Annotated in this window: 99 protein-coding genes and 6 pseudogenes (1 of these 105 running past the window's edge); 43 read left to right on the top strand and 62 right to left on the bottom strand. The window is 71.0% G+C overall.

Annotated features, from left to right (window positions below):
- Together hemE and ACX28W_RS19005 are read left to right on the top strand one after the other, a co-directional pair.
- Positions 1 to 161, top strand: the end of a protein-coding gene (gene hemE / locus ACX28W_RS19010) for a uroporphyrinogen decarboxylase (protein WP_459000170.1). It extends 907 nt beyond the left edge of the window; the window shows 161 of its 1,068 coding nt (coding positions 908-1,068); its start codon lies beyond the left edge, outside the window; it ends in the stop codon at positions 159 to 161.
- A gap of 51 nt (positions 162 to 212) precedes the next feature.
- Positions 213 to 347, top strand: a complete 135-nt coding sequence (locus tag ACX28W_RS19005) for a hypothetical protein (RefSeq protein ID WP_459000169.1) — start codon at positions 213 to 215, stop codon at positions 345 to 347.
- Positions 348 to 402: 55 nt separating this feature from the next.
- Here the strand turns inward: ACX28W_RS19005 and ACX28W_RS19000 are convergent, their stop codons facing one another.
- The 5 genes and pseudogenes from ACX28W_RS19000 to ACX28W_RS18980 form a co-directional block, all read right to left on the bottom strand.
- Entirely contained in the window at positions 403 to 1,272 is an 870-nt protein-coding gene (locus ACX28W_RS19000; protein WP_459000219.1) for a LysR family transcriptional regulator, read from the bottom strand.
- 158 nt (positions 1,273 to 1,430) lie between these two features.
- Positions 1,431 to 1,547, bottom strand: a pseudogene (locus ACX28W_RS18995) (DNA starvation/stationary phase protection protein); the annotation flags it as partial.
- A gap of 229 nt (positions 1,548 to 1,776) precedes the next feature.
- Complete coding sequence (locus ACX28W_RS18990) at positions 1,777 to 2,958, bottom strand: MFS transporter (RefSeq protein ID WP_459000218.1); 1,182 nt, start codon at positions 2,956 to 2,958, stop codon at positions 1,777 to 1,779.
- 621 nt (positions 2,959 to 3,579) lie between these two features.
- Complete coding sequence (locus ACX28W_RS18985) at positions 3,580 to 3,921, bottom strand: GNAT family N-acetyltransferase (RefSeq protein ID WP_459000168.1); 342 nt, start codon at positions 3,919 to 3,921, stop codon at positions 3,580 to 3,582.
- Between the two features lie 10 nt (positions 3,922 to 3,931).
- Positions 3,932 to 4,912: a pirin family protein gene (locus ACX28W_RS18980; protein ID WP_459000167.1), complete on the bottom strand. Its 981-nt coding sequence runs from the start codon at positions 4,910 to 4,912 to the stop codon at positions 3,932 to 3,934.
- A gap of 127 nt (positions 4,913 to 5,039) precedes the next feature.
- On the opposite strand from ACX28W_RS18980, the gene ACX28W_RS18975 reads away from it, so the two are divergent.
- The gene (locus ACX28W_RS18975; RefSeq protein WP_459000166.1) at positions 5,040 to 5,546 is read left to right on the top strand and encodes a carboxymuconolactone decarboxylase family protein; all 507 of its coding nucleotides are present in this window, start codon (positions 5,040 to 5,042) and stop codon (positions 5,544 to 5,546) included.
- 64 nt (positions 5,547 to 5,610) lie between these two features.
- Here ACX28W_RS18975 and ACX28W_RS18970 read toward each other — a convergent pair whose 3' ends face one another.
- On the bottom strand, positions 5,611 to 6,009 hold the full coding sequence (locus ACX28W_RS18970; protein ID WP_459000165.1) for a hypothetical protein: 399 nt from the start codon (positions 6,007 to 6,009) through the stop codon (positions 5,611 to 5,613).
- A 437-nt stretch (positions 6,010 to 6,446) separates the two neighbouring features.
- Between ACX28W_RS18970 and ACX28W_RS18965 the strand changes: the two are divergent.
- Positions 6,447 to 6,902 (top strand): annotated as a pseudogene (locus tag ACX28W_RS18965) (uracil-DNA glycosylase); the annotation flags it as partial.
- A gap of 251 nt (positions 6,903 to 7,153) precedes the next feature.
- Here ACX28W_RS18965 and ACX28W_RS18960 read toward each other — a convergent pair.
- Positions 7,154 to 7,903, bottom strand: coding sequence for an IclR family transcriptional regulator (locus ACX28W_RS18960; protein ID WP_459000164.1), 750 nt, complete (start codon positions 7,901 to 7,903; stop codon positions 7,154 to 7,156).
- A 139-nt stretch (positions 7,904 to 8,042) separates the two neighbouring features.
- Between ACX28W_RS18960 and ACX28W_RS18955 the strand changes: the two genes are divergently transcribed.
- The 4 genes from ACX28W_RS18955 to dmpG all read left to right on the top strand — a co-directional run bounded on the left by ACX28W_RS18955 (position 8,043) and on the right by dmpG (position 11,701).
- Complete coding sequence (locus ACX28W_RS18955; protein WP_351146351.1) at positions 8,043 to 8,807, top strand: IclR family transcriptional regulator; 765 nt, start codon at positions 8,043 to 8,045, stop codon at positions 8,805 to 8,807.
- A gap of 91 nt (positions 8,808 to 8,898) precedes the next feature.
- The gene (locus ACX28W_RS18950) at positions 8,899 to 9,747 is read left to right on the top strand and encodes a 2-keto-4-pentenoate hydratase (RefSeq protein WP_459000163.1); all 849 of its coding nucleotides are present in this window, start codon (positions 8,899 to 8,901) and stop codon (positions 9,745 to 9,747) included.
- Positions 9,744 to 10,691, top strand: a complete 948-nt coding sequence (locus ACX28W_RS18945) for an acetaldehyde dehydrogenase (acetylating) (RefSeq protein WP_459000162.1) — start codon at positions 9,744 to 9,746, stop codon at positions 10,689 to 10,691. Before ACX28W_RS18950 ends, ACX28W_RS18945 begins: the two co-directional genes overlap by 4 nt.
- Complete coding sequence (gene dmpG / locus ACX28W_RS18940; protein WP_459000161.1) at positions 10,688 to 11,701, top strand: 4-hydroxy-2-oxovalerate aldolase; 1,014 nt, start codon at positions 10,688 to 10,690, stop codon at positions 11,699 to 11,701. Before ACX28W_RS18945 ends, dmpG begins: the two co-directional genes overlap by 4 nt.
- A gap of 259 nt (positions 11,702 to 11,960) precedes the next feature.
- Here dmpG and ACX28W_RS18935 read toward each other — a convergent pair whose 3' ends face one another.
- The 4 genes from ACX28W_RS18935 to ACX28W_RS18920 all read right to left on the bottom strand — a co-directional run bounded on the left by ACX28W_RS18935 (position 11,961) and on the right by ACX28W_RS18920 (position 16,024).
- Entirely contained in the window at positions 11,961 to 12,095 is a 135-nt protein-coding gene (locus ACX28W_RS18935; protein ID WP_459000159.1) for a hypothetical protein, read from the bottom strand.
- 346 nt (positions 12,096 to 12,441) lie between these two features.
- Positions 12,442 to 13,386 carry a 3-carboxyethylcatechol 2,3-dioxygenase gene (locus tag ACX28W_RS18930; protein ID WP_459000157.1) on the bottom strand — a complete coding sequence of 315 codons (945 nt, stop codon included), beginning with the start codon at positions 13,384 to 13,386 and terminating at the stop codon, positions 12,442 to 12,444.
- On the bottom strand, positions 13,383 to 15,137 hold the full coding sequence (gene mhpA, locus ACX28W_RS18925) for a bifunctional 3-(3-hydroxy-phenyl)propionate/3-hydroxycinnamic acid hydroxylase MhpA (protein ID WP_459000156.1): 1,755 nt from the start codon (positions 15,135 to 15,137) through the stop codon (positions 13,383 to 13,385). The genes ACX28W_RS18930 and mhpA overlap by 4 nt, the downstream gene beginning before the upstream one ends.
- Before the next feature lie 26 nt (positions 15,138 to 15,163).
- A complete protein-coding gene (locus tag ACX28W_RS18920; protein WP_459000155.1) occupies positions 15,164 to 16,024 on the bottom strand; it encodes an alpha/beta fold hydrolase in 861 nt (286 codons plus the stop codon).
- 118 nt (positions 16,025 to 16,142) lie between these two features.
- On the opposite strand from ACX28W_RS18920, the gene ACX28W_RS18915 reads away from it, so the two are divergent.
- Positions 16,143 to 16,289 carry a hypothetical protein gene (locus tag ACX28W_RS18915; protein ID WP_459000154.1) on the top strand — a complete coding sequence of 49 codons (147 nt, stop codon included), beginning with the start codon at positions 16,143 to 16,145 and terminating at the stop codon, positions 16,287 to 16,289.
- A 252-nt stretch (positions 16,290 to 16,541) separates the two neighbouring features.
- Here the strand turns inward: ACX28W_RS18915 and ACX28W_RS18910 are convergent, their stop codons facing one another.
- Positions 16,542 to 17,177, bottom strand: coding sequence for a TetR/AcrR family transcriptional regulator (locus ACX28W_RS18910; RefSeq protein ID WP_459000153.1), 636 nt, complete (start codon positions 17,175 to 17,177; stop codon positions 16,542 to 16,544).
- Positions 17,178 to 17,291: 114 nt separating this feature from the next.
- Here ACX28W_RS18910 and ACX28W_RS18905 point away from each other — a divergent pair, with 114 nt between their 5' ends.
- The 4 genes from ACX28W_RS18905 (at position 17,292) to ACX28W_RS18890 (ending at position 21,319) form a co-directional block, all read left to right on the top strand.
- Positions 17,292 to 18,860 carry an FAD-dependent monooxygenase gene (locus ACX28W_RS18905; RefSeq protein ID WP_459000151.1) on the top strand — a complete coding sequence of 523 codons (1,569 nt, stop codon included), beginning with the start codon at positions 17,292 to 17,294 and terminating at the stop codon, positions 18,858 to 18,860.
- 37 nt (positions 18,861 to 18,897) lie between these two features.
- Positions 18,898 to 19,875, top strand: a complete 978-nt coding sequence (locus tag ACX28W_RS18900; protein WP_459000150.1) for a VOC family protein — start codon at positions 18,898 to 18,900, stop codon at positions 19,873 to 19,875.
- Complete coding sequence (locus ACX28W_RS18895) at positions 19,872 to 20,744, top strand: alpha/beta fold hydrolase (RefSeq protein WP_459000149.1); 873 nt, start codon at positions 19,872 to 19,874, stop codon at positions 20,742 to 20,744. The genes ACX28W_RS18900 and ACX28W_RS18895 overlap by 4 nt, the downstream gene beginning before the upstream one ends.
- Positions 20,745 to 20,983: 239 nt before the next feature.
- Positions 20,984 to 21,319, top strand: coding sequence for a hypothetical protein (locus ACX28W_RS18890; RefSeq protein WP_459000148.1), 336 nt, complete (start codon positions 20,984 to 20,986; stop codon positions 21,317 to 21,319).
- A gap of 114 nt (positions 21,320 to 21,433) precedes the next feature.
- Here ACX28W_RS18890 and ACX28W_RS18885 read toward each other — a convergent pair whose 3' ends face one another.
- Together ACX28W_RS18885 and ACX28W_RS18880 are read right to left on the bottom strand one after the other, a co-directional pair.
- The gene (locus tag ACX28W_RS18885; protein ID WP_459000217.1) at positions 21,434 to 22,873 is read right to left on the bottom strand and encodes an FAD-dependent oxidoreductase; all 1,440 of its coding nucleotides are present in this window, start codon (positions 22,871 to 22,873) and stop codon (positions 21,434 to 21,436) included.
- A gap of 33 nt (positions 22,874 to 22,906) precedes the next feature.
- Entirely contained in the window at positions 22,907 to 23,875 is a 969-nt protein-coding gene (locus tag ACX28W_RS18880; protein ID WP_459000147.1) for a DUF4349 domain-containing protein, read from the bottom strand.
- Positions 23,876 to 24,119: 244 nt separating this feature from the next.
- On the opposite strand from ACX28W_RS18880, the gene hemG reads away from it, so the two are divergent.
- On the top strand, positions 24,120 to 25,592 hold the full coding sequence (gene hemG / locus ACX28W_RS18875; RefSeq protein WP_459000146.1) for a protoporphyrinogen oxidase: 1,473 nt from the start codon (positions 24,120 to 24,122) through the stop codon (positions 25,590 to 25,592).
- A gap of 4 nt (positions 25,593 to 25,596) precedes the next feature.
- Positions 25,597 to 26,328 carry a hydrogen peroxide-dependent heme synthase gene (hemQ, locus tag ACX28W_RS18870; RefSeq protein ID WP_459000145.1) on the top strand — a complete coding sequence of 244 codons (732 nt, stop codon included), beginning with the start codon at positions 25,597 to 25,599 and terminating at the stop codon, positions 26,326 to 26,328.
- 27 nt (positions 26,329 to 26,355) lie between these two features.
- Here hemQ and ACX28W_RS18865 read toward each other — a convergent pair whose 3' ends face one another.
- The 6 genes from ACX28W_RS18865 to ACX28W_RS18840 form a co-directional block, all read right to left on the bottom strand.
- A complete protein-coding gene (locus tag ACX28W_RS18865; RefSeq protein ID WP_459000144.1) occupies positions 26,356 to 28,011 on the bottom strand; it encodes an alpha/beta hydrolase in 1,656 nt (551 codons plus the stop codon).
- Between the two features lie 121 nt (positions 28,012 to 28,132).
- Positions 28,133 to 28,915, bottom strand: coding sequence for a TIGR04222 domain-containing membrane protein (locus tag ACX28W_RS18860; protein ID WP_459000143.1), 783 nt, complete (start codon positions 28,913 to 28,915; stop codon positions 28,133 to 28,135).
- Positions 28,916 to 29,049: 134 nt separating this feature from the next.
- Positions 29,050 to 29,814, bottom strand: a complete 765-nt coding sequence (locus tag ACX28W_RS18855; protein WP_459000142.1) for a DUF4142 domain-containing protein — start codon at positions 29,812 to 29,814, stop codon at positions 29,050 to 29,052.
- 299 nt (positions 29,815 to 30,113) lie between these two features.
- The gene (locus ACX28W_RS18850) at positions 30,114 to 31,508 is read right to left on the bottom strand and encodes an MbnB/TglH/ChrH family RiPP precursor modification enzyme (RefSeq protein ID WP_459000141.1); all 1,395 of its coding nucleotides are present in this window, start codon (positions 31,506 to 31,508) and stop codon (positions 30,114 to 30,116) included.
- Between the two features lie 182 nt (positions 31,509 to 31,690).
- Positions 31,691 to 32,479 carry a DUF4142 domain-containing protein gene (locus ACX28W_RS18845; protein ID WP_459000140.1) on the bottom strand — a complete coding sequence of 263 codons (789 nt, stop codon included), beginning with the start codon at positions 32,477 to 32,479 and terminating at the stop codon, positions 31,691 to 31,693.
- Positions 32,480 to 32,637: 158 nt separating this feature from the next.
- The gene (locus ACX28W_RS18840) at positions 32,638 to 32,766 is read right to left on the bottom strand and encodes a hypothetical protein (RefSeq protein WP_459000139.1); all 129 of its coding nucleotides are present in this window, start codon (positions 32,764 to 32,766) and stop codon (positions 32,638 to 32,640) included.
- A 142-nt stretch (positions 32,767 to 32,908) separates the two neighbouring features.
- Here ACX28W_RS18840 and ACX28W_RS18835 point away from each other — a divergent pair, with 142 nt between their 5' ends.
- Together ACX28W_RS18835 and ACX28W_RS18830 are read left to right on the top strand one after the other, a co-directional pair.
- A complete protein-coding gene (locus ACX28W_RS18835) occupies positions 32,909 to 33,442 on the top strand; it encodes a GNAT family N-acetyltransferase (RefSeq protein WP_459000138.1) in 534 nt (177 codons plus the stop codon).
- 63 nt (positions 33,443 to 33,505) lie between these two features.
- Positions 33,506 to 34,033, top strand: a complete 528-nt coding sequence (locus tag ACX28W_RS18830; RefSeq protein ID WP_459000136.1) for a DinB family protein — start codon at positions 33,506 to 33,508, stop codon at positions 34,031 to 34,033.
- A 38-nt stretch (positions 34,034 to 34,071) separates the two neighbouring features.
- Here ACX28W_RS18830 and ACX28W_RS18825 read toward each other — a convergent pair whose 3' ends face one another.
- Positions 34,072 to 34,788: an aminoacyl-tRNA hydrolase gene (locus tag ACX28W_RS18825; protein ID WP_459000135.1), complete on the bottom strand. Its 717-nt coding sequence runs from the start codon at positions 34,786 to 34,788 to the stop codon at positions 34,072 to 34,074.
- A gap of 116 nt (positions 34,789 to 34,904) precedes the next feature.
- Here ACX28W_RS18825 and ACX28W_RS18820 point away from each other — a divergent pair.
- Positions 34,905 to 35,033: pseudogene (locus ACX28W_RS18820) on the top strand (ABC transporter ATP-binding protein); the annotation flags it as partial.
- Between the two features lie 20 nt (positions 35,034 to 35,053).
- Here the strand turns inward: ACX28W_RS18820 and ACX28W_RS18815 are convergent.
- The 9 genes from ACX28W_RS18815 to zapE form a co-directional block, all read right to left on the bottom strand.
- Positions 35,054 to 35,269, bottom strand: a complete 216-nt coding sequence (locus ACX28W_RS18815; protein ID WP_459000134.1) for a hypothetical protein — start codon at positions 35,267 to 35,269, stop codon at positions 35,054 to 35,056.
- Between the two features lie 31 nt (positions 35,270 to 35,300).
- Positions 35,301 to 36,167, bottom strand: coding sequence for a polysaccharide deacetylase family protein (locus tag ACX28W_RS18810; RefSeq protein WP_459000132.1), 867 nt, complete (start codon positions 36,165 to 36,167; stop codon positions 35,301 to 35,303).
- A gap of 74 nt (positions 36,168 to 36,241) precedes the next feature.
- Positions 36,242 to 37,156 carry a PPK2 family polyphosphate kinase gene (locus tag ACX28W_RS18805; protein ID WP_459000131.1) on the bottom strand — a complete coding sequence of 305 codons (915 nt, stop codon included), beginning with the start codon at positions 37,154 to 37,156 and terminating at the stop codon, positions 36,242 to 36,244.
- 64 nt (positions 37,157 to 37,220) lie between these two features.
- Positions 37,221 to 37,457, bottom strand: coding sequence for a hypothetical protein (locus tag ACX28W_RS18800; protein ID WP_459000130.1), 237 nt, complete (start codon positions 37,455 to 37,457; stop codon positions 37,221 to 37,223).
- Between the two features lie 70 nt (positions 37,458 to 37,527).
- Complete coding sequence (locus ACX28W_RS18795; RefSeq protein ID WP_459000128.1) at positions 37,528 to 38,415, bottom strand: slipin family protein; 888 nt, start codon at positions 38,413 to 38,415, stop codon at positions 37,528 to 37,530.
- 105 nt (positions 38,416 to 38,520) lie between these two features.
- Positions 38,521 to 39,975, bottom strand: coding sequence for a SulP family inorganic anion transporter (locus ACX28W_RS18790; protein WP_459000127.1), 1,455 nt, complete (start codon positions 39,973 to 39,975; stop codon positions 38,521 to 38,523).
- Positions 39,976 to 39,992: 17 nt separating this feature from the next.
- The gene (locus tag ACX28W_RS18785) at positions 39,993 to 40,571 is read right to left on the bottom strand and encodes a carbonic anhydrase (protein ID WP_459000126.1); all 579 of its coding nucleotides are present in this window, start codon (positions 40,569 to 40,571) and stop codon (positions 39,993 to 39,995) included.
- A 71-nt stretch (positions 40,572 to 40,642) separates the two neighbouring features.
- Positions 40,643 to 40,993: a hypothetical protein gene (locus tag ACX28W_RS18780; protein ID WP_459000124.1), complete on the bottom strand. Its 351-nt coding sequence runs from the start codon at positions 40,991 to 40,993 to the stop codon at positions 40,643 to 40,645.
- Positions 40,994 to 41,136: 143 nt separating this feature from the next.
- Entirely contained in the window at positions 41,137 to 42,237 is a 1,101-nt protein-coding gene (zapE, locus tag ACX28W_RS18775; protein ID WP_459000123.1) for a cell division protein ZapE, read from the bottom strand.
- Positions 42,238 to 42,274: 37 nt separating this feature from the next.
- On the opposite strand from zapE, the gene ACX28W_RS18770 reads away from it, so the two are divergent.
- The 4 genes from ACX28W_RS18770 to msrB all read left to right on the top strand — a co-directional run bounded on the left by ACX28W_RS18770 (position 42,275) and on the right by msrB (position 45,763).
- On the top strand, positions 42,275 to 43,078 hold the full coding sequence (locus ACX28W_RS18770) for a pyrimidine reductase family protein (RefSeq protein WP_459000121.1): 804 nt from the start codon (positions 42,275 to 42,277) through the stop codon (positions 43,076 to 43,078).
- A gap of 166 nt (positions 43,079 to 43,244) precedes the next feature.
- On the top strand, positions 43,245 to 43,718 hold the full coding sequence (locus ACX28W_RS18765; protein WP_459000120.1) for an indole-3-glycerol phosphate synthase: 474 nt from the start codon (positions 43,245 to 43,247) through the stop codon (positions 43,716 to 43,718).
- A gap of 223 nt (positions 43,719 to 43,941) precedes the next feature.
- The gene (gene murC / locus ACX28W_RS18760; protein ID WP_459000119.1) at positions 43,942 to 45,327 is read left to right on the top strand and encodes a UDP-N-acetylmuramate--L-alanine ligase; all 1,386 of its coding nucleotides are present in this window, start codon (positions 43,942 to 43,944) and stop codon (positions 45,325 to 45,327) included.
- Positions 45,328 to 45,355: 28 nt separating this feature from the next.
- Positions 45,356 to 45,763, top strand: coding sequence for a peptide-methionine (R)-S-oxide reductase MsrB (msrB, locus tag ACX28W_RS18755; protein ID WP_362086425.1), 408 nt, complete (start codon positions 45,356 to 45,358; stop codon positions 45,761 to 45,763).
- Between the two features lie 93 nt (positions 45,764 to 45,856).
- Here the strand turns inward: msrB and ACX28W_RS18750 are convergent, their stop codons facing one another.
- The 17 genes from ACX28W_RS18750 to ACX28W_RS18670 form a co-directional block, all read right to left on the bottom strand.
- Positions 45,857 to 46,879: a lysylphosphatidylglycerol synthase transmembrane domain-containing protein gene (locus ACX28W_RS18750; RefSeq protein WP_459000118.1), complete on the bottom strand. Its 1,023-nt coding sequence runs from the start codon at positions 46,877 to 46,879 to the stop codon at positions 45,857 to 45,859.
- 372 nt (positions 46,880 to 47,251) lie between these two features.
- On the bottom strand, positions 47,252 to 47,626 hold the full coding sequence (locus ACX28W_RS18745; RefSeq protein ID WP_459000117.1) for a CU044_2847 family protein: 375 nt from the start codon (positions 47,624 to 47,626) through the stop codon (positions 47,252 to 47,254).
- Between the two features lie 52 nt (positions 47,627 to 47,678).
- Positions 47,679 to 49,334 (bottom strand): vWA domain-containing protein, encoded by a 1,656-nt coding sequence (locus ACX28W_RS18740; protein ID WP_459000116.1) that lies wholly within the window; start codon positions 49,332 to 49,334, stop codon positions 47,679 to 47,681.
- Positions 49,331 to 50,572 carry a hypothetical protein gene (locus ACX28W_RS18735; protein ID WP_459000115.1) on the bottom strand — a complete coding sequence of 414 codons (1,242 nt, stop codon included), beginning with the start codon at positions 50,570 to 50,572 and terminating at the stop codon, positions 49,331 to 49,333. Before ACX28W_RS18735 ends, ACX28W_RS18740 begins: the two co-directional genes overlap by 4 nt.
- Positions 50,569 to 52,059: a hypothetical protein gene (locus ACX28W_RS18730; protein WP_459000114.1), complete on the bottom strand. Its 1,491-nt coding sequence runs from the start codon at positions 52,057 to 52,059 to the stop codon at positions 50,569 to 50,571. The genes ACX28W_RS18735 and ACX28W_RS18730 overlap by 4 nt, the downstream gene beginning before the upstream one ends.
- Complete coding sequence (locus ACX28W_RS18725) at positions 52,056 to 53,423, bottom strand: hypothetical protein (RefSeq protein WP_459000113.1); 1,368 nt, start codon at positions 53,421 to 53,423, stop codon at positions 52,056 to 52,058. Before ACX28W_RS18725 ends, ACX28W_RS18730 begins: the two co-directional genes overlap by 4 nt.
- Positions 53,413 to 55,566 (bottom strand): hypothetical protein, encoded by a 2,154-nt coding sequence (locus tag ACX28W_RS18720; protein WP_459000112.1) that lies wholly within the window; start codon positions 55,564 to 55,566, stop codon positions 53,413 to 53,415. Before ACX28W_RS18720 ends, ACX28W_RS18725 begins: the two co-directional genes overlap by 11 nt.
- Positions 55,563 to 56,681 (bottom strand): hypothetical protein, encoded by a 1,119-nt coding sequence (locus ACX28W_RS18715; protein ID WP_459000111.1) that lies wholly within the window; start codon positions 56,679 to 56,681, stop codon positions 55,563 to 55,565. The genes ACX28W_RS18720 and ACX28W_RS18715 overlap by 4 nt, the downstream gene beginning before the upstream one ends.
- Positions 56,682 to 56,709: 28 nt before the next feature.
- Positions 56,710 to 58,632, bottom strand: coding sequence for a hypothetical protein (locus ACX28W_RS18710; RefSeq protein ID WP_459000110.1), 1,923 nt, complete (start codon positions 58,630 to 58,632; stop codon positions 56,710 to 56,712).
- Positions 58,629 to 60,476, bottom strand: coding sequence for an AAA family ATPase (locus ACX28W_RS18705; RefSeq protein ID WP_459000109.1), 1,848 nt, complete (start codon positions 60,474 to 60,476; stop codon positions 58,629 to 58,631). The genes ACX28W_RS18710 and ACX28W_RS18705 overlap by 4 nt, the downstream gene beginning before the upstream one ends.
- Complete coding sequence (locus tag ACX28W_RS18700) at positions 60,473 to 61,882, bottom strand: hypothetical protein (protein WP_459000108.1); 1,410 nt, start codon at positions 61,880 to 61,882, stop codon at positions 60,473 to 60,475. Before ACX28W_RS18700 ends, ACX28W_RS18705 begins: the two co-directional genes overlap by 4 nt.
- Positions 61,879 to 62,544: a 4Fe-4S single cluster domain-containing protein gene (locus tag ACX28W_RS18695; protein ID WP_459000106.1), complete on the bottom strand. Its 666-nt coding sequence runs from the start codon at positions 62,542 to 62,544 to the stop codon at positions 61,879 to 61,881. Before ACX28W_RS18695 ends, ACX28W_RS18700 begins: the two co-directional genes overlap by 4 nt.
- A gap of 336 nt (positions 62,545 to 62,880) precedes the next feature.
- A complete protein-coding gene (locus tag ACX28W_RS18690; protein WP_459000105.1) occupies positions 62,881 to 67,530 on the bottom strand; it encodes a trypsin-like peptidase domain-containing protein in 4,650 nt (1,549 codons plus the stop codon).
- Positions 67,531 to 67,672: 142 nt separating this feature from the next.
- The gene (locus tag ACX28W_RS18685) at positions 67,673 to 68,038 is read right to left on the bottom strand and encodes a hypothetical protein (RefSeq protein WP_459000104.1); all 366 of its coding nucleotides are present in this window, start codon (positions 68,036 to 68,038) and stop codon (positions 67,673 to 67,675) included.
- Between the two features lie 273 nt (positions 68,039 to 68,311).
- Complete coding sequence (locus ACX28W_RS18680; protein ID WP_459000103.1) at positions 68,312 to 68,914, bottom strand: TetR/AcrR family transcriptional regulator; 603 nt, start codon at positions 68,912 to 68,914, stop codon at positions 68,312 to 68,314.
- Between the two features lie 355 nt (positions 68,915 to 69,269).
- Positions 69,270 to 69,683 (bottom strand): DUF6114 domain-containing protein, encoded by a 414-nt coding sequence (locus ACX28W_RS18675; protein WP_459000102.1) that lies wholly within the window; start codon positions 69,681 to 69,683, stop codon positions 69,270 to 69,272.
- The gene (locus ACX28W_RS18670; RefSeq protein WP_459000101.1) at positions 69,683 to 70,348 is read right to left on the bottom strand and encodes a DUF6230 family protein; all 666 of its coding nucleotides are present in this window, start codon (positions 70,346 to 70,348) and stop codon (positions 69,683 to 69,685) included. Before ACX28W_RS18670 ends, ACX28W_RS18675 begins: the two co-directional genes overlap by 1 nt.
- Before the next feature lie 671 nt (positions 70,349 to 71,019).
- On the opposite strand from ACX28W_RS18670, the gene ACX28W_RS18665 reads away from it, so the two are divergent.
- Positions 71,020 to 71,667 (top strand): Tat pathway signal sequence domain protein, encoded by a 648-nt coding sequence (locus ACX28W_RS18665; protein WP_459000100.1) that lies wholly within the window; start codon positions 71,020 to 71,022, stop codon positions 71,665 to 71,667.
- A 3-nt stretch (positions 71,668 to 71,670) separates the two neighbouring features.
- On the opposite strand, the gene ACX28W_RS18660 is transcribed toward ACX28W_RS18665, so the two are convergent.
- Complete coding sequence (locus ACX28W_RS18660; RefSeq protein WP_459000099.1) at positions 71,671 to 72,642, bottom strand: lytic polysaccharide monooxygenase auxiliary activity family 9 protein; 972 nt, start codon at positions 72,640 to 72,642, stop codon at positions 71,671 to 71,673.
- A gap of 549 nt (positions 72,643 to 73,191) precedes the next feature.
- On the opposite strand from ACX28W_RS18660, the gene ACX28W_RS18655 reads away from it, so the two are divergent.
- The 4 genes from ACX28W_RS18655 to ACX28W_RS18640 all read left to right on the top strand — a co-directional run bounded on the left by ACX28W_RS18655 (position 73,192) and on the right by ACX28W_RS18640 (position 79,816).
- Positions 73,192 to 74,928 carry a S8 family peptidase gene (locus ACX28W_RS18655; RefSeq protein WP_459000216.1) on the top strand — a complete coding sequence of 579 codons (1,737 nt, stop codon included), beginning with the start codon at positions 73,192 to 73,194 and terminating at the stop codon, positions 74,926 to 74,928.
- A gap of 101 nt (positions 74,929 to 75,029) precedes the next feature.
- Complete coding sequence (locus ACX28W_RS18650) at positions 75,030 to 76,196, top strand: damage-control phosphatase ARMT1 family protein (protein ID WP_459000098.1); 1,167 nt, start codon at positions 75,030 to 75,032, stop codon at positions 76,194 to 76,196.
- Positions 76,197 to 76,456: 260 nt separating this feature from the next.
- Positions 76,457 to 78,871, top strand: coding sequence for a terpene synthase family protein (locus ACX28W_RS18645; protein ID WP_459000097.1), 2,415 nt, complete (start codon positions 76,457 to 76,459; stop codon positions 78,869 to 78,871).
- A gap of 306 nt (positions 78,872 to 79,177) precedes the next feature.
- Positions 79,178 to 79,816 (top strand): PDZ domain-containing protein, encoded by a 639-nt coding sequence (locus ACX28W_RS18640; protein ID WP_459000096.1) that lies wholly within the window; start codon positions 79,178 to 79,180, stop codon positions 79,814 to 79,816.
- A gap of 2 nt (positions 79,817 to 79,818) precedes the next feature.
- Here the strand turns inward: ACX28W_RS18640 and ACX28W_RS18635 are convergent, their stop codons facing one another.
- On the bottom strand, positions 79,819 to 80,571 hold the full coding sequence (locus tag ACX28W_RS18635; RefSeq protein ID WP_459000095.1) for a phosphodiesterase: 753 nt from the start codon (positions 80,569 to 80,571) through the stop codon (positions 79,819 to 79,821).
- 230 nt (positions 80,572 to 80,801) lie between these two features.
- Between ACX28W_RS18635 and ACX28W_RS18630 the strand changes: the two genes are divergently transcribed.
- Together ACX28W_RS18630 and ACX28W_RS18625 are read left to right on the top strand one after the other, a co-directional pair.
- Positions 80,802 to 81,917 (top strand): M24 family metallopeptidase, encoded by a 1,116-nt coding sequence (locus tag ACX28W_RS18630; RefSeq protein ID WP_459000094.1) that lies wholly within the window; start codon positions 80,802 to 80,804, stop codon positions 81,915 to 81,917.
- A 70-nt stretch (positions 81,918 to 81,987) separates the two neighbouring features.
- Entirely contained in the window at positions 81,988 to 82,917 is a 930-nt protein-coding gene (locus ACX28W_RS18625) for an aminoglycoside phosphotransferase family protein (RefSeq protein ID WP_459000215.1), read from the top strand.
- Positions 82,918 to 82,969: 52 nt separating this feature from the next.
- Here ACX28W_RS18625 and treZ read toward each other — a convergent pair whose 3' ends face one another.
- Positions 82,970 to 84,715 carry a malto-oligosyltrehalose trehalohydrolase gene (gene treZ, locus ACX28W_RS18620; protein WP_459000093.1) on the bottom strand — a complete coding sequence of 582 codons (1,746 nt, stop codon included), beginning with the start codon at positions 84,713 to 84,715 and terminating at the stop codon, positions 82,970 to 82,972.
- Between the two features lie 246 nt (positions 84,716 to 84,961).
- Here treZ and ACX28W_RS18615 point away from each other — a divergent pair, with 246 nt between their 5' ends.
- From ACX28W_RS18615 to ACX28W_RS18605, 3 genes are all read left to right on the top strand, one after another.
- Positions 84,962 to 85,516 (top strand): FHA domain-containing protein, encoded by a 555-nt coding sequence (locus ACX28W_RS18615; RefSeq protein WP_459000092.1) that lies wholly within the window; start codon positions 84,962 to 84,964, stop codon positions 85,514 to 85,516.
- Between the two features lie 169 nt (positions 85,517 to 85,685).
- Positions 85,686 to 87,017, top strand: a complete 1,332-nt coding sequence (locus ACX28W_RS18610) for a M14 family zinc carboxypeptidase (RefSeq protein ID WP_459000091.1) — start codon at positions 85,686 to 85,688, stop codon at positions 87,015 to 87,017.
- A gap of 8 nt (positions 87,018 to 87,025) precedes the next feature.
- Positions 87,026 to 87,439 (top strand): SSI family serine proteinase inhibitor, encoded by a 414-nt coding sequence (locus ACX28W_RS18605; RefSeq protein ID WP_459000090.1) that lies wholly within the window; start codon positions 87,026 to 87,028, stop codon positions 87,437 to 87,439.
- Positions 87,440 to 87,503: 64 nt separating this feature from the next.
- On the opposite strand, the gene ACX28W_RS18600 is transcribed toward ACX28W_RS18605, so the two are convergent.
- Positions 87,504 to 88,754, bottom strand: a complete 1,251-nt coding sequence (locus tag ACX28W_RS18600) for a M14 family zinc carboxypeptidase (RefSeq protein ID WP_459000089.1) — start codon at positions 88,752 to 88,754, stop codon at positions 87,504 to 87,506.
- Between the two features lie 269 nt (positions 88,755 to 89,023).
- Positions 89,024 to 89,185 (bottom strand): annotated as a pseudogene (locus ACX28W_RS18595) (dihydrolipoyl dehydrogenase); the annotation flags it as partial.
- 328 nt (positions 89,186 to 89,513) lie between these two features.
- On the opposite strand from ACX28W_RS18595, the gene ACX28W_RS18590 reads away from it, so the two are divergent.
- Entirely contained in the window at positions 89,514 to 90,773 is a 1,260-nt protein-coding gene (locus ACX28W_RS18590; RefSeq protein WP_459000088.1) for a cytochrome P450, read from the top strand.
- Here the strand turns inward: ACX28W_RS18590 and treY are convergent.
- Entirely contained in the window at positions 90,733 to 93,192 is a 2,460-nt protein-coding gene (gene treY / locus ACX28W_RS18585; RefSeq protein WP_459000087.1) for a malto-oligosyltrehalose synthase, read from the bottom strand. The genes ACX28W_RS18590 and treY overlap by 41 nt on opposite strands.
- 114 nt (positions 93,193 to 93,306) lie before the next feature.
- Positions 93,307 to 95,415 (bottom strand): glycogen debranching protein GlgX, encoded by a 2,109-nt coding sequence (glgX, locus tag ACX28W_RS18580; RefSeq protein ID WP_459000086.1) that lies wholly within the window; start codon positions 95,413 to 95,415, stop codon positions 93,307 to 93,309.
- 181 nt (positions 95,416 to 95,596) lie between these two features.
- Here glgX and ACX28W_RS18575 point away from each other — a divergent pair, with 181 nt between their 5' ends.
- The 4 genes from ACX28W_RS18575 to ACX28W_RS18560 all read left to right on the top strand — a co-directional run bounded on the left by ACX28W_RS18575 (position 95,597) and on the right by ACX28W_RS18560 (position 100,043).
- Entirely contained in the window at positions 95,597 to 96,430 is an 834-nt protein-coding gene (locus ACX28W_RS18575) for a Tat pathway signal sequence domain protein (RefSeq protein WP_459000085.1), read from the top strand.
- Between the two features lie 125 nt (positions 96,431 to 96,555).
- Positions 96,556 to 97,875: a copper amine oxidase gene (locus ACX28W_RS18570; RefSeq protein ID WP_459000084.1), complete on the top strand. Its 1,320-nt coding sequence runs from the start codon at positions 96,556 to 96,558 to the stop codon at positions 97,873 to 97,875.
- Positions 97,876 to 97,977: 102 nt separating this feature from the next.
- Entirely contained in the window at positions 97,978 to 99,216 is a 1,239-nt protein-coding gene (locus ACX28W_RS18565; protein WP_459000214.1) for an SAV2148 family HEPN domain-containing protein, read from the top strand.
- 104 nt (positions 99,217 to 99,320) lie between these two features.
- Entirely contained in the window at positions 99,321 to 100,043 is a 723-nt protein-coding gene (locus tag ACX28W_RS18560) for an exonuclease domain-containing protein (RefSeq protein ID WP_459000083.1), read from the top strand.
- 84 nt (positions 100,044 to 100,127) lie between these two features.
- On the opposite strand, the gene ACX28W_RS18555 is transcribed toward ACX28W_RS18560, so the two are convergent.
- Positions 100,128 to 100,991, bottom strand: coding sequence for a phosphotransferase enzyme family protein (locus ACX28W_RS18555; protein ID WP_459000082.1), 864 nt, complete (start codon positions 100,989 to 100,991; stop codon positions 100,128 to 100,130).
- Between the two features lie 372 nt (positions 100,992 to 101,363).
- On the opposite strand from ACX28W_RS18555, the pseudogene ACX28W_RS18550 reads away from it, so the two are divergent.
- Positions 101,364 to 101,795: pseudogene (locus ACX28W_RS18550) on the top strand (extracellular solute-binding protein); the annotation flags it as partial.
- Positions 101,796 to 102,024: 229 nt separating this feature from the next.
- Complete coding sequence (mgt, locus tag ACX28W_RS18545) at positions 102,025 to 103,236, top strand: macrolide-inactivating glycosyltransferase (RefSeq protein WP_459000081.1); 1,212 nt, start codon at positions 102,025 to 102,027, stop codon at positions 103,234 to 103,236.
- Positions 103,237 to 103,355: 119 nt separating this feature from the next.
- Here mgt and ACX28W_RS18540 read toward each other — a convergent pair whose 3' ends face one another.
- Positions 103,356 to 105,644, bottom strand: a complete 2,289-nt coding sequence (locus ACX28W_RS18540) for an MMPL family transporter (RefSeq protein WP_459000080.1) — start codon at positions 105,642 to 105,644, stop codon at positions 103,356 to 103,358.
- A 251-nt stretch (positions 105,645 to 105,895) separates the two neighbouring features.
- Here ACX28W_RS18540 and ACX28W_RS18535 point away from each other — a divergent pair, with 251 nt between their 5' ends.
- Positions 105,896 to 106,444 carry a DUF1697 domain-containing protein gene (locus ACX28W_RS18535; protein WP_459000079.1) on the top strand — a complete coding sequence of 183 codons (549 nt, stop codon included), beginning with the start codon at positions 105,896 to 105,898 and terminating at the stop codon, positions 106,442 to 106,444.
- Positions 106,437 to 106,811 (top strand): nuclear transport factor 2 family protein, encoded by a 375-nt coding sequence (locus tag ACX28W_RS18530; protein ID WP_459000078.1) that lies wholly within the window; start codon positions 106,437 to 106,439, stop codon positions 106,809 to 106,811. The genes ACX28W_RS18535 and ACX28W_RS18530 overlap by 8 nt, the downstream gene beginning before the upstream one ends.
- A gap of 104 nt (positions 106,812 to 106,915) precedes the next feature.
- Here ACX28W_RS18530 and ACX28W_RS18525 read toward each other — a convergent pair whose 3' ends face one another.
- The gene (locus ACX28W_RS18525) at positions 106,916 to 107,098 is read right to left on the bottom strand and encodes an aldo/keto reductase (RefSeq protein WP_459000077.1); all 183 of its coding nucleotides are present in this window, start codon (positions 107,096 to 107,098) and stop codon (positions 106,916 to 106,918) included.
- On the opposite strand from ACX28W_RS18525, the pseudogene ACX28W_RS18520 reads away from it, so the two are divergent.
- Both ACX28W_RS18520 and ACX28W_RS18515 read left to right on the top strand, forming a co-directional pair.
- Positions 107,046 to 107,434: pseudogene (locus ACX28W_RS18520) on the top strand (ketopantoate reductase C-terminal domain-containing protein); the annotation flags it as partial. The gene ACX28W_RS18525 and the pseudogene ACX28W_RS18520 overlap by 53 nt on opposite strands.
- A 24-nt stretch (positions 107,435 to 107,458) precedes the next feature.
- A complete protein-coding gene (locus ACX28W_RS18515; protein WP_459000076.1) occupies positions 107,459 to 108,076 on the top strand; it encodes a TIGR03086 family metal-binding protein in 618 nt (205 codons plus the stop codon).
- Here ACX28W_RS18515 and ACX28W_RS18510 read toward each other — a convergent pair.
- From ACX28W_RS18510 to ACX28W_RS18490, 5 genes are all read right to left on the bottom strand, one after another.
- Entirely contained in the window at positions 108,062 to 108,808 is a 747-nt protein-coding gene (locus tag ACX28W_RS18510) for a sirohydrochlorin chelatase (RefSeq protein ID WP_459000075.1), read from the bottom strand. The two genes, ACX28W_RS18515 and ACX28W_RS18510, sit on opposite strands and share 15 nt — an antisense overlap.
- A 7-nt stretch (positions 108,809 to 108,815) precedes the next feature.
- Positions 108,816 to 109,718, bottom strand: a complete 903-nt coding sequence (locus ACX28W_RS18505; RefSeq protein ID WP_459000074.1) for an ABC transporter permease — start codon at positions 109,716 to 109,718, stop codon at positions 108,816 to 108,818.
- The gene (locus tag ACX28W_RS18500; protein ID WP_459000073.1) at positions 109,705 to 110,493 is read right to left on the bottom strand and encodes an ABC transporter ATP-binding protein; all 789 of its coding nucleotides are present in this window, start codon (positions 110,491 to 110,493) and stop codon (positions 109,705 to 109,707) included. The genes ACX28W_RS18505 and ACX28W_RS18500 overlap by 14 nt, the downstream gene beginning before the upstream one ends.
- 36 nt (positions 110,494 to 110,529) lie before the next feature.
- Positions 110,530 to 111,648 (bottom strand): aliphatic sulfonate ABC transporter substrate-binding protein, encoded by a 1,119-nt coding sequence (locus ACX28W_RS18495; RefSeq protein ID WP_459000072.1) that lies wholly within the window; start codon positions 111,646 to 111,648, stop codon positions 110,530 to 110,532.
- Between the two features lie 224 nt (positions 111,649 to 111,872).
- The coding region (locus tag ACX28W_RS18490; RefSeq protein WP_459000071.1) for a sulfate adenylyltransferase subunit 1 at positions 111,873 to 113,006 on the bottom strand (1,134 nt) is incomplete at its 5' end.

Here is a 113,006-nt window from a genome sequence, read left to right as displayed (position 1 = left end):
CCTCGACCGAGGCCGTCGAGACCAAGACCCGCGAGGTCCTGGACGCCGCCGCCGGGCTGGAAGGCCACATCTTCAACCTCGGCCACGGCGTCCTGCCGTCCACGAACCCGGAGGCGCTGACCCGCCTCGTGGAGTACGTGCACACGCAGACCGCGCGCTGACGCCTTGACGCCTCATCGGCTGCACCGCGTCTTCAGGGCGCGTGCCTGGTAGTGACGGCCACCGCGTTCGCCCTGGCGCCGAGCGACGGCCGAGTGCCCGACGACGCCCTGACCGACCACGGCGGAGGCTTCGCCCTGCTCGCGCGGAACTCCGCCGGCTCAAAGAAGGCACACAGCCCGGCCTGACGCAGCCGTTCGACGCCATGAAGGCCGGCATGTCCGACGGGTGCGTCGGACGCCGTCAGGTGATGTGGCGCAGCAGCGCGGCGACCGCCGGGGGTGCCTCGCCGGGAGGTCGTACCACCATGATCTTCCAGTTCGGTGCGTGCCGGTCGAACCGGTACTGGGGCAGATCGGGGAAGCGGGCGGCGATCGACTTGGGCATGATGCAGACGCCCAAGTCGTTGCGGACCAGCTCGGCTGCCGCGACGATGTCGTTCACCTCGAAGGTCGTGCTGCGGTCGACGCCTGCGGCGCGGAAGGCACGATCGACCGCGTAGCGGATGGCCCAGCCGGGGCTGAAGTCCACCAGGGGCAACTGGGCGACGTCGGCGAGTCGGACCTCGCCGTTCGGTGTCGTCCCGGCGATGACCTGCCGGGACGACGCAACCAGCACCATCTCCTCGCGGGACAGCAGCCGGGTCGCCAGTCCTCGCTGCTGCTGGCGGTCGAGCGCCACGACGGCCAGGTCCACCGTGCCTTCGCGCAGTGCCTGCCGGATGTCTGCCACCGCCGCCTGCCGCAGTTGGACCACCACGCCCGGGTGCTCCGCCCGCAGCGCGGCCAGGGCGTGGTGGAGGCCCGCCCAGACTCCCTGCATCGTGCCGACCGTCACCCGGCCGCGCAGCTGCCCCTGTACGGCGTCGACCGCCTCCCGAGCCAGTTCGGCGGCGCGGAGCGCCGCGCGTGCGGCGGGGACGAACGCCTCACCGGCCGGCGTCAGGGTGACGCGGTGCGTGGTGCGGTCGAACAAGGGCGTGCCCAGTTCGCGTTCGAGGGCCCGGACCGTGCTGGACACGGCGGACTGGACCACGTGTAGCCGCCTTGCTGCCGCCGTGAAGCCGCCGGCGTCCGCCACCGCGACGACGACCTCCATCTGCCGCAGGTCCATCATCTGCTCCCGGTCAAGCAGCGCTCCGTCCGGTACGGAGACAACGTCCTCGATCTTCGCTGCATCGTATGCGGACGGAGGGGGCGTTGTACGGGTGCCGACTCATGCTCCTTCAGGCGCGCGCTCACCCACCTTCAGACGCGGACCGACGGGATCCCTCAGGCGCGGAGCAGCGGGGTGTCGACCAGATGCTCGGCCAGGAACCATGCCTGTAGTTCCCCGGCCCTGATCACCGACGTGATCTCCGCGACATGCCTGGGGTCTCCCACCGCGACCAGCGCACTGTGCCCTTGCCCTGCTCGGTGCTCCCTCCAGGGCCAGGCTCCGTGCGCCGGCGGACTGCGGCTGTCGCCCGGCCGCTCCAGCCTCGGCGGGACAGTTCACCCTCATGGTCCTCGGCGAGTCCGTCGCGGCCGTCACCGTCGCCGTCCGGGGCGCCTTCGACGGGCACCCCGGCACGGGTTCGCTGGATGTGACTTCAGGTGACTCTCTTGGTGTCCAGTGTTACAGGATTGCCGTGCTCGGCTTCGCTGCCGCTCGCTGCCGGCGTTCGGTGGTCCAGTAGAGGAGGGAGATGAGGGGGAGGGCGGCGCCGAGGGCGGTGAGGGCGGTCCAGCCGCCGGCGTGGTACACAGCGGAGCCGAGCTGGGAGCCGATCGCTCCGCCGACGAAGAAGGTGGCGATGAAGGCGCTGTTGAGGCGGGCGCGGGCGGCGGGGTCGAGCTGGTAGACCGTGTGCTGGCCGAGGATGAGGGTGGTCTGTACGGCCATGTCGATGAGGATCGCGGCCAGGGCGATCAGGACGACACTGTGTCCGCCGAACCCGGCGAGCGCGAAGGCCAGGGCGGCGACCACGAAGGCGATGCCGGTCATGGGGTGTACGAGCCCCCGGTCGGCCCAGTGGCCTGCGAACGGGGCGATGGCCGCTCCGGCCGCGCCGACGAGGGCGAACACGCCGACTCCGACCGGTGAGTAGTGGAAGTGGGGACCGGTCAGGACGAATGAGACCGTGGTCCAAAAGGCGCTGAAGGCGCCGAACATCGCCGCCTGGTAGAGGCCACGGCGCAGCAGCGCCGGGTGCGTGCGCACCAGCCGGACGGTGGAGCGCAGCATGTGGTGGTACGGGATGGTCGTGGTCGGCGCGTGCTGCGGCAGGGCCGCGCGCAGGGCCACGGCGAGCACGGCCATCAGGGCGGCGGAGCCGAGGAAGACGGCGCGCCAGCCGGCGAGGTCCGAGACCAGACTGCTCAGCGTGCGGGAGAGCAGGATGCCGGTGAGCAGGCCACTCATCACCCGGCCGACGATGCGGCCGCGGGCGTGGTCGGGAGCGAGGCTGGCGGCGAAAGGCACCAGGATCTGGGCGACGACCGAGGTGGCGCCACTGATCAGGGAGGCGATCAGCAGCATGGGGAAGCTGGTGGCGAGCCCGGCCGCCACGAGGGCGACGGTGGTGACCGTCAGCAGGGCGGTGATCAGGTTGCGCTTTTCCAGCCGGTCGCCGAGCGGGACCAGGAAGAGCATGCCGATCACGTAGCCGACCTGGGTGAGGGTGATCAGTGCGCCGACGGTGGCCGTGCTGGTGTGGAAGACGCCGCTCAGCAAGGACAGCAGGGGCTGGGCGTAGTACAGGTTGGCGACCGTCATGCCGGAGGCGACGGCCAGGAGCGCGACCAGCCAACCGGACACGCCATGAGGGGCCTTTGCGGTCGCCGGCCCGCGCGAGGTCCGGAGTTCGGATGATGCGGACATGTGCACCTTCTTGACGGGATGAGCCGGGAAACCGGCTCGGACGGAAGCGCTGTGCGGTGGCCGGCAGCTTCGTCGATGCCGTCACGCAGGCATAAGCGCCGGCACGCCCCTCGGTGCTTCCTCTCCTGTCGCGATGGTTTGGAATGTCAGTCATCTCGATCGGAGATGAGCCTGCCCAGCCCGTACTACCGGTACCTCGGCGCCAGCCCGCGGCGACCGAAGCGCAGGGGCCGACGGTGATCGCGCCGCGCTCGGCGTGGCCGGTCGAGTCGTCCTCGCCGGGCACGCCGAAGCCGAGGGGCACAGTCCGTCGGCGTCGGCGTCGGCGTCGGCGTCGAGGTCGCCCGTCGCGGTGGCGGCGCCGAAGCCGTCACCTGATTCCGAAACTCCGGGCACCTCAGCCGCCCGCCTCGAGCGAGCCGGCGACAGAGGCCGGTCGTGCTGTCCTGCTCGAAGTCGCCGCGGGCGCCACGAGCACAGAAGCCGTGCCCTGCCGGGATATGCCGGTGCAGCAGCCCGGACGTTCTGACGGCGTCGGAGCAGGTGGGCGGCGCGCGGTCACCTCGCCAGCACGGTCTCCAGCCACTGCAGGACTTCGGGGGTCACGGGGTCGGCTATGTCGGCGAACTCGTCGTGCTTCGTGAGGAACTTCGCCACGTAGGGGCAGACCGGCACGATGCGCTTCCCGGAGGCGCGTACGTCGCTCAGGGCCTGCTGAACGAGGAGCGAGGCCAGGCCCTGCCCGGCGAAGGCGTCGTCGATTTTGGTGTGGAAAAAGACGCGCTGGTCGTCGCGGTCGCGGTAGGCGGTGAGGCCGGCGGTTTTGCCGTCGACCCGGATTTCGTAACGGTGCTTGGCGTCCACTCTCTGGACGGTCGGAGCGGCTGCGGGCTGTGTCATCGTGTGCCTTTCAGCGGCGCGTCGGGTTCTTGCGCGGTGTGATGGTGGCGTTCGGCAGTGCGGGCGCGGGAAGGCGGTCACCGTCGTAACCCTCGACCGTGCCGAAGCGGTCGGATGCGTTCTGCCACGCATCCCTGGCTTCGACGATGTCTTCGTGGCTGCGGCCGATGAAGTTCCACCACATGACGATCTGTTCCTCGAACGGCGTCCCGCCGAGCAGCACCGCCCGAGCGGGGGTGTCCGTCTCGTTCGTCAGCGTCAGTGTGTCGTTTCCCGTGGGGAGGTACCCAAGTTCCGCCGGGCGCAGGACTGTTCCGGCCATGCGGACATCCCCCTGGTCGACGAGCAGGCCGTACTCGAAGGCGGCGTCCACCGGGAGTGTGGTCGTCGAGCGCGGCTCGAGGACGAGTTCGGCGCCGAGCAAGGGCGTGAACGTCCGCACCGGAGAGGTGTCACCGGCGAGGGATCCCAGGAACACTCTGATGTCTGCCCCGCCCACCCGGACCGGGCTCGGGACGTAGTGCCGGAAGTCACGGCCGGTGTGCCGGTGTTCTTCGGGCAGAGCCACCCACAACTGGACGCCGTGCAGGATCGTGGTGCGGGTGGTGGAGACTTCCGAATGGCTGATGCCGTACCCGCCGGTCATGAGGTTCAGCTCACCGGGTCGTACGAGCGCGTGGCTGCCCATGCTGTCGCGGTGCTCGATCTCTCCGCTGAACAGCCAGCTCACGGTCTGCAGGCCGGTGTGCGGATGGGGAGCGACGTCCATGCCGTCCGTGTCGGCGACGTTGTCGGGGCCGTAGTGGTCGACGAAACACCAGGCCCCGATCAGCGTGCGCGCACGCTGCGGCAGCGTGCGCCGTACCGTCATGGCTCTCGGCCCGCCCAACGGGACGTCGCGCGCGGTCAGCACGTCTACCTGCGGCGCGGCCTCACCGTGATCCGCGGTACCGCAGCGCAGTTCGGCGGGATCCACTTCGACGTTGCTCATCGCACGCCCCTCTCACACCCGAAGATGATTTCATGTTCAACAGTCATGCCTGATAGTAAGTCCATGCCCCATCACCAGCACTGCAGAGAGCGAGCGAGGGCCAGGAGCGGCCCTCAAGGAGTCCACGTTGAGTGACACCACAGCAGACCCCGCAACCCGGCGGGTCTTCATCGACAAGCAGAGCCCCAAGGCCTACCACGCACTGGTCGAGACGGCCGACGCGGTCCGGGTGGTCGCTGCCGAGGCGGGGCTGGACCGCAGCTTGGTAGAGCTGATCAACCTCCGCGTGTCACAGATCAACGGCTGCGCCTACTGCCTCAACGTGCACACCAAGGCCGCGCTGCGCGCCGGCGAGACCACCCAGCGTCTGGGCGTGCTGGCCGCCTGGCGCGACACCGAACTGTTCACGGAACGGGAACGCGCGGCACTCGCCCTGGCGGAGGCAACCACCGAACCCGCGAACGCCGTCGCGCAGGAGAGCGCCTACGAAACAGCTCGCCAGGTCCTCGACGACGGCGAGATCTCCGCGGTGATCTGGGTGGCGATCACCATCAACGCGTTCAATCGGGTCTCCATCCTGAGCAAGCACCCCGTCCGCGGGATCCCCCTGATACCCGGTTCCGCACGTGGGTGATCGCCCTCTCGGTCCGCTCGGCAGGCAGCGCTCAAGATCAGGTCGGTAACGGGGCCGGGGTCACTCACGGCGACCGGAACGGCTCGGTGCCGCCGCTCGCCGTGACGGGTTCGAAGACGCCGAGTACTCGGCGCGAGACCTCCACCTCGGAGGCGAAGGTGGTGGTGAACTCGCTTACATCCTGGGGTAGTTGCACCACGGCGAAGGTGGCGCGGGAGCATGGGACAAGTTCGGCGTTCTGCTGAGCCGTAAAGGTCCAGGAAAATGCGTGCCTGCCGCCGCCGAAAGAGGTGATGACCGTGTGCAGCTGTGTGAAACGAAAACGCCGTCCGAAAGACGCCTCGCTCAGGGAGAATTCCCCCAGGCTCGCGAAGGCGAGGGTGGGGCTGAGGGTGAACGACCGCGACCTCTCCACATCGACGGCTGTCGTGACCAGCTCCGGATGCAGAGCGAGGGCAAGCATTCCCTGCGCAAGGTCCAGACCAGGACATTCCCGTGAGCGATGAAGAGCGTCCCTGGACTGTGCACGGTGTCTGAAACCGTGGTGGTGGATCACTTCAATGCCGGGTCACGGAGGGGCACCGCCACCGCAATCACGAACGGCCTTACGCCGCGAGGAGGACTTGCGGGACGAGGGGCGCCCTCCGTGCGGGGGCTCGACTCGTATCCGACATCTGATGCCCGCGATCTGAGTAATCGGGACGAGAGGCTGACCAGACATGACGACCAGTGAACACTGGACGCAACAAGCTCCCCTCCTTTCCGGTGACGGGCTGCGCGATCTGCTCGACCGGCTCGAAGACCTCGACGAGGAGGAAGAGTAGTGCCGAAAGTGGTCTCCATGCGTGAGGGCTTCTCTGCTGTGCAGGGGCCCGTCGCGTACCAGTAGAGTGACGCGCCGTGGCACCAGGCCCCTTGCGTGAACTCGTTGAAGCAGGCTGGGCGAAGGCTCTTGAGCCTGCGAGCGAACGCATTGCCGCCATGGGTGACTTCCGTCGGGACGAGATTGCGGCCGGCCGGACCTACCTTCCGGCGGGGGCGAATTTCCTGCGCGCCTTCCAGCAGCCCTTCAATAACGTCCGCGTCTTGATTGTCGGCCAGGATCCCTACCCCACGCCGGGGACGGTGATCGGGTTGAGTTTCGGGGTGGCGCCCGAGGTGTGTTCCTTGCCGGGCAGTCTGGAGAACGTCTTCCGGGAGATGCACTCCGACTTGGGGCTGCCCAGGCCGTCGAACGGTGATCTGACACCGTGGACGCAGCAGGGTGTGCTGTTGCTCAACAGAGCGTTGGCGACGGCCCCGCGCAAGCCCGCGGCGCACCGGGGCAAGGGGTGGGAGGAGGTCATGGAGCAGGCCAGATCTGGGGGCTCTGCTCGACCTGTTTCCGGATCACCATCAGGTCAAGGTCGTCAGCGCCCGCGCCTTCGTTGGCCGTGACCTCTGGTCAGGTTGTGAGTTGTTCCCGCTTTGGGCGGACTGGAGATGCAGGTTGCTCTCCGCCTGAGGGACACCCGCCCACCAAGTCGTGGAGAGCGTACGGAAGCCCGAGGGCGTGGACTTCCGAGCAGCGGTGGCCGTCCCGTCCAGGCCCGCCTGTGGCCGGGATGTCAGCCGAGCGCCGCGATCTCCTCGGCCACCGCGCGCATCACCGGCACGGCCGCGTCAACCACGTCCTCTCGGGCGGTGATCAGGTTCACGCACAGGTGCAGCGCAGGGTCGGCGGTGTGCAGCGGCACGGCAACGCCGAAAGCCCCGGGTTCGATCTGCCCGAACGTACGGGCGTACCCCCGCTCCCTGACCTCCGCCACGGCGGCCGGCTCCCCCGGGGAGGGCAGACGCAGCGCGGCGAGGGCGAGCCCAGCGGCGCCGACACCGATCGGGTGGCGGCTGCCCACGCGATAGGCGATGTGGTAGTCGACGGTCTGTGGCTCGACCACCGCGACGGCGACGGCCTCGTCGCCTTCTTCGGAGATCAGCGCGACAGTGGCGCCCAGCTCGTCGGCGGTGCGCCGCAGAACGGGCAGCGCTGCCTCCCGGATGCCCGCCGCGTACCCGCGCGCCAGCGTGACCGTGCCCGAGCCGGCGCGATAGCGGCCGTCGGAGCTGCGAACGACCAGCCGGAACTCAGCGAGCGTGACCAGGATGCGGTACGCGATGGTGCGATGGACGTCGAGCCGCTGTGCCACCTCGTTCACGGTCAGGCCCTGAGGCTGACCCGCGATCGCCTCCAGCGCCAGCAGGCCGCGGGCGAGTGTCTGGGAGCCGGCGGCCTTTCCCTGCGCGCCGCCGCCCTGCGCCGTCAAGCCCCGGGCGGTCTCGCTACCCCGCGTGCTCGAGGCCACCTGATCGTCACTCATTCCGGCAGTCTACGGCCGCGCGATGACAGCCTGTGACCTCCGCCCACGCCCTGCGTGATCCGATCGCCGTAGAATCGGATCACGCCGGCAGGCCATGACCTGGAGGGGACACGCGCGGCGGCGAGAAGTGGAGGCAGGCGTGGGCGAGGCCGCACCGAGCGGTGTGCTGAGCAAGGCACTCGCCGTGCTGCAGGCGTTCAGCGTCGAGGACACCACCCTCGGCTTCGCCGAGTTGCAGCGTCGCACCGGCCTGCCCAAGGGCACCTTGCATCGCACGCTCGGCGATCTGGTGGCCGCGCGCCTGCTCGACCGGGTACAGGGCCGCTACCGTCTGTCCAGCCTGGTCTTCGAACTGGGGATGCGCGCCTCGGTCGAGCGCGGCCTGCTGGAGGTGGCGACCCCGTTCCTGGAGGACCTGTACGTGCGCACGCACGAACTGGTCCACCTAGGCATCCGCGAGGGCACCGAGGTGGTCTACGTGGCGAAGATGGGCGGGCACCAGCAGGCCGACTCCCCCTCCCGGCTCGGCGGGCGCATGCCGCTGCACTCCACTGCCCTCGGCAAGGTTCTCCTCGCCCACGCGCCCGCCGATGTCCGTGAGTCGGTGCTGCGCGGACCGCTGGAACGCCGGGCCCCCCGGACCATCACCAACGTCGACGTCCTCACGCGCCAGCTCTCCGACATCGCCGCGAAGGGCGTCGCGTTCGAGTACGAGGAGTCGGCGGTCGGCATCGTCTGCGTCGCGTCCGGGATCTTCGGCCCGTCGGACGAGATCCTGGGCGCGGTCAGTGTGACAGGCCCCGTGCACCGCTTCCAGCCCGCCCGGCACGCCAACAGCATCCGGGCGGCGGCGGGCGGCATCACCGCCACCCTCGGCCGACGCGAGGAACTCCTGCGGCACTGACCCCCCGGGGTTGCCCGGCGGACAGGCCCGTGTTCCGTCGCGCGGAACTTTTTCCTGGGCGCCGCGCGCCTTGAGTCTCCAAGCTGAGGGCATGAACGAGACCCCCCGTGGCAGCGACGCCGTAGCAAAGGCAGCTCAGCGTCTGTTGGCAGCCGCCGCCGACCGCGTGCCCTGCTCCCCGGTCCGCGACCTGATCGGCAGCGACGACGTGAAGGCGGCGTACGCCGTCCAGGAGCTGCTCACCGCACGCCATTTGGAGACCGGCGCGCGCGTCACTGGACGCAAGATCGGCCTCACCTCGCCCGCCGTCCAGGCCCAACTCGGCGTGGACCAGCCTGACTTCGGTGTCCTCTTCGACGACATGCAGGTCACCGACGGCACCCTGGTGCCGGCCGGGCGGCTGCTCCAGCCGAAGGTCGAGGCCGAGATCGCGTTCGTGCTCGGCGCGGACCTCGCCGAGGGCCCCCTGGATGCGGAGCAGATCCGGGACGCCGTGGCGTACGCCGTCCCGGCCCTGGAGATCGTCGACAGCCGAATCGCCGGCTGGGACATCACCTTCGGCGACACCGTCGCCGACAACGGCTCCAGCGCCCTGTACGTGCTCGGGTCGGCGACGAAGACGATGGCCGAGTTCGAGCCGGTGACCGCCGCCATGACGCTCACCCGGGGCTGCGAGACCGTCTCCAGCGGTGACGGCGCGGCCTGCCTCGGCGACCCGCTGACCGCGCTCGCCTGGCTGGCGCGGACCGCACGCCAGCTCGGCGACCCGCTGCGCGCGGGCCAGGTCGTGCTCTCCGGTGCCCTCGGCCCGATGGCCGTCGCCGAGCCCGGTGACGCTTTCACCGCCGAGATCAGCGGCCTCGGGTCCGTCTCCGTCCGCTTCCCCGCGTCCCCCGAGGGCGACGCGCTCTCCGACTCCGACGAAGGAACCTCCGTATGAAGACCAAGGTGGCCATCATCGGCTCGGGCAACATCGGCACCGACCTGATGATCAAGGTGCTGCGCCTGTCCGACACCCTGGAGGTGGGCGCGATGGTCGGCATCGACCCCGCCTCCGACGGGCTCGCCCGCGCCCAGCGGCTCGGCGTCCCGGTCACGGCCGAGGGCGTCGAGGGCCTGGTCCGCATGGACGGCTTCGAGGACATCAAGATCGTCTTCGATGCCACGTCCGCCAAGGCCCATGTGGCCAACGCCGCCGTCCTCGCCCCGCACGGCAAGCAGCTCATCGACCTGACACCAGCCGCGATCGGTCCGATGGTGATCCCCGCGGTCAACCTCACCGAGCACGTCGCCGCGGACAACGTCAACATGGTCACCTGCGGCGGTCAGGCCACGATCCCGGTCGTCGCCGCGATCTCCCAGGTGGCTCCGGTGCCGTACGCGGAGATCGTCGCGTCCATCGCGTCGAAGAGCGCAGGCCCCGGTACCCGCGCCAACATCGACGAATTCACCGAGACCACGAGCCACGCCATCGAGAGCGTCGGCGGCGCGGGGCGCGGCAAGGCCGTCATCATCCTCAACCCGGCCGAGCCCCCGCTGATCATGCGGGACACCGTGCTCGCCCTGGTGAACGCACCGGAAACGGACACACACGAGGCGATCCGCGCCTCCATCGCCGCGATGGTCGAGCAGGTGTCGGCGTACGTGCCCGGCTACCGGCTCAAGCGACAGGTGCAGATCACTCCGGTCCCCGCCGACCAGCCGGTGCACACCCTCACCTCGGACCCGGTCACCCACCAGGTGTCGGTCTTTCTCGAGGTCGAGGGCGCCGCCCACTACCTGCCGGCCTACGCCGGCAACCTCGACATCATGACCAGCGCGGCCGTCCGCATGGCCGAGGCCATGGCCGCCCACAGCAACGAACTTCAGGGAGCGGGCGCATGACCGTCGACAGGCTCTTCATCCAGGACGTCACCCTGCGGGACGGAATGCACGCCATCCGCCACCGCATCGAGCCGGAGCAGCTCGGCCGGATCGTGGCCGCGCTCGACGCCGCAGGCGTCGACGGCATCGAGGTCTCCCACGGCGACGGCCTCGCCGGCGGCTCCCTCAACTACGGTCCAGGCAGCCACACCGACTGGGAGTGGATCGAGACCGCCGCCGCCCACATCAAGAACGCCCGCCTCACCACGCTGCTGCTGCCCGGCATCGGCACCATCGAGGAGCTCAAGCAGGCGTACGCGCTCGGCGTCCGCTCGGTGCGTGTGGCCACCCACTGCACCGAGGCCGACGTCTCCGCGCAGCACATCGCTACCGCCCGCGAGCTGGGCATGGACGTGTCCGGCTTCCTGATGATGAGCCACATGGCCGACGCCAAGACGCTCGCCGGGCAAGCCAAGCTCATGGAGTCGTACGGCGCGCACTGCGTGTACGTCACCGACTCCGGCGGCCGTCTGATGATGGACGGCATCCGCGACCGCATCCGCGCCTACCGGGACGTCCTCGACCCGGCGACCGAGATCGGCGTCCATGCCCACGAGAACCTCTCCCTCTCGGTCGCCAACTCGATGATCGCGGTGGAGGAGGGCGCCACCCGGGTCGACGCCTCGCTGGCGGGCCAGGGTGCGGGCGCGGGCAACACCCCGCTGGAGGCGTTCATCGCCGTGGCCGACCTCAACGGCTGGGCCCACGGCTGCGACCTGTTCGGGCTCCAGGACGCCGCCGACGACCTGGTGCGTCCGCTGCAGGACCGCCCGGTGCGCGTCGACCGCGAGTCCCTCACCCTCGGCTACGCCGGCGTCTACGGCTCCTTCCTGCGCCATGCCGAGACCGCGGCCGAGCGCTACGGCGTCGACGTGCGCACCATCCTCGTGGAGGTCGGTAAGCGCGGCCTCGTCGGCGGCCAGGAAGACATGATCGTCGATGTGGCGCTGGGGCTGGCCGAGTCCCACTGACCCACGGGGGACGGCACGGCAATCCCCGGACAGCGGCCGGGCCGTCGCCCGTGTCCGCAGACCCGACCCGGTCCTGGCGCTGCGGCTGGGCCGCCCCACCCGGGCGGCCCAGCCGCAGCAGGACCCCCCGCCCTGACGGGCGGTGGCGTGGCCAAAGACTCCATCGGGGACACCAACGTGACGGTGAGCGGAGGCGTGCTCTCCACGCCGGCCGGCTCGACGAGGGCGGCCACGCCGGAAGCAACACCTATGCCGGCGGCTACGGGTTGTCCGAGGTGAACAGCACCGCGACGGTCAGACCGACCGGCATCGACGCCGACGACTCATTCATCACCGACTTCACCGGGTCCGTGATGCGCGGCGGCACCGGCACGGGCAGCGCGACCGCAGGCAAGGCCAGGACCGCGCGGGCCGAGGTGCGGCTGCTGAGTCGGGTGCCTTCGTCATGGACCCCATCAAGGTCGACAACGACGAACAGATCGCCCCCGCGGCCCAGACGGCTCCAACAGCTCGGACTGGGCGCGCGCCCAGTTGGCCCGGGCGAGTGTGGCTTGGCGGCACGGCGCCCGCCAGCCTGTCGTCCACGACCACGGGCCGGGAGTGGTACGTACTCAGGCCCGTTGCCGCCGGGTGGATCGGGACCCCCAGGCGTCAGTGGGCCGCCGAAGGACTGGCTCGCTCGGCGCTGACCAGTGCGGATGTGACACACCGGCAGCCGCAATGACAGGTCGGCCAATCGGTCACGGTGCGGTGTGCGCCGTCATCACGCCGAAGCCTGCTATGTACTCGCGGATCGGCCGGTAGAACGAGTACGCCACGTCGTACGGGCCCGCCGCGCCGAGGGCCGCGAAGGCGGCGACCCAGGTGCGGACCTCGTGGGCGGAGTTTCCGGCATCCTTCGCCATCTGCTCGGGCGTCATCGCGTCGACCGCGGAGAGATCGCCAGAGGCGAGGGTCGCCATCAGGGCCTGGTCCCACTCGGGGTTGAGTTCCTGGATGGTGGCCGTGCCCGCCGTGAAAGCCTTAGCCGTGTCGATGACCCGTTGCTGCCGGGCGTCACGGGCCGCGGCCGTGGGGTGCCTGCCGTTGAGCAGCAGGGCGCGGGCGGTGTCGTCGGCGGTGGCCCACTGCGGTACCGGCGGGTCGTGGGAGAGGCCGCCGGAGCCGATGACGAGAACGCGCTCGTCCTTGAGCGTCGAGAGGAAGCCGCCGATCGCCTCGCCGAGCCTGCGGACCCGGCGCATGGTCACGAACGGCTTGGCGACACCGTTGACGAAGACCGGGATGGTCGGCACTGTGTCGATGCCGCCGAAGAGGAGCTCCAGCGGCTGGATGGCGCCGTGGTCGACCTCCATCCGACGGGAGATGGCCACGTCGATGTCGCGTTCGGCCACCCACTGGGCCAGATCCTCGGCGCGCTCGGTCGGCACGCTCAGCGGGCCTTCGGCAGTGCCGTAGTCACCGACGCCCAACGCCTCGTAGCCGATACAGAACGGCGGCATCAGGTCGTAGAAGAACCCGTTGTAGTGATCGGGTGCGAAGGAGACGACCAGCGTGGGGTCGTACTCCTTGACGAAGGCCCGCGCGGCGGCGAAGGCGCTGTGGACGGCGTCGACCACCTCGGCGGGCGGGTCGGCGTACTCGAGGAGCGGGCTGTGCGACATCGTGACGACGGCGAGGCTCATGCCTGCACTCCTTCCGTGGTACGTGCCGTGGTCTGCGCAGGGGTGTCTGCAGCGGTTCCCGCTGTGAAGAGCGAACCGGCCTTCCTGACGGAGGCGAGGGCCTGCGTCGCCTGCCGGGTCAGGGAGGCCGCGGCGACGAAGCGGTCGGGGCGCAGCACGACCAGGCCGCAGGAGCGGACGTCGAACCAGTCCTTGAGGGCCCCAGTGGTGTCACCGACCACGGTGACCGGCGCCGAGGAGCCCGCGTACTGCTTCTCGGCCCAGGTGCGCTGGGTCTCCGGCATGAAGGAGACCAGTTTGATCCGGTGGCGGCGGACGAACTCGAGGTCGGTGGGAGAGAGGAACGCCGTCGGGTCGGTGCCCCAGGTGGCCAGCGTCCACCAGTCGCCGGTGACGTCGTCGAGCAGGACGTTCGTGGCGTCCGCGGTGTTCACCCGGGGCTGGATGAACTGCAGACCGACCGGCGAGAGTTCACCCGCCGAGTCGATGAACGGTGCCAGCTTGCTGCGCTTGAAGCCGGCCTGCGCCTGGCCCGGGGTGAGCGTGGCCTGGTCGACGACGACACCGGCGGCGTAGCGCGGCATCGGCTTGAACCGCAGCTCGGTGAAGTACGACTTCCACTTCGGCACGAGGTTGAGCGCGGAGGCGGACAGGTCGCGCACCTTGCCGCCGAAGCGGCCCATCTTCATGACCGTACCGGCCGCCATGTTCACGTCGATCATGTCGGCGGCGTGCTTGCGGCGCTCCTCGGTGTAGGTGTCGAGGAGGGCGTCGTCGGCGTCGCCGGACAGGACGGCGGTGAACTTCCACGCCAGGTTGGTCGCGTCACGTATCCCGGAGTTCCAGCCCTGGCCGAGCCAGACCGGCATCAGGTGCGCGGCGTCACCGGCGATGAAGACCCGGCCCTTGCGGAAGTCCGAGGCGACCCGGCCGTGGTGGGTGAAGGTGCGCTGGTTGATGACCTTCAGCGCCGACGGGTCGGGGACGTGGCGGCGGAGCAGGGAGTGCAGGAACGTGGGGTCGTCGAACAGCTCGGTGGGCTCGTCGTCGTGGAGCATGAACTCCCAGCGGCGGATGCCCTGGGGAAGACCGATGGACACGTACGGTCGGCGCGGGTCGGCGCCGAGGTACACCGACGGGGTGCCGATCGGGTCGTTCTCGACGTCGACGACCACCCATCGGGTCGACGGCGACTTGCCTTCGAACCGGACGCCCATCCACTTGCGGGTGAAGGAGCTGCCGCCCTCGCAGCCGACGGCGTACCGAGCGGTGAGAGTCACCGTCCCGGTGGCGTTGTCGTCGGCGTCGAGCCGCTCGGCGGTGACCGCGACGTGGTCCCCGCGGTCCTCGATCCCTACGACACGGTGACTGAAGCGCAGCTCGGTGCCCTCGAAGCGGTCGAGCCCGGCGGCCAGCTCCTTGTCGACCAGCGGCTGGATGAAGCCGTGCTTGCGCGGGTAGCCGAACTCCTGCGTCTTGGGAGCGTTGGTGGCGAGCACCTGGCCCGTGCCGTTGACCAGCCGGACCACGTGGTGCGGGACCGTGTAGGGCTGGATCTGCTGCCACAGGCCCGCCGTGTGCAGGGTGCGGATCGACTCGTCGTCGAGGCCGACACCGCGGGGGTAGCCGATCAGCTCGTGGCGGGCTTCGAGCACGGTGGCCCGGTGGCCGCGTACACCGATCAGGTTGGCGAGGGTGAGGCCCACCGGCCCGGCTCCGATGACGACGACGTCAGTGTCGAAGGTGGTCATGGGGGTGTGTCCGATCGGGTCAGCTGTCAGTTGTGGGAGAGGAAGTCGATGACGAGGCGGTTGAACTCTGCGGCGTGCTCGACCATGGCCCAGTGGCCGCAGCGGTTGAGCAGTACGAGCCGCGAGTTGGGGATGTTGGCCAGGAGCCACAGGCTGGTCTCGTAGTGCAGGACCCGATCGTCCTTGCCGTGGATCAGCAGGGTCGGCGTCCGGATGCCGGAGATCTTGTCGCGGTCCACCTTGATCGGGATCGGGGCGCCGTGCGCGAGGCCCTCGACATAGTTCTTGAGGTGGTCGGGACGGGCGAGCGCCGCTTCCGAGCGGGCCCGGGTCAGCTCCGGGGTCGCGAAGCGCGCCTTGTCGTAGGTCATGATCTCGACGAGCGCCTTCATGTTCTCCGGGCTCGCGTCCTTGTACGCCTTGACCAGGACCTTCAGGCCCTCGCTCGGGCCGTCACCAGCGCCGAAGAGGGAGGCCGGGCCGCGGCCGAGTGAGGCCCCCATCGTCACCAGGTGGGTGATGCGCTCGGGGTGCAGCGTGGCGAAGCGGACCGCGGTGTGGGCGCCCATCGAGTTGCCGACCAGGGCCGCCTTGGGCAGGCCGAGCGCGTCCAGGAACTCCACGAGCGTCTTGTCGTGGTCCATGTCCGTGGTCGCCTGCGCGTCGGAATCGCCCCAGCCCGGCATGTCAGGGGCGATGACATGGAAGCCGGCGTCGGCGATGGCGTCGATGTTGCCGGAGAAGTTCGACCAGCCGGTCGCGCCGGGGCCGGAGCCGTGCAGCAGGACGACGGGCCTGGCACCGGCCTCGCCGGCCTCGTAGTACCGCATGTGCAGCCCCGACGGAAGGGCGATGTCGCGCGACGCGGTCTCTTTTGTGACGGCCATGATCCGGATTCCCTTGTACGGCGCTCGTGCGTTATATGAACACTATCGAGCGATAGTTGCTCAGTTACCTGCATGTAACGCTCGCGATCGAGGAATGTCAAGGGATGGCTGTACCGGAATGAGGCGCAGCCAATCAGGCGCCACGAGCACCAACGGCGGCATGATCGGCGCTCTCGGCGCGGCAGGTGACGCCGGGCTCGGCGGTGCGGATCGCGGCACCGAAGCCACGCCCGCACGCCTGGGCGGCGCCCGCGATCCCACCTGACCCAGGGAAGACGACCGCGCCCAGAGGATTCCGGTTGCCCGTCCTCAAGCCGAGCGCGCAGGGCGTGAAGCTGGACAGGTGCGCCGTGAATCCGAGCACGCACGACACCTCGGGCGACTCGATCACCAGGTGACTTCTGAATACTTTTAGCCCCCGGTGGGATGGATCGCCGCACGGAGGCCGGCGGGGCTCCCCAAGAGGGGCCCGCCACGCGGCGCAGCCGGGACCGCCGACCGTCCCGGCCGATCCCGATTACGCGCGGAGCGCTTCCCTGCCCAGGCTCGACAGCGCGACGGCGAGCTGCTCCATCAGGCGCTCGTGCGCCACGGCCGGGTTCGCCTGGAGTGCGAGGAAGGCGCCGTCGAAGCCCGCGAGCGCGAAGTCGACGGTGTCGTCGGCGACCTGCCCTGCCCGGTCAGGGGCAAGGGTGGTGAAGGCGTGAGTGATCACAGCATGGAGGTTGGAGCGCGCGTGGGCCCGCACCCGCTCGACGATCTCGGCCGTCTCAGGGGTGTTGCCGCTCAGCAAGAGCAGCACGAACAGCCGCAGGAAATCCGGGTGTTCGACGAAGGCGGCGCCGGAGGCGCGGAGGGTGCGGCGCAGGTACACCTCGGGGGTGTCTCCGGGGCCCGGTTCGGGCGTGGTGACGCTCGCGAAGAAGAGGCCGGCCCCGCGCTCCATGACCGCGGCGAGGATGCCCAGCTTGGAGTTGAAGTGCCAGTAGATCGAGCTGTTGGGCAGTCCTGACTCCCGGGCGATGTCGGCGATGCTCGTCCCGTCGTATCCGCGAAGCGACATCATCCGCGAGGCGGCGTCGAGAATCTCGTCCCGCGATCGCTCGCCCTGGAGCTGGCGCTTGGTGCGGCGGCCTGCAGCTGTGGTCGGCATCCCCACATTCTATCTGGAGTGTTCATTCCAGACCCTTGACAGCCCCCTTCTGGCCACTTCTAATGAGGCCCACGTCAATCTGTCTGGAATATTCATTACAGAACTGAGGCATGTATGCGTCCCCACGATTTCGACGCCGATGTCGCGATCATCGGTTACGGCCCCTCGGGTGTCGCCGCGGCCAACGCACTCGGCACGCTCGGCGTCAGCGCGATCGCGTTCGAGCGCGCGAGCGACATCTACCACCGGGCCCGAGCCGTCACGGTCAATGACTGGACGATGCGCCTCTTCCAGCAGATAGGTCTCGACAAGCGGGTCAAGGCCGACATGGACCCCACGCTCGCCCTGCGCTGGGTCACCTACGACGGCACCGAGCTGATGCGCGTGCCGTTCCCACCGGGGCAGCTCGGCCATGCGACGTCGTACGCGATCTACCAGCCGGCCATGGAGCAGACTCTGCGCGACGGGGCCAAGCGGTTCGGTGACAAGGTCCGGGTCGAGTACGGCGTCGAGGTGACCGATGTGGAGCAGGACGCCGACGGCGTCACGGTCACCACGCGCAACGTGGCCACCGGCGAGTCCGCCACGAAGCGCGCCCGGTACGCCCTGGCCTGCTACGGCGGCGAGACCGCGACCCGCGAGCGCCTGGGTGTCAATCTCATCGGCGACACCCTGGACGTGCGCTGGGTCGTCATCGACGGCAAGGTGAAGCGCTGGTGGCCCGACCGCCACATCCTCACCTTCTGGTCCGACAAGGACCGCCCGGTCGTCGACATCGCGCTCGGCGGCGACAACCACCGCTGGGAGATACCGCTCAAGCCCGGCGAGACCGACGCGGACTTCGCCACCCACGCCGACCTCTGGCCGCTGCTCGAGTCGCTCGGGGTCTCGCACGACGACATCGACATCCACGGCCATGCCTTCTACAGCCACCACGTCCGCTCCGCGGAGTCATGGCGCGTCGGCGAACGTGTTTTCCTGCTCGGTGACGCCGCTCACCTGATGCCGCCGTGGGCGGGCTCCGGCATGCAGTCGGGCATCCGGGACGCGTTCAACCTCGCGTGGAAGCTCGCCGGCGTGCTCGGTGGCTCGCTCCCGGTCGCGATCCTCGATTCCTACGAAGCCGAGCGCCGCCCCAACGTCGACTTCTACACCGAGGTCTCCATCCAGCTGGGCCGCATCATCAAACAGGAGCTCTCCGAGGAGGAGCAGGCCGCACTGGCCGCGCAGACGGACCAGCTGCCGCCGCTGCTGTGGCCGCCGTTCTACGTCGCCGGCTGGTTCACAGGCGCCGCGACACCCGACAGCGCGGTCGGCAAAATGATCCCGCAGCCGCGGGCCGCGACCGTCAACGGCCTCATCCGCCCCCTCGACGACCTGCTCGGCGACGGCTTCGTCATCCTCGGCGACAACGTCCACCCGGCCACCGTGCTGTCGGCCCAGGAGAAGACCGGTTGGGACGCCGTCGGCGCGCGCTACCTCGCCGTCCGCGCCGCCGACCAAGGCACCGAGGGGCCCGAAGAGATCGTCGACATCGACGGCACCCTCATCAGCTGGCTGCGCGAGCGAGGCGCCCGCGTGGTCGCCGTACGCCCCGACCGCTTCGTGGCCGCGGCCGACCCCACCGGCCTCGCCGTCCCCACTGGCCTCGCCGTCCCCACCGGCCTTGCCGTCTCAGCCTGACCGCCACCCTCCTCTGAACAGATCTGAAGGAATCGACATGGCCGCAACGATCAAAGAACTCTCCTACGTCGGCATCGAGGCCGACGACCTGGACGCCTGGAGCGGATTCGCGGGGCAGTTGCTCGGACTGATGCCGGCCCGCCACGAGGACGACATCCGCTCCTTCCGCCTCGACGACCACATCCACCGCACGATCATCGTGCGGGGCCCGCGCAACGACCTGGCCTTCGCCGGGTTCGACTGCGGCTCCGACGACGACCTCGACGAGGTCGTCGCGCTGCTGCGCGGTGCCGGACACGAGGTCACCGAGGGCGACGCCACGCTCGCGGCCGAGCGCGGGGTGGCCCGCATCTACGTCACCGCCGACCCCGAGGACAACCGCGTCGAGCTGATCAACGGCCTGAAGAAGGCCGACACGCCGTACGCCGGCCAGGTCAACAAGTACGGCTTCCAGACCCGCCAGGGCGGCGCCGGACACATGTTCCTGCTCTGTACGCCCGGCGGTGGCCGCGAGCGGATGCTCGAGTTCTACGGCCACCTCGGCTTCAAGCTGTCGGACTACATCAAGGACGAGGTCGCACCCGGCCTTTTCGTCGACGCCGCCTTCACCCACTGCAACGGCCGTCACCACACGCTGGCCTTCGCGGAGATACCGGCACCGGTCAAGCTGCACCACTTCCTCATCGAGAACAACAACATGTCGGACGTGGGCTGGGCCTACGACCGCGTCGTCGAAGCACGCGTGCCGCTGCTGCACACCATGGGCATGCACCCCAACGACAAGATGTTCTCCTTCTACGCCCACTCTCCGTCGGGCATCGCGGTCGAGTACGGCTGGGGCGGCCTGATCATCGAGGACGACGACGCCTGGGAGGTCGGCGAGTACGACTCCATCAGCGCGTGGGGCCACAAGAACCCCATGGAGCTCGGCACGTCCCTCGTCGAGCTGGCCAAGCGCGGCCAGGAACTCCAGGAAGCCGCTGTGAAGGCCAAGACCGGGGAGGCCGCCCAGTGACCGGGACAGTTGCACAGACCCCCGCCGTCGACCGCGAGGTCTGCAGCCAGGACATCCAGGCAGGCGCGCACCGGCTGCGCGTCTACACCTGCGGTGACCCGGCCAAGCCTGCGGTCCTGTTCATCCACGGCTCGGGGCCGGGCGTCAGCGCACCCTCCAACTGGGCTCATCTGATGCCGTCGTTCGCCGAGTCCTATTACTGCATCGCCCCCGACGTGCTGGGGTTCGGTGACTCCGAGCACCCGGACCCGGCCCCCACCGGCGGCATGCCCGAGTACACCGACCTGCGCGCCCGCTCGCTCCTCGCCCTGCTCGATGCCCTGGGTGTCGCGAAGGCGCACTTCATCGGCAATTCGATGGGCGGCATGATCACGCTTCGGGCCGCCCAGATAGAGCCCGACCGTATCGACAAGATGATCCTCATGGGCAGCGGCGGGGCGCCGATCCCGCCGAGCGCGGACCTGATGAAGCTGATCACCTTCTACCAGGACCCGTCGCCCGAGGCGATGGCCGACCTCCTCGTACGGTTCGTCGACGACACGGCCCTCTTCGCCGGCAACCTGGAGGAGATCGCACGGACCCGGGTCGGGCTGGCCACCCGCGACGACGTGCGCCGCTCGCACCTGGCGACCTTCAACCCCGAGCACGGTCCGGTCAAGTACACCGAGGGCGAGCTGGCGGCCATCGGACACCAGGCACTCGTGCTGCACGGCCGCGAGGACCGGATGCTGCCGGTGACGGCCGGCTACTACCTGGCCGAGAACCTGCCCAACGCACGGCTCCACGTGCTCCCGCACGCCGGTCACTGGATCCAGATCGAGCAGGCGGCCGAGTTCACCGCACAGGCCAAGCTCTTCCTCGCCGATTGACTTGCTCCGCGGGGCACGCCTTCAGCGAGAGCCTGCCGCGACGACCACGCAGGACCGGAGGGCCCTTCCCCTGGCGGTCCGCTGCGTCCCGCGTTCTTCGGGAAGAGCATGTTGCCGAGCAGGTGCAGCCAGCTGCTCGGCGGGCCCGGTGAATCCGTGCTCGCCTGAACGCCCTCGCACTCCCGTCCGTATGTCTCCTCAACCGCCCGCGACGCGACGAAGACGTGAGGACACAGGCGATGAACGACCGAGTTACTCCTCCGATGCATGCCCTGCCCGACGGTGAGGCGGAAATCGCCCTGGTGCTGCGCCTCCCCTGGGAGGACGTCGCCGCGCTCGGCCAGGAGGCCGGACGGCTCGCGGCGCGGATGCAGCGGCCGGTGACCCTCGACGAGGCCGTCAGCCACCGGCTGCGGGCTGCGCGGCCGGCGGCTCATGCGAAACCGCCGACCGCGCAGCCGGCGGCGGTCACCTCGGCGGCCTCGGTGTCCTCGTTGCCGGCGCGGCCGCCTGCGGAGCAGGCGCGGCAGGCCATAGACCGCATCAATGGGAACGCCGGTCACGAGTCCGCGTAGGGGCGCCGTGGGTGATGCGGCCGCCAGTTGACTGCGGGTTGTTCTCGGCTGCTCGCGCCCATGCGGCGAAGCCGCACACGTCACAGCCCCGCGCTCTCTTACGGGGCGCTCCACCTACCCGGCGTTTTTGCGTACCGCTGCTACCGCCTTGCGTGCCGCCACCAGCACCGGGTCCCACACGGGTGAGAACGGTGGTGCGTAGCCCAGGTCCAGGGCTGTCATCTGTTCCACGGTCATGCCCGCGGTGAGCGCCACCGCGGCGATGTCGACCCGCTTCGCGGCACCCTCGCGGCCGACGATCTGCACGCCGAGCAGCCGTCCGGTGCGGCACTCGGCGAGCATCTTCACCGTCATGAATTCGGCGCCGGGGTAGTAGCCCGCGCGGCTGGTCGACTCGATGGTGACGGTCTCGAACCGCAGGCCCGCCCGGTGCGCGTCCTTCTCGCGCAGCCCGGTACGGGCGATCTCCAGGTCGCAGACCTTGCTCACCGCCGTGCCGACGACGCCCGGGAAGGTGGCGTAACCGCCGCCCACGTTGGCGCCGATGACCTGCCCGTGCTTGTTGGCGTGCGTGCCCAGCGCGATGTGCCGTTCGCGCCCCGAGACCAGGTCGAGCACCTCGACGCAGTCGCCGCCGGCCCAGATGTTCTCGTGACCGCGCACCCGCATCGCCAGGTCGGTGAGCAGCCCGCCGTGGTCGCCGAGGGGCAGTCCGGCCGCCTTGGCGAGTGCGGTCTCGGGGCGTACGCCGATGCCGAGCACGACCACGTCCGCCGGGTACTCGGCGTCCTGCGTGGCGACCGCCCGCACCCGTCCGTCCTCTCCGGTGAGGACCTTGGTGACCTCGGCGTCGTCGACCATGGTGATGCCCAGAGCCTCCATGGCCGTGTGCACCAGCCGGCCCATGTCCGGGTCGAGCGTGGACATCGGCTCCTTGCCGCGGTTGACGACCGTCACCTCGTAACCGCGGTTGATCAGGGCCTCGGCCATCTCCACGCCGATGTAGCCCGCCCCGACGACCACCGCACGGCGGCCCTCCGTCGCGGTCAGCGTGTCCAGGAGGGCCTGGCCGTCGTCCAGGGTCTGCACCCCGTGCACGCCGGGAGCGTCGACGCCGGGCAGGTCCGGGCGGATCGGGCGGGCACCGGTCGCGATCACGAGTTTGTCGTACGACGTCCACTCCTCGGCGCCGGATTCGAGGTCCCGGGAGCGGACCCGGCCGCCCGCGACGTCGACCTCCGTGACCTCCGTGCGCATCCGCAGCTCGATGTGGCGCTCCCGGTGCTCCTGCGGGGTCCGCGCGATCAGCCGGTCCCGCTCGGAGACGTCGCCGCCCACCCAGTACGGGATGCCGCACGCCGAGTAGGAGGTGAAGTGGCCGCGCTCGAACGCCACGATCTCCAGCTCCTCAGGACCTCGCATCCGGCGCGCCTGCGACGCGGCGGACATGCCCGCCGCGTCACCGCCGATCACGACCAGGCGCTCCGTCGCCCTGCCCGTACTGCCCGTACTGCCCGTACTGCCCGCACTGCCCGTACCGCTCGTACGACTCATGCTCATGCGAACACGCTACGGGGACCTGCCCTTTCAGTCCTGCTCGCCCTCTTCCCGCTGGACGGGCGGGGCAGTGGGCGGACCGGTGGTCGGTGCCGGGCCCGCGACGGCCGGGACCCGGTGCAGCTCCCGCCGGGCACGGACGACGCGCCACCACACGAACACGAGCAGCGCCGCGAGCGCGGCGAACGGCAGCACCGCGCCGAGCGCCACCACGATCCAGCGCAGCATCGTGACGAACGCGTCCCAGCCGCCGGCCAGCGCGTCCAGGAACCCCGGGTCGTCGTCCTGGTCGGACTTCTTCACCGGCGACTCGGACAGCGACAGGGTGATCGTGGCCAGGCTCGTCCGGTCCTTCAAGGACGCCTGCCGGGCGAGCAGCGATTCCAGGTCGGCCTGGCGGCGGCTCAACTCGCCCTCCAGGGTGACCACGTCCGTGAGCTTGGTCGCCTGGTCCATCAGCTCGCGGATGCGGTTCACACTGGCGCGCTGCGTCGCGATGCGGCTGTCCACGTCGACGACCTGGTCCGTGACGTCCTGCGCCTTGGCCTCCCGGTCGATGAGCTTGCCCGCCCCCTCCAGGTCGGCGAGGACGTCGCCGTACTCCTCGGCGGGCACCCGCAACACGACCGTGGTGCTCTCACTGCCCTCCTCGTCCAGAGTGGTGGTCTCGTTGCCGACGTAGCCGCCCGCGTTCTCGATGGTGGTGCGGGCCTGGTCCAGCGCCTTGGGCACGTCCTTGACCTGCACGGTCAGTGAGGCGGTGCGGATGATGTGGGACGCGGTCAGCTTGGGCGCCGTGGTGGCCTTGGCCGCGCTGCCCTTGCCACCGTCCCCGGCGCCCTCCTGCAGGTCGGCCTTGCCGTCGACGGCGGCCTCCGCGCCGGCGTCGCTGCTGCTGGCGGTGTCGTCCGCGCCGCTGCAGCCGGTGAGTACGAGGGCCGAGGCGAGGAAGATCCCCGCCAGGAGCTGAACGGGTCGTACGGAGCGTCGTATGCGCATGGTGCGGTTCCCCCCAGGGGTGGTGACCTCTGACGTTCCTTCGACGCCGGACGGGGGTGGGTCGTTGGCCGGTTACGGTCCCGATGCGGTCACGGTCGGGACTCGCGCAGGACACCGGGGGCCGGTGCGACGCCCTCGGCGAGCCACTCGGTGGGCTCGGGCACGCCGATCCCCGCGCCCATGGGCACCGGCAACAGGACCCACTCCCGCTCAGCCTCCAGGAACGGTCTGAGAAGGTGGAGGCATGAGCGCAGTGGAAGCCCGCGCGGGTGCGGGGCACGTCGTCGTCATCGGAGCCGGCATCGCCGGTCTCGCCGCCGCCCACCGGCTGCTGGACCGGGGCATGCGGGTGACCGTCCTGGAGGCGTCGGACCGCGTCGGCGGCAAGCTGCTGCCCGGCGAGATCGCGGGCGTGCGGGTCGACCTCGGAGCCGAGTCGATGCTCGCGCGCCGCCCCGAAGCGGTCGCGCTCGCCCGCGAGGTGGGCCTCGCCGACCGCCTCCAGCCGCCCGCCACCGCGACCGCCTCGCTGTGGACCCGCGGCACGCTGCGCCCCATGCCCAAGGGCCACGTCATGGGCGTGCCCGGCACCGCCTCCGCCCTCTCCGGCGTCCTCTCCGACGAGGGCCTGCGACGCATCGAGCGCGACGCCGACCTGCCCCGCACGGAGGTCGGCGACGACGTGGCGGTGGGGGAGTACGTGGCGGCACGCCTCGGCCGTGAGGTCGTCGACCGCCTGGTCGAGCCCCTCCTCGGCGGCGTCTACGCGGGCGACGCGTACCGCATCTCGATGCGCGCGGCAGTACCGCAGCTCTTCGACGCGGCGCACCGGCACGACTCGCTGACGGAGGCGGTCCGCGAGATCCAGGCGCGCGCCGCCGGCGCCCAGCAGACGGGGCCGGTCTTCATGGGCATCGCGGGGGGAGTGGGCCAACTGCCGCTCGCGGTCGCGGAGGCGGTCCGCGCGCGTGGCGGAGAGATCGTCACTGGTGCACCGGTGACGGAGCTGCGCCGGATCGGGGGTGCCGACTCGCCCACCGGCTGGCGTGTCGTCGCGGCGGACCGCGTCCTGCACACCGATGCCGTCGTCCTCGCCCTGCCCGCCCCGGCAGCGGCCGCCCTGCTGCGTACCGAGGCGCCCGTGGCAGCCGCCGAGCTGGCAGCCGTCGAGTACGCCTCCATGGCGCTGGTCACCCTCGCCTACCGCCGCGGTGAGATCGCCCTCCCCGAAGGGAGCGGTTTCCTGGTGCCGCCCGTTGACGGGCACACCATCAAGGCGTCCACCTTCGCCTCCCAGAAGTGGGGCTGGATCGCCGAGGAGAACCCCGACCTGCTCGTCCTGCGGACCTCCGTCGGGCGGTACGGCGAGACCGAGGTGCTCGGGCGGGCGGACGCCGACCTCGTGGACGTGTCCCGCCGCGACCTGCGCGAGGCCACCGGCCTGGCCGCCGAGCCCGTCGCGACCCGGGTGACACGATGGGACGACGGCCTGCCCCAGTACCCCGTCGGGCACCACGCGCGCGTGGCCCGCGTCCGCGAGCACGTGGGCAAGCTCCCGGGGCTCGCCGTGTGCGGTGCGGCGTACGACGGAGTCGGCATCCCCGCCTGCATCGCGAGCGCGTATGCCGCAGTGGACCAGCTGAGCGGCGACCGCACCGGACTGGAGGCGCTGACCGCGCACCCGGTGGAGAGCCGCCACGGCGGCGCGGGAGAATAGCCTCATGAGTGACGACGCCCCCACCACCGGCCCCGCGAAGATCCCGAACATCGGCAAGAAGGCCAAGGACCTCAACGAGGTCGTCCGCTACACCCTGTGGTCCGTCTTCAAACTGCGCGACGTGCTCCCCGAGGACCGCGCCGGTTACGCCGACGAGGTCCAGGAGCTCTTCGACCAGCTCACCGCGAAGGACGTCACCGTCCGCGGCACGTACGACGTGTCGGGGCTGCGCGCCGACGCCGACGTCATGATCTGGTGGCACGCCGAGACCAGCGACCAGCTCCAGGAGGCGTACAACCTCTTCCGGCGCACCAAGCTGGGCCGCGCCCTGGAGCCGGTCTGGTCGAACATGGCGCTGCACCGCCCCGCCGAGTTCAACCGCTCGCACATCCCGGCGTTCCTCGCCGACGAGACGCCGCGTGACTACATCAGCGTCTACCCGTTCGTGCGCTCCTACGACTGGTACCTGCTGCCCGACGAGGACCGCCGCCGCATGCTCGCCGACCACGGCAAGATGGCCCGCGGCTACCCGGACGTGCGCGCCAACACGGTCGCCTCGTTCTCGCTGGGCGACTACGAGTGGATCCTGGCCTTCGAGGCCGACGAGCTGCACCGCATCGTCGACCTCATGCGCCACCTGCGCGCCTCCGAGGCCCGCATGCACGTCCGCGAGGAGGTCCCGTTCTACACGGGCCGCCGCAAGGACATCACCGAGCTGGTCGCGGGCCTCGCCTGATCAGGCCTTCGCGGCGGGCCGGGCGGTCTACGAGGCCTTCGGGTGTCTCAGGGCCTTCAGGGCCTTCGGGGTCTCCGAAGGACCGCCCGGCGCCACCGGCTTGGGCTCCGCGTGCGGCGCGCACCCGGAGCTCCGCTTCGGGAGCCGGCCCTCCAGCAGATACGCGTCCAGGTGGCCGTTGACGCACTTGTTGGGCCCGCCGCCGATCCCATGCATCCCGGCTCCGTTCTCGGTCACCAGGACCGAGCCGGACAGCCGCCGCTGCAACTCCACCGCCCCCTCGTACGGCGTCGCCGCGTCCCGCTCGGCCGCCAGGATCAGGGTCGGCGGCAGCTCCCCCGGCAGCGTCCGCACATTGAGCGGCTTCTGCCGCGGCACGGACCAGTACGCGCACGGCAGGTTCATCCACACGTTGTCCCAGGTCTCGAACGGCGCCACGCGCGCGAGACGCGTGTTGTCGCGGTCCCAGGTGCGCCAGTCCGTCGGCCAGGAGGCGTCGTTGCACTCGATGGCCGTGTAGACCGCGTTGCCGTTCTCCTGCTCGACGGACGCCTTCGGGTGCGGCCCGGCCTGCTGGATCAGCGGCTTCGGGTCGCCCTTCAGATAGGCGGACAGCGCCATGGCGCGCTGCGGCCAGTAGTCGTCGTAGTACCCGGCCTGCAGGAACGCGCCCTGAAGCTGCCCGGGACCGACCTTGCCGCCCGCGGGCGAGGCGGCGAGCTGCGCCCGCGCCTTCTCGTAGCTGCGCATCACCTCTTCGGGCGTGGCGCCGAGCCTGTACACCTTGTCGTGCCGGGCGACCCACGCGCGGAAGTCGGCCCACCGGCTCTCGAAAGCGGCCGACTGGTCGAGGTTGTTCTCGTACCAGATCTGCTCGGGGTCGGGGTTCACCGCCGAGTCGAAGACCATCCGGCGTACGTGGGAGGGGAAGAGCGTCGCGTAGAGCGCACCGAAGTACGTGCCGTACGAAGCCCCCATGAAGGTCAGCTTCGGCTCGCCGAGCGCGGCCCGCAGCACGTCCAGGTCGCGGGCGTTGTTGAGCGAGGTGTAGTGCTGGATGGCCTCACCGGAGCGCTTGAGGCAGCCGCGTGCGTACGCCTTCGCCTCAGCGATGCGCTGCCGCTTGTACGTCTCCGAGGGGTGCGTCGGCGCCTGGGAGGGCGCCTTCACGAAGTGCTTGGGGTCCTGGCAGGACAGCGGGGCCGACTTGCCCACGCCGCGCGGGGCGTAACCGACGAGGTCGTACGCCGCCGCGATGCGCTTCCACGCGGGCAGGGAACCGACCAGCGGGAAGTACATGCCGGAGGCGCCCGGGCCGCCGGGGTTGTAGACCAGGGCGCCCTGGCGCGGCACCTTGTGCTTCGCGTTCCGCGCGTCCTTGCCGGTGGCCGTGGCGCGGCTGACGGTCAGTTTGATCTGCTTGCCGTCGGGGTGCGCGTAGTCGAGCGGCACGGTGACCGTGCCGCACTGGAAGCCGGCCGGGAGGTCCTGCTCCTTCTCGCACGAACCGAAGCGGATGCCGGCGTCCGCGGCGCGCGCGGCGGCGACGGTGGTGCCCGGTGTTTCGGCCGACAGCATGCGGGTGACGGGGTCCGGCCTGGCCGTGGCGCCGCCCGAGGGGATGGCGGCGAGGGCGCTCAGGATCAAGGACCCGGCGGTTCCATAAAGGACGGCAGCTCTCATCGCGTAATCCCTTCAGCGCACGGCAGCGACAAAGGGGATGTTTCGTTCGGCGGTGGGCGAAGTAAAGCACCAGGTGCCGGTGTCGGCGCCATTGACCCCGATGCGCCCCCTCGGGCGCCGGTCAGCCCCTTCTTCCCGGCGTCCGGTCGCGGTGCGCGAAGGCCGCGCGCAGGTCCGGCTCGCCGACCGCGCGGATGCCGCGTACGGCGACCGAGGTGAGGTACGTACGGTCGTCGGCGGCGGGGTCGGTGCGCCGGGTGAGGGTGCCGAGGAGCCGCTGCCCGGCCGGGGAGGCCCAGCGCGTGTAGGGGTGGACCTCGATGCGGGCGATGGCGAGACAGCTCACGGTGAGGATGAGTGGGAGCGCGAACCAGATCGCGATCGGCACATCGCTCTCGGTGGTCTGAGAGGGCATCAGCAGGGCGACGGCGGCGAGCGCGAGGACGGCCGCGGCGGCGGCCTGGACCTGGCGGACGGCGCCCGCGACGGTGGTGCGGGCTCCGTCGGGCACGGCGAGGCCCGCGGCCACCAGGCGGTCGGCGAGACCGCGTACGGAGTCCGCGGTGGCTGTCGTCGCCCGCAGGGGCGCTATCCGGGACTGCCCCTCCGGTCCTATGGCTCCTATCACCGAGCGTTCCATCTCGTCGCGCCCGCGCGGATCCACGACGGTCGCCCAGCCGGTGTGCGCGAGCAGCAGACGGCGCTGACGGGCCATCGACACCAGGGTCAGCTCGGCGACCCGGGCGGGGCCGCCGGACAGGAACGCCGCCTCGTACAGCGTGAGGTGGTGTCCGCGCGCCGCGTCCGCGTCGACGGTCGCCGCACGCATGGCGGCCAGGCACAGCCGAGTACAGGAGAGGCCGGCCGCGGCCCAGGCCAGGAGCAGGAGAAGGACCCAGAACATGGCGTGTTTCTATGCGAAGGCGGCAGGTCGGCGCCACGGCTTATTCACCTTGTGGACGGAGCGTTGTCGGTCTGTGACGTTCCGGCTGTGGCGTTTCCGCTGTGATGTTCCGGCTGTGGCGTCCCGGCTTTCCCTCAGGGTGTGGGGCTCAGGGTGCGGGACGCGGCCGACGGGAGGGGGTAGGTCCCCGACGGGGTTACGGGGATGGCGGTGCCCGGGGATCGCGTGGGACCCGGTGGCGCCGGGGAGTTGGTGAGCGGAGGCGGGCTCGCGGTCGCGGCATCCTGAGCGAGGGCGTCGAAGTCGACGTACCCGGTGGCTTCGAGGACCTTGATGTGGTCCAGCACGGTGGTGTTCGCGTCGTCGGCCAGGTCGCGTACGAGGGAGTTGCGGGTGTTCGCGCGGACCTGGGCGACGACCGAGAAGACCTTGCCGTGGGCCTTGCGGAGGATGTTCGCGAATTCGCGGTCGTAGGTCACGCCGTGTGCCGCGCCGAGCGTGTCCAGCCACGCGCGTTGCTGCGAGTTGGGCTGGTTCGGCAGTTCGAGGCCGAGCCGTGCGGCGACGTTCCGGACGCGGGTGTCCAGGAAGGTGTGGCCCTCGACGAGGTGCGCGCCGGCCGTCCGTACGGCCTGCGTGGTGCCGCGCTCCTCGGCCTGCTGGCCCGCGGGCAGCTCCCACAGCCCGGCCAGCCGGACCTTGGTGATGAACTCCCGGTCCAGCGCCGACAGCGGACCGAACTGTGTCGACACGGACTGGGCGTTCAGGGTGTCCAGGCCGGTGCCGGAGCGGTCCGCGTACGACCAGATCGGAAAGACCAGCGCGACGAGGGTCGCCGTGAGGCCCGTGATGATCAGCCCTGTTCCACTGACCAATCCGGTGCGGTTGATGGATCGCATGGTGCCTCCTGTTGCGGCACCGCACGCTAGTGCGCTTTGCGTGCGGGTTGGCATATTACTGCGGGCGCTACGCCAACTGCCGTACAGGAAGAAAGGGTTGAGGAGTGGGAGGAATGGTGTCGGATGGGGTACGCCGGACGTAGGTCAGACCATCCGAAATCCGCAGGAAGGGGATGTGTGATCCGGTCGGCCGGGGTGCGGTGTTAACCCCGGCACACTCTGCGGGGCGGGCCGCCGCGGTGCGCGTAGGAGGGCCGGTTCCGGCTGAGGCTGACTGCCTGCTGACCGCCTGCCGAGCGTCAGCGGCGCAGCAGGGCCCGGCGGGTGGCGCGGGCCAGGCGGGCCGTGGGGCGCTGGGACAGGGGGGCCGGGCCGGATCGCTCCAGCCACCAGTCGCGCAGTCGGCGCCGGGTCTCCGCGTCGTCGGGGCGCCCCGCGAGCAGGAGGTGTTCGGCGAAGTCCAGCGCGTCGCGCCGGTAGCCGCCGGTCATGGGATGCCCTTGCGCATACGCGAGGAACGCCGGCCGGTAGGTGTCCCCGAGGATCTCCGGCAACTCCGTCGCCACCTTCGCGACGACATCCGCCCGCTTGGCGGCGAGCGCCCGCGCCTGCACGCCCAGCCGCACCCGGTCGAACCCCTCGGGGACGGGGGTTCCCGCGACGAGCGCGGAGAGCAGCGCGGTTTGCGCGAGGGCGAGGCGCTGGCGGGTCGCGTCGTCCGCGGTGATGTCAGTTTCTGTGGTGCTGTCGGTTTCCGCGGTGCTGTCGGTTTCCGCGGTGGCGTCGGCTTCTGTGGCGGGATCGGCTTCTGTGACGGTCGCGGCGTCGCCGGACACGGCGACCGTCGCGGCCCTGCCACCCCGTGCCTTCTCGAGCGTCCCCCGGATCGCCCCCAACTCCCGCTCCAGCTCACCCGGTTCCGGAAAATTCTCGTCCCGTTCGAGGAGAACTCCCGGCGGGGTCACGCGCGACGCGAGGTCGGCCAGGATGTCGAGGACCGGCTGGGGGACGGGATGGGCGTGGCTGTCGTGCCAGACGCCGTCCCGTTCGAAGCCGCCGGCGACATGGACGTAGGCGATCGCCTCGACGGGAAGTTCGTTGAGCGCCTTGGCGGGGTCCTCGCCGCGGTTGACGTGGTTGGTGTGGAGGTTGGCGACATCGATGAGGAGGCGTACGCCGGTGCGGTCGACCAGGTCGTAGAGGAACTGCCCCTCGGTCATCTCCTCGCCCGGCCAGGAGATCAGCGCGGCGATGTTCTCCACGGCGAGCGGAACAGGGAGCGCGGCCTGTGCGATACGGATGTTCTCGCACAGCACGTCCAGCGCGTCCCGCGTGCGCGGTACCGGCAGCAGGTGCCCGGCCTCCAGCCGCAAAGACGCGGTGAGGGCGCCCCCGGCCCGTACGAAGGCGATGTGCTCCGTGACGAGCGGGGAGCCGAGCGCCTCGGCCCGCTCGGCGAGGGCGGTGAGGCGGGCCTCGTCGGGCCGGTCCGCGTCACCGAGGCCGAGCGAGACCCCGTGCGGCACCACCGTGACCCCGCGCTCGCGCAGCCGCAGCAGCGACTCGGGAAGATGACCGGGGCACAGGTTCTCCGCCACGGCTTCGACCCAGTCGATGCCGGGCATGCGCTCCACGGCCTCGGCGATCTCCGGCCGCCACCCGATTCCCGTACCCAGCCGCCTCAGCTGCTTCATGTCCCCTCCTCCATCCCCGACCGACCCCGGACGCTGCCTGTTCTCTCCCTACGACTACGACGGACTTGTGTTCCGGCGTGACGGAGTCATGGCCCCGGTGGTCGGGGCCGAACCCACCGGGGCGGACCTTCAGAGCAACATTTGAGGTTCCCGCCCCGGGCACCCCTGCTCCCGCGGTGCTCCTACTGCAGCAGGTTGTTCGGGTCCGACGGCTCCGGCCGGGCCGTGTTTACCTCGCCCGGCGCCGCCGGTGACGGGCTCGACGTGGCGGTGACGCCGGCGCCCGGCTGCACGGGCGGCGCGGAGGCCGGCGAGACCCCGGCGGCCGGCGGCGGGGGACCGGTGGGGCTGGCGGTCGAAAGGGCCGCCGTGTCGTTGGCGATGGCGTCGAAGTCGACGCTCCCGGTCTTCTCCAGCACCGTGATGTGATCGAGCACGGTCTGGTTGGCGTCCGTGGCCAGTTGCCGGACCAGCGAGTTGCGCGTGGTGTTCCGCACCGCTCCGATCGCCGGGAAGATCTTGCCGTGCGCGGCCCGCAGCAGGTTCGCGAACTTCCGCTCGTACTCCTTGCCCGTCGCCGCGGTCATTTCCTGCAACCAGCCCTGCTGCTGCGCGTTCGGCTGGTTCGGCAGCTCGACACCGAGCTGAGCCGCGATGATACGCACCCGCTTGTCGAGGTCGGTGTGGCCGACGATCAGGTGATCGCCCGCCTCCTTGATCGCCGCGGTGGGGGCCCGCTCGATCGCCTGCTGTCCGGCCGGCAGCTCCCAGAGCCCCGCCAGACGCACACGGACGATCAGGTCGCGGTCAGCGGCGGACAAGGGCCCCCACTGTGTGTTCACCGTCCCGGCCGCCAGATTCGACACGCCCGTGCCCGCGCGGTCGGCGTACGACCACACAGGGAACGCGAGTGCGCCGACTGTGGCGACGAGTGCCGCGATGACGAGGGCCGAACCATTGATACGCCGCAAAATGAGCCTCCCGGGGGGAAACCAACTGGTCGTTGGAAACCTGTACTTGGCCAGCGACTGAAGGTACGGAAGGGACGGCCGGGATGTTCAAACGGGACCGCCGGTTGTTTCAAACCCGTCGGCTCGACCACTCAAACCCGACGGCACGGCCATTCACCTCACACCCGTCGGCTCGACAGTGGCCACCGCTCCGGCGTGCGGCCCGGCAGCCGTAGCGCCTCGTCCACGTGGTCCGGCAGCTCGAGCCCGCCCCCGAGCGTGGCGGCGACGTCCCACGCGTGCACCACGTAGTCGATGACGACCGCCGTGGCGACGTGAATTCCGAAGGCGACGGACTGGGTGCGGCCGTGTCACACGCGCGGCCGAAGTGACACGTCGTCTCCGCCCGGCCGTCGGTCCTATGGTCACCCATCAGGCAGGATGGGCGTCATGACCGAGATCCGCACCCCCCGCCTCCTCCTTCGCCGCTGGCACGACGACGACCTCGCCCCTATGGCGGACATCAATGCGGACCCCCAGGTCATGCACTGGATCGACGACGGCTCGGTCCGCGACGTGGACCAGACGGCGGAGGACATCGAACGATGGGAGGAGGAATGGGACGAGGAGGGCTTCGGCCTCTTCGCCGTCGAACTGCTGGCCTCCGGCGAACTGGCCGGCTTCGCGGGCCTGTCCGTGCCCGAGTTCCTGCCGGAGGTACTGCCCGCCGTGGCGATCAGCTGGCGCCTCGGCTCACAGTTCTGGGGCCAGGGATACGCGTCCGAAGCCGCCCATGCCACGCTGGAGTTCGCACTCCAGGACCGTGGCCTCGACCGCGTCATCAGCATCAACCGAGTGGGCAACGACGCCTCCGAGAACGTCATCCGCAAGCTCGGCATGAAGTCGGAACGCGAGGCCGAGCACCCGGTGTACGGCTTTCCGCTGCACGTTCACGCCATCGACCTCACCGAGTTCCATGCGTGAACAGAACAGGTCGACGGGTCATCGAGGACACCGACTGACCTAAATGCCCCCTACGGTCGGCCCATGACCACTTCGCCGGACGATCCAGCCCCATTTCTTCGAGGCGAGCGCGGTGAACTGCTGCGGGCACTCGCGGAGCAGCGGGAGTTGCTGCTGATCACCGTCCGCGGCATCACCGACGCTCAGGCCGCACAGCGCACGACCGTGAGCGCGCTGACCCTGGGCGGGATCGTCAATCACCTCGCCCGCGGCGAGCAGGTGTGGATGCAGATCATGGTCAAGGGGGACGGAGAGCTGCCGGAAGGCATGCTCGACATGGAGCAATACAGCATGGCCGACGACGAAACGCTCACGGGACTGCTGAACCAGTACGAGGCGGCGGCGCGGACGACCGAAGAGGCCGTGGCTGTACTTCCGGACCTGGACCGGAGCGTGCCCCTCCCCAGGACTCCATGGTCCCCGCCGGAGACCGTCCACTGGTCCGCGCGCCGGATCCTCCTGCACCTGATCAGGGAGACAGCCCAGCATGCCGGGCACGCGGACATCATCCGGGAGGCGCTCGACGGAGCGAGCACCACCGCTCAACGGTGATCGCGCCAGGGGGTTGAGCCCTCCGACCCGTACGCCCCTCAGCGCAGCGCCGGATGGTCCGCGACCACCGTGCACGACCCCGGTGCGACCTCCGTGAAGCCCGCGTCGCGGACCAACGGCAGGCCGCTCGTGGTGAGTTCACGCCAGTGGGCCGGGGCCGCGGTGCGGACGGCCAGCGGGAAACCGGCGTCGCGCCAGGCTGCCCGCTCCTCGTCCGACAGCTCCCACCAGGCCAGTTGGGCGCCGTGCCCCGCCTGGGCCATCGTCTTGCCGGCCGACATGTGGACGTCGGGGTTGAGCCACAGCACCGGCGCCGTCGGATCGGCGTCCAACGGCGGCTCCGGGTCGTCGAGGTCCGTGCCGGAGACCTGGAGCCGGGCGAGGTCCTTCGGCCAGCCGTCCAGCGGGACCGGCGGGAAGGCGCGCACCTCGGCGGACTTCCCGGTCACCGTGATCCCGGGCAGCGCCTCGGCCCGCCGCCACTCGGCGCCGCGCGCCCGTCGGACGACCTTGCGGATCCGGGCGTCCTGCCAGTCCCGCATCGCCTGCGCCCACTCGCCGTCCGCCAGGGACCGCTCGTCGCTGAGGATCGTCAACACGGCGCGGGCCGCGGTCTCCAGCGCGTCCGTACGCGCCGGGGGATCGGCCTTCTCGATCCGCGCGACCAGGGGCAGCACGAACTGCGGTGCCTCGTCGCGCGAGGTGCGCTCGGAACGGAAGGGGCTGTCGTCGGCCGGGGTCGGGTCGCTGCTCACGCCCTCCAGTGTGCCAGGCGGAAGATCGGTTTCTTCGGCGGCGGAGAATCGGTTCTTGAGCGGCGGAAGATCCATTTTTCGGCGAGCGCCGGTGCACCCGCGCGAGGATGATTCCCATGCTCCCCGTCAACAGTGCCCTACGACTGGGGGGCGTCGGCCGCCGCTACGGGCTCCGCGGCCCCTGGGGCCTGCGCGGCGTCGACCTCGACGTGACCCCCGGCACACTGATCCGCGTCGAGGGCGCCGCGCGCTCACCGCACGCCGGTCAGCCTGAACACGCGGTCCGTTGTGCCTCCTGCCACTCGCAGACGGGGCACAGCGTGATCCCCTTGTGCGACTCCGGGTACTCCGTCGGCTTCCGGCACAGCACGCACTCCGCGAACGGCGGCCCGTCCGCGGTGGGGGTGGCCGGGGCCGTGGGGGTGTCGCAGTAGCCGTCGGAGCTGGCGGAGCTGTCGGAGGTGCCGTGGGTGTCGCTCATGCTCCCAGCGTAGGCCGGGTCGGACGGCTGCCTACGGGTGCTCGCCCCTCGCCCCCGCCCCGATCAGCTCGGACACCTTCACAAAGCGGAAACCTTGCTTCCGTAGCTCGGGCACGATCGTGCGCAGGGCCCGCTCGGTCGCCGGAGCCGCACTGCGCGTGCAGTGCATGACGACGACGGACCCGGGCCGTACGCCGTTCAGCACCTGCTGGGCCACAGCGTCCGCGTCCGTGGCGAAGGCGTCCCCACTGACCACGTCCCATTGCACGGCGGTCACCCCGGCCGCGCTCAGTGTCCGCAGGGCCCGCTGGTCGTAGCACCCGCCCGGGAAACGGAAGTACGGCATCGCACGGGGCACCCCCGCCCTCCTGAAGGCGGCGTACGCCCGCTCCACGTCCGCTCGCATCTCGTCCTCGGGCACGGTCGGCAGCCCGTAGCAGTCCTCGGTGAAGGCGTAATGGCTGTACGAGTGGTTGGCGACCTCGAAGAGCGGGTCCTGCCCGATCGACCTGGCCTCCTGCGGGTACTCGTCGGCCCACCGCCCCGTCATGAACACCGTCGCCGGCACCTTGAACGCACGCAGCGTGGCGATGAGCCGCGGATTGTCGAAGTGCTCTCCGCCCGCCGCCCGCGCCCCCTGATCCGCGGTCATGTCCGCGTCGAAGGTCAGCGCCACGGTCTTGTCCCGCGTCCGCGAGCCGTTCTCGAACACGGGGGTCAGGCCGGCCGGACCCGGGGCCAGCGTGGGCGGTAGGGAGGGCGCGGCGCGGGTGGGGACGGGAACGGGGTTTCCCTGGTGGGCGGCAGGCGGGGTGCCGGGGGTACCGCAGGCGGCGAGTGCCGCGCCGAGGGCGCCCAGCGCGCATGTGGCGGCAAATCGGCGTACTGAAATGATCACCGGATGAAGATATCCGGGTAAGTGTGATTATTTGCCTATTGTGGAGGCGTGCCGGACAGGGTGCGCCCCGGAAGTCACCCGCGCGGAGCCCACCCTTCCGCCAGCAGTCGCTTGCGGCTCTCCTCCACATCGAAGTCCGCCTTCGGATACTGCGGGTCCAAGGCCTCGAGGTGCTCGAGAAGCAGCCGGGTGATCGCCCAGTTCCGGTACCACTTACGGTCGGCGGGGATCAGGAACCACGGCGCGTCCGGCGTGGAGCAGCGCTCGAGAGCGATTTGGTACGCCTTCTGGTACGCGGGCCACAGCGCGCGTTCGTCAATGTCGCCGGCGTTGAACTTCCCGTGCTTGTCCGGGTTGTCGAGCCGTGCCGGCAGACGGCGCCCCTGCTGCTCGTAGGAGATGTGCAGGAAGCACTTCACGACGGTGACGCCGTCGTCGGCGAGGGACTTCTCGAAGCGGTTGATCTCGCCGTAGCGGCGGGAGATCTCCTTGTGCGGGGTCAGTTCGCGGACGCGGGCGATCAGAACGTCCTCGTAGTGCGAGCGGTCGAAGATGCCGATCTCGCCGGGCTCGGGAAGGGCCCGCTTGATCCGCCAGAGGAAGGAGTGCTTGCGCTCCTCGGGGGTCGGGGCCTTGAAGGCCCTGATGCGGCAGCCGGATGGGTTGAACAGCCCGACGACATGCTCGACCGTGCCGCCCTTGCCGCTGGTGTCCATGCCCTGGAGCACCAGGAGGACGCGGCGGCGGTCGCCCGCCGTGCTCGCGGCCCACAGGCGTTCTTGCAGGTCGGTGAGTCGTTCACCCATGCGGGCGATGGAGGCCAGGCCGGCGGTCTTGTCGCGCGGACCGGCGGGGGTGGCCGCGGCGTCGTACGAGGAGAGGTCGACGGCCTCGCCGCCAGGGACGCACAGCAGCTCCCGGAGCCGGGCGGCCGCCTCGCCCTTGCCCTTCTCACGGGCACTGACCTGTTTGCCGTCCTTCTTGGCCACCGTGCACCCCTTCCGGCCGTGTCCCTCGATGGTGCGCCGGGTTCCGGGGGCCCGCTACTCGCGCTCAGGCCTCTTCGACGGTGACCAGAACGGCAGGTTTCGGACGGCTGTTGGGGTCGATGTTCACGATCAGGCGCAGACCGTAGTGTTCGGGCAGCGCCAGTTCGGCCGCCTCTGCCTGCCGCTCCAGCGGTACGGTGCTGTCGGGGCAGGCCCGTGCGTCCGACTCGGGGAACTCCGGCCAGAACGCGTACAACACCCCGCCCGCGGCCGGCGCGAGGACCGTTCCCAGCACGGTCACCGAACGCCACCGATGTCTCAACCACCCGTGGTTTTCCAGCAGTTCGTCCACGGCGCGGAAATCTAGCCGATCAGGTGGGGTCCTCGGGTGGTGGGAGCGTCGACGGCTCGGGTGGTGGGGGCGTCGACGGCTCGGGCGGTGGAGGTGCCGGCGGCTCGACCGATTGAGGTGCGGGCGGCTCGACCGGTGGCCCCTGCGGGGCCTGCGCCCGCTCCAGGAACCGCAGCAGCTCCACCGGGAACGGCAGCACAAGCGTCGAGTTCTTCTCCGCCGCGACCGCCACCACCGTCTGCAGCAACCTCAGTTGGAGCGCGGCGGGCTGATCGGACATCACCCCGGCGGCCTCGGCCAGCTTCTTCGACGCCTGGAGCTCCGCGTCGGCGTTGATGATGCGGGCCCGCCGCTCACGGTCGGCCTCCGCCTGCCGGGCCATCGACCGTTTCATCGTCTCCGGCAAGGACACGTCCTTGATCTCGACACGGTCGATCTGCACACCCCAGCCCATGGCCGGGCTGTCGATCATCAGCTCCAGGCCCTGGTTGAGCTTTTCGCGGTTGGAGAGCAGATCGTCGAGGTCGCTCTTGCCGATGATCGAGCGCAGTGAGGTCTGCGCCATCTGCGAGACCGCGAAACGGTAGTCCTCGACCTGGATGACCGCGTCGGCCGCGTCCACCACTTTGAAGTAGATGACCGCGTCGACCCGGACCGTGACGTTGTCCCTGGTGATGCCGTCCTGTGCGGGCACGGGCATCGTGACGATCTGCATGTTGACCTTGCGCAGGTGGTCCACGCCCGGGACGATCATGGTGAACCCGGGGGTCCGCACGCCACCCCGTAGCCGGCCGAGCCGCAGGACCACGCCCCGCTCGTACTGCTTGACCACCCGGGCCGCAGCCACGAGGTACACGAATCCTGCGGAACCGACCGCTACACCCGCGACCAGGAGCTCCTCGAGCATGACGACCCCCTTCCGAGCCGCCCATTATGTCTAATATGTCTACTTTACGTCGTAGGGCTGGGCCCGCCGTGAGGCGAGCCCAGCCCCGTCCGACCCCACCCGGGATCACGACACCGGCGTGACCTTCACCGGCTCGATTCCGGTGGCGCTGTGCCGCGCCGACCAGTTCTCCAGTGCGCTGCGGCAGGCGTGGTCGAGGTGGTGCAGGCCGGAGAGGTCCAGCTCGACCGGGCGGTCCTGCGGCAGCGCCTCCAGGCTGTCGAGGATCTTCGGCAGCCGCAGGAACGTCGCGTTGCCCGACAGATACGCCTGGACGGGCCCTGCTCCCTTGTCTATGACCTCGAGCCGGACGTGCGAGGCCTCCCAGGCCGTCTTGGCGACAGCCAGGGCGAGCCCGATCAGGACCCCCTCGAACATGCTGACCGCGACGATGGACAGCGCGGTGACGATGAGGATCAGCGCCTCGCCCCGGTGCTCGCGCCACAGCGAGGCGATCTCGCGCAGCGGGATCAGCTTCCAGCCCGCGTGCACCAGGATGCCCGCCAGGGCGGGTAGCGGTATGACACCGAGTGCCGCGGGCAGCAGCGTCGCGAACAGCAGCAGCCAGACGCCGTGCAGCACGCGGGACGCCTTCGTCCGCGCGCCGGCCTGGACGTTCGCCGCGCTGCGTACGATCACCGCGGTCATCGGCAGCGCGCCGAGCAGCCCGCAGACGGTGTTGCCCGCGCCCTGCGCCATCAGCTCCTTGTCGTACTCGGTCCGCGGCCCGTCGTGCAGCCGGTCCACGGCCGCCGCGCTGAACAGCGACTCGGCGGACGCGATCAGCGTGAAGGCGAGGACCGTGCCGAGCACGCCGACGCTCGCGAGCTCACCGAACGCGTCGAGGGAAGGCAACTGGATCGAGCCGACCAGCCCCTGCACCTCGACCTTGGCCACCGGTAGACCGAACGCCGCCGAGGCGAGGGTGGCCAGCGCGACCGCGCCGAGCGCCCCCGGCACCGTACGCACCCGGCGCGGCAGCCGCCGCCACAGCACGAGCACGGCGATCGTGCCCGCGCCGAGCCCGGCCGAGGCCAGCGCCTCCGTGCTGCGGGCCGCGTCGGCGAGCGCCTCCGGCAGCCCGGCGAGCTTGTCGAGCCCGGAGGCCGGTGCCGTCAGGCCCGCCATGGAGTAGAGCTGGCCCGCGATCAGCACGAGCCCGATTCCGGCCAGCATGCCCTCGACGACGGCCACCGAGATGGCCCGGAAGTAGCGCCCCAGCTTCAGGGCACCCATGAGGAGTTGGAGCACACCGCTGGCGAGCACGATGACACCGAGGGTGGCGAGGCCATACTCCCGCACCGCCTCGAAGACCAGCACGGTGAGCCCCGCGGCCGGTCCTGACACCTGAAGACTGCTGCCGCGCATCAGCCCGGTGACGAGACCGCCCACGATGCCGGTGACCAGGCCGAGTTCGGCCGGTGCACCGGAGGCGACGGCGACGCCCACGCACAGCGGCAGGGCGACCAGGAACACGACGATCGAGGCGGCGAAGTCCTGCCGCAGGTAGGGGAATTTCATCAGTTCCCTCGCGCGGCTCACAGCGCCTCGAAGATGTCGGTGTCCGCCCGGTGCGCGCTGACGGCACCGGTGTGGACCTCGTAGTACCAGCCGTGCAGGCGTAGCTGACCTGCTGTCAGGGCGCGTTGCACGCACGGGTACTCGCGGAGCCTGAGCAGTTGCGCGAGGACGTGGTTGCGGACCGCGTCGGCGACGGTGGGGTCGTCGTCCGGAGCGTCCGCCGGGGGCTTGGCCTGCGCGAGCCAGTCACGCACGGCGGGTACGGCCGTCAGGTCCTCGCCGCGCACCAGTGCGCCGACGGCGCCGCAGTGCGAGTGGCCGCAGACCACGATCTCGGACACGCCGAGTACATCCACCGCGTACTCCACGGTGGCCGCCTCGGAGGTCGGTCGTCCGGAGACGTACGGCGGGACGATGCTGCCCGCGGTGCGCAGCTCGAAGAGCTCGCCCGGGCGGGCGCCGGTGATCAGGGCCGGGACGACCCGGGAATCGGAGCAGGTGATGAACAGAACCTGCGGGGACTGGCCTTTGGCGAGCGAGGCGAAATCCTCGGGCCGTCGGCCGAAGGAGCGGGCATGGTCGATGAGAGGCTGCATGTCAGTTCCTCCTGGCGCGCCATGGGGGGCGCGTCGGCTTACAAGACGGAGCGTGGGGGGACGCGCTCCGCTCAGCAGCGGAAGACCTGAAGTGCCTCGGGGGAGTGGACGGTCGAGGATCTCGACGATCTCGACGCGCCGGGGTGGTGCGCGGCGCTACGGGAAGGCAGCGGGTTCGCGGCCGCGGGGTCGCTCTCGACCATGACGCGTGCCAGTGTTTCGGGGACGAGGTCCTCGTCGCCGGCCCGCTGACGGGCGCCCAACGGCGGTGCCGTCTTCTGCGGATGCTCGGCGTCGCCACAGGAGACGACGTCACCCTTGTGCGCGGACGCGAACGACTCGGTGGGGGCGAACAGCTGCAGGCTGATCAGGACGGCGGCGAGTACCAGATACAGGGTCCGGGCCGTCGTGCCTCGTAACATGCGCTCCCTCCCGCCGTCTCGTCTCCGACGTCAACAAATACGCTAACTACGCTAACCCGGAGAGTTGTTTGCAGGGTTAACGCGACGTTTCACTCTGAAGAGACGCTTGAGCGGGAGGGGAAGTGCCGAGATCTCGTCGTGATCTACGCCTCAACGAGCCCCTTGGCGTCCCGCGCGAGGGCGGTCAGCCGGGATATGGCGCGGAAGTACTTCTTGCGGTAGCCGCCGTTCAGCATCTCCTCGCTGAACAGTTTGTCGAAGGGCATTCCGGAGGCGAGGACGGGCACTTCGCGGTCGTACAGCCGGTCGGCGAGGACGACGAGCCGCAGCGCCGTCGACTGGTCCGGAACGGGCCGGACGTCGGTGAGGCAGACGGCCCTGAGGTCGTCGGTCAGGGCGCCGTACCGGCTGGGGTGCACGCGCGCGAGGTGGTCGAGCAGGTGCGGGAAGTCGTCGAGGGACGCCCCGGCGGTGGCGTACGCGGCCTTCGTGACCTGCTCGTCGGTGAAGGGCGCCGGGGCCTCGGGCAGCCCGCGGTGACGGTAGTCCTCGCCGTCGATGCGCAGTGGCCGGAAGCGCGCGGACAGGCCCTGGATCTCGCGCAGGAAGTCGGCGGCCGCGAACCGGCCCTCGCCGAGCTTGCCCGGCAGCGTGTTCGAGGTGGCGGCGAGCGCGACGCCCGCGTCCACCAGCTTGCCGAGCAGGGTGGAGACGAGGACCGTGTCGCCCGGGTCGTCGAGTTCGAACTCGTCGATGCACAGGAGTCGGTGGCCGGAGAGCGTGCGCACGGTCTGCTGGAAGCCGAGCGCGCCGACCAGGTTCGTCAGCTCCACGAAGGTGCCGAAGGCCTTGAGTGAGGGCTCGGCCGGAGTCGCGTGCCACAGGGACGCGAGCAGGTGGGTCTTGCCGACGCCGTAGCCGCCGTCGAGGTAGACGCCGCGGGGGCCCGCGGGGGCCTTCGCCGGGGCCTTTCCGAAGCTGAACAGCTTCCGCTTGCCGGTGCCGAGGGCGTGCGCTCCGCCGAGACCGGCCGCGAAGCCGGCCAGGACGCGTACGGCCTCGGTCTGGCTGGGCTGGTTCGGGTCCGGAATGTACGTTTCGAAGCGCACCGAGTCGAAGCGCGGTGGCGGCACCATCTCGGCGACGAGCCGGTCCGCGGGGACGTGCGGCTCGCGGGCGCACAGGGACAGGGGGGCTGCTTCGGCTATCGGTTCGATCCCGGAAGCGGCGGTGGAGGACGACACGGTTCCTCACTCTACGGGCCGTGCCACACTGCACGACATGCGACGCCTGTTCCCTGTGACCTACGAAACAGCAGCCCAGGCCTCCGCCGGGGCCCCCGGAACGGCCGGTGTGGAGGCGGCGGACCGCGAATGGGAGCTCCTGGAGCTGGCGGAGGCATACGCCTACCCCGATGTCCGTGAGCCCTGGCTGCGCGCCAACATGGTCTCCACGCTCGACGGGGCCGCCCAGCACGACGGGAAGTCCCAGGGCATCTCCAGCGCCGCCGACATGCGGATCTTCGGCGTGCTGAGGGGGCTCGCGGACGTCGTGGTGGTCGGCGCGGAAACGGTACGTCAGGAGGGTTACCGCCCGGCACGCGCGCGTGCGGACTTCGCGGCACTGAGGGAGGCGTCCGGTCAGGGCCCCGCACCGGCGATCGCCGTCGTCACGGCCAGTGTGGACCTGGACTTCTCTCTTCCCCTCTTCGCCTCGCCGCTGGTGCCCACGCTGGTCCTGACGGGGGCCGCGGCGGCACCGGACCGGGTGGCGGCGGCCGAGAAGGCGGGCGCCGAGGTGGTGGTCGCCGGGGACGGCATGGGCGTGGACCCGGCCCGGGCCGTACGCGCCCTCGCCGACCGCGGCATGACCAGGCTGCTGACCGAGGGTGGCCCGCGACTGCTGGGCCAGATGGTCGCGGCGGGGGTTCTCGACGAACTCTGCCTGACCCTCTCCCCGAGGCTCACCGCGGGCGACGCGCAGCGGATCACCTCAGGGCCCTCGGTGGCGGTCCCGAAGCAGTTCGAACTGACGTCCCTGTTGGAGGAGGCCGGGTTCCTGTTCGCCCGCTACCGTCGGCCCTGACAAGCCGGTCTTTCCTGGTAACCGGGCAGGTCCCGACAAGTCGGCAAATGTCCCGTTCCACTTATCTTCCGCAGGGCACACTGATTTCGCAGCCCCCGTGCGGTCACGGGGCAGGATGGTTTCCGCAGGGGCCCAGGGAGGCCCACGGAGGAGAAGGGCGCCTGTCGTGTTCACAAGCGTATTGATGATCGAGAAGGCCCTGACGTCCGCCGACGTGGAGTTCGTCACCACCTTGCACGGTGACGAGGCGGTGGCCTTCCATGTGCTGCTCCAGCCGCGGGGCGACCAGGCGGACCGACTGCTGCGGGCCATCGACGACGTCGCGCTCGGCGAGCTCGACGAGGCGGCCCACGAGCGCGAGGTCCCGGAGGGCGATGAGGCCGTCAGCCAGGGACAGCAGGCCCTCGAGGTGTCCCTGGTGGCCCTGCGCTCGGCCGGCAGCGAGGCGGCGGGACGGCTCATCGAGGACCACCCGCTGGACGCGCTGAAGGCCCTGGTCGAAGAGATCGACGCCGACGAGGTCATCGTGCTGACCGACCCCCACTACGTAGAGGAGTTCTTCCACCGCGACTGGGCCTCGCGGGCCCGGCACAAGGTGGGGGTGCCGGTGCTGAAGCTGTTCTCGCACAGCAAGGCGTAGCCGCTGGGCTGGGCTGGGCCGGGTCGGGGGCGCCGTTCAGGTTGCGGTGGGCTTGCTGCCGCGGGTCGTGTGTGGCTGCTCGCGCCCACGCGGCGGAGCCGCATGCTGGACACAGCCCCGCGTCCCTGTCGGAGCGCTGCGCGCTCACGACAAGGATTAGGCTGGGCCCGCGCTGCGTCGTAGGCGCGCTCAGCCTCGTATCGGATCTTGGGGAGAAACACGCATGGCACCCGGCCTTCCTACCGCCATGGACCGACCGCACTTCATCGGGATCGGCGGAGCCGGCATGTCGGGGATCGCGAAGATCCTGGCGCAGCGCGGGGCGAAGGTGGCGGGCAGTGACGCGAAGGAGTCCGCGACCGCCGAGGCCCTGCGCGCGCTGGGCGCGACCGTGCACATCGGCCACGCGGCGGACCACCTGGCGTCCGACGCCACCTGTGTGGTCGTCTCGTCGGCGATCCGCGCCGACAACCCGGAGCTGGCCCGCGCGGCCGAACTCGGCATCCCGGTGGTCCACCGCTCGGACGCCCTCGCCCGCCTGATGGACGGCCTGCGCCCGATCGCGGTCGCGGGCACCCACGGCAAGACGACGACGACGTCGATGCTCGCGGTGTCCCTGTCGTCCCTCGGTGTGTCCCCGTCGTACGCGATCGGCGGCGACCTGGACGCCCCCGGCTCGAACGCCCTGCACGGCGAGGGCGAGATCTTCGTCGCCGAGGCCGACGAATCGGACCGCAGCTTCCACAAGTACGCGCCCGAGGTGGCGATCGTCCTGAACGTGGAGCTGGACCACCACGCCAACTACGCGTCCATGGACGCGATCTACGAGTCCTTCGAGACGTTCGCGGGCAAGATCGTGCCGGGCGGCACGCTGGTGATCTCCGCGGACCACGAGGGCGCGCGCGAACTGACCCGACGCCTGCCGGACTCCGTCCGCGTGGTGACGTACGGCGAATCGGCGGACGCGGACGTCCGCGTCCTGTCCGTCACCGCCCAGGGCCTGAAGAGCGAGGTGACGGTGGAGCTGGACGGCTCGGAGCTGACCTTCGCGGTCTCCGTCCCCGGCCGCCACTACGCGCACAACGCGGTCGCGGCGCTCGCGGCGGGCGTGGCGCTGGGCATCCCGGCGTCCGATCTGGCTCCCGCGCTGGCCTCCTACACCGGGGTGAAGCGCCGCCTCCAGCTGAAGGGCGAGGAGGCGGGCGTCCAGGTCGTCGACTCGTACGCGCACCACCCGACGGAGATGACAGCGGACCTGGAGGCGATGCGCGCGGGTGCCTCGGGCCGCATCCTGGTCGTCTTCCAGCCCCACCTGTTCTCCCGCACCCAGGAGCTGGCCAAGGAGATGGGCCAGTCCCTGTCCCTCGCGGACGCCTCCGTGGTCCTCGACATCTACCCGGCCCGCGAGGACCCGATCCCGGGCATCACCAGCGAGCTGATCATCGAGGCGGCGCGGGCGGCGGGCGCGGACGTGACGCCGGTGCACGACAAGGCGGCGGTGCCCGACGTCGTCGCGGGAATGGCGAAGCCCGGTGATCTGGTTCTCACCATGGGCGCGGGTGACGTGACGGATCTCGGCCCCGAGATCCTGACCCGCCTGTCGAAGTAGCCGTAGCTTTTGTGAGGGGTTGAGCTTCATGTCGTACGACATCGAAAAGCCGGACGAGCAGTGGCGCGCGGAGCTGACCCCGGCCGAGTACGCCGTCCTGCGCCAGGCGGGCACGGAGCCGGCGTTCCGCGGCGAGTACACCGACACCAAGACGCAGGGCGTGTACTCCTGCCGGGCCTGTGGCGCCGAACTCTTCACCTCCGGCGAGAAGTTCGAGTCGCACTGCGGCTGGCCGTCCTTCTTCGACCCGAAGGATTCCGACGCGGTCGAGCTGATCGAGGACCGGTCGCACGGGATGCTGCGGACGGAGGTGCGGTGTGCTCGGTGCGGGTCGCATCTTGGGCATGTGTTCGAGGGGGAGGGGTATCCCACTCCCACTGATCAGCGGTACTGCATCAACAGCATCTCGCTGCGGCTGACGCCGGACGAGGGCTGAGGAGATTCTGCTTCACCTGGGCACGTCACCTTTCGTCAGCAAGGGCTTCGGTGAGGCCGTGAGCCCGCACACGCGGGACCGCGGGCCCTCGGCTCACAGCACCTTGCGGTGGACGAGGGCCGAGAGGACGAGCGTGCCCGGCAGGAGGGGTACCCAGACCGTCAGGACGCGGTAGCCGACGATGGTCGTCGTGGCCAGGTCCATCGGGGCGCCGAAGGCGACCATGGTGAACACCAGCGCCGCGTCCACCGGACCGATGCCGCCCGGCGCGGGCACGGCTCCGACGGCGGTGCTGGCGAGGAGGAGCGCGAGGACCACCTGCGCCCAGGACAGCGGCAGTCCGAGCGAGAACCCGACCGAGGCGATCACGCTTCCCTGGAGCAGTGGGGTGGCGGCCGCTCCACCCCAGAGGGGGAGGACACGGCTGGGCCGGGTGTGCAGGAGCCGCGCTTCGGTCAGGGCGGTGCGTACGAATCCGAGTGCCGGGCGGCGCAGTGGACGTACGACCGTCAGGAGCAGGCAGGCGATGACGGGGCCGAGCACCAGGGCACCGGCGGCCAGGAGCAACGTCAAGTCGTCCGGGACGAGTTCGCCGAGCCGCAACACGTCGGGGAAGGCCACGAGGAACGCGATGAGCACCACCGTCTTCGCCAGTGGCTTGACCAGCGAGTACAAGGCGAGCGAGGCGGTGGCCCGGGCCAGAGATATGCCGCGGCCCTGAAGGAAACGCAGGGTGACTGCATGGGCGCCGATGCTCGCGGGAAGCACATGGTTCGCGGCGCCGGCGGCGAACTGCGACGCGAGCAGCAGCCCGGGCGGCAGCCGTTCCGGTACGGCTCCTTGCCGGACGCATGCGGCGGCTGTCCAGCCGAGGCAGGTGAAGAAGATTCCGGCCAGCAGCCACCAGGGGTCGGCGCCGGCCAGCCGGACGGCGCCGTCGCGCACCGTGCGCCAGTCGACCACCGCCCACGCCCCGATCAGCAGGAGCGGGAGCAGGGTCACCGTCAGGCGGGTGAGGCGGGCGGCGGTGGAGGGGGAGCGGACGGGTGAGGGGGTAGGTGAGGGGGAGGGGGAGGGGAGCGTGGTGGGGAGTTCGTCGAGCGGGAGCAAGGACACGGCGCACGTCGTCCTTCCGCGTCGCGCCCTGGGTGGGGGCCGACGGATAAACAGCGACGTAGGGGGACGGCCGAAATCTTCCCGTCCGGTGTGACGCCACGGTGTCCGGGAGGGGAAGGGGTGCCAGCGGGTGGGCGACGTAGCCGGGGGAGGCGTCCGACCTGGACGATCTCCTGATGCTGTGGAAACGCAGGGGCCGAATGTTTCGCGGATGCGGCAACCTTCGCGCGGCCGGGGGCGACAGAGGGGAAACGCACCTCCCGGACGGGAGCGATCACCTACTCGTGAGCCACTCCGGTCGGCGTGCGTGACGTGGGCCTTCACCGTTCGTGGCGGTGAAGGCCCACGTTCTTCGTGACGGACCTGCCCGCGTCAGGTGGAGGCCGTGTTTCGGGGGGTGTCCGGTTTGCGCCAGGTCATGGTCACCTTGAGGTCCGCGCCGGTGTCCGCCGACACCAGGAAGCCCATCAACTGACCCGTCTTGGCGCGTACGTTCATTCCGAACTCCACGGTGGCCTCGTCGGGTCCGGCGGCGCGTACGGCGGCGAGTGTCGCGCGGGCCACTCCGCGAAGGGAGTCCATGGCCTCCTCGAAACTCCCTGGCACGCTCGCGATGTCCGTCGCCCCACCGCCCGAGACCGCCCGCACCTCCACCCGGCCACCGCCGGCCAGGTCCACCTCCACCGTGCGCACGACGGCTTGGCTCTGCCGGTCCGTGTCCGTCGCGTATTCGTTCTCGTAAGGCATCGTTCGACTGTCCCTTCTCGGGCGGGTGCCGCGTCCTTGTGGTCCGCGGTGTTCAGGGGCGTTTGCGGCGCGGCCGCAGCCAGCCACCGCGGACGAGGCGGAGGCCTTCGAAACCGGGCAATGCGGCGCGGGACCCGTAGCGCCGCAGCGGCAGCGCGTGCTGGGGCTTGACCTGGGTGCCCGCGGTGGACCTGCCCAGTGGCCACAACACCACCCGCAGCGGCCCTTCCCGTGACCATGCCCGGTGCGGTTTCCAGCGCACGGTCAGGGTGAGTTCCCGGTCCGTGGAGACGCGCCGGCGCACGGTCTGCCGCGGCAGCCAGACCAGCACCTGCGCCGGGCGCGTGCCGTCCGGCTCGGTGACCACCCACAGCCTGGCGGGGAAACCCCCGAGCCGGATCAGCAGGAGCAGGACCAGGAGCGCGAGCGCGGCCACCTCGGACCACCACAGGGTGGACGCCGGGACGGAGAGACCTACGCTCCCGGTGCCGGTCCCTGGGGCGAAACGGTGGTCGGGAACGGAGGCCCGGGACATGACCGCGCTGTAGCGGCTGGCCAGGGTGTAACGGAGGGTCACCGTGCCGGTCCGACTGGGCGGACCCGCCGCGTACCACGGCCGGGGCGTTTCGTTCCAGCGCACGCGCAGGGTGGTGGTGGCATCGGCGCCGGGCGCGAGATCGACGGGTTTTTCCAGCGTGCCCGCCACGTTCGGGGACAGTCCGTCCACGTGCGCGGTGATGTCCTGGACGCGCAGGGGCAGATGCCCGGTGCGGGACGAGAAGGTGACGGGTACGTCGGCGGAGTCCGTGCCGGTGAGACGCGGCCGGCCCAGGCGTACGCGCACCGCGTCGCCGGTGCGGACACGAGCCGCGTCCGGGGCGAGCAACGCTTCCAGACCGCGGTCGGCGAACTCGTCCGGCAGCGCGCGCAGCGACTGCGCCGCGCGGGCGGGGGCCACCTGGCTGGTCTCGGACCGGCCGAACAAGCACTGCGCGATCGTGTAGCTGCTGGTGGCCCGGCAGCCCGGGCCGACCCTGAAGGCCTCCGCCCGGTCGCCTCCACCCCAGTCGAGGACCACCCCGCGCACCAGTTGGTTCAGGGAGGAGGGCTGCTGGCGGGCGCGCAGTTGGGCGATACGGTCGACGAGCCGCTGCCACCCGGCGGGGGAGGCGGTGTCAGGGGTCTGGCCGGCGTCGGTGATCAGTACGAGGGCGGCCGGGCGGACCTCCGTACTGCGTTCGAGGACGCGCAATCCCTGGTCCACACCCGTGCTGATGTCGGTGGAGCCGTATTCGTCGGGCAGGAGTCGCACGAGGGCGTCCGGAGCGTCCACCGCTTCCAGCGGCGCGACGATCCCGGCCGGATCGGGGGCCGCGCGGAAGGAGACCAGGGCCGCCCGGTCCCGGGGGCCGAGGCCGTCGAGGAGGGACTGCAACGCGCGGGTCACCTGCTCCCGATGGGCCCGCATGGATCCGGAGCTGTCGATGACGACCACGTAGTCCGCACCCGAGTCCAGGCCCAGTTCACCGAGCGCGGTGGCCCGGTCCGTCTGGGGGAGTGGCGCCGCGTCGTCTGTGCGGGCGAGTGCCGGGCGCGAGGCATCCGGAGTGGAAGGGCTGGAAGGGCTGTGGGCGGGTGCGAAGCCGAGGGTCCCCGGCAGCAGCAGGAGGAGCGCCGCGCCCGAACGGAGCCAGTGGGTGACTTTCATGTGCTTGCCTCGCCTGGGTCGGGGGCGCGGTCCGCCGTGCCGGATGTATCCGTACGCGGCTCCGGGACCGGCGGTGCGGTGGTGTCCGGCTGGACGGTGTCACCCAGGCGCAGGAAAACGGTGTGCTCCTGTCGTGCCGCGTGGTGACTGCGCAGCGCGACGTCAATGGCCGCCAGGGACTGCCGTAGGCGGTGGAGACCGGCTTCGACGTGGCTGATGTCCGGTTCGGTGCTGTAGGCGGCCAGGGCGCTGGTGAGCTCCAGGTCGGCTTCGAAGTGCAGATGCAGTGCCTTGCGGCCGGTCTCGGAGCGCTGCTCGGCCGCCTGGTGGCGAGCTGCCGTGTCCTCCAGACGGGCCGCCAGTTCGTCGACGCGGTACTCCGCGTCCCGCAGGGCGGCGTACTGCGCGGCCAGTCGGGTCTGGAGCGCTTGGGCTCGGGCGAAAACCTCGGCGACGCCCGGGGTGAGGACGTCCAGCAGCTCGCCGGCCTCCTCGGACCAGTCCTGGGCGGCCTGCCGCAGGCTCTCCAACGCGGCAACCGAATCGTCCGCGGGGGTGTTTTCGATGAGGAGTGACTGTTCGGCTGCGTTGGGGTGCACGGTCTCGCTCGATCGGTCGGCCGCCTCCGTGCTCCCCGCAGCCGCCTCCCCCTCCCCCTCCGCTTCCCCCTCCGCTTCCCCCTCCGCTTCCCTCTCCCTCTCCTCGTCATGGCGCTCGGTGGACAGCGCCTCGATGATCGGTTCGGACAGGCGTGCGGAGCGTTCGCGCAGCTCGCGCTGTGCCGCCCGTGCCTCGGTCTCCGCCTGCCGCAGTCGCTCGACCGTCCTGCGCAGCCCCGGCAGTTGGGCGGCCAGCAGGGCCCGCCGGTCGAACTCGGCCTTCTCCTCCGACAGCCGCCGGTGCTCCGCCTCCTGAACAGTCAGCTCCGCTTCCTGTTCCTGCCAGGTGGCCTGCACAGCGCGGAGGGCGTCGAGACCGTCGCCGACGGCCTCGACGCGTCGCGTCCGTTCGGCGAAGCGCTTGCGCAACTCGGCGTCGAAGTCCGCGACATCCAGCAGGGCGCGGATGCGTGCGGCGCAGGAGGAGAGACCGCCCAGCGGCGCCTCGAGCCGCACCAGCGTCCGGAAGATGTCGGCCTGCCGGCCGTCGGCGGCCGCGAGCGACTGTTCGAGGCCGCGGAACGCGGCGTCCGTGGCCCGCAGCGCGGCCACGACTTCCTCTTCTTCTTCCTTGTTCACCGGCCCTCCCCGGTGGGACGAGTCCCGTCGTCGGCGAACGCCGCGGGCGCGGCGTCCGCGACCGCGACGGTGATGGCGGCATCCGTACGGCCGGCCCCGGCGAAGACCAGCAGGGGCCGCGCGGCGGCGTCCACACTGGTCCCGATGCGGTAGCGGCCCGCGGGCACGGGAATCCGCGAGGCCTCGACGGCGAGCGGCGCGAAGCCGTCGGCGCCCGGCGGCCGTATCCACAGCGACAGCGAGGCGGGACCGCCCCAGTCGCATACGGCGTCGGCGCCCGTGCAGGGATCGCGGAGGAACTCGGCGGCGGGCGAGGCGGGCACGGGCAGCGGGGCGAGCCATTCCTCCACCCGGTCACCGGCCGCTCGGTGGACGACGACGGCGAGCCGCACCGGCGTCCCGGCGGGCTGCCGGGGGATATCGGGCGCAGGCTGCTGCCGAAGGGCCTCGGGAGACGGCGCCGAGCGCGCCGCTACGAGGGCGGCCCCTTGGGCTGCGGCCAGCACCGGAAGGGGCGCGGTGCGGACCGGTGCGTCGGCCGGGAGGCCGAGGCCCCGGGCGAGAGCGTGCCGCAAGGGCGCGAACACCGAGCCACCCCCCAGTACCAGCAGACCGGCCTCGCGGACGGCCGGATCCGACTGCCGCAACCGGGCGGCGAGTTCGCCCAGCGGCTGCGCCAGCTCGTTCAGGACATCCAGAACCTGCCCGCAGGTGAGGTGGTGGTTGTCGGGATGGAGCACGCTGCGGTACACCTCGATGTGCTGCCACAGGGGTTTGATCTCGTCGTCGGGTCCATCGCCCGCGGCCCGCTTCGCCCGCTCGTCGCGGGCCTGTTCCACCGCCAGCTCCGATCGCTCGGCCTCGTCCGGGTGCAGCCGGCTGATCAACTCCTGGGCGAGCCGGAGCCGGTCCGCACGGGGAGGAGAGGCACTCGGCAGACCGATACCGGCGAGCTCCCAGTGCGGATCGGGGGCCGCCCCGGACGGTTCGGTGGCGGTCCAGGCAAGAGCCCGGGGAACGGCACCGGCCGTGTCGCACAGGACCAACTCACTGTGGCCCGCCCCGAGATCCGCGACCACCACCCTGGAGTACCCGGACGGCAGTACCGCCCGCACCGCGGGCACGGTGAGCGCGGCGAGCGGCGCGGAGACCAGCTCCGTACGCTGTGCGCCGCAGGCCGACAGGACGGCGCGCAGGTTTCGGACCTCCTCCGTCTCCGGCCGGCCGTCCGGGCTTGGCCCGAGCCGACTGTGCGGTACGGCCGCGACCACCCGGTGGGCCGCCCCTGTCCGGGGCCTGAGCAGCGTCGGCAGGGCCGCGTCGTCCAGGACGCCCCGGCCGGGGCCGCCCGGCACCACCGGGGCGGGGTGCTGCCAGGGCGTGAACGTGCCGTTCGCCTCCGCCCTGACGACCCGCAGCAGACCGGCGCCGATGTCCACGCCGTACGCGGTGCCGTGCGCCTCGGTGCCGGACGCGTCGTTCGTCATGTCTCCGTACCTCCGTCCTCGGGAAGGGGCGCCCGGTCCACCGGGCGTGTCGACCGGGGCAGGCCCAGTGCGTGGCGGGTGAGCATGCGCTCGGCGGTTCGCCGCTCGATCTCGCCCAACTCCCGCTCCATGTCCTCGATGAGTGGCGGGAGCACGGTCGACGCCTCGGCGCGGAAGGCCGCGGCGAGTACGTCGAGGAGCGGCCCCGGCAGCGGGGCCGCGGGACCCGGGTGATGCGGCGCACCGGTACCGACGCGGGTCAGCAGACGCAGTACGGCTTCCAGACGGACCCCCGCGCTCAGCGGCGCCACCTCCCGCACGCGCACGGGTGCGGCGTCCGCGGGCAGCGCGCGTACGGCCTTCTCCAGCTGCCCGTCGAGCCGGTCGTCGATGCCGGCCAGGCACAGCAGCGGGGGCACGGCCTCCCAGAGGCCACCCGGACGGTCCGCGAAGTGGTCCTTGACGACGTCCACCAGCGCCTCGGCGGTGGCCCGGCCGTCGGTGTGCGCGGCGTGGCCGCCGTCGCCCAGGAGCGCGTCCACCTCCTCCCGTACCGTGTCCGGCCGACGGCCGAGAGCGGCGAGGAGACGGATGTAGGGGCGCTCCCGCCACTGCCGCAGCACCTGCTCGAGGAGCGCTCGGGCCGCAGGGGCGGTATGCGGATTCCCGGGGTCGATCGGCTCCCGGAACTCACGGAGCCCCCGGGTCAGGAAGTCCACTCGTTCGAGGCGCTCCGTCTCGGTGGCTGCCTCCTCGAGGTGCCTGACCAGCGCGGAGAGGTACGAGCCCGCCACCGTGTCGTCCGGCTCCGCGCCGGGAGCGTACGCGTCCGGCGTGAAGTAGGCGCCGCGCAGGGGTTCGTCAGAGGTGGTGGCAGCCAGCCGGGCCCGTACGCCCCAGGGCAGCAGCGAGGTCACCGTGTCCAGCTCGCGCAGCCGGGCGGCGGGTTCGGGAAAGGGCGCGCCCGGAATGCCGGGCGGCCGGGGGGTGAGCAGCGCCGCGGCCGCGGTCGCGTAGCGGTGGGGGCGGTCGGCCACGCTCCGTACCGCGGCCCGTTGCCGCTCCAGCCGTTCGTGCTCCGTGCCGCACGGGGCGCACAGATCCTCGTACCCGGTGAACAGGGCGTCCGCACCGGGGAGGGAAGGCAGGGGGGAGACATGGCGTTCGCGCCCGCCCCACCGCACGCGGAGCAGGCCGCCCGCCACGGGGTGGATCTCGTAGTGCGGTTCGTCGTCGCGCAGATCCGAGGGGAGAGTCTCCTGTGCCTCCCGTGCCTCCCGTGCCTCCCGTGTCTCCCGTGTCTCCCGTGTCTCCTGTGCCTCCCGTGTCTCCCACGTGTCGGGCAGCTCGCGCTCACCACTCATCGACGGCCCGCCCCTCCACGGAGCCCGAGCGGCGGTGGAAGGCCCGCAGCCACCCCGTCAAGCAGCTCTTCCGCGCGGTGAGTTCCCGACCCCGCTCCAGGTCCTGGTGCTCGGCCGCGGCCAGCTCGCCCTCGATGTGCCGGAGCAACTCCGCCGTTCCCCGCGTCCGGTCGAGCGCGCCGTCCGGCCGGAGCGCCGCGGATTCCAGTCGGCGTATCCGAGCTTCCCGCTGTCCCACGTCCCGCAGGAGCAGGCGCAGTTCGTCGGCGGGACGGTCGGGAGAACCGGACACCAGGGCGTCCACCACCTCCTCGGGCGTGCAGCCCAGCTCCAGCGCGCTGCGCGCCGATGTCGCGGCGGGCTCGGCGGCGCGTTGCGTGGAGAGATGTTCCAGCACGAGCAGTTCCGCGGCGCGCGCGTCGGCGCGGGCGATCTCCGCGAGCCGGCGGCGCAGGGGAGCCAGCCGGCGCAGGGCCTCGTCCCTCCGGTCGGGCCGCCGCTCGCGTACGAACGCTTCTATCAGGCCGACGAATCCGGTGATCTGCTGGTAGGCCTCGAAGATGTCCTCCTCGCTCGGCGGGTGCCTGTCGTGCCCGTCGGGCCTGTCGCGCCTGTCGTGCAGGAGGGCGCGCGGCAGGCGGAGCCAGGGCACGGGCGCGTGATCGGGGACGGCGCGGCTCAAGGCGGTGAGTAGATCCAGCGTCGCCGGGGTGTCGGCGCCCCGCATCCGGGTCAGCAGGCGTGTGCGGCGTCCCAGGGCCTCGGCCAGGGCCGTGGCCGAGGCGGTGTCGTAGCGAGTGCGGTTCAGTACGGCGAGCAGGGCGCGCAGGGTCTCGGGGGCGTCGGCGTCGACCTTCCGCACGAGCAGGGCGAGCAGATCCCCGAGCAGGCCGGCTTCGTCGGCCCGCGCGCAGTACCACACGACGGTGTCGACCCCCTCGGAGCACGGCAGGACGGAGAGCAGTCCGGGCGCCAGGGTGCCGAGATTCCCCGGGCCGGGCGCCCAGGCCAGGGCGCGCAGATGCGTCGGCCCGGTGTCGCCCGCGCCGGGGCCGGTCAGCAGGCTCCGCCACCACAGGGCCGTCTCCTCCGGACCGAGGGGTGGTTTCTCCCGCCCCTTTGTCAGCAGGGCACGGGCCCGGTCGGCGGCCGCGGCGCCGGTCCGCAGGTCGGCCGTGATGTCCGCATGGGGATGCAGGGCGCGTTCGGCGGCTTCCAGCACCGCCTGTGGGTCCTCCAGCGAACGTGGCCTTGGCACGCCGAGCAGCGCGGTGAACAGCGCCGCCGGTGTCGTCGTCTGCCGTTGCCGCAGCAGCAGTTCGAGATAGCGGCGGCCGGCGGCCGGGGGCGGTGGCACAACCGGGCTCTCCCAGGGAAGCGCGAACGCTCCCTGCGGGGCGAGGTCGTCGAAGAACAGCCGGATGCCGTGCATACCGGAGGCCTGGGCGAAGGTCGCCGCCGCGACCATCGAGCGCGCTCCGTACGGCAGGAGCCCCCCGATCGCGTCCAGGCAACGCAGCCGGTCGGACACGGACACGTCCTGGGCACCGGTGATGACGACCCGTCCGGCCAGCACGGCCGCCGCGCCCGTCGCCAGCCACTCGAAGCCGCGCAGCGCCGCGCCCTGGACGGCGGCCGGGACGGCGGCGGGACGGAAGTCGAGCCGGACCAACTCGGCGTGGTCGTCGGGCATGGCCCAGGCCGCCCCGTCCATGGCCCGCGCCAGGTCCGTGTATCCCGCGACGCCGTCCACGGGCTCGTGCCCGTCGTGCAGATCGCTCAGCCGCACGTTGAAGAAGTGCATCCGCAGGCTGGTACGGCCGGTGCCGTCGCGGACGTCGGTGCGCTCGAAGCGGCTGCAGTTCAGCGTCGGGGCACCCTGCTTGGTCGTGGGGCCCGGCCAGTACACGTAGTACGGCGTGGGCGGGGGGCGCAGCGGGTCGACCGGGGTGCCGGGGAGGTGGTCGCGGACCTGACGGTCGTAGAAGGAGATCCGGTTCTGCAGCGCGCTCAGGACCTTGTAGTCCCGGCGGCTGCCCTCCTCCTTGCCCAGCACGGCCCACGCGGCCGAGGCACTGAGCACGGCGGACTCCCCCTCGGCCGCCTGGCCCGAGCCCGCCCTCGGATCGGCGTCGCCCGTCACGCCGGCGTCCCCCTCCGCGCGCCGTGCCCGGGTGGGATTCTGCGCATGGCCTGGACCAGGTCGACGAAGGGCTCCAGTACGTTGACGGGCTCGACGGGGCTTTGCGCGTAGGTGCCCGAGGTGGCCCCCAGGCCGGCTCCGGCTTTCTCATTGCGCAGGTCGCGCAGGTTGTAGCTGCCGTCGTCACGGCGGAAGAAGCCGAGTGAGGACGTGGCGTAGTAACGGACCCGGTCCTGGTGGAAGCGGGTGTGGAGGTCCTTGCGCACCAATTCGGTGCGGCGGTAGTAGGCGTGGTGCTCGCAGAGCCAGTCGAAGTACGCGCGCGCGTTCTTGCCGCTGATCTCCGGCGCCGACCGTGCGCGGCTGGTCCCCGGTGCCGGCTCCGCCAGGACGAAGCCGTTCTGGTAGGCCGGGTCGAAGACGACGGGGTGGTCGAACTTGGTGACGCACACGGCCACGTGTTGTTCCAGCCGCCGACCGGTCAGCTCGCCGGGACGGCGGGCCTCGATCGTGTCGAGCATGCGGCGGAAGAACACCGCGGACTGCTGGCCCTGGGAATCGGCGTCCGTCAACGGGTCATGGAGGTAGATGAAGGCGTCCGCGTCGGCCAACTGCCGTACCGCGGCCTCGCGGAACGCGTCGGCCTCCCTGTTCTCGAAGTCGAAGACGACGCCGGGAACGTCCTGAAGGTGGACCAGGACACGGATCTCCTCGTCCTCCTCCCGCCTGCCGCGCAGGAACTCCGGGACTCCGCGCGGGGGTTTGCGCGGGGCGGCGGGGTCACGGGACAGAATCCAGGCGGAGGGCTGCTCGAGCGCGAGCGTTTCGTTCGGGAGGGACCCCTTCAGCGACATGCCGGAGAAAACCGCCTCGTTGATCCGTCGGGCCTCCGCGTCGTAGGGGCTGACACGCCAGGGGGAGGCGGAGCGTTTGCGGTCGTCGGCGGCGAGCAGCGCCCACAGGAACGTGGTCTTGCCGGAACCCGACGGTCCCCACAGGGCCACGCGCACGCCGTCGTCATTGGGCCAGCGCGGGGCCTTGGCAGGGGAGACGTCAGGCCCGCCGGGCGCATCGGGATCGAGATCGTCGGCGGAGCGCGGCTGGTCCGTTGCCATGAGGTCCTCGTTCCGAGTGGGAGGGCGGTCAGATCGATGAAGCCGCGGAGGCGGACGCGGGGGGCACGGCGAACGGGAAGGGAACGGGCGAGGCCGTCGCCGCCTCCGGGGCGGTCAGCACGGCGGCCTTCTCCGCCACACCCGGGTCGTCCGTGTCCCCGTCGCCGGGCGCGACGAGCACGTGCCAGCCGTGTTCTCGGGACGTGCGCCACAGCTCCTCGGTGAACCGCGCCGCCCGGCGGGCCTCGAAGCCGTCTCCCCAACCGCCGGCGGGCACCAGTACGGCCGTGGCGCCGAGCCAGTCGGCGGTGGCGGTGAGGCCGTCCCGCCAGTTCCGGTCCCGTGGGCAGCGGCGGGAGACCGTCTCCAGCTCGTCGTCGGGGCCGAGCTGCGGCGGGCGGGTCGCGACCACCAGCAGGCAGCGGTCGCCGTCGGCCCAGTCGCCCAGCGCCGCCAACTCGGCCAGCGGTTCCTCGAGGGCCGCCGCGAACGCTTCCTGCACGGGCTCGCTGTGCCGGTACAGCGATTCCAGTTCGTCCAGGGCGACTTCGGGCGGCACGAACGGCCACACCTCGTGCGTGGCCGCCAGTTGCCCCGTCGCCCGGTCCTGGCGGTGCTCCCAGTAGGGGACCGTGCGCACCCGCAGCGCCCCGGGCGGACGGGCGGCCGCGATCCGTTCGACGACCCGGGAGGCCATGCGGACCCGCCGGTCGCTCTCCGCGCCACCCAGCTCCAGCAACAGGACGAGGTCCAGGGGAAGTTCGCGCCCGGCGCGGGACACGCGCGCCAACAGGTCGGGCCACGCGGCGGGCAGGGGTACGGGTTCCGGGTGTCCGTCGAGGGTGATCCGTACGTCGTCGGCGGCGGCCAGGGTGACGTCGACGACGACCTCGGTGTCCTCCGGGAGGTCCGCCTCGACGCTGCGCAGCAGGGTCCACTCGTGCGGCCGGGTTCCGGTGAGGGCGACCACGGCGATCGTCAGGGAGATCCGGCCCGAGGCACTGCCCGAGGCGGGTGTGCGCACCCGTACCCGGCCGGTGCAGCCGCGTCCCGGGTGAGTGCCCGCCGTGAACAGGGGGAGGGACGAGGTGACGTATCCCTGGGTGACGGGTTCGCGTTCGGTCACCGCGAGGGCGACCGGGTGTCGCAGTGGAGCGGATCTGAACATCTCGTTGACCACCTGCGTCATCGGTGTCGGTGACATCGGCGCCCGCACGGTGACCGCCGGCCGGCACCGCTGGTCCAGCGCGGACCGGAGGTGGCTCGTGCCGGGCCAGTCGGTGCACCGGTCCAGCAGGACGACGGCCTCGTCGTCCGCGGCCGGCGCACACCAGTCGGGCAGGGCGGCGGGCACGGCCGCCGGGGGCGGGGCCGCGTCCTCGGGACCTCCGCCGGCCAGCGCGAACAGAGCCCGCGACGGATCCGCCGGGAGGGCCGGCAGGAGCCGCGGCCAGTCGGCCCGGTGGGCTTCCACCACCAGGGGTACGCGGCCGGAACCGGCCGTCACCTCGAACCCGGTCAGCCCCTCGGGCCCCAGGGCGAGGACCCGCAGGCGCCGCAGCCGCCCGTCGGTGAGGGAGCCCAGGAGCGTCACCAGGCCGTCCGGATACTCCGCATACGGTGGTGATGGTGCGCGGCGTACGGCGTCCTCGGCGGCGGACGCCTCGGCGGGCTCGGCCTCGGCGACCAGCCGGGTGAGCCAGTCCGGCCGGTTCGCGGGGGCGCAGCTCTCCAGCACCCTCAGGGCCGCGGTGAGGCGCCGGATCCGCCTGGCCGCGCCGAGCCGTGCGGCGAGGCTCGCGCGTGCGTCGGGCGTCGCCGGTCCAGCGGTCAGCGGACCGAGCGTCTGCCAGCCGCAGTGCGCGTCGCCCGGTCGGGCGGGCGCACCGCACACGGGGCAGTCCGGCACGGGCGGCGGGGTGCTGGGCAGGGGTGGCGGGGGAATGCTCACGGGGCGCTCCTGCGCTGGTACTCGGGTGGCAGGTCGGCGGGGACCAGCGGCGCGTCGAGGTCGGGGACCGCGTGTTCGGCGCAGATGCGCTGGGCCCAGCGCTCGTGCAGGGCCTGGGCGAGATTGCGCATCTCACCGGCGTTGCCGAAGGACTCCGGGGCCTTGTCCTTGCGCTGGTGGAGGTCGTGCACGACGCGTTCCAGGAAGTCGCGCATCGGTGTGTCCGGTTCATGGCCGAGCTTCCGCAGCATGTTCAGCAGGATGCCGGTCAGCTGGTCCGGGCCGAAGTCCTCGAAGGCCAGCTCGTTGGTGACCGGGAAACGGCGCCTGAGGCCCGGGTTGCTGCGCAGGAACTCGTCCATGGGGGCGGAGTAGCCGGCCACGATCACCACCAGGCGCTCGCGCTGGTTCTCCATCCGGCTGAGCAGGGTGTCGACCGCTTCCTGGCCGAAGCCGCCGCGGTCCTTGGCGGTGAGGCGGTACACCTCGTCGATGAACAGGACGCCGTCCAGGGCGCGGTCGATGACCTGCGTGGTGCGCTGGGTGGTGCCTCCGACGTGCTCGTGCACGAGGTCGCGGAGTTCGGGTTCGACGACATGGCCGCGGGCGAGGGCGCCGAGCTCCTGGTAGACGCGGGCGACGATACGGGCGACGGTGGTCTTGCCGGTGCCCGGGTTGCCCCGGAACACCAGGTGCCGGGAGGGTGCCTGAGCCGTCCTGCCCCTGGCCGCGAGCCCCTTCTCCACCCGGTGCAGGGCGACGATACGGCGTACGAAGTCCTTGACCTCGTCCAGTCCCGTCAACGTCTCCAGCTCCTCCAACGCCGTGACCTCCGGCAGTCGTACGTCCCACCCGCCGAGCACGCCGGCGCTGAACTCGGGGGCCGTGGCGAGGCGCGCGAGCCAGGCCCGGGCCAGGACGTCGGCTTGGGCGTTCATGCCGTTGAGGATGCGGTCGGTGTCGGCCCAGTCGGAGACGGTCAGGCCGTCCCGCAGCCGGCTCAGCTGCACCAGGCGGCCGAGTTCCGCCCGGCCGGGGGCGCGGATGGCCCCGGCGACCGGCGAGGACGCCCGGTCGGAGCGCCGCTCCAGGTATCCGGCGAGCGCGGCGGAGCCGTCACTCACCCGTATGTGCTCGACGATCTGTTCCTCGGTGGAGGCCGAGAAGATCAGAATGCACACATTGCCGCCGGTGGGTCCCTGGAGCCATTCGCCGATACGGATGTTGATCTCGGCGGCCGCCCGGTCGCGGTGCAGATACGACTCGGCCTGCTCGACCACCACGGCGGTGCGGACGCTGCTCTGCGTCATGTACTGGTGCAGCGTCTGCACGGCCGCGCTCCGGCTGGTTCCCTTCCCTCGGCTGATCCGCACCGGACGCCGGGCCGTGAAGACGGGTGACACGGCCAGCGGGTCCGGTTCCGACAGCGGGTCGGGCCGCGGTGGTACGGGTGTCGCGGTGGGCGCCGCGGCGGCGAACGGCGCCCGGCGGCCGAACTGCCGTCGTACGCCTTGGGGCCCGCGGATGGGCCCGGCCGACACGGTGCGCACCCCCGGCGTACCTGTGCCGCCGCCGACGGGGCCGCCCGTGGGTTCGCCGCCGGCCGTGGCCAACGAGGCGATGTCCCGGAAGTACAGCGGCTCGGCGGGGGAGCAGAAGGCGACGCGCCGGTAGCCGACCGCGCGCAGCAGCACGAGCAGTGCGTCGGGCAGCGAGCGTTCCTGGTAGTCGGTGCAGACGAAACTGTCCTCCGTGCCGGGCCCGTACAGCACCAGGACGGGTTCGCACGACTCCAGGTGCAGGGCCTCCCGGAGCCGTTCCGCGACCACGGTGTGCCCGGTCATGTCGTCTCGATCCGCAGCGCCTTGCGGGCGGGCGGCACATACCGGAGGGTGCTGAAGCCCTCCACGTCCTCGCGTCCCGGCTCGGGTTCGCCGATGTCCTGCGGGCTCTGTACGCGGATGTGGGCCTCGATCAGACTGTTCACCACGTCCTGGGCCCGCTCGCGCCGGACGGCGTCGTCGCCGATCGCTTCGTTGTGGGTGGTCAGTTCGAGAATGCAGTTGGGCTCCTCGCCGGGAAGCTGGCGGACGTGGATGACGATCTCGCTCCCGTCGGCGTGGACGACTTTGGCGCTGACGGGTCCGCGTTCGTCGCTGCCCTGATACGTCCAGCCCTGGAGGGAGTAACCGCTCGCGCCGAGCACCTCGACGGCGACGCTGGTGATGTCGGCGCGCAACTGCGAGGAGAGCTGTTCGGCCCCCGCGAGCTGGGTGATGTCCTCAAGGACCGTCCGCAGCCTCGGAATGCGCTGTTCCACCAGCTCGCGCAACTCGTCGGTGGAGAGCGGGTCCAGCTCGTCGCGGAGCCGCCGTTGATGGGCCGCTATGTGTCCCTCCAGGAGGGTCAGACCACCGTTGCTCCACCGGTCGACGACGACCTCGGTCTCGTTCTCCTTGCCGTCCACGCCGACGCCGTTGCGGAACCGGTTGCGGTCGACGAGGTCGGCCACCAGGAGCAGACCGCGGGTCGCGGCGCTGTGCAGCATGCGCCATTCGAGGTCGGCGGCCTCCGCCTCGACGCGGAGTTCGCTGAGCTGGAGCCAGGACTCCTGTGCCACCGGCAGGGCCGCTTCGGCCAGACCCGCTTCGAGGTTGGTGCGTGCCATCACCAGCCGCTGCTCCATCCTCTCGACCCGTCCGGCGGCGAAACGCGAGAGCGTGGGATGGCCGTTCAGATGACGGGCCGTCGCCTCCGCCTGGGCGAGCAGGTCCCGCGCGTACCGTGCGGCCCGCTCCTTGTCGGAGCGCAGGGACTCGATCTCGTCCCGCAGCCGGCTCGCCTCGCGCACCCGCTCCTGGTGTTCGGCGGCCAGCAGATCACGCGTCCACTCGTGTTCCGCCCGCAGCAGCTCGCCGGTCTCCTGGCGGACCTGTTCCGCCGTGGAGTCGATGCGGGCGATGAGTTGTGTCTCCTGTTCGGCGATGCGCCGGGCGTGGTCGCGCAGCCGCTGGTTGGTCTGCTGCTCGATCTTCAGCATCTGCGCGCCGGTGGCGTCGAGGGCGCTCTCGAAGGCCCGCTGCCGTCGGTCGACCGCGTCGAAGCCGCGGTCGAAGTCGCGTCGGGTGGTGCGGCGTACGTCGTCTATGAGCTGCGGCAGGCTTTCGTTGAGGGTCCTCAGTTTGAGGGCCGCCTCGTTGACGCGCCGCCACTCGGCTTCGTCGACGTACACCCTCTTGCCTCGGCTCATGATGTCTCCTCGCGGGTTGCGTGGCCTGCTGGTTCGGAGCCCGACGCCGTTCCCCGCCCGGCCAGGGCCCGGTCGAGGCTGTCGAGCAGGTGGCGGGGCGGAACACCCGTGATCACCACTTCGCCACCGCGGATCAGGACTTCCGCGGTCCGGGGAGCGTGGTCGAGGTCATGGGCGCGGTCCCGAAGGCGTTCGGTGAGGTGGTGCACGGTCTGGTTGGAGCTGCCCCGCAGCCCCCGTCCGTCGTCGAGCGCCGCGACGTACCGCCCGTCGATCAGGACGTCGACATGGGCGAGGAGGCGCGGAACGCCCGGCGTCGGCGGGTCGCGGCGCAGCCGGGCCAGCCGGTATCCCGTGAAGCAGATGACGTCGAGGCCCGGGGCGTGGGCCCTGACCCGGGCGCACACGGCGGCGAGACCCTCGGCCTGGGCCATGGGCTCGCCGCCGGAGAGGGTGAGACCGCGCACCCCGGGCACGCTCAGCAGCCGGTCCGCGAGGTCGTCGGCGGAGACCGAGTGGGCGGGCCGGTCGGGGATCCAGTGCGGTGCCATGCATCCGGGACAGCGGAAAGGACAGCCCTGGACCCAGACGGCGGCGCGGAGTCCGGGGCCGAGCACGGTCGTGGTGACGGCATCGGCGATGTTGAGCATCGGTGACGTCAAGGGAGGAACGCCTTTCCGTGGTCGGGACGCAAACGCCTCGAGCGGGATTCGCGGGATTCGCGGGAGTCGCGAGATTCGCGGGAGTCGAGGGATTCGCGGGAGTCGCGAGATTCGCGGGAGTCGAGGGAGTGATGGGTGGGTGGTGATGCGCGGGACAGCCGGGGAGCCGGTGGTGCGCGGAGGACCAGGGCGTCGGTAGTGCGAGGAGAGGCGGGTCGTGGAGGGGGTGGCGCGGCAGGCGCCACGACGGGGGCGTCGTGTCGGCGGAACCCCGGACGGTCGTCGGCGGCTCGGCGGCTCGGCGGGTGGGCGAGGGGCGTGCGTCTCGGGGGAACGTCAGTCGTAGGAGTCCCGGCAGGCCCGCACGGCCCTGTCGACGAAGTCCGGGAACTCCCCTGCCGCCAGTGCGTGGCGTTCGCGCAGCGCCGCCGCCGCCCCTTCCTCGCGGCCGGTGTCCGCTCCCGTCTCGCGCAGAATCGCCGCGCGGATCAGCATGGTCTCCCAGAGCCGTCGCACGTCGTCGGGCGTGCCGCCGCGAGCGACCGCGCGGGCCTCCGCCTCGGCGGCGTTGGCCTCGTCGAGGGCCTCGGCCGGGTGGCCGGCTCCCAGCAGGTGGTAGGCCAGGGCGGACAGCGCGTCGCGGACCTCGCGGTCGGGCCCGCGGGTGCCGTACAGGCGTATCGCGGTCCGGCAGTCCCGTACGGCCGCGTCCCAGGATCCGAGTGTCGCGTGCGTCCGGGCCCGGAGCAGTCGCCACGCGCCCTCGCGCTCGGGCCGGTCGGCGGAGGCGTGACGGTCGATCAGCGCGTCGAAGTGCTCCAGCGCGGCCTGGGCCTGTCCGGCCGCGTGCAGGGCCGACGCGAGGTCCCCCAGGGTGTCGGGCACCTCGGCCCCCGCCGACGGGGTACGCCGGGCCAGGGCCAGCGCCTCCCGCAGCGGGTCCAGCGCGGCCGGGGCGAGTCCGCGGGCCTGCAGTACGTGTCCGCGCAGCCGTAGCGCGGTGATCAGCGGGCCGGGGCGGTCGACGAGCGCGCGGCACACCTGCTCGGCCCGGATCGCACTGTCATGGGCCGACTCCACCTGCCCCAGCGCTAGTTGGAGCCGTACGAGGTACAGCATCGGGTCGACCGCGTGCGGCGGGGCGAGGCCGGTTCCGTGGGGCGGGAAGTACTCCGTCCGTACGGCGTCCGCCAGGCCGGCGACCGCCTCGGCTCCCCGTCCCAGGACGGCCAGGAGACGGGCGCGGCGCACCAGAGCCGCGCCGATGACGGCCGGGTTGAGGGTCCGCAGAACGTCCGGGGCCTGCTGGTGGTAGGCCTGGAACCGTTCGGACGCCGCGAGTGCGGGGCGGGTCCGGCCGAGTCGTTCCAGGACGGCCGCGTGGGCCGCCAAGGCCCGCAGGATCACCTCGGTCAGGGCGGCGGGTCTCGGGTCCATGGACATCACGGCGTCATGGACGGCGGAGTCGAGGATGCGGGCCGCCTCGGGGCCGTCGCCGGCGCCTTCCTCGGTTCTGGCCAGTTGGACGCGTTCCTCCAGCAGCGCCGCCACGGGACCGGTGCTCGGATCGGCGTCGGCGATCTGGCCGCGCAGGGTCACGCAGCGCCGGGCGTGATCGCGCGCCTCGTGCCAGGCGGTGGCGGGGGCGCCCGGTGCCGGCTCGGTCCAGCGGCTGAGTCCGGCGAGGAGTTCCGAGGTCTCCACGGGCAGAGGAGTGTCCGTGACCTTCCCTTGGGCGGTGATCAGGTCGAGTGCCTCGCGTGCGCGCAGGACGGCCCCCGCGCGGTCGTGGGAGGCGAGGTGCTGTGCCTCGGCGCACAGGACGAGCAACCGGGAGAGCAGTTCCGCCGATCCCCTGCCCAGGATCTGGTCGGTCTCGCGGGCGATGCGGCCGATCGGATCGTCGGCCGAGGTGGTGCCGTGCCCTTGGTCCGAGCGGGGGAGCAGCGCCACGAGTGAGGGGGGAACGGAGCTGCCGGTCAGGCTGAGCGCTTGCAACGCCTGCGCGAGCAGGATCTGGGCGCGATGGTTGCCCGCTTCCATGCGGTCGGCCGCCAGCTCGGCCGCGCGACGGCTGAGCGCGCGGGCGCGGGGTACGTCACCGGCCGCGTGGGCCTGGTGGGCACGGAGGACCAGCAGCAGGGCGAGGAGCGGGTTCTGCGAGCGTACGCCGTGTTCGTCGAGCCAGTTCAGCAGACGCAGCGCCTCATTCGTGAGGCGCGCCGCCTCGTCCTCCGGGCCGACGCACAGGGCGACCAGAGCGCCGACTCCGCACACTCGGGCGATTTCGCCGCCGTACAGGTCGTAGTCGGCGAGGACGCTCGGCGGGAGGGCCCGGTACGCCGCCTCGGCGGTGGCCTTGGCCCTGCCCACCTGGCCACGGGCCAACTGGATCTGGGCCTTGACGGCCAGGACCAGCCCTCGGCTCGCCTCGTTGGCGCCGCCGTTCTCCAGCTGGGGCAGCAGGTCGAGAACGCGGTCGGCGAGGTTCTCCGCCTCTTGCCAGCGGATGGCGGCGAGCAGCGACTCGACCGTCGCGAGCAGGGCCGACAGCTGGGCCAGGCTGACCACTTCGGCCTGCTCCGACAGTTCGACCGCGCGGCGGCAGTAACTCTCCGCCTCCTCCTGCTGCCCGTGCAGGGTGAGCGCGGACCCGAGTCCGGCGCAGGCCAGGGTCAGCTGCTCGGTCGATCGGTCGGGGTGCTCGCGCAACTGCTGCTCGCAGCCGCTGACGGCGTGCCGAAAAGTCGCCACGGCCTGCCGGGTGTCCCCGATGGTGAGGAAGTTCTGCCCCTGCTCGACGAGCATTTCGGGGGTCAGCCGGTCCGGATCGACGCGGTCCAGCACGAAGGTCCAGGTGGACGCCAGCTCCACGCTGTCGCCCGGCCCCATGGGCAGGGCGTCCAGGACGGCGACGAGCAGTTCGTCGTCCACCTCGATCTCGTCGAGCACCTCCCGGATGATCAACCCCAGCCGGTTTCCGGCATACGGGGCGAGCCGGATCGCGGTGGGGAGGTGATCGAGGGGCTGCTCACGAAGGACGCGCCGCAACAGTTTGTGGGCCTTCTCGTGATGCTGGGCGGCCCGCGCGAGAACGGTGAGCAGCTGCCGGGTACGAGCCTCCGGAACCGCGCCGAGCAGCCGCTTCGTCCGCTGCACCTTCCCGGCGAACTCCTCTGCCACCAGCTGTTCGCCGACGAGATCGGGGCGCAGCGGGGACCAGTACCGCGAGACGTCGGACGTGTCGCCGGGGTACAGGCCCGCGAGCCACTGGGCGACGAAGCCGCTGTCGAGTTCCCCCAGGTCGAGCCCGAGCTGGATCAGTTCGGTGCCCTGTTCCTCGTCGTCGGCTCCCAGGAGCACGGAGAGCGCGACGGCATGGCGGCGCCGGTTCTCGGGGAGGGGGATCGCGTGCACGACGGCGCTGATGTCCCAGTATTTCCCCTCCCTGATCAGGAGCCTCTCGATGACGTCGGCACCGGCCGTCACCCGCTGCAAGCCGTCCTGGGTCTCGTCGGCCTGCAGCACCGCCATGAGGGCGGAGGCATGCACCTGGAGCACGGGAGGCGTGTCTCCGGGGGGTATCTCCAGGACGGCGTGGACGGGTATGCGGCCGGGCCGTCTCCGGGCGAAGGCCGCGAGCGCGAGACGGAACTCGTCGTGCCAGCCGGACGGGGAGTCGACGAGATCGTTGAGCGGTCTCACCGCGGTCGGACGGGTCACGAGACCGACCAGCGCGGGGTGGGTGAGACGGCGCGGCAGGATGGTCCTCCACCAGGAACCGTCGTGCCGTGCCAGCATCAGTATCCGCAGCCGCCGCCGGGCGGTGTGGTCGGCGGAGGGCCGCGTGCGGCCGCCCGGCCCGATGAACTGCTGTGCCAGCAGGTCGAGCAGGTCGGGCAGGGTATCCACCCCCTCCGCGTAGTCGATCACGAGGAGGACGGGCTCGCCGAGTTGGTCCAGCCGTCGGACATCTTCGGCCAGACGCGCGGTGCCCTGTGCCGAGGCCCGTTTGTCGAGGAAACCCGCGATCCAGCCGCGACGGCCCCGGTCGGCGGCCACATCGAGCGCGAGCCGTGTCTTTCCGCAGCCGCCCTGGCCGGTGAGCAGCATCAGCGAGAACTCCTCGCCGTCGTCGCACCAGTCGGCGAGCCGCTGTCTCCATTCCTCGCGGCCGTGAAAGGGCACGATCGCGGCCTCGGGACGCAGCAGCCAGGACGTGCCGTACTGCTGTGCCAAGGTGCCGGGTTCGCTCACGGGGACGTGCAGGAATTCCCCGAGGTCGGGGAAGATGCTCGCCCGTCGCGCGGCCCGCCAGCGCTCGCTGCGCCCCGCGCAGGCCGGCAGCGGGGACGTCCGGTCGTGGAGGTAGGGATGGAGGAGCACGGCCCATCCGCCGTCGCGGCTGTCGGGCAGGGAACGTTTGACGACGGCACAGACGCGGCCCGTGCGTAGGTTCAGCACGGGCGCCCCGCTCATGCCCGGGGTCAGTTGTGTGTCGGTGATCCGCAGCAGGGGGACGCCGTGGATGAGGACCGGACCGCGGGTCTCGTTCTCGTAGGGTTCCGGCTGCCAGGATTCCCGTTCGTACTTCAAGGAGTATCCGACGGCGCGCAGGAGGGAGGGCTCGCCGTCCCACACGGAACTGTCGTCGTCGAGCTCCGCGAAGGGGTGCGGGGGCGGGTCGAGGACACTTACCGCCGCGAGGTCCGGCAACGGGTGGTTGGTCGTGCCCCGCCCGGGCGGGTGCTCGGGCAGGCGCCACAGGACGGTGCCCGGGCGGCGGTGAGAGCCCCACACGACTTCGCAGGAGTCCTCGGTGACGACGTGCGAGGCGGTAAGAACAATCCCGGGAGCGATGAAGAAGCCGGTGCCCGAAGCGTTGCGTCCGCTTTCGATTCTGACTGTGACAGCTTCCAATAGATTTATGAGCACTTCTGTCACGCAAGATCCCCCCGTACATGCAATCCGGCCGACATACGACATGCGGATGGCCGGGCATGATCCTGCTTTCCCGCAGGAATGAGGCCCAATCATAGGGAGCGACCCGGAGGGGTGCCACTGGTGCACGGAAATTCGTGTAGCGGAATTGCGGACTTCTGTTTCTTGTGAGGGGGGTGTGAGTTGATCACCTCCGGCGCCCGGCATGGAAAGTGCTTTCTGTTCGGGCGTGGACGACTGTCGAACGGAAATGAATTTCCAACAAAGAAATTCGAACAACAGGTCGTGGGAATTCCCTTCCGTACGAGAATTCGCCGCCCGCCGGGTCCGCGTCGGCCGGCGCCGTCGCCGGCGCCTCGGGCTGTTCGCCGCGGTCGACGCCGAAGTGGAACTCGACGTCGGCGGCGAACTCCGCGCTCTCCAGCAGCCGTACGAACGTCGCCGTCTCCCGGCTGCCGGCGAAGTAGTGCAGCCGGAACCGGCCGCCGGCACGGCGCAGTTGGTGGGCCATGCTCAGCAGCGGTGTGATCCCGATCCCGGCCGCGACCAGCACGTGCCGGGCCGCGCCCGGCTCGACGCGGAAGCTCGACGGTCGCCTCGTCGTGGCTCACGACCACGAAACGGGGCGTTATGAGGCGGCATGCTCGGCGACGACCGGAGTGTGGCCACTGCGTGAACGGAAACCAACCGCATTGGTCCGCTGTGCGGGCCGAAATCTCGGCCGCGGCCCATCGTCAACAGGCCCGACACGGCGCCTCGGGGCGGAGTGAGGCCGGACAGACGACACCGCCACCCACGCTGCGGTGCGCGGGTGGCAGGGGTGTGGCTATCGCGGCGCGAGTGCGGCGAAGGCCTCGTCGAGCAGGTCGTTCAGGTCGAGGTGGCCGTCGGAGGCGGTCCAGTGGTTGACGGCGATGTTCAGGCAGTCCACCGCGGCGGCGGCCCGTACCAGTGGGCCCAGGGTCGGGGGCCGCGAGGGGGCGGCGCGCTCGGAGAGTGCCTGGGCGATGGCCGGGCGCCAGCCGGACTGCTTCTCCAGGCTGCGCGCGCACAGCGCGGGGGTCTCCATGATCAGGCGGGACATCGCGAGCGCGCCCGCCGGGTCCTGGCGGTGGTGTTCGGTGACGGTGTCCAGGGCGTGTCGCAGTGCCGTCCAGTCGTCCTCGTCGGCCGGGCGGGCGCGCAGGGCGTCGGCGATCCGGTCGCCCTGGGCGTCGACGGCGTCGAGGACGGCGTCCTCCTTGGTGCCGAAGTAGCGCAGGAAGGTACTCCGGGACACTCCGGAGGCCGCGGCCAGGTCATTGACGGTGACCTTCTCGAAGCCCTCGCGGCGGAACAGGTCGAAGGCCACGTGGGCCAACTCGGCCCGGATGGCGGCCCGCGCGATGTCCCGCGTGCTCGTCGTGTTCGTACGCGCTGCTCCGTTCACCCCGGAATCGCACCTCGCACTCGCTCCCCGCTCGCAATAATGACGCCCAGTCGCTGATATGGAACTGAGTTTCATCTACGGCAAAGGGGCGGGGAGCCGGTGGGGTGTCCGGCTGCCCGCCCCTTCAGGGTGCGGGGTCGGGCCGGCCGACGTCGGAGGCGTCCAGCGGGTGGTTCGCCAGGGAGATCGCCGGGCGCTCACTGCGTACGAGGGCAACTTCCGTGCTCGTACACGCAAGTCGGCGGTTTGCCGCCATCCCGGAGCCGTGCCTCGGTACTCCCGCCCCGGCCGCCCAGTGCCCTGAGCCAGGCCGGGGCGAGTCTGCTTCCCTCCGACCTGATCCGCCGGACAGGCCCTAGGCCTCGGTTGCCGCCTGTTGCTGTTGCTGCCGGCGGCGGCGCTTGCGCGGCTCCTGGTCGGGGAGCCAGCCGAAGGCCAGGCAACTGCCGGTCATTCCGAGGAGGAGGCCGATGAAGAAGCCGCCGAGGTTGGAGGTGACCCAGGTGCCGAGGGTGAGCAGGATGCCGAGCAGGGAGTAGAAGAGGCGCTGCGCCGGGTTGAAGAGGATCAGCAGACCGCAGAGCAGCATCACCGCCGGCAGCAGGTAACCCGCCATGCCCTGCATGCCGATGTGCATGACGACCTTCAGGGACGCCTTCTCGGTGAGGAGGATCTCCGCCCCGCCCAGGGCGAGCAGCAGCCCGCCCCAGAAGGGGCGGTGCGCACGCCACTGCCGGAAACCGGACCGCAGATTCCGGACGGAGGACATCAGCAGCCCGTGCCGCTGAAGCCGAGCTTGAGGCCTGGGAGTTTGAACACCGCGGCGGTGGTCGCGTAGTTGGTCTGCCGCAGGTTGGCGATGCGGACGGTGTCGGACTGCTGGCTGAAGACGCCGATGGGGCCTTGGACCCCGGCCTTGGTCAGCGTGCTCGCGTCGTTGCCGATCTCGATGTTGTCGAAGGACGCGTCGCCCGACAGCTCGGTCGAGTCGGTGGTCAGATGGGTCGCCTGCACCTTGTCCTTGCCGCCGCCCGCCCTGATGACCAGGTTCGTACCGCCCAGGTCGACGCTCTGGCACAGGTTGGTGAGCGTCGCGTTCTTGATCGCGGAGGTGACGATCAGGACCTGGCCGCCGGTGTCGCCGGCGTTCGGACTGCCCTCGGCCATGTTGTCGAGGCCGCCGAACTGCTCGAAGCCGGTTCCGTTCAGCTCCGTGGCGGTGACCGTGAACGGCATGCCCGAGATGGCGAACTGCACGCCCAGCGCGCCTTCTGCGGTGAGGATCATCAGTCCCGCGGCGATCGCGGTGGCAGGCACCGCCATCACCGCCGCGCGGCGCAGGCGGACCCGCCCGCGTCTGCCGGGCCCGGAACCGCTTTCCGGGTTCTCGGGGTTCTCTGGGGTGGACGCCGTGGTGTCCGAGGACGAGGCCATGTGTGCTCCCTGGGCATAGTCAACGCAGGTGGGGCTTCAGTGGCACGTTGTCCTGGCGCGGACAGCGGCTGCCGCGCACCGCCTCCTCACAACTCCCGGCGATCGCAAGGGCTTTCTCGTTACGCAGCAGTAGCCGACGTGGAAGTTACCGGGGGTTACATTCGAGGGTCAAGGGACTTGTGGCAAAAGGATGTTGATTGTGTTCCACCTGTGTGCACGAGTGCCTGGGCGGACCGCGCTGACCTTCAACTTCCTTGCTGCATCTTGACGTTGACCATTCATCAGGTCTACAACTCTCCCTTGTTTCCCCCGGATCCGTGGCGCCGGATCCGCAGCGCGGCGCATTGTCACCCTCCCGGCCCCCGCCTTGTCGCGGGGCGTATGTGACGCCTCTGAACGTGCCGCGCGATCCCTCTCACCTCCTCCACCACCTCCCCCCATGGCACCGGAACGGCCGCCTTCCCCCCTTTGGGGCCGTGTCCGGTGGTCCTGATGCCGCTGCTGGTCCGTCGCGTGGAGAAGGCGCCACGGACCGGCAGCGGCCTCCCGGCTTCTGTCGCACCGGCAGCGCCCCCCGGCTCCTGCCGCACCGGCAGCGGCCTCCCGGCCCCGCACCCCCGTTCGGGGAAACCCCGCACCCCGTTTGAGCAATCTGAGAAAGAGGCACCCCCATGCGTACTCGATCCCTGCTTGCCCTCGTCGGCGTCGCCGCCGCGCTCTCGGTCTCCGCGATCTCCCCCGCCGCCGCGGAGGACACCCCGGTGCTCACCACCGGCGGAGTCCCCGTCGCGAACGGTGACGTCCTCAACGCCTCGCTGGCGAGCGGCACCGCGGCCACGCTCTACTCCAGCAGCACCGGCACGAGCGGCGTCTCCTGTGCCGCCTCGGGCTTCACCGCCACCGTCACCGACAACCCGACGGCACCGGGCGCGGCCACCGAGTCGCTCACGGACCACACCTTCAGCAGTTGCACCAGCAATGTCCTCGGTGTCCTCGGCGTCACCAGCATCAAGGTCGACAACCTGCCGTACACCACCACGGTCTCCTCCGAGGGCACGGTCACCGTCACCCCGGCCGCCGGCTCGACCATCCAGACCACCCTCGTACTGCGCACCCTGCTGGGCAGCATCACCTGTGTCTACCAGGCGCCCAGCCTGACCGGCACGGCGAGCAACACCGACAACAGCATCGCTTTCGCCAACCAGCAGTTCACGAAGTCCTCGGGCTCGTCCCTGTGCTTCAGCAACGGCTACTTCACCGCCAAGTACGCGCCCGTCACCGACACCACCCAGGCGGGCGGTGTGGTCACCGTCAACTGACCTTCAGCGGCGGCGTCGCAACGTGATCGCGACGCCCGCGGTGAGAAGGAACGCGGCCGCTCCCCCCGCCCCCGCGACGAGGGGGAGCGAGCTGCCGCCGCCGGACGAGCTGTCGGCGGCCGGCGCGAGGTTGTCGGGCGCGGTCACCTGCGGCGGCGGTGACGTGGTCTTCTGCGCGGGTGCCGGTGACGTGGTCGCACTCTGGGTCTCCTGTGCCGTCTTGCTCGACGACGGCGACGGCGACGGCGACGGCGACGGCGAAGACGACGGCGACGGCGAAGACGTCTGCCGTGCCGCCGCCGAGGTCGCCGGCACGGCCGCCCCCGTACCACCGCCACCGGCCGGGAAGACCACGTCCGAGCACGAGTAGTACGTGTCCGCCGTGCTCGTGTTCTGCCAGATCGTGAAGAGCATCTGGCGGCCGGTCCGGTCGGACGGCAGCGTGCCCTTGATGCGGTAGGCGCCGTTCACCAGCGCCGGATCGGTGGCTGTGGCGAACGGTTTCTCCGGCAGGTCGGACCACTTCAACGGCTTGGCCGGGTCGTACCCGGGCCTGGTCAGAAACAGCTTGAAGGTTCCCGTGTGCGGGATCGTCGAGCTGTACGCGAGAGTGAAGGACGCGCCCGGCGTCAGGCGCGTCGAGGGCCAGTCGGCGCGGGCGAGGTCGAGCCCCTGGTAGGCGGACAGGCCTCCGCTGCACAGCTGCCCGTCGGGGATCACCTGGCGGTCCCTGCCGTTGACGCCGGCCACCCTGAGGTTGTCCCAGGCGGTGAAGGGCGCGCCGTTCGCGGCGATCGCCGCCTTGCAGGCCGCGCTCTGGATCCGGCTGCCGCCCTCGGGCGAGCACGCCACCACCCTGCTGACCGGATCTGTCGGTGCGCCGTGCGCCTGGGCCGGACCCACAGCCCACGTCATGAGAAGCAGTGGAGTCGCCACGGCGACGGCGGCCGCGGTGGCGGTGCGGTGGGCGGTCATCCGGTGGGTCTCCTCGGCGGGTGGGGGAAGTCGGGAAGCGGGGGCACCGTGAAGTACGGGAACCAGCTGCCGCGTGTTCAGATCCGCGACCCGGGGGAAAGCGGCCGTGCGGGTACGGCCACGATCGGCGCGAACGTGGACACTCCAGGTCAACTGGCCGCCCCTGAGGGTTGGTTACCGGCCAGATCGAGGGTTTCCCCTGTATCCGTAGTGCCTGGGCTTTACCTATCGTTCGATCACAGCTGACCCACAGGCAACCCCTGATTGGTCGCTGGCGCATGGCCGGCCACCGCGCCGCTTCTGGAATTGCACCCCCCGCCGCTTCGACGACGAAGCGATTCGACCGCTGCTCCGTGCTGCCCCGCGACGCATTGTGATGCCCCGCGCGGCCCGGAGCCGGCCACGAAAGGCAAGCCCTTGCGTCCCACCCCCACCCCCTCCAACTCCGGTTCCCGCTCCGGTTCCCACTCCGGTTCCCACTCCGGTTCCCGCGACGCCGGACGGAAGCTGATATCCGTCGCCGCGATATCCGCCGCCGTACTGGCCGGAATGACCACCTCGGTCGCCGCCGCCCCGACGTCCACTGACAACGTCGAGGTCACCCCGGCCGCACAAGCCGTCGCACAGGCCGTGGCCGCTCCCGCCGAGCGCCTCATCGTCGGCTACAAGTCCGGTGCCGCCGAGGCCAAGTCCAACTCCGCCGCCTCCGCCGACGCCGAGGCCAAGGGCAAGGAGGCGGGCGAGAATCTCGACTTCACCCGCCGCCTCGGCACCGGCGCGGCCCTCGTCGACCTGGGCGACGAGCTCGGCAAGAAGGACGTCGCCGACGTCATCGCTCAGTACCAGGCCGACCCGCAGGTCGCGTACGCCGTACCGGACCGCCTGAACACGCCGAAGGCCGATCCGAACGACACCGAGTACGCCAAGCAGTGGGACCTCTTCGAGTCCACGGCCGGCATGAACGTCCCGGGTGCCTGGACCACCGCCACCGGCAGCGGCGTCACCGTCGCCGTCATCGACACCGGCTACGTCACCCACTCCGACCTGGCCGCGAACATCGTCGCCGGCTACGACTTCATCTCCGACACCGCGGTCTCGGTCGACGGCAACGGGCGCGACAGCAACCCGGCCGACCCGGGCGACTACTACGCGGCCAACGAGTGCGGCTCCGGCGTCCCGGCCAGTGACTCCTCCTGGCACGGCACCCATGTGGCCGGCACCATCGCCGCGGTCACCAACAACAGCAAGGGCATCGCGGGCATCGCGTACGGCGCGAAGATCTCCCCGGTGCGTGTGCTCGGCAAGTGCGGCGGCTACGACTCCGACATCATCGACGCCATCACCTGGGCGTCCGGCGGCACCGTCTCCGGTGTTCCCGCCAACGCCAACGTGGCCAAGGTCATCAACATGAGCCTGGGCGGCGACGGCGCCTGCAGCTCGGCGACCCAGAGCGCCATCACCGCCGCCGTGAACCGCGGTACGACCGTCGTCGTGGCCGCCGGCAACGAGAACGACAACGTGGCGAACCACTCGCCGGGCAACTGCGGCAACGTGATCTCGGTCGCCGCGACCAATCGCACCGGCGCCAAGGCCTCGTACTCCAACTACGGTTCCCTCGTGGACATCTCGGCGCCCGGCGGCCAGACCAGCACCGGCACCGCGAACGGCATCCTGTCCACACTGAACTCCGGCGCGAGCACGCCGTCCTCGGAGTCGTACGAGTACTACCAGGGCACCAGCATGGCCACCCCGCACATCGCGGGCCTGGCGGCGCTGATGATGTCGGCGAAATCCTCGCTGACCCCGGCCCAGATCGAGTCGGCCATCAAGACCAACGCCCGTGCGCTTCCCGGGGCCTGCTCGGGCGGCTGTGGCGCCGGTCTCGCGGACGCGGCCAAGACGGTGCAGGCGGTGAGCGGCTCCGGTGGCTCCACGGGGGGCACCACCTTCACCAATGGCTCGGCCGTCTCCATCCCGGACAACGGCTCGGCGATCGAGTCCTCCATCGCGGTCAGCGGCATCAGCGGCAGCGCGCCGTCGGCCCTCCAGGTCGGCGTCGACATCACCCACACCTACCGCGGTGACCTGGTCCTCGACCTGGTCGCGCCGGACGGTTCGACGTACCGCCTGAAGGCCTCGAGCACCTCGGACTCCGCGGACAACGTCAACACCACCTACTCCGTGAACGCCTCCAGCGAGACCGCGAACGGCACCTGGAAGCTCCGCGTCCAGGACACGGCCGCGCAGGACACCGGCACCCTCAACAGCTGGAAACTGACCTTCTGAGCGTGGCTCAGGGGCATATGGGGGGAGGGGCGGCCGACGCGTGTGCGTCGACCGCCCCTTTCGGCTCGGCCGGTCCCGGCTCGGCCGGTACGGTGAGCCGCATGTCTGAACCCGTCGACGCGCCTGTGATCCTCAGCAATGCGCCGGGCTCGTTCCCGTGGAGTGTGCTGGCCGAGCGGCATCCGGCACTCATCCGCAAGGTGCGGGACGCCTTCCCGTACGGCCCCGAGCAGCACCGCGCGCTCGACGCCCTGCTGAAGAGCGCCACCGACGGCGCCATCGAGCCGCTCGGCACGCGGGCGGCGGACCGGGAGCAGTGGGAGAGGTGGGGTGGGCCGGCGTACTTCGGCCGCTCCTGGTTCGATGTGCCCTTCCTCTGGTCCGAAAGCTACTTCTACCGCCAACTCCTTGAAGCCGTCGGCTACTTCGCCCCCGGCCCCTGGAGGGGCATCGACCCCTTCCGTCCCTTCAAGCTCGCGGAGTTCGACACACCGGAGGCGGACGAGGAACTGGCGGCGCTGGACGAACTCGCGCACCAGTCGGTCGAGGACCAGGAGGTAGCACTGCTGCACGGCTCGCTGTGGGGCAACCGCGCCGACCTCGGCTTCCGCATGACCGGCGCCGAGGGGGAGACGCCGACGGACTCGCAACTCGTGGCGAATGACAGCGACGTGCTGCGGTCACTGTTCTCCGGAGGCACCCTCTGCCTGGTCGCGGACAACTCCGGCCGGGAACTCATCCCCGACCTGCTTCTCATCGACCACCTCCTGCGCCACCGACGCGTCGAGCGGACCGTCCTGCACGTGAAGCCGTACCCGTACTACGTGTCCGACGCCACCACCGCCGACGTGGTCGACGCCCTGCGCCACCTCACGAACGCGAAGGGGGCGGCCGGTGAGTCCGGCCGGCGCCTGTGGTCGGCCATGACCGACGGCCGGCTCACCGTCCGGGCCCACGCCTTCTCCTGCGCCCCGCTGCCGTACGCCGACATGCCCGACGACCTCCGCCGGGAGTTCGCCGAGGCCGACGTCACCGTCATGAAGGGCGACCTCAACTACCGTCGCCTCATCGGCGACCGACTCCGGCCGGCCACCACGCCCTTCGCCGTGCCGACCGCCTACTTCCCCGGCCCGGTCGCCGCCCTGCGCACCCTCAAGTCGGACGTGATCGTCGGTCTGGACGCCCGTACGGAGGCGGAACTCGTGGCGACGGAGGAGCAGCGCTGGCGCACGAGCGGCACCCACGCGCTGATCCAGGCCCGGAGCTGAGATCTGGCGAAGCTCAACCTTTAGACCGACCGGCAATGGGAGGGCGGCGTCGCGGGGTCCGGCACGCACATCTGCCGCGTTGTCGTCGGTCGCGATGGCTCCGCCATCACTCCCTCCTCCGCCTTGCAGCTGCACGCACCAGACCCCGCTCCTTCTCCCACCCTCCAGTTGCCGGTCAGTCTTACGCATCAATTCACGCGATGGTGTGATCATGTCCCGGCCTGTGGATGCCGCCGAAGGGCCCTGGGTAGGGCCCGGCCATGACGCAGCCGTTCGAACTCCCGCACTTCTACATGCCGTATCCCGCGCGGCTGAACCCGCACCTCGACGAGGCACGCGCCCACACGGTCGAGTGGGCGCGCGGAATGGGCATGCTGGAAGGCTCCGGCATCTGGGACCGGTCCGATCTCGACGCGCACGACTACGGGCTGCTCTGCGCGTACACGCACCCCGACTGCGACGGCCCGGCGCTCTCGCTCATCACCGACTGGTACGTGTGGGTGTTCTTCTTCGACGACCACTTCCTGGAGACCTTCAAACGCACCCAGGACCGCGACGGCGGCAAGGCCTACCTGGACCGGTTGCCCCTCTTCATGCCGCTGGACCTCTCGACGCCCGTACCGGAGCCGGAGAATCCGGTCGAGGCGGGGCTCGCCGACCTCTGGGCGCGCACGGTGCCCTCGATGTCCATGGAGTGGCGCCGGAGGTTCTCGGTCTCCACGGAGCATCTGCTCAATGAGTCGCTGTGGGAGCTCTCCAACATCAATGAGGGGCGGATCGCCAACCCCGTCGAGTACATCGAGATGCGCCGCAAGGTGGGCGGCGCCCCCTGGTCGGCGGGGCTCGTCGAGTACGCGACCGCCGAAGTGCCCGCCTCCGTCGCCGGGTCGAGGCCACTGCGGGTGCTGATGGAGACGTTCTCCGACGGGGTGCATCTGCGCAACGACCTGTTCTCGTACCAGCGTGAGGTCGAGGACGAGGGCGAGCTCAGCAACGGCATCCTCGTCCTGGAGACCTTCTTCGGCTGCACCACCCAGCAAGCCGCCGAGACCGTCAACGACATCCTCACCTCGCGCCTGCACCAGTTCGAGCACACGGCGTTCACCGAGGTGCCCGCGCTCGCCGTGGAGAAGGGCCTCACCCCGGACCAGGTCGCGGCGGTCGCCGCCTACACCCAGGGGCTCCAGGACTGGCAGTCGGGCGGCCACGAGTGGCACCTGCGCTCCAGCCGCTACATGAACGAGGGCGCGATGGAGGGCAGTCGGCCGCTCGGCCTCGCCGAGTTCGGCACCTCCGCCGTCGACGTCGGCGCCCTGCTCTCCGCGGCCGGCGCGGAGCGGCTGCGCAGGTACACCCATGTCCCGTACCAGAAGGTCGGCCCGTCCCAGCTCCCCGACTTCCTCATGCCCTTCGAACTCTCCCTCAGCCCCCACCTGGACGGCGCCCGCGACCGCCTCACCGGCTGGATGCACGAGAAGGGCATGCTCCAGGAGGGCGTCTGGGACGAGGACAAGCTGGAGGCGTACGACCTTCCGCTGTGCGCGGCCGGCATCCACCCGGACGCCACCGAGGAGGCCCTCGACCTCAGCTCGCAGTGGCTGGCCTGGGGCACGTACGGCGACGACTACTACCCGCTCGTCTTCGGCCACCGCCGCGACCTGGCGGCCGCCAAGCTGACCACCGACCGTCTGTCGGCCTGCATGCCACTCGACGGCGAGCCGGCTCCGCTGCCGGTCAACGCCATGGAGCAGGGCCTTCTCGACCTCTGGGCGCGTACGACGGCGCAGATGACGCCGGACGCGCGGCGCAAGCTCCGGGGCGATGTGGACAAGATGACGGAGAGCTGGGTGTGGGAGCTGTCGAACCAGCTCCAGCACCGTATCCCCGACCCGATCGACTACCTGGAGATGCGCCGCGCAACCTTCGGCTCCGACCTCACCCTGAACCTGTGCCGCCTGGGCCACGGCCCCAAGGTTCCGCAGGAGGTCTACCGCAGCGGTCCCGTCCGGTCGCTGGAGAACGCCGCCATCGACTACGCGATGCTGATCAACGACGTCTTCTCGTACCAGAAGGAAATCGAGTACGAGGGCGAGGTCCACAACGCCATCCTCGTCGTGCAGAACTTCTTCGGCTGCGACTACCCGACCGGGCTCGGCATCATCCACGACCTGATGACCCAGCGCATGCAGCAGTTCCAGCACGTCGCCGCGCACGAACTGCCCATCCTGTACGAGGACTTCAAGCTCTCGGAGGAGGCGCGCGGGATCATGGACGGCTATGTGGTGCAGCTGCAGAACTGGCTGTCCGGAATCCTGAAGTGGCACCAGGACTGCCACCGCTACGGCGCTGCGGACCTGGCCCGCCGCGCACACGGCTTCGTCCCGGACCGCGCACCCGCGGTGCCCTACGGCGGGACGAAAGCCGGAGCGCCGCGGGCGACAGAACCAGCATCCGCGTTCAGCCCTCCGTCGGCGTCGGCGGCCGTGCCGGTGCCCATCCCCCGGGAAGCGGACGCGGATGCGGAGGCGGATGCGAAGGCGAAGGCGGAAGTAGTGGCGGGGCTCGGTCCGGACGGCGCAGAGCGAGCCACGCCGTCGTTCAGTCCCCCGAAGGGGGTCGGAGCCGCCGCGGAGTTCATCCTGCCGAAGGCCCCGGCGGTGCCGATTCCACAGTGAGCCCCGTCGTCCCGGCGAGGCTCCGCTCGACACTCATCGAAGTTGGAGGGAAACGCGGCCAGTTCGGCCGGTCGAGGATTCTGCCTCAGCAGCCGCAGGGCGTGATCGGTCATGTCACCGAACGTAACAGTCGCCACCGACAACAGGACATCGCCGAGAAAACGTCCGACCTCGTCGACGCCCGGGGGCTGACAAACCTCTCGAACGCGCTCGACAGTCTCACTCGTTCGTGAATCGTCGTGCGCCGGTGCGCCGGGTAGACCAACAGCCGGGGGCGGTCCCTAGAGCATCTGCCGGAGGCGATCCATGGAACAGACCGCGTTGCGACCCAAACCGATGCCCGGTCAGGAGCCGGGCGGCGGCGGCCGTCTGTCCGGCACCACCCGGCGCCCGCATGCCGCGCGGCGCCGCGGCAAGCGGCTGACGTCCCTGCTCTTCGGCATCTTCGTCGGGACCGTCCTGGTCCTGTCGGGCGTCGGACTCGGCACTGTGGGTGCCACGGTGATCGGCATGAGCAAGCTGGCGGACCTGCAGAAGCAGGCGGCCGGTGGCCCTCCGTCCGGCGACTCCAAGTCGGCTCATGGCATGGGGGGTTCAGCACAGACGCAGGAGTCCGCCAAGGAACCCACCAAAGAATCCACCGACGCGACCGCCAAGGAGCCCGCCGAAGAACCGGCGAAGGCGACGCTCGCTCTCGAGGTCGTCGACGCTCCCGAGAGCGAGGGCGCACTCGTCGTAGGCGTCCACGTCCCGGGCCCCGGCTACACGGCGGGCCTGGTCCGCGGCGACGTCCTGCTCGCCTTCGGCGACACCCGGGTCCAGTCGGCCGCCGACCTCGCCCGTGCGGTCGCGTCCGCGCACCCCGGGAGCGCCGTCACCCTCACCGTGCGGCGCGCAAACGATGGTAGGCAGCAACTGTCGGCGGTCCCGGGGATCGTGACCTGAGGTCAGACCACCCTGAAGTGGCTCGTCAACCGCCCCTCGTTGTCCAGCACGTGGAACGCGAACCCGGGAGGGGCGTCCCGGTCGGCGGCCCCCTCGCCCTCCCAGGGCAGCCGCAGCGTCCACGTCACCCCGGGACCGACGACGAGCGGCCGCCCGGCGAAGACGGTCGAGGCGGCCGTGTGCGCATGCCCGGTGACGAGCCCGACGACCTCGGGCCGACGCTCCATCAGGGCGGCCAGGGCATGTGACCGGCGCAGCTGGTACGCGTCCGGGAGCGGATGATGCAGTGCCACCGGCGGGTGGTGGAAGGCGAGCAGCGCCGGAAGGCCGCCGTCCAGCTCGTCGAGGGTCGCCTCGATCCAGTCGTACGTCTCCTCGTCGAGCTCGCCCTCGTCGCGTCCCGGAATGCTGGAGTCGCACATCAGCACGGCGGCGTCATCGAAGAGGTGCACGCTGTTGACCGGCCCCTCGGACGCGGGTTCCCCGAGCAGGGCCTTGCGGTACGGCGCGCGGCTGTCGTGGTTGCCCGGGCAGGTGAGTACGGGGAAGGGGGCTTCCCTGTCGCGCAGCCCGAGCAGGCGCGCCGCGTCCTCGTACTCGGCCTCCGTGCCGTGATCCGCGATGTCACCGGTCACCAGCAGCGCGTCCACCCGTCCGGGCAGCGCCCACAGCCGGTCTCGCACCCGCTCGGCCCGCTCGGTTGCCCGCTGGGTCCCGTCGAGATGCAGATCGCTGATGTGTGCCAGTACGAGCATGGCCCTCGCCCTCCCCTTGATGTCCACCCTGTCCACCTGCTCCACCTGTCCGCCTTAATGGCTAACGCGAATGACAACCATTAGAGCTAACGGTATGGCAATACTTACCCGTTAGCAGGGCTCCCGGACCCGGACTGACGACATGGCCGTAACCGGCTCGCGTGCGCATCGGCAAAAGGGCAGGATGCTGCCCGTAGCCCCTGGGAAACTGCGGACAGACGGAGGCATGGATGACCGGCACGCCCGCGCCCTTCACCGCCGGTGACTACCAGTCCCGTATGCGGCGCGCGGCCGAGACCGCCGCGGACGCCGGGCTCGACGGCGTCCTGATCGCCCCCGGGCCCGATCTGGTGTGGCTGACCGGCTACCGGCCCGTGGAGACCGAGCGGCTCACTCTGTTGGTACTCAGGGCCGGACAGGACCCCGTCCTGGTCGTGCCCACCCTGGAGGCCCCGGACGCTGCAGCGGCGGCACCCGAGCTGACCCTCCGGGACTGGACCGACGGCACGGACCCGTACGAGGCGACCGCGTCGCTCCTGGCGGGCAACGGCCGCTTCGGAGTCAGCGACAACGCCTGGGCCCTGCACCTGCTCGGCCTCCAGAAGCGGCTGCCCGACACGCGCTACGTGGCCCTCACCGAGGCCCTGCCGATGCTGCGGGCGGTCAAGGACGCGGCGGAACTGGGGCGGTTGGCGGCCGCCGGGGCGGCCGCTGACGCAACGTACGAGGAAATCCGGAAGGTTCCCTTCGCCGGGCGCCGGGAGGCCGACGTCGCCACCGACCTCGCCGAACTGCTGCGCCGGTTCGGGCACGCGCAGGTCGACTTCACCATCGTCGCCTCGGGCCCCAACGGCGCCAACCCGCACCACGAGGCGGGCGAGCGCGTCATCGAGCGGGGCGACATGGTGGTCCTCGACTTCGGCGGCCTCAAGCACGGCTACGGCTCCGACACCTCCCGCACGGTGCACGTCGGCGAACCGGACGACGAGGAGCGCAAGGTGCACGACGTCGTGCGCGCCGCCCAGGAGGCGGGTGTCGCTGCGGTCAGGCCCGGCGCCACCTGCCAGGACGTCGACCGGGCGGCCCGGGCGGTCATCACCGAGGCCGGATACGGCGAGTACTTCATCCACCGCACCGGGCACGGCATCGGCGTCACCACCCACGAACCGCCGTACATGATCGAGGGCGAGCAGCAGCCCCTCGTGCCCGGGATGTGCTTCTCCGTGGAGCCCGGCATCTATCTGCCCGGCCGCTTCGGAGTGCGTATCGAGGACATCGTCACGGTGACCGAGGAGGGCGGACGGCGCCTCAACACCACGTCCCGAGAGATGGCGATCGTCGACTGACCGACCACCGACCACCGGTCACCGACCACCAGAAGCACTCCCCACCCTCCCCCGGATGACTGGCGCGACCATGACCCAGGCACCGACACCGACCGCGGACACCGTCCGCCGACTGGTTCGTTCGCTGCTCGCCGACGCCGATACGGCGGGAGCGGGACCCGACGTCCGGCCCGTCGCCGAGGGCGGCGAACACCGCACCTGGTGGATCGGCACCCGCCACGTGCTGCGGCTCGCCCCGGACCGTGACGCCTCTGTGCGCCGACGCCGCGAGCTGAGGCTGCGGGACCTGGTCCGCCCGCACATCGGTGTCGCGGTCCCGGCGAGCGCCGCGCACGGAGAGTGGGCGGCCGGGCTGGCCTATACCCTGGACACCCGGTTGCCGGGCCGCTCCGGCGAGGCGCAGGACGTGTCGGCCGTCGGCGAGGCCGACCTGGCGGGTCTGCTCACGGGGCTGCGCGAGGTGCCCGTACGCCAGGTCGAGGCGCTCGGTGTGCCACGTGTCGCGCCGCGCTCCCTGGAAGAGCTGCGAACGGCCGCCGAGCGGGCCGCCGAGCGGCTCGCCGCCGCCGACGAGTTCGACCCCGGGCGCCTCGCCCAGCTCACCGCTCTCGCCGTCGAGCAGCTCGCCGCGCAGCCCGCGGCCGCCGTTCTCGTGCACCACGACCTCAAGGGCGAACACCTGGTGGTGAGCGCCGACGGCCGGGTGCGTGGCGTCCTCGACTGGACCGACGCGGTCGTCGGAGACCCCGCCGAGGACATCGCCGGGCTCGCGATCGCCGTCGGCGCCCCCGCCGCCGTACGCGCCGCCACCCTCGCCGGGTACGGCGCCCGCCCCTGTCTGCGCGGCCTGTGGCTGTCCCGCTGCGACACCGTGATCCGCCTCGCCGACCGCCTCCAGGGCCGCGGCAGCAGCCCCGTGCCGCTCCTGCGGACCCAACTCGACCGGGCCTGGGAGGCGATCCTCCTCGAACGCCTCACGGAACTGCCGGGCGACGACTGAAGCCCCCGGCGCTCACGCCTTCGCCGGCAGGCTCACACCTGCGCCAGGATGCTCACACCTGCGTCACCACCACGCACGACTCGCCCGGCACGCTCAGCACGCCGTCCGGGCCCGGCGCCTCGACCGGCTCCCACGCGGCCAGCACGCGCGCGTGGCGGATGCCGAGCGGGATCGCGGCGGCCTCCTGGGCGAGGTTCACCGCCACCCGGACATCTCCGCGCCGCAGGGCCAGCCAGCGTGCCTCCTCGTCGTGGGCGACCTTGACGGCGGCGAGATCGGGGTCCGAGAGGTCGGGCAGGCGGTGGCGCAGCCCGATCAGCTCGCGGTACCAGGCCAGCACGCGCGCGTGGGGTGCCTTTTCGGGTTCCGACCAGTCGAGGCAGGAGCGGTCCCGGGTCGCCGGGTCCTGCGGATCGGGGACGTCCTCCTCGGACCAGCCGTGCGCCGCGAACTCCCGGCGCCTGCCCCGCCGTACGGCCTCGGCGAGCTCGGGATCGGTGTGGTCGGTGAAGAACTGCCAGGGCGTGCCCGCCGCCCACTCCTCGCCCATGAACAGCATCGGCGTGAAGGGCCCGGTGAGCGTCAGCGCGGCCGCGCAGGCCAGCAGGCCGGGGGAGAGCGACGCCGAGAGCCGGTCGCCCTGTGCTCGGTTGCCGATCTGGTCGTGGGTCTGGGCGTAGCCGAGCAGGCGGTGTGCCGAGACGCGCGTACGGTCGAGCGGGCGGCCGTGACCTCGCCCGCGGAAGCTGGAGTACGTACCGTCGTGGAAGAAGCCGGACGTCAGCGTCTTCGCGAGCGCCGCGATCGGGGCCCGTGCGAAGTCCGCGTAGTAGGCCTGCGCCTCACCGGTCAGCGCGGTGTGCAGCGCGTGGTGGAAGTCGTCGTTCCACTGCGCGTGCAGCCCGAGTCCGCCCTCCTCGCGGGGGGTGACGAGACGCGGGTCGTTCAGATCCGATTCGGCGATCAGGAAGAGCGGCCGGCCGAGATCGTCGGCGAGGGCGTCCACGGCCGTGGACAGCTCCTCCAGGAAGTGGCACGCGCGCGTGTCCCGCAGCGCGTGCACCGCGTCGAGGCGCAGCCCGTCGAGCCGGTAGTCGCGCAGCCACGCGAGCGCGCTGCCGACGAGATACGCGCGCACCTCGTCCGAACCGGGTGCGTCCAGGTTCACGGCGGAGCCCCAGGGCGTCTGATGGGTGTCCGTGAAGTACGGCCCGAACACGGGCAGGTAGTTGCCGGACGGCCCGAGGTGGTTGTGCACGACGTCGAGGACGACGCCCAGGCCGAGTTCGTGCGCCCGGTCGACAAAGCGCTTCAGCGCCTCGGGGCCGCCGTAGGGCTCGTGCACGGCCCACAGCGAGACACCCTCGTACCCCCAGCCGTGCCGCCCCGGGAACGGGCACAGCGGCATCAACTCGACGTGCGTGACGCCCAGTTCCGCCAGATGCCCGAGCCGCTCGGTGGCCGCGTCCAGCGTGCCTTCGCGGGTGTACGTCCCCACGTGCAGCTCGTACAGGACCGCACCCGGCAGCGGGCGCCCCGCCCACCCGGCGCGCCAGGCGTACCGCTCCTGGTCGACCACCGCGCTCAGCCCGTCGGGGCCGTCCGGCTGTCGTCGCGAGCGGGGATCGGGCAGCACGGGGCCGTCGTCCACCGCGAACCCGTACCGCGTCCCGTCCTGCGCGTCCGCATCGCCCGTCCACCACCCGGCGCGCTCCGGATCGCGCTCCAACGCGCGCGTGGCGTCCGCGCAGTGGAGCGTCACCCGGTCGGCCTGCGGTGCCCACACCTCGAACCGCACAGACGGTTCCCCCTTGTCCGCTTTCCGTGACGTAGCTCGTCCATGGTGCTGCACGTGAGATCGATTCGCTTTCGAATCCACCCTTTTGCCGCGCGTTTGCCACGCGATGGCCGCATGGTCGCCGCATGGCCGTCGCGTGATCGCCGGGCCACCTGTGTCATCGTCGCGTGGGGCCAACCTGCCGTCCGCGGCTGCCGTTTCCGGTTTTTCTGGACACCCCGCTCGTCCTGACCGACAATCACCTGCGTGACGTCGTCCTTCGAGTTCCACACGTACCCCGCGCGGCTGTCCGACGCGGAGCGCGACCGGGCGCTGAAGGCGCTCCGTGACGGCGTCGCCCTCGGGCGCCTCTCGCACGACACGTTCATCCGCCGCATGGAGCTGGCGCTCACGGCCCGCAGGTCCGACGAACTCGCCGTGCTCACCGCCGACCTGCCCACCGAGGGTGGCCGCTGGTCGAAGGTGGTGTTCGGCACCGTCGAGGCGGTCTCCGGCTTCACCGTGCGACTGCGCAGGGCCTGGCAGGCCGAGCGGCTGCCGAAGCTGCTGCTGCCCCAGCCGGCCGGTCCGTACCCGCTGCGGATCGGCCGCGACCCCGCCAGCGGGCTGCGGCTCAACCACGAGACGGTGTCACGCATACACGCCGAACTGAGCAGCCAGGGCGGCCTGTGGGTGCTGCGCGACCTCGGCTCGACCAACGGGACGACCGTCAACGGACGGCGTGTGATCGGCGCCGCCGTCGTCAAGGACGGCGACCAGATCGGCTTCGGACGGATGACGTTCCGGCTCGCGTCATCCTGATCGGCGCCCGGGTTTCGTCCACCGGTTCCCTCCCGCCCCTCTTGCCTTCTGCGGTGTTGACGTACCTCCACAGCCGTGACTGACTGTGTGTACACCATGTACATCAGGTGAAACGACGGCACCACATTCGTGGAGGTGTGCCCTGCCACCACTCCTCCGCTACCCGACCGTGGACGAGCTGGGCGCCCGTGCGGCCGCGCTTGTCGCCGGCTGTCCGCGCGACGCCCGACTGCGCCGCGTGGGCACGTCACGGGCAGGCACACCGCTGTGGCTCCTGTCCGTCGGGCACGGCAGCCGGCAGGTCCTCGTCGTCGCCGGACCGCACGCCAATGAGCCCGTGGGCGGCGCCACGGCCCTGAGGCTGGCCGAACGGACGCTCGCCGACCCCCGGCTCCGCGACGGCGCCGACACCACCTGGAACCTGCTGCTCTGCCTCGACCCCGACGGCGCCCGGCGCAACGAGGCCTGGCTGTCGGGCCCGTACACCCTCGGCCACTACTTCCGGCACTTCTTTCGGCCCGGCTTCCGCGAGCAGCCCGAGTGGCTGCCCGACGGCGCGGACGGCGCCGCCCTGCCCGAGACCCGCGCCCTCCTCGACCTCCAGGACGAGCTGCGGCCCTTCTTCCAGTGTTCCCTGCACGGCGTCGACGTCGGCGGCGCCTTCGTCGAGCTGACCCGCGAGCTCCCCGGCCTCGCCCAACGCGTCGCGCACGCCGCAGCCCGCCTCGGCATCCCGCGCGAACTGGGACCGTACGACACTCTGTACTGGCCGACGCTCGGCCCCGCCGTCTACCGCATCCCGCCGCCGCGCCCGACCGACCTGGCCGCCGCCATCACCGAGGCCGCGGTCGAGTCCACCTGGTTCCACCCGCACCGGTACGGCACAGTGACGGCGGTCGTCGAGGCCCCCATGTGGGGCGTGACAGCCGTGGAGGACGCCAACAGGCCCGCCGACGCCGATGCCGACACGGTGCTGCGCTCCGTCAGCCACACGCTGCGCCACGACACCCGGCTCCTGGAGGGCGTCCTCGCGCGGATCCGCCCCGGCCTCGGCACCTCCTCGGACGTCGCCGGCCTTCTCGCGCCCGTCGACGACTATTTACTGGTCGGCCCCGGACTCGCCGACTCCTGGGACCCCGACGTGGACGACGCCGGCGCCCGCCCCCTGCCGCCGCTCGACACTGCCCGCCTGACGGCCCTGCGCCTCGCCGGACGCCGGGTCGCGCTGCGTACGGCGGGGCTGTTGCACCAGCTCGTGACCGGCTCCGGGCAGGACCCGTGCGGGGTGCTGCCGGAGCTCGACCGGCTGATCGACGAGTGGTGCGCCGACTACCGCGACGGCTGCGGTGCCCGCTGGATTCCGGTCGCCCGCCAGGTCGAGTACCAGGCGCGGGTGGTGATCGCCGCGTGCGAACTCGCCGGGCGGGGCGCGCCCGTGCGCTCCCATTCGGGTGAGACGGGGTGGGGTTCGCAGGCCGCGCTGCCGATGCATCGGGAATGAAACGAAACATGCAAGCGGTACGCGGCGGTCTGCTCGCGACGGTCGCCCTGCTCACCCTGGGCTCTGCCCCGGCGCACGCGATGCCCCAGGAAGCGGCCTCGGACAACTCGCTGCACGTCACCGTCTCCAGCGGCGACGACCACACCAGCAGCATCCACGGCACGCTCCTGCACTGCGACCCGCCCGGGGGTCACTCCCATGCGGCCGAGGCCTGCAAGGAACTCGCCGCCGCCGACGGGGACATCGCCCGAATCCCGGTCAAGCCCGACGTCGTCTGTCCCATGGTCTACGCGCCGGTCACCGCCTCCGCGCGCGGGGAGTGGGACGGCCGCCGGGTCGAGTACTCGCGCACCTTTTCGAACTCCTGCGTGATGGGCGCCGAGACGGGTTCGGTGTTCGCCCTTTCGGACTCATCGGACTGATCTGGCTGATCGGACCGATCGGACCGATCTGGCTGGTTGGGCTGATTGGACTGGTCGGTCTGAGTCAGGCGGCATTGTCGCGCGCGTGCCGTGCGGCCGCGACCACGGTCCGGGACTGGTGCTCGACCTGGTGCTCCAGGGGGACCCAGCGGGCCCCGAATTGCTCGGCGAAGGCGTCGCTCCAGGTGGCGACGAGACGTTCGAGGCGCGGCGCCGCCCGGTCGTCGGCTTCCTGAAGGACGCGCAGCAGCATCGCGGCGGCCCGCAGCGGGAGCCGACGCCCGAACGCGTCGACGCTGCCGACGTGCGCCATCGTCGTGTCCGGAGGCGGCGCCTGGACCCAATCGTCGGCCAGGCCCGGCACCAGATCCAGCGCCCACTTGGCGGCGCGCAGGAGAGGCCCGTCCGGGCCCGGCAGCCGCGGCAGGACCTCCGCGAGCACCGACTCCACCTGGAGCGCGTCCTGCAGCAGCCGACGCGCCAGGTGTCGCATCGCCGCCGCCGGGGCGGGGTGCGGTGCCGGGTCTTCCACCAGGTCGCTGGCCCACATCGGCACCTCCACGACGGCGGTCAGGCCGCCGTACCGGTGGGCGTGGTACCAGGTGCTGTGCCGCGCGTCGTCGGGCATGCTCGGGTATGCCGCGTCCGAGCCGGGCGCCGGCATCACATGCACCCCGGGCCCGGAGGCGGGCCAGCCCGCGGCGTCCGACGCGCCCATCTCCACCGGGATGTGCAACTCCGCCGCGGACTTGGCGAACGGCTCCGCGAGCCCCGGGATGTCCTTGGTCAACTGCACCCAGCTGCCGCCGAGATCGGTCCCGTGCAGCGTCACCTGGAGGTACGGTCGCAGCTCGTCGATGACTCGGATGAGGGCGCGTGTCTCGGGGGGCAGCCGGTCGGGCGGCAGGACGGACGGCGACCACTCCGGCTGCTCGGGTCCGGCTGGACGGAAGAATCCGCGGTGGTAGTCGAACAGGGTGCGCGGCGCCGGAGTCACATGCAGGCTCGCTCCGTCCGGGTCCGCGCAGAGCAGGAAGTGCCAGGAGGTGTCGGCCCGCAGCTCCCTCTCGTACAGCACACGTTCGGCCAGCGACAGCAGCGTCGAGCCGCCGGTCGGTTCGTTCGCGTGAGCACCTGCCACGATCAGGACCGCGCGTGCCGCGTGGCCCACGGACAGCAGGTGGAGGGGTCTGCCCGCGCGTGAGACACCGATTTCTCTGAGGGTGCACAGGCCGGGACGGTGAGCCGCCAACGCTCGGGCGGACGAAACGATTTCGGTCACACTGGGATAGCGCAACTCCGGCAGGTGACTCACCCCCGACTTGTCCGCCCAGCGTTGCCTTCCGCAGTACTCCACGGTCTGGAGGAACTGTCAAGGAATTGGCGGGGCGGCTCCCCGGGGCGCCAGGTGGCATTTGCCGCAGGCAGGGGGCGCGATCGCCCGGAGGGGGAGCCACGGCCGACTGCGCGAGGTGATTCGTGGCCACGCCCGCGTGTCGCGCGCCTCGCTCAAGCCCACGACCGCCGACTGCGGCGACGAGAAGGTGCCCGGGGCAAGACGAGTGGCCGATCGGTGCGGACTGCCACCAGGACGGACTTCGGGAGCCCCGGCGTGAACAGGGGGTCGTCGCCCGTCACCAAGCGCCGTCCGTCCACGATCAGCCCCGGGAGCGTACGCGGCCGTGAGCCGGTCGCCAGGAGGACGCCTCGGCGCGCGCCGAACTCACCCACGCCCTCGACGCGCACGATGCCGACGGTGGCGCTGCCCGCGCCGGCGGACCGCGCCTGACTCCGCTGCGCCTTCGTCGAACTCCTGCGCATGTCGTGGCCGTACGGAGAGATACCGGCGTCACCCGTGCGGGCGTACGCGGGCTGCGGTTCGGAGGCCGAGGTGTTCGGCTGAGAACAACCGCGCGCCGGTCCACAGCGCGCAGACCCGAGTGGGAGGCCGGCGGTGCTGTGTCCTCACGGCCTTCCTGGCGAAGGCGCGCCGGTCACGGCACCGACGAAACCACCGCGCACGACCGGACCGACCGGACCGACCGGACCGACCGGACCGACCGGACCGCCGTACGTGGCCGTACCGACGCGTCCGCGCCCGTCCGCGCCCCCGAGCACGCACCGGAGCCCGGAGCCGGACGGTCGGCCCCCGGCTTCGCGGCTGGGCCCGGAGAGCCTGTCCGCGTCCTGGGACCTTCTCCAGGAGTGCCCGTCCGCGCCCCGGAATCTCCGCCCGGAGGGCTCGTCCGCGCCCCCGAGCCTGCTCGCCCCAGGAACCGAGCACGACCCGTACCCCCTGTACCGCACGCTCCGGGAGAGCTTCCCCTTCGTGTACGACGAGCCGTTCGGCGCCTGGCTGATCAGTCGGTACGCCGACGTACGCGCCGCACTCGCGGACCCCAGGCTCGTCGCCCCGCCGCCCGGACGCACCCTGGCCCACCTGGAGGGCGTCACGCACAGCGCGCACCGGGCGCTGGTCTCACCGGCGTTCCGCGGCCGCGCCCTGGCCGCGCTGAACGCCGGGGTCGAACGGGCGGCGTACGTCCTCGCCCGCCGCCTCGCCGCCCGCCAGGAGGCCGATCTCGTCGCCGAGTTCTGCCACTGGCTGCCCGCGGCGGCGGCCGTCGCCGCGCTGGGGCTGCCGTACGAGAACACCGCGCGCGTGCACGCGTGGTGCCGCACGGGCCTGGACCACCTCGGCGGCCACCACCCCGAACTCGACGCCTTCCTGCGCCCGTACATCGCCCGCCGCCGCGCCCACCCGGGCACCGATCTGCTGTCGGCGCTGTGCACGGCACGGGCGGACGGGCGCCCGCTGACGGACGAGACCGTGGCGGGTCTGGCCGGAACGCTCCTCGGCGCGGGCGGCGAGGCGACCGCACAGGCTCTCGCGTCCTTCCTCGCCAACCTCCTCGACCATCCCGGCCAGTTGGGGATGGTGCGGGCCCGTCCCACGCTGACGGCCGGGGCCTGGGCCGAGTCGCTGCGTCGTGATCCGCCGCTGCACGTGGTGCTGCGGCGGGCCGTCGAACCGGTCGGCGTGATCCCCGCGGGCGCCACCGTGGCGTGTCTGCTGGGCGCTGCGGGCCGCGACCCGGCCCGGTTCGCCGACCCGGACCGCTACGACGCCTTCCGCGCCGACCCCGGGCAGCTCGCGTACGGCTCCGGACGGCACTTCTGCCCGGGCGCACTGCTGGCCCGCCGCACCGCGGAACACGGACTACACGCCCTGCTCGCCGCCCTGCCGGACCTCCGCTGGGCCCCGGGCTTCAGGCCCGTCGCCAAGGGACTGATCAGCCGCTCGCCCCGGAGTCTGCTGGTCCGCCTGCGCTGACGCGCTCCAGCAGCACCACCGGCAACCGCCCGAACAGCTCCTCCACGCGCGCGTGCCCGGTGAACTCCCGCTCCGGAGCGAGCACATCCGCCCACCGCCCTTCGGGAAGCGGGAGGCGGGTGTCGCGCCAGCCGCCCGCGTCCGCCAGCCGCAGCGACAGCCGCGTGACGGCCGAGATCACCTCTCCGGAGCGTACGAACGCCACACAGTGCGCGGCGCCCGGTCCCTGAGCCGTCAGCGGCGCGTACGTCGCCGAGTCACCGAAGACGGCGGGCCGCCGCCGGCGCAACCGGAGCGCCGCCGTGGTGAGCGCGACCTTCTCGGCGACCTCGGCGGCCTCCTCCGAGGCCTTCGCAGCCTTCGCGGCGTCCCTCGCCGAGGGCTCCGACCACGGCGCGAACGCCGCCCTGTTGTCCGGGTCCACCAGCGCCAGATACTCCCCCTCGGTGCCCTGGTAGACGTCCGGCACCCCGGGCATCGTCAGATGGACCAGAGCGGCCCCCAGGACGTTCGCCCGGACATGCGGCGCGAGCTCGGTCCGGAAGTCGGCCACGCGCCGCCCCGGAGGCCCGCAGGGACCCGCCGCGACGAACGCCGCCACCGCGTCCTCGTACCCGGGGTCCTGCTCGGTCCAGGCGGTGTGCAGCCCGGCCTCCCGGACGTGCTTCAACAGCGCTCCCTGGACGCGCTCCGCCGCGGCCGGACCCAGCCCGAACACCGTCTGCCACGCCGCCCACGCCATTTGGGGGTCGGGTACGCCCGTCGCCGCGTCGCGGGTCACCTCGGCCAGGACGTCGCTCCACCGCTCGGGGCACTGGGTGAGCACCGAGAGGGCCGCGCGGACGTCGGCGCTGCGTTTCGTGTCGTGAGTCGAAAGGGCCGTTCCGGTGGCGGGCCAGTCGCGCTGCACGCGCGCGCAGTAGGCGTGGAAGTCCTCCGGGTCCACGGCCGCAGCGCCCGGGTTCCCGCCCACCTCGTTGGCCGACAGCAGGGGCACATAGCGGTAGAACGCCGTGTCCTCCACGGACTTCGCCCGCAGCGCGGACGAGGTCTGGGCGAACCGGGCCCGGAACTCCGCGTGCTCGGGCCCGGCACCGGCCCGCCCGAGCACCAGGTCCCGGACGACGTCCACGGCGTGCGCCTCGTCCGGCACCGTGAAGACCGCCCGGGCCTCGGCGGCGGCCTCCTCGGTCACGACCGCGGAGGCGTCCGTGGAGGGATACGGCCGGTACACCTCGACGCGCACGAGGAGTTCCCTCAGCGCGGTGCCCAGCGCCCAGGGGGCGTGATCGTGCAGCGCCGGGTCCGGGGAGGCGGCACACAGACGGCCCGCCGCGCGCGTGAGGCGGTCGAACTCCGTGGCCAGCTCGTGCGTGATCACCTTGTACGCCGCCCGGCGCACCGTCGCCTCCCAGTGGCCGCCCCGATCGGCCTGAGGGGCCGCGAACCGCCGGTACTGGCCGAGGAGTTCCCCCGCGCCCGCCGGGTCCGTGAAAAGGCCGTCGACCTGCCGCAGCGCGTCATAGCCGGTGGTGCCCGCGACAGGCCAGGCGGCGGGCAGTGGCTCGCCGTCCGCGAGGATCTTCTCGACCACCGTCCAGCGTCCGCCCGTCGCCTCGTGCAGGCGGCGCAGATACGCGTCCGGGTCCGCCAGGCCGTCCGGGTGGTCGATGCGCAGCCCCTCGACCACGCCGTCGCCGAGCAGCTCCAGGATCTTCGCGTGGGTCGCCGCGAAGACCTCCGGGTCCTCGACGCGTACCCCGACGAGCTCCGAAATGCTGAAGAAACGGCGGTAGTTCAGCTCGGTGCGGGCCAGCCGCCACCAGGCCGGGCGGTACCACTGCGCGTCCAGAAGCCGTGGCAGGGGCAGCTTCTCGGTGCCCTCGCGCAGCGGAAACACGTGGTCGTAGTAGCGCAGTACATCGCCGTCCACCTTCAGCTGGTCGATTTCCGCGCCGAGCCGCCCCCCGAGCACCGGCAGGAGCAACTGACCTCCCTGGGCGTCCCAGTCGATGTCGAACCAGCGCGCGTACGGCGACCTGGGGCCCTCGCGCAACACCTCCCACAGCGGGCGGTTGTGGAGCGGGGCCATGGCCATGTGGTTCGGCACGATGTCCACGACCAGACCGAGACCGTGCGCCCGCGCGGTCCGCGCCAAGGAGCGCAGCCCCTGCTCGCCGCCCAGTTCGCCCCGTACGCGCGCGTGGTCCACCACGTCGTAGCCGTGCGCCGAGCCCGGGACCGCCTCCAGGACGGGGGACAGGTGCAGATGGGAGACGCCGAGCGAGGCCAGATACGGCACGGCGGCCTCGGCGGCCGCAAAGGGGAACTCCGGCTGCAGCTGCAGCCGGTACGTGGCGGTCGGCGCGGCGGGAACCACCGAGGCCGTGCTCTCCGGTTCGGGACGCTCAGGTGTCATGGCAACCTACGTACCCGCCCCGCCCTCGTTCGTGTCATCTCCGTACGCCGAAAAGACCCACCACGCGCGCGTGAACCCGGAAACGCACCCCACGCGCGCGTGCGCCCTCGGCGATCAGGTCGGCCGCTGCAGTACCGTCAGGCTCCGGTCGAGCAGTGTCAGCCGGTCCCCGGCCTGGACCTTCGCGCCCGTTCCCGGCACCACCCCGTCCGGGAGAGCCGTGTCGACCACCACGTGCCACTGCCGTCCGTGGTTGACCGGCACCACGAACTCCAGGGGCTTGGGCGAGGCGTTGAACATCAGCAGGAACGAGTCGTCGGCGATGTGCTCCCCACGCGGACCCGGTTCGGAGATCGCGTTTCCGTTGAGGAAGACGGACAGCGCCCGCGCCTGCGCGGAACCCCAGTCGCGCTGCGTCATCTCGGTGCCCGCCGGAGTGAACCACGCGATGTCGGACAGCTCGTCGTGCGTGCCCTGGACGGGACGGCCGTGGAAGAAGCGGCGGCGCCGGAAGACCGGGTGGTCGCGGCGCAGCCACACCATCGCGCGCGTGAAGTCGAGCAGTGCGCCGCCCTCCTCGGGCCACGGCACCCAGGCCAGTTCGCTGTCCTGGCAGTACGCGTTGTTGTTGCCGTGCTGGGTGCGCGCGAACTCGTCGCCGTGGCTGAGCATCGGCACGCCCTGGGAGAGCATCAGCGTGGCGATGAAGTTGCGCTGCTGGCGGGCTCGCAGCGCGAGCACGGTCTCGTCGTCGGTCTCGCCCTCGACACCGCAGTTCCAGGACCGGTTGTGGCTCTCGCCGTCGCGGTTGTCCTCGCCGTTGGCGTCGTTGCGCTTGTTGTTGTACGAGACGAGGTCGTTGAGAGTGAATCCGTCGTGGCAGGTCACGAAGTTGATGGAGGCCAGGGGACGGCGGCCGTCGTCCTGGTAGAGGTCCGAGGAGCCGGTCAGCCGGGACGCGAACTCCGCGAGCGTGCGCGGCTCGCCGCGCCACAGGTCTCGTACGGTGTCGCGGTATTTGCCGTTCCACTCGGTCCACAGCGGCGGGAAGTTGCCCACCTGGTAGCCGCCCTCGCCGACGTCCCAGGGTTCGGCGATCAGCTTCACCTGGGAGACCACCGGGTCCTGCTGCACCAGGTCGAAGAACGACGACAGCCGGTCCACCTCGTGGAACTGGCGGGCGAGGGTGGCCGCGAGGTCGAAGCGGAAGCCGTCGACGTGCATCTCGGTGACCCAGTAGCGCAGCGAGTCCATGATCAGCTGGAGTACGTGCGGAGAGCGCATGAGCAGCGAGTTTCCGGTGCCCGTGGTGTCCATGTAGTAGCGCGGGTCGTCCGCCAGGCGGTAGTACGAGGCGTTGTCGAGGCCCCTGAAGGACAGGGTCGGGCCCAGGTGGTTGCCCTCGGCCGTGTGGTTGTAGACGACATCCAGGATGACCTCGATCCCGGCCTCGTGCAGCGCCCGGACCGCCGACTTGAACTCCAGGACCTGCTGGCCACGGTCGCCCCAGGAGGCGAACGCGTTGTGCGGGGCGAAGAAGCCGATCGTGTTGTAGCCCCAGTAGTTACTGAGACCCATCTCGACCAGACGATGGTCGTTCACGAACTGGTGTACGGGCATCAGCTCCAGTGCGGTGACGCCCAGTTCCGTCAGGTGTTCGATGATCGCCGGGTGTGCGAGTGCCGCGTACGTGCCGCGCAGTTCCTCGGGCAGCTCCGGATGCTGCATCGTGAGGCCCTTCACGTGGGCCTCGTAGATGACCGTGTGGTGGTACTCGGTGCGGGGGCGCCGGTCGTCGCCCCAGTCGAAGTACGGGTTGACCACGACGGACGTCATGGTGTGCGGCGCCGAGTCCAGGTCATTGCGCTTGTCGGGCGACCCGAAGGGGTAGCCGTACACCTCCTCGCCCCACTTCACCGAGCCGCTGATCGCACGCGCGTACGGATCGAGGAGCAGTTTCGCGGAATTGACACGCTGTCCGCGCTCGGGCGCGTACGGCCCGTGCACCCGGAAGCCGTACCGCTGTCCGGGCATGATCCCCGGCAGATAGGCGTGCCGCACGAACGCGTCGCTCTCGCGCAGCTCCACTGCCGTCTCCGAGCCGTCGTCGTGCAAAAGACACAGCTCAATACGGTCGGCGGCCTCCGAGAAGACCGCGAAATTGGTACCGGCGCCGTCGTACGTGGCACCGAGTGGATATGCCTCTCCAGGCCAGACCTGCATGGATATGACTCTTCCAGTAGTGCCACGCCTCTGGGGGCGACTCCGAACCGAGTCTCCCCGAAAGTGAGGGAACCTCCTACGACTTACCTCCCTCTTAATCGCTGACCAGGCATACGCCGTATGCCGAACCAGTGGGGATCAAACAACTCCTGGAGACATAAGAAGGGGAGTAGGGGGAAATGTGCGCACGATAGTGCACCGCCATCTGGGCAAGGTGGTGGCGGGTGCGGCCATCGCGGTGGCCGGGACGGCCGTGATGGTCGGCGTCACCCTGCCGAGTTCGGCGGGGGCCGACGACTCGGGCGGGGGCCGGGCCGGCGGTGGGACCTCACAGCAGACGGGACAGCAGACGGGACAGCAGGCCGGGCAGCAGGGGCAGGTGGCCGCGCAGCCGGGCGTCGTCGAGCAGGCTCCGGCCGAGGGCGACAAGGGCAAGGGCCGCGACCCGCTGACCGACGACGAGACGAAGCGGGTCGAACAGATCGCGCTGAACCGGCAGTTGTTCAGCTCCAGCGAGGACGTCGAGGGCGATCGCGGCCCGCAGCGCATCGGCGTGGACCTGGCCGAACCGGAGGAGAACGAACTCGGCGACCCGGACGCGCCGCGCCGCGCGGACGTCACGTTCTACGACTACCGGGACGACACGCTCGTCACGAAGACCGTCAACCTCGACACCGGGAAGGTCGAGCGGACGGACACCCAGCAGGGGGTGCAGCCCCCGATCAGCCGGGACGAGATGGTCGAGGCCGCGAAGCTGCTGATCGCCGACCCGCTCGGCGCGGGCCTACGGGCCGACTACAAGGACGCCACCAGCAAGGAACTCACCTCGCCCGACCAGTTGACGCTGAACAGCATGGTCTACCGGGTGACCTCGGGCGGCCTGTCCGACACCCTCGCGAAGTGCGGCGAGCACCGCTGCCTGCGGCTGTTCCCGAAGGTCAAGAACGGGCCCTGGATCGACAGCCGCGAACTGGTGATCGACCTGAGCACCCGCAAGGTCGGCACGCTCGGCTGAGCCGCGGTCGGCGTACGTGAGGCGGCTGAGCAGCATCCGGCGTACTCCAAGGCGGCCGAGCCGCCTCCGTCCACTTTCCCCAGCACTTCCTTCTACTTCAGGCTTTCGCAAGGAGTCTCTTCGTCATGCGCGTGAACAGCATCAGCCGTGTCCGCAGCCGGACGGCGGTAGGCCTCTCGGTGGCCGCGCTGGCCGTCGGCGCCACGACGGCCGCGGGCCCGGCCGCCGCCCAGCCGAAATCCGCCCCCGCGGCGGCCGCCAACTGCAGCGCGGCGTACAAGATCGAGCAAAAACTCTCCACCGGCACCACCTGGCGCATGTGCTGGCACTACGAGAGCGAGGCCGGGCTCGTCCTGGAGAACATCTCGTACCAGCCCAAGGGCGAGGCCCGCCCGATCAGGGTCCTCACCAGCGCGAAGCTTGGCCAGATCCACGTCCCCTACGACGACGGCAAGGCCGAGTACGACGACCTCACGGGTGCGGGCTTCGGTCAGGGCCTGATGAAGATGGCGCCCGGCGAATGCCCCGGCGGCACCATCAAGAACGTGAAGATCCCCAACGCCTGGAACCCGCAGCGCGCGAATGTCGACGGCCTGTGCACCACGACCCGCTCACGCGGCCACGCCTACCGCATGCAAGCCGACACCGGCACCAAGGTCTACCAGGCCCAGGGCAAGGACCTGCTGGTCTACACCGTCAACCAGGTCGGCTGGTACGAGTACATCAGCGAGTGGCGCTTCCAGGACGACGGCACCATCAGCATGAACATCGGCGCCACCGGCAGCCTCGCGCCCGACGACTACGACGCGGGCGACGGCCGCGGCTGGCCCATCGGCAAGGGCGCGAAGGCCTACGCCACCAGCCACAGCCACAACGTCTTCTGGCGGCTCGACTTCGGCCTCGACGGCTCCTCCAAGAACAAGATCGAGCAGTACGACTCCGTGGTCAGCCCGCCCCGCAACGGCAATGAGGGCCCGACCAACAAGACCACCCGCACCAAGGTCACCAAGGAACTCGCGGGCGACGCCAAGAACATGCGCTGGTGGCGGGTCGTCAGCAACATCGGCAAGAACAAGGACGACCACGAACGTTCGTACGAGATCGTCCCGGGCGCCACCACCAAGTACCCCGGCCGCAGCTTCACCAAGCACGACATCTACTTCACCCAGTACAAGAGGTGCGAGCAGTTCGCCAGCAACAACCTGCCCAACTGCGGTGCCGGAGTGGGCAAGTCCGTCGACAAGTGGGTCAACGGACAGACGCTCAACCACCCCATCACCTGGGTCAATGTGGGCTTCCACCACATCGCGCGCGACGAGGACCAGCAGCCCATGCCGGTCCACTGGCAGGGCTTTTCCCTCGCCCCGCGCGACGTCACCGCTATGAATCCGCTCACTCCGCCGGCCCTCGCCGATCAGAACGGGCATAGGGAAAACGGTAGTTGAGAAACGACCTGTCCATCGGGCTGCACCGCCCGCCGCTCCCGGAGTACCCTTCCTTGATCGTTGACTAAGGGAGAGCTCGGGGGAGCGGAAGGCGGTGCGCGGGTGGGCTCGGGAGGGCTGGAGTTGCCTCCTGGTGACGAGGGTCACGAGGGGAACTCCACAGATGTCCCACCCGGCGCGGTGTCCCTGGCACGGCCGATGGAGATGGGATCGATCGGACCGGAGCTGGACTGGGGTGCCGACGCCTGGCGCGAGGTGCGTACGCGCGCCCAGCGAGCCGGGCGTGCCTACATCTGGCTGAACCTGGTCGAACAGCGGCTGCGCGCGGTCGTGGCCGCTGTTCTCCGCCCCATCTACGAACCCGTCCACGGCGACGAATGGGTGGTCGCCGCGGCCGGACCCGCGGGGCAGGAGTGGGTGCAGCGCGCGGTCGCGGTACGCGAAGTCAGCCGCCGCAAGGGGTATTTGCTCGACCCCGCCGACGACAACGTGCTGAGCTTCCTCACGCTGCCGCAGTTGCGGGAGCTGATGGTGCAGCACTGGCCGTGCTTCGAGCCCTACTTCGACGAGCGCCGGGACGTCGAACTGGCCCTGGACGAACTGGAAGTCACCCGGAACGTCGTGTCCCGCAACCGGGCTCTGTCCGAGGCGGTGCTGAGTCAGGCCGAGCGGGCCGCGGCGAAGCTGCTGGAGATACTCGGCGCCGGCAGCGACGTGCCGTCCGCGCGCCGGCTGCCCGTGGACGCCGTCGAGGACCTGGTCGGCGACCGGTATGCCGACGTGGTCGGTGTGCACTCGGACCGGGTGCGGCTGCTGCGCCAGTTCCCCGCCGAGGACCTCTTCGGCGGTGCCCGCCGCCTCGACGCCATCGGCATCGGCCTGAACCTGCTCGTGCAGAACTTCTCCGGGCGGCGACTGGTGCGGCTCGCCGAGTCCGGTTGCCGGGTGCGGCTGCTGTTCCTGAACCCCGCGTCCAGCGCGGTGAAGCGGCGTGAGCGCGAACTCGGAATCAAAAAGGGCGAGTTGAGCCGCGCCGTCGAGATGAACATCCTGCACATGCGGCGGGTGCGCGCTCGACTGCGTGACCCGGGCGCGTTCGAGATCCAGGTCTACGACGAGACGCCGCGCTTCACGGCGTATCTCGTCGACGGGGACGGCTCGGACGGCATCGCGGTCGTGCAGTCGTATCTGCGCCGCACGCGAGGGATGGAGGCGCCGGTGCTGGTGCTGCGCGGCGGTGGCCGCGTGGTCAAACCGGATGAAGTGGGCGAAGAGGGCCTCTTTCCGACATATCGCGAGGAGTTTGAGGTGGCCTGGGCGGATTCGCGCCCGGTGTCCTGAAACGCTCCGACGACTGGAAGCGGAGCGCGGTCCTCGGATTGTCAGTGGCTCATGGGATCGTGGAAACCACTGGGGGAAAGCACCACGAAGAAGGGGGGCCACCCATGGGCTGGCACCGGGAGCTGCTGATCGGCTTCGACCTGGAGACGACCGGGACGGATCCGCGCGAGGCGCGCATCGTCACGGGCGCCGTGATCGAGGTCAAGGCCGGAGAGCTGATGGGCCACCGCGAGTGGCTGGCGGATCCGGGCGTGGAGATCCCGGCGGACGCGGTCGCGGTCCACGGGATCACCAATGAGCGGGCCGCGGCCGAGGGCGGACCGGCCGACCAGGTCGCCGACGTGATCGCGCGCGCCCTCGTCTCGGCCTGGCAGTCGGGCGTACCGGTCGTCGCGTACAACGCGACCTTCGACCTGACCCTGCTCTCCGCCGAACTGCGGCGGTACGGACTGCCGTCGCTGCGGGAGCGGCTGGGCGGAATCGACCCCGCCCCGGTCATCGACCCGTACATCATCGACCGCTCCGTCGACCGCTACCGCCGGGGCAAGCGCAACCTCGAAGCGGTCTGCACGGAGTACGGGGTGGCGCTGGACTCCGCCCACGACGCCTCGGCCGACGCCCTCGCCGCGGCCCGGCTCGCCTGCGCGATAGCCGACCGCCACCCGAAGGTCGCGGCCCTCGGCACGGCGGAGCTGCACCGCCGCCAGATCGAGTGGTACGCCGAGTGGGCGGCCGACTTCCAGAGCTTCCTGCGCCGCAAGGGGAACGCGGACGCGGTGGTCGACGGGACGTGGCCGCTGCGGGACCTGGCGGACGAACGGGTCTGATCGGCCCCCGACCGTCGCCAGGCGTCAGAAGCAGTCAGAAGCCGTCAGGAGCCGTCGGGGGGTGCCAGAAGGCGCCAGAAGCCGTCAGAACGGGTACCAGCGCACCGTATCGTCCCCGTCCCGCAGTGACGCCACCCGCCGCTCGAACTCGGCCAAGGCCTTGGGGTTGGTCGGTGCGTGCTGGGCGACCCAGGCGCAGCTGGCGGTCTCGCGCGCACCCCGGAGCACCGAACAGCCCTCCCATTCGCGCACATCCCAGCCGTAGGTGTGGGTGAACGAGTCGTACGCCTCGGCGGGAAGGCCGTAGCGGTCGCGGGAGAGGGCCATGACCACCAGGTCGTGCTCGCGCAGGTCGGCGGAGAAGGTCTCCAGATCGACCAGGACCGGGCCGGCGGGGCCGACATGGACATTGCGGGGCAGCGCGTCGCCGTGGATCGGGCCCGGCGGCAGCTGCGGGGTGAGCGCCGCCGCGGTTGCCGCGAAGCCGTCGCGTCGCGTCCGCAGATACGCCGCGTCCGCCGGGTCGATCGCGTCGCCCGCCAGGCGCAGCCAGCGCTCCACACCGCCCAGCAGTTCGCGGGGCGGCAACGGGAAGGGAGGGGAGGGCAGTGCGTGCACCACCCGTAGCAGTTCGGCCAAATCGCGCGGCTCGGCGGGGCGTAGGGGATCAGACAGCCGGTGCCACACCGTCACCGGGTGCCCGTCCACCAGCAGCGCCTTGGCCTCGGCCGCTCGCACCGCGGGGACGCCCGCGTCGGCGAGCCAGGCCGCGATGTCCAGTTCCCGCCGGGCGCGATCGAGGAGTTCGGCGTCGCGGCCCACCTTGACCACCAGGTCACCGGCAGCGAACACCGCGTTCTCGCCCAGGGCGAGGAGCGTCGCGTCCCGCGCCGAGCCCGGCAGCACATCCGCCGCGGCCAGTACGTCCCGCGCCCGTGCCTCGTCCATCCTTCGCCTCCGTGTTCTTGTGCGGTCCTCGTGGGGCCCTCGCGCAGCCCTCGTGTACGCCGTCGCGTTCACGCCATCCGTCGGTCAGTGTCGCATTCGCACAGGTCGCAACCGTGTGCGCGATGCCTTGACGGCGTACGCCGCCTTCACGACCATGACGAAGGCCGCCGGACGACCATGCCCAGACCTGCATGAGCCCGTACGAGACCGCCCGAAGGAGCCGATTCCATGGCATTGGCCACCGCGTCGAGGCGGCCTGCGCAGCGCGCGCCCGCAGGGGGCGGGGACCGGCGTCCCGTCGACCGGGGTGGCTGGTTCCTGGTGCTGCCCGCGCTGATCCCGATTCTGGTGCTCAGCGTAGGACCGCTGCTGTACGGGTTCGACTGGCAGGTGCTGCCTGCCCCGGCCGGCCCGGACGGACTCACCCAGGGCGTCAGTCCGCAGACCCTGTCCATCGCCGCGGACAGCCCGCACAAGAAGCAGGCCGCCGAGTTCATCGACTTCCTGCTCCGGCCGAAGAACATGGTCCGCCTCGCCCTCGGCGACTGGATGCTGCCCACCGGCACCGAGGCCCTCAAGGACCCCGCCCTGCGCACCACCAAGGACGACTGGGCGACCGGCACCGCCCTCGCTGCCCACCTCCGCTCGGCCCCTGCCCAGTCCGTGCGCGGCTACCCGGAGTGGAAGGACAAGGTCGCTACCCCCGCCTTCCAGGAGTACTACAGCGGGGCGATCAGCCTGGCCGAACTGAGAAAGCGCCTGGTGAAGGACGGGAATCTGGTGCTGGCGCGTTATCAGCGCTGAGCGCCCCGCCGCTTTTGTGGTTTCCCGGGCTTCACACGTCTCCCGGGCTTCACACGTCTCCCGCGCTTCGCGCGTCTCCCGGGCTTCCTGGAAGCCCAGCCGCCGTGCGAGGGCCACGTCTTGGTCAACCCCGTTCTCCGCATTGCTCGATCCGGCTCGATCCGGCGTAGCCGCGATCGCGGACTCAATCAGGTTGCACGAGACGTATCGTCTTGCCTATGTTCGTTCCATGACTCGTTCCCTGACCACTCGACCCGCCCACATCGCCATGTTCTCCATCGCCGCCCACGGGCATGTGAACCCGAGCATCGAAGTGATCCGGGAGCTGGTTGCACGCGGACACCGCGTCACGTATGCCATTCCGCCCGCCTTCGCCGAGAAGGTCGCCGAGACCGGGGCCGAGCCGAAGCTGTGGCACTCGACGCTGCCCACCGACGACGACCCGGACGCGTGGGGGACCGAACTGATCGACAACATCGAGCCGTTCCTGACGGACGCGCTGCAGGCCGAGCCGCAGCTCACGGCGGCCTACGAAGGCGACCGGCCGGACCTGGTGCTGTACGACATCACGGCGTACCCGGCCCGGGTCCTCGCCCACCGCTGGGGTGTACCGATCATGCAGCTCTCCCCGTCCATGGTGGCCTGGGAGGGGTACGACGAGGAGGTCGGCAAGCCGCTGTTCGAGCCGCTCAAGCGGACTCCGCGCGGCAGGGCGTTCTACGAGACCTTCGCCCGTTGGATCGCCGACAACGGCATGGACCTGAGCGTCGAGGACTTCATGGGCCGCCCCGACCGCTGCCTCGTCCTCATCCCCAGTGCCCTCCAGCCGAACGCCGACCGCGTCGACGAAGAGCGCTACACCTTCGTCGGCGCCTGCCAGGGCGACCGCGCCGCGCAAGGGGACTGGAAGCGGCCCGTGGGCGCCGAGAAGGTGCTTCTTGTGTCGCTGGGCTCCAGCTTCACCAAGCAGCCCGGCTTCTACCGCGAGTGTGTCAAGGCCTTCGGTGATCTGCCGGGCTGGCATGTCGTGCTGCAGATCGGCAAGTTCGTCGACGCCGCAGAGCTGGGCGAGGTGCCCGACAACGTGGAGGTGCACCAGTGGGTGCCCCAGTTGGCCATCCTCCATCAGGCCGACGCGTTCATCACCCACGCGGGGGCGGGCGGCAGCCAGGAGGGGCTGGCCACCGGCACACCGATGGTCGCCGTACCGCAGGCCGTCGACCAGTTCGGCAACGCCGACATGCTCCAGGCGCTCGGCGTCGCCCGTCACGTACCGATGGAGGAGGCGACCGCCGAGACCCTGCGCGAGGCGGTCCTCGCTCTGGTCGACGACCCCGATGTGGCGCGCCGCCTGCGCGAGATCCGGGAGCGGATGGCCGAGGAGGGCGGCACGCAACGGGCGGCGGACCTCATCGAGGCCGAGCTGCCCACGGACGCGTAGGTCCTGTCCGGCGGATCAGGTCGGAGGGAAGCGGCGGCGCCTTGTCAGCGCTAGGCAGGCGCACGAAGAAAGGGCCTGTTGGTTCCCGAGGGAACCAACAGGCCCTGATGGGCCCAGGTTTACACCCCGGCCTTCTCGCCCTCCCTGGCCGGCGGCAGCACGGCCTCCGGCGACTCGTCGTGGGTGAGGTCCGGCAGGCGGTGCATCCACTTCGGCAGATACCAGTTGCGCTCGCCGAGCAGCGCCATCACGGCCGGCAGCAGGACGCCACGGATGATCGTCGCGTCGATGAGCACCGCGGCCGCCAGGCCCACGCCCATCTGCTTCATGGACTGCATGGACAGCGTCCCGAAGATCGCGAAGACGGCGACCATGATGACGGCGGCGCTGGTGACCACACCGGCCGTGGTGACCACCCCGTGCCGGATCGCGTCCTTGGTGTCCCGGCCCCGCAGCCGCGCCTCACGGATCCGCGAGACCACGAACACGTGGTAGTCCATCGAGAGCCCGAAGAGGATCACGAAGAGGAACAGCGGCAGCCAGGTGACGATGGCGCCGACTCCCTCCGCGCCCACCAGCGAGGCGCCCCAGCCGTGCTGGAAGACGGCGACGAGGATGCCGTACGCCGCGCCCACCGACAGCAGGTTCAGCACGATGGACGTGATGGCGATCGCCAGGGAGCGGAACGACAGCAGCATCAGCACGAAGGCGAAGAGCACGACGAACACGAAGACCGGTACCACCGAGCCGACCAACTGGTCGTTGAAGTCGACCGATCCGGCGACCTGTCCGGTGATCGGCGCCTGGACGCCGTCGACCTTGCCGAGCGTGTCGGGCCGCACCTCGTCGCGCAGCAGCTCCAGGCTCTTCGCCGCCTGGTCCTGATCGGAGCCGCCCACGAGGGGGACGTACACGAAAGCCACGTTCTGTTCCGCATGCACCTTGACCTCGACCGGGCCGCGCGAGGCCCCCGAACTGATCGCCTGGGCACGGAAGTCGGCGAGCGCGGACGTCACGTCGGCGGCGTTGATGTCGTTCGCCTTCACGACGACCTCGGCCGGCTCCGAACCGCCGGGGAAGGCGTCGTTGACCCGGTTGTACGTTCCCACGATCGGCAGCGAGTCGCCGAACTCCTTGTCCAGCGTGAGCTGTTCGGTCTTCATACCGAGCGCGGGAGCGGCGATGGCCAGCAGCACCCCGGCAGCGACGACCAGCGAGACCCCGGGCTTGGCGAGCACGACCCGCAGCACGGCGCTCCAGAACCTGCTGCCCTCCGAACCGTGGTTGCCGGCCTGCCCCGTACCACCCTTGCCCTTGACGCCGTTCGCACGCCGCTTGCTCCGGTGCAGGAACGGAATCCGGCCCTTCTCCACTCGCCCGCCGAGCAGCGAGAGCAGCGCGGGCAGGACGGTGACCGAGCCGACCATGGCGACCGCCACGACCATCAGCGAGGCGAGCCCCATCGCCTCGAACTCGGCGAGTCCGGTGAAGAGCATCCCCGCCATCGCCACGCACACCGTGACACCGGAGACGATGATGGCGCGGCCACTGGTCGCGGCGGCGATCCGCAGCGCGGTCTGCGGGTCCCGGCCCGCCTCGCGCTCCTCGCGCTCACGCCGCAGATAGAACAGGCAGTAGTCGACGCCGACCGCGAGACCCACCAGGAGCATCACGGAGTTGGCCGTGTCGCTCATCGGCATCACATGGCTGACGACGCCCATCAGACCCATCGTCGCCATGATCGCGGTGACCGCGAGCGCCACCGGCAGCAGGGCCGCCACCAGCGCGCCGAACGCGATCAGCAGAATGCCGAGCGCCACCGGCACGGCGGAGAGTTCGGCCCGCTGGAAGTCGTCGCCGAACGCGTCGTCGAACGTCTTCATCATGCTGGCGCCGCCGATCTCCTCGATCCGCAGCTCCGCGTGGTCCTTCTGCACGCCCTCGACGGCGTTCAGCACCGGCTCGACGCGCTCGCCCGCGGTCTCCGAGTCACCGCGCATGTCGAACTGCACCAGCGCGCTGCGGCCGTCCTTCGAGATTGTCCGCGTGTCGTACGGCGACGACACGTCCGTGACCTTGCCGGTCGCCTCGACCGCCTCGACCACGGCGGTGACGGCGTCCCGGAACGTGGCGTCGGTGGCCGTGAGGCCCGCGTCCTTCGCCTGGATCAGGACGCTCTCACTGGCCGGTTCCTCGATCCCCGCATCTTCGATGATCTTGGCCGCGGTGTGGGTCTCGCCCTTGAGCTGATCGCTGTCCTTGACGTCGACGCGGCCCGCCGCCGAACCGAGCCCCATCGCCAGGACGACGAACAGCACCCAGATCCCGACGGCCGCCCATCGGTGCCGGGCGCTCCAGCCACCGGCCCGCGCGGCGATGCCCCGCACCCGTATATCTCCGTTCCCCATGACGGGCCATCCCCCTTGTGCGCGGTGACAGCCGCCTGCCGTCACCTTTCGATATGAAGGTATGGGCCGGATAAGAACGTCTCCTCCTGCTGCCCGGTGAACCGCCGGACCTCCGACTCCTCCCCTCGGACCCCGCCGCCTCCGCACTGGGGAGGACACAGGCCCCTTACACCTAACCGCGGTTCTCGGGGATGTGGATCAGGGCGCGGGTGTTGATCCTCGTGCCCACGACGCCGGTCTATCGTGTCCGGATGACGACGAGGTATGCGGCACTGCTGCGCGGAATCAACGTGGGCGGCAACAAGAAGGTGCCGATGGCCGAGCTGCGCACGCTCCTGACGGAACTCGGCTACGGCGACGTGGGCACGTACCTCCAGAGCGGCAACGCCGTCTTCGCCACCGACCGTGGCGATGAGGAATCCCTCGGGGCCGAGCTGGCCGAGGCGATGGAGAAGCACTTCGGCTTCACCGTCGGCGTACTGGTCCGCGACCACGCCTACCTGAAGGCCGTACGGGAGGCGTGCCCGTTCCCGGCCGCCGAACTGGAGGCCAGGCAACTGCACGTCACGTACTTCTCCGGTCCGATCGACGCCGAGCGGTTCGCGCCGGTCGACCCGGCGGCCTTCCTGCCTGAGGAGTTCCGCCTCGGCGACCGCGCCCTCTATCTGTACGCCCCCGACGGCCTCGGCCGCTCCAAGCTGGCGGACGCCCTGTCGAAGCCGCGGCTGCTCAAGGGCATCACGGCCACCACCCGCAACTGGAACACCGTCGTCAAACTGGAGGAACTGACCGGTGTCTGACCGCGACCCCGCCGTGGAGGCCGCCATCGAGGCCGAGCTGCGGCTGCTCGACCCGGAGGTCCGCCGCTCGCCCGAGCTCGTCGGGGAACTGCTGCACCCCGACTTCTACGAGTTCGGCGCCTCGGGACGGATCTGGGACCGCGCCTCGGTCATCGCCACGCTGGCCGCGGAGACCGGACCGCGGGCCCGGCCCAGCACCACCTCGCACATGAGGGGCGTCCGACTCGCAACCGGCCTGGTCCATCTCACCTTCGACACCGACAACAACGGCCGCCGGGCGCACCGGAGTTCACTGTGGCGGCTCACCGAGCAGGGGTGGCAGCTGTACTTCCACCAGGGGACACTGTTCCGCTCCGCCGAAGCGTGACCTTTCGCAGGCCGGTGTAGGCGGTGTACGAGCGGATCTGGTCCGGGACGGTCAGGCGCGGGTCCCGGTGGTAGAGGCGCCGCAGCTCGCCCCCACGCGCAAGGTCAACCCAGCGCGCGCAGGTCCTCGTCCGCGAGCCGGACGGCGCCCGCGTCGAGGTTCTCCTCCAGATGTACGAGCGAGCCCGTGCCCGGAGTCGGGCAGAGCACCGGGGAGCGGTGCAGCAGCCAGGCCAGGGCGATCTGCCCCGGCGTCGCCCAGTGCGCGGCGGCGGTCTTGGCGCACACCGATCGAGGCGGTCAGCGGCATCCTCACCAACGAGGAGACAACAAGATCCGCTTCGAACCCTTCGACGGTTCCGAACGCGGCGGCGGTTCCTCCTGGCAGTCTCTCGACCGCGGCACCGGCACCATCGAGGCCGACTACCTCAATGGCGAGATCGCCCTCTTGGGCCGCCTGCACGGCGTACCGACCCCGCTGAACGACCTGCTCCAGCGGCTCGCGAACACGTTCGCGCGCGAGCGCAGGGCGGCCGGTCGATGCCCGTCGCGGAGCTGGTGCGCCTGGCCGACGGGGCCGTGGCGTCGTACGACGGGGCTGTCGCGTTTGTTCAAGAGGGCTGAGCGCGCGGTTCCTAGCGTGGAGGCATGAGCGATCCGTACAAGAACGTGCATCCGTACATGGTGGAATGCGCCGCCGAGGCCGCCCGGGTGGCCCGCGGTGTCACGGCGGCGCAGCTGGGCCGGGCCACGCACTGCCCGGACTGGGACGTGCGCGCCCTGGTGAACCACTGGGTTCTCTACACCTCGCACGGCCTGGAGCACCGGGCCCTGCGCGAGCAGCTCTCCGAGGAGCTGACCGGCCGCGACTTCACGGCCGACCCCGGCTGGGCCCAGGCCTACGCCGACCAGCTCGACCGTGCCGTCGCCGCCTGGGACGACCCGGCGGTGTGGGAGGGCGAGGTCGACCTCGGGATGGCCAAGATGCCCGCGGCCGAGCTCGCCTCGATGATCGTGAAGGAGATGGCGGTCCACGGCTGGGACGTCGCCACGGCCACCGGCCAGGAGTTGCGGATCTCGGACGGCGCGGCCCGGCTGGTCCTGGACGTGGTCGAGACGCACGGCGACCTCTATCGGCAGTACGACGGCTTCGCCGACCCGGTACCCGTGCCGGACGACGCGCCCGTGTTCGACCGCGCCCTGGCGTCGAGCGGACGGGACCCACGGCAGACGGCGACGAGCAAAGCGGACCTAGGCGCCGAGTGAGGTCAGCGTGGGGATGCGTGCCGCTGCCGCCTCCTGGTAGCGGTCCAGCAGCACGCGTGCCACCTCCGGCGCCGGGCCCAGTACATCGGCCAGTACGTCCGCCTCGGCGGCGCCCCGGGCGATGCGGTCCGGGAGGAAGCCGGGGGCCAGGACGTAGGGTGCGACGGCGACGCGGGCGCAGCCGAGAGCGCGGAGCTCGCGTACGGCGTCCTCGGTGCGCGGAAGAGATGCGGAGGCGAACGCAGGCCGCACGGCGCACCAACCGGTACGCCGCCACTCCCGCGCGATTTCTGCGATCACTGCGATCGCCTCCGGGTCCGTGGACCCCGCGGAGGCCAGCACGACCCCCGTCGAGGACTTGTCGGCGGGGGTCAGCCCCGCCTCGTACAAACGCCGTTCGAGCGCGGCGGTCAGGAGGGGGGACGGGCCGAGTACCTCCGCCTGACGGATGCGGAGCTGTGCCGGGGCCTGCCGCAGTACCGCCGGGATGTCCGCCTTCGCGTGGAAGGCGCGCGTCAACAGCAGAGGCAGGGCGACCACATCACGTACGCCCTCCGCCGCCAGGGACTCCAGCACCCCCTGCACCGAGGGGATGGTGAAGTCCAGGAAGCCGGTCTCCACCCGCAGGCCGGGGCGCTGGGCCCTGACTCGTCGGATGAGGGCATGCACCGTCGCGGCATGGCGCGGGTCGCGGCTGCCGTGGGCGATGACCAACAGGACCGGCTGGCTCATGGCGGACTCAGCTCTTCACCAGGAGTCCGCGGCTGCGCAGGACCCACCGCTCCAGCGGGCTGAAGATCAGCAGGTCGATGGCGATGCCGACGAACAGGATGAGGAAGATGGCGAGGAAGACCATCGACATGGAACTGGCGTTGCGGCCGTTCTCCAGCAACTGGCCGAGGCCCACGCCCAGGTCGGGGGAGGACGCGATGATCTCCGCCGCCATCAGGGAACGCCAGGAGAACGCCCAGCCCTGCTTCAGACCCGCCAAGTAGCCGGGCAGCGCCGCCGGCATCACGATGTGCCAGGTGCCCTTCAGACCCGTCGCGCCCATCGTGCGGCCCGCCCGCAGGAACAGTGGCGGCACCTGGTCGACGCCCGACACCAGGCCGTTGGCGATCGACGGGACGGCGCCGAGCAGGATCACCGCGTACATCATGGAGTTGTTCAGGCCCAGCCAGATCACGGCCGGCGGGACCCAGGCCACCGAGGGGAGGGACTGCAGGCCCGACAGGATCGGGCCGATCGCCGCGCGGACGAACTTCACGCGGGCCACCAGCAGACCCAGTGGCGTGCCGATCGCCAGGGCGAAGAGGAAGCCGAGGAGACCGCGGGACACGCTCGTCCAGATGTAGTCGAGCAACGTGCCACGCAGCCAGGCGTCCTCGACCTCGCCCCACACCTCGGACGGCGAGGGCAGCTTGGTCGGGTCGTCGACGATGTTGAACGAGATCAGCGCCTGCCAGGCCACGAGCACCACCGCGAACGCGACGAGCGGCGGCAGTACCTTCTCCTTGAAGGTCAGTCCGAAGGACCGGCGGCCGGTGGCAGAGACCTCGAGGGCGTCGAGGCCCGCCTCCAGGCCGCCCACCTCGTACTTGTCCTTGACGGCGGCGTCGGCCTTCGTCTCAGTGCTGGCCATGGCGGCGGATCTCCCCACGCAGTTCTTCGGTGATCTGGATGGACAGTTCCGCGACGGGGGCGTCCTCGATGCGGCGCGGCTGCGGAATGTCCACGGTCCACTCGCGCGCGATGCGCCCGGGACGGGAGGACAGCAGGATCACCCGCTGTGCGAGCCGCACCGCCTCGCGCACGTTGTGCGTGACGAAGAGGACGGAAAGACCCGTCTCGCTCCAGATCCGGGTCAGCTCGTCGTGCAGCATGTCCCGGGTGATCGCGTCCAGCGCGGCGAACGGCTCGTCCATCAGCAGGATCTGGCTGTCCTGCGCGAGTGCGCGGGCCATCGCGACGCGCTGCCGCATACCGCCGGACAGTTCGTGCACGCGCTTGCCGTACGCGCCGTGCAGCCGTACGAGTTCGAGCAGCTCCTCGGCCCTGCCGCGCCGATCGGGCTTCGCGACTCCCCTGAGCTTCAGGGCGAGTTCGATGTTCTTGCCCGCGGTCAGCCACGGGAAGAGGGCGTGCTCCTGGAACATCAGGGCAGGGCGCCCGTTGGTCGTGATGTTGCCCGCGGTCGGGGCGTCGAGGCCCGCGACCAGGTTGAGCAGCGTCGACTTGCCGCAGCCCGAGGCACCCAGGAGGGTGACGAACTCGCCCGGCGCGACATCGAGGGTGATGTCGTCGAGGACGAGCTGCTGCCCTGCCGGTCCGGCGAAGGACTTCGAGACATGCTCGATCCGGGCGGCGTAGTCGACCGCTTCGGCGCCGTCGGCGGCCTTGGCGAGGGTCGTGGCCATGGTCGTCACCTCCTGGGAACTCATCGGTATCCGGGCTTACTTGACGCCGAGACCGGCGTCGTCGACCGTGCTCTCGCCCTCGGCCGTGAGGACCTTGTTCAGGAGCGTGAGGTCGTAGATGCCGGTCAGGTTGGGCTGCTCCAGCAGGCCGGCCTTCACCGCGTGCTCCGCCTCGGTGTTGAGGGTGGAGGCCAGCGGGTCATTGGTGATCTGAATGGAATCCCAGGCCGGGTCCAGGACGTCGGTGGGAAGCGCCTTGCCCGAGTCCGCCTCCAGCTGCTTGTTCGCCGCCGTCTTCGCGTCGTCAGGGTTGGCGTTGATCCACTGGTTGGTCTCGACCGAGGCCTTCAGCACGGCTTCGACGGCCTTCGGGTGATCCTTGAGGAAGCTCTGCGACACGATGATGTTCGTGATCACGAACTTCTTGTCCGGCCACAGGTCGGCCTCGTCCAGCAGCACCTTGGCGCCCTCGGCGACCAGCTTGGACGCGGTCGGCTCCGGCACCCAGGCGCCGTCGACGGAGCCCGACTTGTAGGCGTCCGGGGTGATCTTGTTGTCCGTGCGGACGACCGAGACATCGCCCTTGCCGCTCTCCGCGTCGACCTTCCAGCCCTGGTCCGCGATCCAGTTGAGGAACGCCACGTCCTGCGTGTTGCCCAGCTGCGGGGTCGCGATCTTCTTGCCCTTGACGTCCTTCAGGGACTTGATCTTCTTCGGGTTGACCACGAGCTTCACGCCGCCGGACGCCGAACCGCCGATGATGCGGAGGTTTTTGCCGTCGGACTTGGTGTAGCCGTTGATCGCCGGGGACGGGCCGATCCAGCCGATGTCGATGGAGCCCGAGTTCAGCGCCTCGATCTCGGAAGGACCGGCGTTGAAGATCTGGTACTTCGCCTCGGTGGCACCGAGCTCCTTCTGGAAGAAGCCCTTCTGGTTGGCCACGAGCGCGGTGGCGTGCGTCAGGTTGCCGAAGTAGCCGATCTTCACGGAGTCGAGACCGTCGATCTTCTCGGATCCGGCGGCGACCTTCGCCTTCGAGCTGTCGTCCTTCGCCTCGGAGCCGTAGCTGCAAGCTGCGAGTGCGAGGAGGGGAAGAGCGGCGGCGACGGCTATGCCGCGGCGGACGAGCGTGGAGCGCGAGCGGATGGCAGGCACGGGAGGTGTTCCTCTCGTTGGCCCGGCGGTCACGGGTTTCAGGTCGTGGCCGGGAGGTCGGCTGGTCTTCGTTTTCGCAGGCGGTGGGGGGTGCGGGCGCGCAGGCAGTGCGCGTACGTCATCGCGCACATCGCGCGACCCCGCCCTGCCCGCTGCCGAGGGCGCCGCTGCCGACGCGGCCGCCCTCCTTCGCGAACGTGGAGTAGAAGTCGGTGGGGGGCATGTCAGAAGTCCCACCCGTCGTCGTCGGCCTCGTCCTTGACCGGCTGCGGCGCGGCGAAGGACTCGCCGACCATGCCCGCGGTGAGCGTGGTGCCGTCGGCCGGGTCGATCAGGATGAACGCGCCGGTGCGCCGGGAGTCGGCGTACGAGTCGAGCGGGAGCGGCTCGGCGGTACGGATCGTGACCCGGCCGATGTCGTTGGCGACCAGCTGACCCGGGTGCGGGTGCAGCGAGAGGTCGTCCAGCGTCAGCCGGGACGGGATGTCCTTGACGATCGCCTTGACCGTACGGGTGCCGTGCTTGAGCAGGACGCGGTGACCCACGGTCAACGGCGCGTCGGCGACATGGCAGACGGTCGCCTCGACGTCCTGGGTGGTCGCGGGCGCGTCCGAGGTCGGCACGATCAGGTCGCCGCGCGAGATGTCGATGTCGTCCTCCAGCAGGAGGGTCACCGACTGCGGTGTCCAGGCCACGTCGACCGGCGTGCCCAGCAGATCGATCCCGGCGACCTTCGAGGTGCGGCCGGAGGGCAGGACCGTGACCGGGGAGCCGACCCGGAACGTACCGGCCGCGATCTGACCGGCGTACCCACGGTAGTCCGGGTGCTCGGCGGTCTGCGGGCGGATCACGTACTGCACGGGAAGGCGCGCGTGGCAGTGCGCCAGGTCGTGGCTGACCGGCACCGTCTCCAGGTGCTCCAGAACCGTGGGGCCGCCGTACCAGTCCATGTTCGCGGAGGCGTCCACCACGTTGTCACCGGCGAGCGCCGAGATCGGGATCGCGGTGATCTCGGGAACGCCCAGCTCGGAGGCGTACGCCGTGAACTCCTCGGCGATCGCCGCGAAGACGGACTCCTTGTAGTCGACCAGGTCCATCTTGTTGACGGCGAGGACGACGTGCGGGACGCGCAGCAGCGCGGCGACGGCGGCGTGGCGGCGGGTCTGCTCGATGACGCCGTTGCGGGCGTCGACGAGGACGACGGCCAGATCGGCGGTCGAGGCGCCGGTGACCATGTTCCGGGTGTACTGCACATGGCCCGGGGTGTCGGCCAGGATGAAGCGGCGGCGCGCGGTCGCGAAGTAGCGGTACGCCACGTCGATGGTGATGCCCTGCTCGCGCTCGGCGCGCAGGCCGTC

Source organism: Streptomyces sp. SD15, from assembly GCF_054462255.1.
Note: the sequence above shows the minus strand (reverse complement) of the source record. Positions and strands in the feature narration are given on the sequence as shown.

What these genes read in the sequence shown, in the direction of transcription:
- ACX28W_RS19000 (WP_459000219.1), bottom strand. Translation starts at nt 1,272, where the DNA reads ATGGACCTGCGGCAGATGGAGGTCGTCGTCGCGGTGGCGGACGCCGGC.
- ACX28W_RS18570 (WP_459000084.1), top strand. Translation starts at nt 96,556, where the DNA reads ATGCGCGTGAACAGCATCAGCCGTGTCCGCAGCCGGACGGCGGTAGGC.
- ACX28W_RS18885 (WP_459000217.1), bottom strand. Translation starts at nt 22,873, where the DNA reads ATGAGTCGTACGAGCGGTACGGGCAGTGCGGGCAGTACGGGCAGTACG.
- ACX28W_RS18920 (WP_459000155.1), bottom strand. Translation starts at nt 16,024, where the DNA reads ATGGCCGTCACAAAAGAGACCGCGTCGCGCGACATCGCCCTTCCGTCG.
- ACX28W_RS18645 (WP_459000097.1), top strand. Translation starts at nt 76,457, where the DNA reads ATGACGCAGCCGTTCGAACTCCCGCACTTCTACATGCCGTATCCCGCG.
- ACX28W_RS18535 (WP_459000079.1), top strand. Translation starts at nt 105,896, where the DNA reads ATGACGACGAGGTATGCGGCACTGCTGCGCGGAATCAACGTGGGCGGC.
- ACX28W_RS18900 (WP_459000150.1), top strand. Translation starts at nt 18,898, where the DNA reads ATGGCCGCAACGATCAAAGAACTCTCCTACGTCGGCATCGAGGCCGAC.
- ACX28W_RS18670 (WP_459000101.1), bottom strand. Translation starts at nt 70,348, where the DNA reads ATGGCCTCGTCCTCGGACACCACGGCGTCCACCCCAGAGAACCCCGAG.
- hemQ (WP_459000145.1), top strand. Translation starts at nt 25,597, where the DNA reads ATGAGTGACGACGCCCCCACCACCGGCCCCGCGAAGATCCCGAACATC.
- ACX28W_RS18985 (WP_459000168.1), bottom strand. Translation starts at nt 3,921, where the DNA reads ATGACACAGCCCGCAGCCGCTCCGACCGTCCAGAGAGTGGACGCCAAG.
- ACX28W_RS18960 (WP_459000164.1), bottom strand. Translation starts at nt 7,903, where the DNA reads ATGAGTGACGATCAGGTGGCCTCGAGCACGCGGGGTAGCGAGACCGCC.
- ACX28W_RS18505 (WP_459000074.1), bottom strand. Translation starts at nt 109,718, where the DNA reads ATGGCCAGCACTGAGACGAAGGCCGACGCCGCCGTCAAGGACAAGTAC.
- ACX28W_RS18790 (WP_459000127.1), bottom strand. Translation starts at nt 39,975, where the DNA reads ATGAAATTCCCCTACCTGCGGCAGGACTTCGCCGCCTCGATCGTCGTG.
- ACX28W_RS18715 (WP_459000111.1), bottom strand. Translation starts at nt 56,681, where the DNA reads ATGGCAACGGACCAGCCGCGCTCCGCCGACGATCTCGATCCCGATGCG.
- ACX28W_RS18500 (WP_459000073.1), bottom strand. Translation starts at nt 110,493, where the DNA reads ATGGCCACGACCCTCGCCAAGGCCGCCGACGGCGCCGAAGCGGTCGAC.
- ACX28W_RS18655 (WP_459000216.1), top strand. Translation starts at nt 73,192, where the DNA reads ATGACCACCTCGGTCGCCGCCGCCCCGACGTCCACTGACAACGTCGAG.
- ACX28W_RS18785 (WP_459000126.1), bottom strand. Translation starts at nt 40,571, where the DNA reads ATGCAGCCTCTCATCGACCATGCCCGCTCCTTCGGCCGACGGCCCGAG.
- ACX28W_RS18630 (WP_459000094.1), top strand. Translation starts at nt 80,802, where the DNA reads ATGACCGGCACGCCCGCGCCCTTCACCGCCGGTGACTACCAGTCCCGT.
- ACX28W_RS18740 (WP_459000116.1), bottom strand. Translation starts at nt 49,334, where the DNA reads ATGAAAGTCACCCACTGGCTCCGTTCGGGCGCGGCGCTCCTCCTGCTG.
- murC (WP_459000119.1), top strand. Translation starts at nt 43,942, where the DNA reads ATGGCACCCGGCCTTCCTACCGCCATGGACCGACCGCACTTCATCGGG.
- ACX28W_RS18880 (WP_459000147.1), bottom strand. Translation starts at nt 23,875, where the DNA reads ATGCGCATACGACGCTCCGTACGACCCGTTCAGCTCCTGGCGGGGATC.
- ACX28W_RS18625 (WP_459000215.1), top strand. Translation starts at nt 81,988, where the DNA reads ATGACCCAGGCACCGACACCGACCGCGGACACCGTCCGCCGACTGGTT.
- ACX28W_RS18850 (WP_459000141.1), bottom strand. Translation starts at nt 31,508, where the DNA reads ATGAAGCAGCTGAGGCGGCTGGGTACGGGAATCGGGTGGCGGCCGGAG.
- ACX28W_RS18745 (WP_459000117.1), bottom strand. Translation starts at nt 47,626, where the DNA reads ATGCCTTACGAGAACGAATACGCGACGGACACGGACCGGCAGAGCCAA.
- ACX28W_RS18835 (WP_459000138.1), top strand. Translation starts at nt 32,909, where the DNA reads ATGACCGAGATCCGCACCCCCCGCCTCCTCCTTCGCCGCTGGCACGAC.
- ACX28W_RS18635 (WP_459000095.1), bottom strand. Translation starts at nt 80,571, where the DNA reads ATGCTCGTACTGGCACACATCAGCGATCTGCATCTCGACGGGACCCAG.
- hemG (WP_459000146.1), top strand. Translation starts at nt 24,120, where the DNA reads ATGAGCGCAGTGGAAGCCCGCGCGGGTGCGGGGCACGTCGTCGTCATC.
- ACX28W_RS18970 (WP_459000165.1), bottom strand. Translation starts at nt 6,009, where the DNA reads ATGCTTGCCCTCGCTCTGCATCCGGAGCTGGTCACGACAGCCGTCGAT.
- ACX28W_RS18780 (WP_459000124.1), bottom strand. Translation starts at nt 40,993, where the DNA reads ATGTTACGAGGCACGACGGCCCGGACCCTGTATCTGGTACTCGCCGCC.
- ACX28W_RS18540 (WP_459000080.1), bottom strand. Translation starts at nt 105,644, where the DNA reads ATGGGGAACGGAGATATACGGGTGCGGGGCATCGCCGCGCGGGCCGGT.
- mgt (WP_459000081.1), top strand. Translation starts at nt 102,025, where the DNA reads ATGACTCGTTCCCTGACCACTCGACCCGCCCACATCGCCATGTTCTCC.
- ACX28W_RS18930 (WP_459000157.1), bottom strand. Translation starts at nt 13,386, where the DNA reads ATGAGCCTCGCCGTCGTCACGATGTCGCACAGCCCGCTCCTCGAGTAC.
- msrB (WP_362086425.1), top strand. Translation starts at nt 45,356, where the DNA reads ATGTCGTACGACATCGAAAAGCCGGACGAGCAGTGGCGCGCGGAGCTG.
- ACX28W_RS18860 (WP_459000143.1), bottom strand. Translation starts at nt 28,915, where the DNA reads ATGTTCTGGGTCCTTCTCCTGCTCCTGGCCTGGGCCGCGGCCGGCCTC.
- ACX28W_RS18605 (WP_459000090.1), top strand. Translation starts at nt 87,026, where the DNA reads ATGCAAGCGGTACGCGGCGGTCTGCTCGCGACGGTCGCCCTGCTCACC.
- ACX28W_RS18650 (WP_459000098.1), top strand. Translation starts at nt 75,030, where the DNA reads ATGTCTGAACCCGTCGACGCGCCTGTGATCCTCAGCAATGCGCCGGGC.
- ACX28W_RS18945 (WP_459000162.1), top strand. Translation starts at nt 9,744, where the DNA reads ATGAAGACCAAGGTGGCCATCATCGGCTCGGGCAACATCGGCACCGAC.
- ACX28W_RS18640 (WP_459000096.1), top strand. Translation starts at nt 79,178, where the DNA reads ATGGAACAGACCGCGTTGCGACCCAAACCGATGCCCGGTCAGGAGCCG.
- ACX28W_RS18950 (WP_459000163.1), top strand. Translation starts at nt 8,899, where the DNA reads ATGAACGAGACCCCCCGTGGCAGCGACGCCGTAGCAAAGGCAGCTCAG.
- ACX28W_RS18865 (WP_459000144.1), bottom strand. Translation starts at nt 28,011, where the DNA reads ATGAGAGCTGCCGTCCTTTATGGAACCGCCGGGTCCTTGATCCTGAGC.
- ACX28W_RS18700 (WP_459000108.1), bottom strand. Translation starts at nt 61,882, where the DNA reads ATGAGCCGAGGCAAGAGGGTGTACGTCGACGAAGCCGAGTGGCGGCGC.
- ACX28W_RS18915 (WP_459000154.1), top strand. Translation starts at nt 16,143, where the DNA reads ATGAGGCGCAGCCAATCAGGCGCCACGAGCACCAACGGCGGCATGATC.
- ACX28W_RS18660 (WP_459000099.1), bottom strand. Translation starts at nt 72,642, where the DNA reads ATGACCGCCCACCGCACCGCCACCGCGGCCGCCGTCGCCGTGGCGACT.
- ACX28W_RS18730 (WP_459000114.1), bottom strand. Translation starts at nt 52,059, where the DNA reads ATGACGAACGACGCGTCCGGCACCGAGGCGCACGGCACCGCGTACGGC.
- ACX28W_RS18910 (WP_459000153.1), bottom strand. Translation starts at nt 17,177, where the DNA reads ATGCCGACCACAGCTGCAGGCCGCCGCACCAAGCGCCAGCTCCAGGGC.
- ACX28W_RS18795 (WP_459000128.1), bottom strand. Translation starts at nt 38,415, where the DNA reads ATGCTCGAGGAGCTCCTGGTCGCGGGTGTAGCGGTCGGTTCCGCAGGA.
- ACX28W_RS18905 (WP_459000151.1), top strand. Translation starts at nt 17,292, where the DNA reads ATGCGTCCCCACGATTTCGACGCCGATGTCGCGATCATCGGTTACGGC.
- treY (WP_459000087.1), bottom strand. Translation starts at nt 93,192, where the DNA reads ATGACACCTGAGCGTCCCGAACCGGAGAGCACGGCCTCGGTGGTTCCC.
- mhpA (WP_459000156.1), bottom strand. Translation starts at nt 15,137, where the DNA reads ATGACCACCTTCGACACTGACGTCGTCGTCATCGGAGCCGGGCCGGTG.
- ACX28W_RS18815 (WP_459000134.1), bottom strand. Translation starts at nt 35,269, where the DNA reads ATGAGCGACACCCACGGCACCTCCGACAGCTCCGCCAGCTCCGACGGC.
- ACX28W_RS18555 (WP_459000082.1), bottom strand. Translation starts at nt 100,991, where the DNA reads ATGGACGAGGCACGGGCGCGGGACGTACTGGCCGCGGCGGATGTGCTG.
- glgX (WP_459000086.1), bottom strand. Translation starts at nt 95,415, where the DNA reads ATGCAGGTCTGGCCTGGAGAGGCATATCCACTCGGTGCCACGTACGAC.
- dmpG (WP_459000161.1), top strand. Translation starts at nt 10,688, where the DNA reads ATGACCGTCGACAGGCTCTTCATCCAGGACGTCACCCTGCGGGACGGA.
- ACX28W_RS18705 (WP_459000109.1), bottom strand. Translation starts at nt 60,476, where the DNA reads ATGACCGGGCACACCGTGGTCGCGGAACGGCTCCGGGAGGCCCTGCAC.
- ACX28W_RS18725 (WP_459000113.1), bottom strand. Translation starts at nt 53,423, where the DNA reads ATGAGTGGTGAGCGCGAGCTGCCCGACACGTGGGAGACACGGGAGGCA.
- ACX28W_RS18560 (WP_459000083.1), top strand. Translation starts at nt 99,321, where the DNA reads ATGGGCTGGCACCGGGAGCTGCTGATCGGCTTCGACCTGGAGACGACC.
- ACX28W_RS18980 (WP_459000167.1), bottom strand. Translation starts at nt 4,912, where the DNA reads ATGAGCAACGTCGAAGTGGATCCCGCCGAACTGCGCTGCGGTACCGCG.
- ACX28W_RS18515 (WP_459000076.1), top strand. Translation starts at nt 107,459, where the DNA reads ATGAGCGATCCGTACAAGAACGTGCATCCGTACATGGTGGAATGCGCC.
- ACX28W_RS18510 (WP_459000075.1), bottom strand. Translation starts at nt 108,808, where the DNA reads ATGAGCCAGCCGGTCCTGTTGGTCATCGCCCACGGCAGCCGCGACCCG.
- ACX28W_RS18855 (WP_459000142.1), bottom strand. Translation starts at nt 29,814, where the DNA reads ATGCGATCCATCAACCGCACCGGATTGGTCAGTGGAACAGGGCTGATC.
- ACX28W_RS18830 (WP_459000136.1), top strand. Translation starts at nt 33,506, where the DNA reads ATGACCACTTCGCCGGACGATCCAGCCCCATTTCTTCGAGGCGAGCGC.
- ACX28W_RS18690 (WP_459000105.1), bottom strand. Translation starts at nt 67,530, where the DNA reads ATGTCGTATGTCGGCCGGATTGCATGTACGGGGGGATCTTGCGTGACA.
- ACX28W_RS18675 (WP_459000102.1), bottom strand. Translation starts at nt 69,683, where the DNA reads ATGTCCTCCGTCCGGAATCTGCGGTCCGGTTTCCGGCAGTGGCGTGCG.
- ACX28W_RS18770 (WP_459000121.1), top strand. Translation starts at nt 42,275, where the DNA reads ATGCGACGCCTGTTCCCTGTGACCTACGAAACAGCAGCCCAGGCCTCC.
- ACX28W_RS18665 (WP_459000100.1), top strand. Translation starts at nt 71,020, where the DNA reads ATGCGTACTCGATCCCTGCTTGCCCTCGTCGGCGTCGCCGCCGCGCTC.
- ACX28W_RS18890 (WP_459000148.1), top strand. Translation starts at nt 20,984, where the DNA reads ATGAACGACCGAGTTACTCCTCCGATGCATGCCCTGCCCGACGGTGAG.